Source organism: Proteus vulgaris, from assembly GCF_016239305.1.
GTDB classification, from domain to species: domain Bacteria; phylum Pseudomonadota; class Gammaproteobacteria; order Enterobacterales; family Enterobacteriaceae; genus Proteus; species Proteus vulgaris_C.
The window spans coordinates 1-115,343 of record NZ_JAEHOQ010000011.1 but is presented as its reverse complement, the minus strand read 5'-3'; the positions used below and the strand labels follow the sequence as shown (position 1 = coordinate 115,343).

The 115,343-nt window shown below is 39.3% G+C and carries 109 protein-coding genes and 1 other RNA gene (1 of these 110 running past the window's edge); 53 read left to right on the top strand and 57 right to left on the bottom strand.

The genetic code is table 11. The annotated features are described in order from the left end of the window. Together ugpA and ugpB are read right to left on the bottom strand one after the other, a co-directional pair. On the bottom strand, positions 1–170 hold the 5' portion of the coding sequence (gene ugpA, locus JEP40_RS10120; RefSeq protein ID WP_198623459.1) for a sn-glycerol-3-phosphate ABC transporter permease UgpA. It extends 715 nt beyond the left edge of the window; only the first 170 of its 885 coding nucleotides appear in the window; it begins with the start codon at positions 168–170; its stop codon lies beyond the left edge, outside the window. A gap of 62 nt (positions 171–232) precedes the next feature. Beyond that, positions 233–1,537 carry a sn-glycerol-3-phosphate ABC transporter substrate-binding protein UgpB gene (gene ugpB, locus JEP40_RS10115; protein ID WP_198623458.1) on the bottom strand — a complete coding sequence of 435 codons (1,305 nt, stop codon included), beginning with the start codon at positions 1,535–1,537 and terminating at the stop codon, positions 233–235. 174 nt (positions 1,538–1,711) lie between these two features. On the opposite strand from ugpB, the gene JEP40_RS10110 reads away from it, so the two are divergent. Both JEP40_RS10110 and JEP40_RS10105 read left to right on the top strand, forming a co-directional pair. After that, the gene (locus JEP40_RS10110) at positions 1,712–2,446 is read left to right on the top strand and encodes a glycerophosphodiester phosphodiesterase family protein (protein ID WP_198623457.1); all 735 of its coding nucleotides are present in this window, start codon (positions 1,712–1,714) and stop codon (positions 2,444–2,446) included. A gap of 322 nt (positions 2,447–2,768) precedes the next feature. Further along, entirely contained in the window at positions 2,769–3,716 is a 948-nt protein-coding gene (locus JEP40_RS10105; RefSeq protein WP_198623456.1) for a carbamate kinase family protein, read from the top strand. 96 nt (positions 3,717–3,812) lie between these two features. Here the strand turns inward: JEP40_RS10105 and JEP40_RS10100 are convergent, their stop codons facing one another. The 3 genes from JEP40_RS10100 to JEP40_RS10090 all read right to left on the bottom strand — a co-directional run bounded on the left by JEP40_RS10100 (position 3,813) and on the right by JEP40_RS10090 (position 7,591). Next, positions 3,813–5,003: a cyanate transporter gene (locus tag JEP40_RS10100; protein WP_198623455.1), complete on the bottom strand. Its 1,191-nt coding sequence runs from the start codon at positions 5,001–5,003 to the stop codon at positions 3,813–3,815. Positions 5,004–5,251: 248 nt separating this feature from the next. Beyond that, positions 5,252–6,490 carry a hypothetical protein gene (locus JEP40_RS10095; protein WP_198623454.1) on the bottom strand — a complete coding sequence of 413 codons (1,239 nt, stop codon included), beginning with the start codon at positions 6,488–6,490 and terminating at the stop codon, positions 5,252–5,254. 342 nt (positions 6,491–6,832) lie between these two features. Further along, complete coding sequence (locus JEP40_RS10090) at positions 6,833–7,591, bottom strand: hypothetical protein (RefSeq protein WP_198623453.1); 759 nt, start codon at positions 7,589–7,591, stop codon at positions 6,833–6,835. Positions 7,592–7,728: 137 nt separating this feature from the next. Between JEP40_RS10090 and JEP40_RS10085 the strand changes: the two genes are divergently transcribed. Then, positions 7,729–8,253: an SMI1/KNR4 family protein gene (locus JEP40_RS10085; RefSeq protein WP_198623452.1), complete on the top strand. Its 525-nt coding sequence runs from the start codon at positions 7,729–7,731 to the stop codon at positions 8,251–8,253. 136 nt (positions 8,254–8,389) lie between these two features. Here JEP40_RS10085 and fis read toward each other — a convergent pair whose 3' ends face one another. The 6 genes from fis to JEP40_RS10055 all read right to left on the bottom strand — a co-directional run bounded on the left by fis (position 8,390) and on the right by JEP40_RS10055 (position 13,101). Next, a complete protein-coding gene (gene fis, locus JEP40_RS10080; RefSeq protein WP_004245342.1) occupies positions 8,390–8,686 on the bottom strand; it encodes a DNA-binding transcriptional regulator Fis in 297 nt (98 codons plus the stop codon). A gap of 20 nt (positions 8,687–8,706) precedes the next feature. Then, positions 8,707–9,678, bottom strand: coding sequence for a tRNA dihydrouridine synthase DusB (gene dusB, locus JEP40_RS10075; protein WP_198623451.1), 972 nt, complete (start codon positions 9,676–9,678; stop codon positions 8,707–8,709). A gap of 321 nt (positions 9,679–9,999) precedes the next feature. Continuing rightward, entirely contained in the window at positions 10,000–10,881 is an 882-nt protein-coding gene (gene prmA / locus JEP40_RS10070; protein WP_198623450.1) for a 50S ribosomal protein L11 methyltransferase, read from the bottom strand. 23 nt (positions 10,882–10,904) lie between these two features. Continuing rightward, positions 10,905–12,350, bottom strand: a complete 1,446-nt coding sequence (gene panF / locus JEP40_RS10065; protein WP_109409296.1) for a sodium/pantothenate symporter — start codon at positions 12,348–12,350, stop codon at positions 10,905–10,907. Next, positions 12,340–12,588 (bottom strand): YhdT family protein, encoded by a 249-nt coding sequence (locus JEP40_RS10060; RefSeq protein ID WP_198623449.1) that lies wholly within the window; start codon positions 12,586–12,588, stop codon positions 12,340–12,342. Before JEP40_RS10060 ends, panF begins: the two co-directional genes overlap by 11 nt. A gap of 324 nt (positions 12,589–12,912) precedes the next feature. Further along, entirely contained in the window at positions 12,913–13,101 is a 189-nt protein-coding gene (locus JEP40_RS10055; protein ID WP_198623448.1) for a hypothetical protein, read from the bottom strand. A gap of 244 nt (positions 13,102–13,345) precedes the next feature. Here JEP40_RS10055 and JEP40_RS10050 point away from each other — a divergent pair, with 244 nt between their 5' ends. Beyond that, positions 13,346–13,603: an Lrp/AsnC ligand binding domain-containing protein gene (locus JEP40_RS10050; RefSeq protein WP_269814764.1), complete on the top strand. Its 258-nt coding sequence runs from the start codon at positions 13,346–13,348 to the stop codon at positions 13,601–13,603. Positions 13,604–13,676: 73 nt separating this feature from the next. Here JEP40_RS10050 and accC read toward each other — a convergent pair whose 3' ends face one another. From accC to JEP40_RS10030, 4 genes are all read right to left on the bottom strand, one after another. Next, positions 13,677–15,026, bottom strand: coding sequence for an acetyl-CoA carboxylase biotin carboxylase subunit (accC, locus tag JEP40_RS10045; protein WP_198623446.1), 1,350 nt, complete (start codon positions 15,024–15,026; stop codon positions 13,677–13,679). A gap of 12 nt (positions 15,027–15,038) precedes the next feature. Further along, entirely contained in the window at positions 15,039–15,509 is a 471-nt protein-coding gene (gene accB, locus JEP40_RS10040; protein ID WP_072069789.1) for an acetyl-CoA carboxylase biotin carboxyl carrier protein, read from the bottom strand. Positions 15,510–15,543: 34 nt separating this feature from the next. Then, positions 15,544–15,987, bottom strand: a complete 444-nt coding sequence (aroQ, locus tag JEP40_RS10035; protein WP_072069788.1) for a type II 3-dehydroquinate dehydratase — start codon at positions 15,985–15,987, stop codon at positions 15,544–15,546. Positions 15,988–16,417: 430 nt separating this feature from the next. After that, positions 16,418–17,392 (bottom strand): MDR family oxidoreductase, encoded by a 975-nt coding sequence (locus JEP40_RS10030; RefSeq protein WP_198623445.1) that lies wholly within the window; start codon positions 17,390–17,392, stop codon positions 16,418–16,420. 688 nt (positions 17,393–18,080) lie between these two features. Here JEP40_RS10030 and mreB point away from each other — a divergent pair. From mreB to JEP40_RS09980, 10 genes are all read left to right on the top strand, one after another. Then, positions 18,081–19,124, top strand: coding sequence for a rod shape-determining protein MreB (gene mreB, locus JEP40_RS10025; RefSeq protein ID WP_023582893.1), 1,044 nt, complete (start codon positions 18,081–18,083; stop codon positions 19,122–19,124). 91 nt (positions 19,125–19,215) lie between these two features. Then, the gene (gene mreC / locus JEP40_RS10020; RefSeq protein WP_198623444.1) at positions 19,216–20,256 is read left to right on the top strand and encodes a rod shape-determining protein MreC; all 1,041 of its coding nucleotides are present in this window, start codon (positions 19,216–19,218) and stop codon (positions 20,254–20,256) included. A gap of 5 nt (positions 20,257–20,261) precedes the next feature. Further along, positions 20,262–20,750 carry a rod shape-determining protein MreD gene (gene mreD / locus JEP40_RS10015; RefSeq protein WP_198623443.1) on the top strand — a complete coding sequence of 163 codons (489 nt, stop codon included), beginning with the start codon at positions 20,262–20,264 and terminating at the stop codon, positions 20,748–20,750. 53 nt (positions 20,751–20,803) lie between these two features. After that, complete coding sequence (locus JEP40_RS10010) at positions 20,804–21,391, top strand: Maf family protein (RefSeq protein WP_198623442.1); 588 nt, start codon at positions 20,804–20,806, stop codon at positions 21,389–21,391. Further along, positions 21,388–22,857, top strand: a complete 1,470-nt coding sequence (gene rng, locus JEP40_RS10005) for a ribonuclease G (RefSeq protein WP_198623441.1) — start codon at positions 21,388–21,390, stop codon at positions 22,855–22,857. Before JEP40_RS10010 ends, rng begins: the two co-directional genes overlap by 4 nt. Before the next feature lie 45 nt (positions 22,858–22,902). Continuing rightward, entirely contained in the window at positions 22,903–26,703 is a 3,801-nt protein-coding gene (gene yhdP, locus JEP40_RS10000; protein ID WP_198623440.1) for an AsmA2 domain-containing protein YhdP, read from the top strand. Beyond that, positions 26,700–27,560, top strand: coding sequence for a deaminated glutathione amidase (nit1, locus tag JEP40_RS09995; RefSeq protein WP_198623439.1), 861 nt, complete (start codon positions 26,700–26,702; stop codon positions 27,558–27,560). The genes yhdP and nit1 overlap by 4 nt, the downstream gene beginning before the upstream one ends. Next, positions 27,557–29,002 (top strand): metalloprotease TldD, encoded by a 1,446-nt coding sequence (gene tldD, locus JEP40_RS09990; RefSeq protein WP_198623438.1) that lies wholly within the window; start codon positions 27,557–27,559, stop codon positions 29,000–29,002. Before nit1 ends, tldD begins: the two co-directional genes overlap by 4 nt. Positions 29,003–29,079: 77 nt before the next feature. Continuing rightward, on the top strand, positions 29,080–29,580 hold the full coding sequence (locus tag JEP40_RS09985; protein WP_198623437.1) for a ribonuclease domain-containing protein: 501 nt from the start codon (positions 29,080–29,082) through the stop codon (positions 29,578–29,580). Next, positions 29,580–29,861, top strand: a complete 282-nt coding sequence (locus JEP40_RS09980; RefSeq protein WP_198623436.1) for a barstar family protein — start codon at positions 29,580–29,582, stop codon at positions 29,859–29,861. Before JEP40_RS09985 ends, JEP40_RS09980 begins: the two co-directional genes overlap by 1 nt. Positions 29,862–29,936: 75 nt before the next feature. On the opposite strand, the gene yjgA is transcribed toward JEP40_RS09980, so the two are convergent. Next, positions 29,937–30,497: a ribosome biogenesis factor YjgA gene (gene yjgA / locus JEP40_RS09975; RefSeq protein WP_072069864.1), complete on the bottom strand. Its 561-nt coding sequence runs from the start codon at positions 30,495–30,497 to the stop codon at positions 29,937–29,939. A 187-nt stretch (positions 30,498–30,684) separates the two neighbouring features. Between yjgA and pmbA the strand changes: the two genes are divergently transcribed. Further along, entirely contained in the window at positions 30,685–32,013 is a 1,329-nt protein-coding gene (pmbA, locus tag JEP40_RS09970) for a metalloprotease PmbA (RefSeq protein ID WP_198623435.1), read from the top strand. A gap of 105 nt (positions 32,014–32,118) precedes the next feature. Here the strand turns inward: pmbA and rnk are convergent, their stop codons facing one another. The 12 genes from rnk to JEP40_RS09910 all read right to left on the bottom strand — a co-directional run bounded on the left by rnk (position 32,119) and on the right by JEP40_RS09910 (position 40,776). Next, positions 32,119–32,529 (bottom strand): nucleoside diphosphate kinase regulator, encoded by a 411-nt coding sequence (rnk, locus tag JEP40_RS09965; protein ID WP_075671465.1) that lies wholly within the window; start codon positions 32,527–32,529, stop codon positions 32,119–32,121. Between the two features lie 175 nt (positions 32,530–32,704). Further along, a complete protein-coding gene (gene npr, locus JEP40_RS09960) occupies positions 32,705–32,977 on the bottom strand; it encodes a PTS phosphocarrier protein NPr (RefSeq protein WP_198623434.1) in 273 nt (90 codons plus the stop codon). Continuing rightward, positions 32,974–33,828 (bottom strand): RNase adapter RapZ, encoded by an 855-nt coding sequence (gene rapZ / locus JEP40_RS09955; protein WP_023582880.1) that lies wholly within the window; start codon positions 33,826–33,828, stop codon positions 32,974–32,976. The genes npr and rapZ overlap by 4 nt, the downstream gene beginning before the upstream one ends. Positions 33,829–33,907: 79 nt before the next feature. Beyond that, complete coding sequence (ptsN, locus tag JEP40_RS09950) at positions 33,908–34,375, bottom strand: PTS IIA-like nitrogen regulatory protein PtsN (protein ID WP_198623433.1); 468 nt, start codon at positions 34,373–34,375, stop codon at positions 33,908–33,910. Positions 34,376–34,524: 149 nt separating this feature from the next. Further along, positions 34,525–34,812, bottom strand: coding sequence for a ribosome hibernation promoting factor (gene hpf, locus JEP40_RS09945; RefSeq protein ID WP_036913954.1), 288 nt, complete (start codon positions 34,810–34,812; stop codon positions 34,525–34,527). A gap of 23 nt (positions 34,813–34,835) precedes the next feature. Continuing rightward, positions 34,836–36,317: an RNA polymerase factor sigma-54 gene (gene rpoN, locus JEP40_RS09940; protein WP_198623432.1), complete on the bottom strand. Its 1,482-nt coding sequence runs from the start codon at positions 36,315–36,317 to the stop codon at positions 34,836–34,838. A gap of 59 nt (positions 36,318–36,376) precedes the next feature. Next, on the bottom strand, positions 36,377–37,102 hold the full coding sequence (lptB, locus tag JEP40_RS09935; protein ID WP_072069775.1) for an LPS export ABC transporter ATP-binding protein: 726 nt from the start codon (positions 37,100–37,102) through the stop codon (positions 36,377–36,379). 6 nt (positions 37,103–37,108) lie between these two features. After that, a complete protein-coding gene (lptA, locus tag JEP40_RS09930) occupies positions 37,109–37,642 on the bottom strand; it encodes a lipopolysaccharide ABC transporter substrate-binding protein LptA (RefSeq protein ID WP_109409258.1) in 534 nt (177 codons plus the stop codon). Next, positions 37,623–38,201 carry an LPS export ABC transporter periplasmic protein LptC gene (gene lptC / locus JEP40_RS09925; RefSeq protein WP_198623431.1) on the bottom strand — a complete coding sequence of 193 codons (579 nt, stop codon included), beginning with the start codon at positions 38,199–38,201 and terminating at the stop codon, positions 37,623–37,625. Before lptC ends, lptA begins: the two co-directional genes overlap by 20 nt. A 16-nt stretch (positions 38,202–38,217) precedes the next feature. Beyond that, a complete protein-coding gene (gene kdsC / locus JEP40_RS09920) occupies positions 38,218–38,775 on the bottom strand; it encodes a 3-deoxy-manno-octulosonate-8-phosphatase KdsC (RefSeq protein WP_198623430.1) in 558 nt (185 codons plus the stop codon). A gap of 27 nt (positions 38,776–38,802) precedes the next feature. Then, positions 38,803–39,777 carry an arabinose-5-phosphate isomerase KdsD gene (gene kdsD / locus JEP40_RS09915; protein ID WP_198623429.1) on the bottom strand — a complete coding sequence of 325 codons (975 nt, stop codon included), beginning with the start codon at positions 39,775–39,777 and terminating at the stop codon, positions 38,803–38,805. An 18-nt stretch (positions 39,778–39,795) separates the two neighbouring features. Then, positions 39,796–40,776, bottom strand: coding sequence for a calcium/sodium antiporter (locus JEP40_RS09910; protein ID WP_198623428.1), 981 nt, complete (start codon positions 40,774–40,776; stop codon positions 39,796–39,798). 243 nt (positions 40,777–41,019) lie between these two features. On the opposite strand from JEP40_RS09910, the gene mlaF reads away from it, so the two are divergent. The 9 genes from mlaF to JEP40_RS09865 all read left to right on the top strand — a co-directional run bounded on the left by mlaF (position 41,020) and on the right by JEP40_RS09865 (position 47,405). Continuing rightward, positions 41,020–41,832, top strand: coding sequence for a phospholipid ABC transporter ATP-binding protein MlaF (mlaF, locus tag JEP40_RS09905; RefSeq protein ID WP_072069769.1), 813 nt, complete (start codon positions 41,020–41,022; stop codon positions 41,830–41,832). Between the two features lie 3 nt (positions 41,833–41,835). Then, a complete protein-coding gene (mlaE, locus tag JEP40_RS09900) occupies positions 41,836–42,615 on the top strand; it encodes a lipid asymmetry maintenance ABC transporter permease subunit MlaE (protein ID WP_072069768.1) in 780 nt (259 codons plus the stop codon). Between the two features lie 3 nt (positions 42,616–42,618). Then, entirely contained in the window at positions 42,619–43,149 is a 531-nt protein-coding gene (gene mlaD / locus JEP40_RS09895) for an outer membrane lipid asymmetry maintenance protein MlaD (protein ID WP_198623427.1), read from the top strand. 82 nt (positions 43,150–43,231) lie between these two features. Next, positions 43,232–43,861: a phospholipid-binding protein MlaC gene (gene mlaC / locus JEP40_RS09890; RefSeq protein WP_198623426.1), complete on the top strand. Its 630-nt coding sequence runs from the start codon at positions 43,232–43,234 to the stop codon at positions 43,859–43,861. A 1-nt stretch (position 43,862) separates the two neighbouring features. Then, entirely contained in the window at positions 43,863–44,156 is a 294-nt protein-coding gene (mlaB, locus tag JEP40_RS09885; RefSeq protein ID WP_198623425.1) for a lipid asymmetry maintenance protein MlaB, read from the top strand. 141 nt (positions 44,157–44,297) lie between these two features. Then, complete coding sequence (gene ibaG / locus JEP40_RS09880; protein WP_198623424.1) at positions 44,298–44,552, top strand: BolA family iron metabolism protein IbaG; 255 nt, start codon at positions 44,298–44,300, stop codon at positions 44,550–44,552. A gap of 48 nt (positions 44,553–44,600) precedes the next feature. After that, the gene (gene murA, locus JEP40_RS09875) at positions 44,601–45,863 is read left to right on the top strand and encodes a UDP-N-acetylglucosamine 1-carboxyvinyltransferase (protein WP_109409265.1); all 1,263 of its coding nucleotides are present in this window, start codon (positions 44,601–44,603) and stop codon (positions 45,861–45,863) included. A 194-nt stretch (positions 45,864–46,057) separates the two neighbouring features. Continuing rightward, entirely contained in the window at positions 46,058–47,119 is a 1,062-nt protein-coding gene (locus JEP40_RS09870; protein ID WP_198623423.1) for a DUF2157 domain-containing protein, read from the top strand. A gap of 37 nt (positions 47,120–47,156) precedes the next feature. Beyond that, positions 47,157–47,405: a CPCC family cysteine-rich protein gene (locus JEP40_RS09865; RefSeq protein ID WP_198623422.1), complete on the top strand. Its 249-nt coding sequence runs from the start codon at positions 47,157–47,159 to the stop codon at positions 47,403–47,405. A gap of 26 nt (positions 47,406–47,431) precedes the next feature. Here the strand turns inward: JEP40_RS09865 and degS are convergent, their stop codons facing one another. The 3 genes from degS to zapG all read right to left on the bottom strand — a co-directional run bounded on the left by degS (position 47,432) and on the right by zapG (position 50,736). Beyond that, a complete protein-coding gene (degS, locus tag JEP40_RS09860; protein ID WP_072069761.1) occupies positions 47,432–48,502 on the bottom strand; it encodes an outer membrane-stress sensor serine endopeptidase DegS in 1,071 nt (356 codons plus the stop codon). Between the two features lie 207 nt (positions 48,503–48,709). Continuing rightward, on the bottom strand, positions 48,710–50,101 hold the full coding sequence (gene degQ, locus JEP40_RS09855) for a serine endoprotease DegQ (protein WP_198623421.1): 1,392 nt from the start codon (positions 50,099–50,101) through the stop codon (positions 48,710–48,712). 230 nt (positions 50,102–50,331) lie between these two features. Further along, positions 50,332–50,736: a Z-ring associated protein ZapG gene (zapG, locus tag JEP40_RS09850; protein WP_072069759.1), complete on the bottom strand. Its 405-nt coding sequence runs from the start codon at positions 50,734–50,736 to the stop codon at positions 50,332–50,334. Between the two features lie 203 nt (positions 50,737–50,939). Between zapG and zapE the strand changes: the two genes are divergently transcribed. The 5 genes from zapE (at position 50,940) to sspB (ending at position 55,141) form a co-directional block, all read left to right on the top strand. After that, on the top strand, positions 50,940–52,055 hold the full coding sequence (zapE, locus tag JEP40_RS09845) for a cell division protein ZapE (protein ID WP_198623420.1): 1,116 nt from the start codon (positions 50,940–50,942) through the stop codon (positions 52,053–52,055). A 434-nt stretch (positions 52,056–52,489) separates the two neighbouring features. Continuing rightward, positions 52,490–52,918 (top strand): 50S ribosomal protein L13, encoded by a 429-nt coding sequence (gene rplM / locus JEP40_RS09840; RefSeq protein WP_006535327.1) that lies wholly within the window; start codon positions 52,490–52,492, stop codon positions 52,916–52,918. Positions 52,919–52,933: 15 nt separating this feature from the next. Next, a complete protein-coding gene (gene rpsI, locus JEP40_RS09835; protein WP_004245284.1) occupies positions 52,934–53,326 on the top strand; it encodes a 30S ribosomal protein S9 in 393 nt (130 codons plus the stop codon). 657 nt (positions 53,327–53,983) lie between these two features. Beyond that, complete coding sequence (sspA, locus tag JEP40_RS09830) at positions 53,984–54,625, top strand: stringent starvation protein SspA (RefSeq protein ID WP_023582862.1); 642 nt, start codon at positions 53,984–53,986, stop codon at positions 54,623–54,625. Between the two features lie 6 nt (positions 54,626–54,631). Further along, a complete protein-coding gene (gene sspB / locus JEP40_RS09825) occupies positions 54,632–55,141 on the top strand; it encodes a ClpXP protease specificity-enhancing factor (protein ID WP_198623419.1) in 510 nt (169 codons plus the stop codon). Positions 55,142–55,229: 88 nt separating this feature from the next. On the opposite strand, the gene JEP40_RS09820 is transcribed toward sspB, so the two are convergent. The 5 genes from JEP40_RS09820 to gltB all read right to left on the bottom strand — a co-directional run bounded on the left by JEP40_RS09820 (position 55,230) and on the right by gltB (position 65,350). Next, positions 55,230–56,255, bottom strand: coding sequence for a MerR family transcriptional regulator (locus JEP40_RS09820; RefSeq protein WP_198623418.1), 1,026 nt, complete (start codon positions 56,253–56,255; stop codon positions 55,230–55,232). Positions 56,256–56,417: 162 nt separating this feature from the next. Next, a complete protein-coding gene (locus JEP40_RS09815; protein ID WP_198623417.1) occupies positions 56,418–57,686 on the bottom strand; it encodes an amidohydrolase in 1,269 nt (422 codons plus the stop codon). Between the two features lie 14 nt (positions 57,687–57,700). Next, positions 57,701–58,975: a C4-dicarboxylate transporter DcuC gene (dcuC, locus tag JEP40_RS09810; RefSeq protein WP_198623416.1), complete on the bottom strand. Its 1,275-nt coding sequence runs from the start codon at positions 58,973–58,975 to the stop codon at positions 57,701–57,703. Positions 58,976–59,482: 507 nt separating this feature from the next. Next, the gene (locus JEP40_RS09805; protein ID WP_198623415.1) at positions 59,483–60,880 is read right to left on the bottom strand and encodes an FAD-dependent oxidoreductase; all 1,398 of its coding nucleotides are present in this window, start codon (positions 60,878–60,880) and stop codon (positions 59,483–59,485) included. A gap of 9 nt (positions 60,881–60,889) precedes the next feature. After that, positions 60,890–65,350, bottom strand: a complete 4,461-nt coding sequence (gltB, locus tag JEP40_RS09800; protein ID WP_198623414.1) for a glutamate synthase large subunit — start codon at positions 65,348–65,350, stop codon at positions 60,890–60,892. Between the two features lie 674 nt (positions 65,351–66,024). Between gltB and arcB the strand changes: the two genes are divergently transcribed. The 3 genes from arcB (at position 66,025) to mtgA (ending at position 69,971) form a co-directional block, all read left to right on the top strand. Then, complete coding sequence (gene arcB, locus JEP40_RS09795; protein WP_198623413.1) at positions 66,025–68,361, top strand: aerobic respiration two-component sensor histidine kinase ArcB; 2,337 nt, start codon at positions 66,025–66,027, stop codon at positions 68,359–68,361. A 237-nt stretch (positions 68,362–68,598) separates the two neighbouring features. Further along, positions 68,599–69,249: an isoprenoid biosynthesis glyoxalase ElbB gene (elbB, locus tag JEP40_RS09790; protein WP_198623471.1), complete on the top strand. Its 651-nt coding sequence runs from the start codon at positions 68,599–68,601 to the stop codon at positions 69,247–69,249. Positions 69,250–69,269: 20 nt separating this feature from the next. Beyond that, complete coding sequence (mtgA, locus tag JEP40_RS09785) at positions 69,270–69,971, top strand: monofunctional biosynthetic peptidoglycan transglycosylase (RefSeq protein ID WP_198623412.1); 702 nt, start codon at positions 69,270–69,272, stop codon at positions 69,969–69,971. A 2-nt stretch (positions 69,972–69,973) separates the two neighbouring features. Here the strand turns inward: mtgA and JEP40_RS09780 are convergent, their stop codons facing one another. After that, a complete protein-coding gene (locus JEP40_RS09780; RefSeq protein WP_198623411.1) occupies positions 69,974–70,864 on the bottom strand; it encodes an AraC family transcriptional regulator in 891 nt (296 codons plus the stop codon). A gap of 493 nt (positions 70,865–71,357) precedes the next feature. Here JEP40_RS09780 and JEP40_RS09775 point away from each other — a divergent pair, with 493 nt between their 5' ends. Genes JEP40_RS09775 through ureG form a run of 7 tightly spaced genes read left to right on the top strand, consistent with a single transcriptional unit; the run spans position 71,358 to position 76,397 of the window. Continuing rightward, entirely contained in the window at positions 71,358–72,194 is an 837-nt protein-coding gene (locus tag JEP40_RS09775) for an urease accessory protein UreD (RefSeq protein ID WP_198623410.1), read from the top strand. A 21-nt stretch (positions 72,195–72,215) separates the two neighbouring features. Beyond that, positions 72,216–72,518 carry an urease subunit gamma gene (locus JEP40_RS09770; RefSeq protein WP_004908484.1) on the top strand — a complete coding sequence of 101 codons (303 nt, stop codon included), beginning with the start codon at positions 72,216–72,218 and terminating at the stop codon, positions 72,516–72,518. Between the two features lie 8 nt (positions 72,519–72,526). After that, positions 72,527–72,853 (top strand): urease subunit beta, encoded by a 327-nt coding sequence (locus JEP40_RS09765; RefSeq protein WP_069368686.1) that lies wholly within the window; start codon positions 72,527–72,529, stop codon positions 72,851–72,853. After that, complete coding sequence (gene ureC / locus JEP40_RS09760) at positions 72,850–74,553, top strand: urease subunit alpha (RefSeq protein ID WP_198623409.1); 1,704 nt, start codon at positions 72,850–72,852, stop codon at positions 74,551–74,553. The genes JEP40_RS09765 and ureC overlap by 4 nt, the downstream gene beginning before the upstream one ends. Before the next feature lie 25 nt (positions 74,554–74,578). Beyond that, positions 74,579–75,079: an urease accessory protein UreE gene (ureE, locus tag JEP40_RS09755; protein WP_198623408.1), complete on the top strand. Its 501-nt coding sequence runs from the start codon at positions 74,579–74,581 to the stop codon at positions 75,077–75,079. A 24-nt stretch (positions 75,080–75,103) separates the two neighbouring features. Beyond that, entirely contained in the window at positions 75,104–75,769 is a 666-nt protein-coding gene (locus JEP40_RS09750) for an urease accessory protein UreF (RefSeq protein WP_198623407.1), read from the top strand. A 10-nt stretch (positions 75,770–75,779) separates the two neighbouring features. After that, positions 75,780–76,397, top strand: coding sequence for an urease accessory protein UreG (gene ureG, locus JEP40_RS09745; RefSeq protein ID WP_109409285.1), 618 nt, complete (start codon positions 75,780–75,782; stop codon positions 76,395–76,397). 114 nt (positions 76,398–76,511) lie between these two features. Here ureG and dolP read toward each other — a convergent pair whose 3' ends face one another. The 4 genes from dolP to JEP40_RS09725 all read right to left on the bottom strand — a co-directional run bounded on the left by dolP (position 76,512) and on the right by JEP40_RS09725 (position 79,914). Further along, on the bottom strand, positions 76,512–77,090 hold the full coding sequence (gene dolP / locus JEP40_RS09740; RefSeq protein WP_198623406.1) for a division/outer membrane stress-associated lipid-binding lipoprotein: 579 nt from the start codon (positions 77,088–77,090) through the stop codon (positions 76,512–76,514). A 9-nt stretch (positions 77,091–77,099) separates the two neighbouring features. Then, positions 77,100–77,690 (bottom strand): DnaA initiator-associating protein DiaA, encoded by a 591-nt coding sequence (diaA, locus tag JEP40_RS09735; RefSeq protein ID WP_004245257.1) that lies wholly within the window; start codon positions 77,688–77,690, stop codon positions 77,100–77,102. A gap of 22 nt (positions 77,691–77,712) precedes the next feature. Next, positions 77,713–78,093: a YraN family protein gene (locus JEP40_RS09730; protein ID WP_198623405.1), complete on the bottom strand. Its 381-nt coding sequence runs from the start codon at positions 78,091–78,093 to the stop codon at positions 77,713–77,715. Between the two features lie 75 nt (positions 78,094–78,168). Beyond that, positions 78,169–79,914: a penicillin-binding protein activator gene (locus JEP40_RS09725; RefSeq protein WP_198623404.1), complete on the bottom strand. Its 1,746-nt coding sequence runs from the start codon at positions 79,912–79,914 to the stop codon at positions 78,169–78,171. 61 nt (positions 79,915–79,975) lie between these two features. Here JEP40_RS09725 and rsmI point away from each other — a divergent pair, with 61 nt between their 5' ends. Further along, entirely contained in the window at positions 79,976–80,854 is an 879-nt protein-coding gene (rsmI, locus tag JEP40_RS09720; protein WP_198623403.1) for a 16S rRNA (cytidine(1402)-2'-O)-methyltransferase, read from the top strand. A gap of 60 nt (positions 80,855–80,914) precedes the next feature. Beyond that, positions 80,915–81,290, top strand: an RNA gene (gene rnpB, locus JEP40_RS09715) — RNase P RNA component class A. A gap of 68 nt (positions 81,291–81,358) precedes the next feature. Here the strand turns inward: rnpB and JEP40_RS09710 are convergent. Continuing rightward, positions 81,359–82,063: a pirin family protein gene (locus tag JEP40_RS09710; RefSeq protein ID WP_198623402.1), complete on the bottom strand. Its 705-nt coding sequence runs from the start codon at positions 82,061–82,063 to the stop codon at positions 81,359–81,361. Between the two features lie 113 nt (positions 82,064–82,176). Here JEP40_RS09710 and JEP40_RS09705 point away from each other — a divergent pair, with 113 nt between their 5' ends. Then, complete coding sequence (locus tag JEP40_RS09705; protein ID WP_006535295.1) at positions 82,177–83,079, top strand: LysR family transcriptional regulator; 903 nt, start codon at positions 82,177–82,179, stop codon at positions 83,077–83,079. Between the two features lie 559 nt (positions 83,080–83,638). Here JEP40_RS09705 and JEP40_RS09700 read toward each other — a convergent pair. From JEP40_RS09700 to JEP40_RS09680, 5 genes are all read right to left on the bottom strand, one after another. Then, entirely contained in the window at positions 83,639–84,031 is a 393-nt protein-coding gene (locus tag JEP40_RS09700; protein ID WP_198623401.1) for a DoxX family protein, read from the bottom strand. A gap of 184 nt (positions 84,032–84,215) precedes the next feature. Then, a complete protein-coding gene (locus JEP40_RS09695) occupies positions 84,216–84,521 on the bottom strand; it encodes a YqjK-like family protein (protein ID WP_232799232.1) in 306 nt (101 codons plus the stop codon). Further along, positions 84,502–84,912, bottom strand: coding sequence for a phage holin family protein (locus JEP40_RS09690; RefSeq protein WP_198623400.1), 411 nt, complete (start codon positions 84,910–84,912; stop codon positions 84,502–84,504). Before JEP40_RS09690 ends, JEP40_RS09695 begins: the two co-directional genes overlap by 20 nt. Positions 84,913–84,918: 6 nt before the next feature. Beyond that, entirely contained in the window at positions 84,919–85,224 is a 306-nt protein-coding gene (locus tag JEP40_RS09685) for a DUF883 family protein (RefSeq protein ID WP_198623399.1), read from the bottom strand. A gap of 244 nt (positions 85,225–85,468) precedes the next feature. Further along, complete coding sequence (locus tag JEP40_RS09680) at positions 85,469–86,131, bottom strand: DedA family protein (RefSeq protein ID WP_198623398.1); 663 nt, start codon at positions 86,129–86,131, stop codon at positions 85,469–85,471. Between the two features lie 734 nt (positions 86,132–86,865). Between JEP40_RS09680 and sstT the strand changes: the two genes are divergently transcribed. Next, positions 86,866–88,119, top strand: coding sequence for a serine/threonine transporter SstT (gene sstT, locus JEP40_RS09675; RefSeq protein ID WP_198623397.1), 1,254 nt, complete (start codon positions 86,866–86,868; stop codon positions 88,117–88,119). 118 nt (positions 88,120–88,237) lie between these two features. Here sstT and JEP40_RS09670 read toward each other — a convergent pair whose 3' ends face one another. After that, positions 88,238–90,256 carry an FAD-dependent oxidoreductase gene (locus JEP40_RS09670; RefSeq protein WP_198623396.1) on the bottom strand — a complete coding sequence of 673 codons (2,019 nt, stop codon included), beginning with the start codon at positions 90,254–90,256 and terminating at the stop codon, positions 88,238–88,240. 269 nt (positions 90,257–90,525) lie between these two features. Between JEP40_RS09670 and JEP40_RS09665 the strand changes: the two genes are divergently transcribed. After that, entirely contained in the window at positions 90,526–90,942 is a 417-nt protein-coding gene (locus JEP40_RS09665) for a DoxX family protein (protein WP_198623395.1), read from the top strand. 152 nt (positions 90,943–91,094) lie between these two features. Here JEP40_RS09665 and JEP40_RS09660 read toward each other — a convergent pair whose 3' ends face one another. The 5 genes from JEP40_RS09660 to JEP40_RS09640 form a co-directional block, all read right to left on the bottom strand. Further along, complete coding sequence (locus JEP40_RS09660; protein WP_198623394.1) at positions 91,095–93,893, bottom strand: M16 family metallopeptidase; 2,799 nt, start codon at positions 93,891–93,893, stop codon at positions 91,095–91,097. Continuing rightward, positions 93,883–95,592, bottom strand: a complete 1,710-nt coding sequence (locus JEP40_RS09655) for an ABC transporter ATP-binding protein/permease (protein WP_198623393.1) — start codon at positions 95,590–95,592, stop codon at positions 93,883–93,885. Before JEP40_RS09655 ends, JEP40_RS09660 begins: the two co-directional genes overlap by 11 nt. A gap of 63 nt (positions 95,593–95,655) precedes the next feature. Then, positions 95,656–98,403 carry a TonB-dependent receptor gene (locus JEP40_RS09650; protein WP_198623392.1) on the bottom strand — a complete coding sequence of 916 codons (2,748 nt, stop codon included), beginning with the start codon at positions 98,401–98,403 and terminating at the stop codon, positions 95,656–95,658. A 103-nt stretch (positions 98,404–98,506) separates the two neighbouring features. Beyond that, on the bottom strand, positions 98,507–99,535 hold the full coding sequence (locus JEP40_RS09645) for a FecR family protein (protein WP_232799231.1): 1,029 nt from the start codon (positions 99,533–99,535) through the stop codon (positions 98,507–98,509). Then, on the bottom strand, positions 99,525–100,073 hold the full coding sequence (locus tag JEP40_RS09640) for an RNA polymerase sigma factor (protein ID WP_198623391.1): 549 nt from the start codon (positions 100,071–100,073) through the stop codon (positions 99,525–99,527). The genes JEP40_RS09645 and JEP40_RS09640 overlap by 11 nt, the downstream gene beginning before the upstream one ends. A gap of 171 nt (positions 100,074–100,244) precedes the next feature. Between JEP40_RS09640 and JEP40_RS09635 the strand changes: the two genes are divergently transcribed. Continuing rightward, a complete protein-coding gene (locus JEP40_RS09635; protein WP_198623390.1) occupies positions 100,245–101,042 on the top strand; it encodes an energy transducer TonB in 798 nt (265 codons plus the stop codon). A 113-nt stretch (positions 101,043–101,155) separates the two neighbouring features. Here JEP40_RS09635 and ettA read toward each other — a convergent pair whose 3' ends face one another. Continuing rightward, complete coding sequence (gene ettA, locus JEP40_RS09630; protein ID WP_198623389.1) at positions 101,156–102,823, bottom strand: energy-dependent translational throttle protein EttA; 1,668 nt, start codon at positions 102,821–102,823, stop codon at positions 101,156–101,158. A gap of 342 nt (positions 102,824–103,165) precedes the next feature. Here ettA and sltY point away from each other — a divergent pair, with 342 nt between their 5' ends. Together sltY and trpR are read left to right on the top strand one after the other, a co-directional pair. After that, complete coding sequence (sltY, locus tag JEP40_RS09625; RefSeq protein ID WP_198623388.1) at positions 103,166–105,085, top strand: murein transglycosylase; 1,920 nt, start codon at positions 103,166–103,168, stop codon at positions 105,083–105,085. 100 nt (positions 105,086–105,185) lie between these two features. Continuing rightward, positions 105,186–105,497, top strand: a complete 312-nt coding sequence (gene trpR, locus JEP40_RS09620) for a trp operon repressor (protein WP_072063739.1) — start codon at positions 105,186–105,188, stop codon at positions 105,495–105,497. A 106-nt stretch (positions 105,498–105,603) separates the two neighbouring features. On the opposite strand, the gene yjjX is transcribed toward trpR, so the two are convergent. Further along, entirely contained in the window at positions 105,604–106,140 is a 537-nt protein-coding gene (yjjX, locus tag JEP40_RS09615) for an inosine/xanthosine triphosphatase (protein WP_109408072.1), read from the bottom strand. A gap of 51 nt (positions 106,141–106,191) precedes the next feature. Here yjjX and gpmB point away from each other — a divergent pair, with 51 nt between their 5' ends. Further along, positions 106,192–106,839, top strand: a complete 648-nt coding sequence (gene gpmB, locus JEP40_RS09610; RefSeq protein ID WP_072071036.1) for a 2,3-diphosphoglycerate-dependent phosphoglycerate mutase GpmB — start codon at positions 106,192–106,194, stop codon at positions 106,837–106,839. Positions 106,840–106,883: 44 nt separating this feature from the next. On the opposite strand, the gene robA is transcribed toward gpmB, so the two are convergent. Beyond that, a complete protein-coding gene (robA, locus tag JEP40_RS09605) occupies positions 106,884–107,792 on the bottom strand; it encodes an MDR efflux pump AcrAB transcriptional activator RobA (protein ID WP_198623387.1) in 909 nt (302 codons plus the stop codon). A 221-nt stretch (positions 107,793–108,013) separates the two neighbouring features. On the opposite strand from robA, the gene creA reads away from it, so the two are divergent. Then, positions 108,014–108,472, top strand: coding sequence for a protein CreA (gene creA, locus JEP40_RS09600; RefSeq protein ID WP_174704115.1), 459 nt, complete (start codon positions 108,014–108,016; stop codon positions 108,470–108,472). A 212-nt stretch (positions 108,473–108,684) separates the two neighbouring features. Here the strand turns inward: creA and arcA are convergent, their stop codons facing one another. Next, entirely contained in the window at positions 108,685–109,401 is a 717-nt protein-coding gene (arcA, locus tag JEP40_RS09595; protein ID WP_006535263.1) for a two-component system response regulator ArcA, read from the bottom strand. 810 nt (positions 109,402–110,211) lie between these two features. Here arcA and thrA point away from each other — a divergent pair. The 4 genes from thrA to JEP40_RS09575 form a co-directional block, all read left to right on the top strand. Next, complete coding sequence (gene thrA / locus JEP40_RS09590; RefSeq protein ID WP_198623386.1) at positions 110,212–112,671, top strand: bifunctional aspartate kinase/homoserine dehydrogenase I; 2,460 nt, start codon at positions 110,212–110,214, stop codon at positions 112,669–112,671. Next, positions 112,653–113,603 carry a homoserine kinase gene (thrB, locus tag JEP40_RS09585; protein WP_198623385.1) on the top strand — a complete coding sequence of 317 codons (951 nt, stop codon included), beginning with the start codon at positions 112,653–112,655 and terminating at the stop codon, positions 113,601–113,603. Before thrA ends, thrB begins: the two co-directional genes overlap by 19 nt. Before the next feature lie 3 nt (positions 113,604–113,606). Further along, positions 113,607–114,899, top strand: a complete 1,293-nt coding sequence (thrC, locus tag JEP40_RS09580) for a threonine synthase (RefSeq protein WP_198623384.1) — start codon at positions 113,607–113,609, stop codon at positions 114,897–114,899. Positions 114,900–115,092: 193 nt separating this feature from the next. Continuing rightward, positions 115,093–115,343, top strand: a 251-nt coding sequence (locus tag JEP40_RS09575) for a hypothetical protein (RefSeq protein ID WP_198623383.1), incomplete at its 3' end; no start/stop codon positions are given.

Genomic DNA, 115,343 nt, shown 5'->3' with positions numbered 1-115,343 from the left:
TCGAGGCCAACAAACTCACTACTCAGGCCAAATGCATCTTCTAATTGAAATGACTGAAAGAAAGCTTGCCCAGCAGGCCAAATAAAAAAGATAAGCGTGATAGCCAATTGAGGACAAATTAGCGCTAGAGGTAACCATTTTTGTTTAAAATAAATGGATTCAGAAGCCATACAATATCCAGTAAATCGATAAAAACAGAAGGCAAGCCGTTAAGCTCGCCTGATAAATGTGATCATTGAGTTCGTTCAAAACGGCGTAATTGCTCATTTCCACGAGTGACAGCATTATCCAATGCCGCCTGAGCGCTCTGTTTTCCTGACCAGACTTTCTCTAACTCTTCATCAACAATTTCGCGAGTTTGCAAAAAATTACCAAAGCGCAATCCTTTGGAGTTTGCGGTAGGTTCTGAGGTTGTCATTTGTAATATTGCAGTGTCAGCCCCAGGATTTTTCTGATAAAAACCTTGTTGTTGTGTCAACGCGTAAGCGGCTTTTGTAACAGGAAGATAACCTGTAGCTTGGTGCCAATCCGCTTGTACTTCTGGGCTTGAAAGATAGGTGAAGAATTTTGCTACACCGTTATATTCCGCATCAGGGCGTCCTGACATAACCCATAGCGATGCCCCACCAATAATGGTGTTGGCGGGTTTTTGCACAAGCGTATCGTCATAAGGTAATTGGCTAACACCAATATCAACTCCTTTCATATTCTCTTTAATACCAGCAAAACCGGCTGATGATTCCATCACCATGGCGCACTCTTGGGTATAAAATAAAGGCATTGAGTCGGACTGACGCCCACCATATTTGAAAATACCAGATTGAGACCAATCTGCCATTTGTTGAATATGAGCAACGAAAGGAGACTTATTAAATAGAAACGTTGTATCTAAGCCATCAAAACCATTATTTTTTGTCGCAATAGGCAAATTATTACGTGCCCCAAAGTTTTCTATTTGTGTCCATGATTGCCATGTGGTGGTAAAGCCACATTTCACACCTGAGTCGAGTAATTTTTGAGACACAACTTCCATCTCTTTCCATGTTTTAGGTGGTTGGTCTATACCTGCTTTTTTAAAGAGAGCCTTGTTGTAATAAAGCACAGGTGTTGAGCTATTAAAGGGCAGTGACATCATTTTGCCATCGCTGGTGGTGTAATAGCCTGTGACAGTAGATAAATAACTATTAGGATCAAAAGGCTCGTTAGTTTTTTCCATTAATTGGTAAACCGGAAAAACGGCTTTTTTAGCTCCCATCATGCTGGCTGTGCCGACTTCAAAGACCTGCACAATAGCGGGTTGGTTTTTAGCACGAAACGAAGCTACTGCACTGGTCATGGTTTCAGCATAAGTGCCTTTATAAACAGGTTTTATCTCATATTCAGATTGGCTTGCATTAAAATCAGAAGCGATTTGATTGACTTTCTGACCAAGTGCACCTCCCATTGCATGCCACCATTCAATTTGTGTTTTTGCGTGTGTAGGTGAAGTAAAGAGTGTCATCGCAACAGCAAGGCCCGTTATTGATTTTATCGACATGCAGTATTTCCTTTTAAATCGAGAGTTAAAGGTGCAATCTAGTTTGTGAATTACCCTAAATGTCATTTATGACAAAGGGGTGACAATTAAATGAAGAGTTATTGATGGTGTGACTGTCAAATTGCTGTCATAAATGGTTGTCATGATGTCGGCACAAATGAAAAGGAGAGAGAAATGAAGATAGCTGCTCACCGAGGTTTTTCTGGAAAAGCCCCTGAAAATACGTTAGCTGCATTTAAAATGGCGATTGATTTTGGGTGTGAATGGATTGAGACAGATGTGCAATTAACGGCAGATCATGTTCCTGTGCTTATTCATGATAAAACGGTTAACCGCTGCACGAATGGGCAAGGTGCTGTACGTTTTCATACTTTAGATGATTTACATCGCCTTGATGCAGGAAGTTGGTTTAGTTCACTTTATCAAGGTGAGAAAATTCCCTCTTTAAGACAAGGATTACAGTTAATTAAGCGTTCAGGTACAAAACTTAATATTGAGCTGAAAACATGGCCCGATGATGATATTGAACGCTTATGTTTAGCCGTCTCTGATATGATAAAAAGTGCAGATATTCCGAATGAGCAAATTTTATTTTCTTCTTTTGATACACAAGCTTTAATTGTGATGAAGCGATATCTGCCTTTTATTCGAAGAGGGCAATTATGGGATGAGATCCCCGATAATGCGTTAGAAATATTAAAAGCTATTGATGGTTTTAGTGTGCATTGTAATTACAAATATCTCACACAAGAACAAGCGCAATTGTTAAAACAAGCAGACTATGAAATTTATTGTTATACCCCAAATGATCCTGAAGAAGTGAAAGACTTTGAGCAATGGGGAGTTGATATGCTAATTACCGATATGCCTGATGTTTATCAACAGGATATTTATGATGTAGCAAAATGAAAAAGTACTAACTATCCCGCTTATTTGTATTGAATAAGGCGTTATTGATCTGTTTGATGACGCCTCTCATCTCCTTTCTTCCTCATTCTATTTAGCGAAATTAAATAAGAGAAATGTTGAGTAGTAGATGTTTTATTTACATTCTCTGTTATTATCCTGCGCAATTAATGAATAGATATTGTTCAACACGATAATGTTTATCTCATTAAAAGATAAAATAGGGTAAGTGGTTAGCGATATGGCGACCTTATTAACCCAACCTCTGAGAGTTGAGGTGCGTTATTTCTACTTTAATTGCCAATAATATAATTGAGAGTGAAACATGAAAGAACTCGTTGTTGTTGCCATTGGAGGCAACAGTATTATTAAAGACAATGCTAGCCAGTCTATCGCTCATCAAGAACAAGCAGTACAAGAGGTTGCAGCCCATATTAGTGATATGGTGGCTGAAGGGTATAATATTGTTCTTACTCATGGTAACGGACCACAAGTGGGGCTTGATTTACGTCGAGCGGAAGTTGCACATGTACAAGAAGGCTTACCATTAACACCATTAGCCAATTGTGTTGCGGATACCCAAGGGGGGATTGGTTATTTAATACAACAAGCGTTAACCAATAAGCTTCGTGCTCAACAAAATAAACAAGCGATCACCCTTATCACACAAGTTGAGGTGGATAAAAACGATCCTAATTTTGTTTCTCCGACAAAACCTATTGGTGCATTTTTTTCCGAACAAGAGATGATGCAATTAAAACAAGAAAATCCTCAATGGCATTTTGTTGAAGACTCTGGTCGTGGTTATCGTCGCGTTGTTGCCTCTCCTATTCCACAACATGTAATTGAATCTAATGCAATTAAATCATTATCAGAATATGGCTATGTTGTGATTGCTGTAGGGGGCGGGGGGATCCCGGTCATTAAAAATGAGCAAGGAAATTACCAAAGTGTTGATGCCGTGATTGATAAAGATCTGTCATCGACGCTACTGGCAAAAGAATTACATGCAGATATTCTGATTATTACAACAGGTGTTGAAAAAGTCTGTATTCATTTTGGTAAACCAGAACAAAAAGCGTTAGGTGAAACCTCTGTGATAGAAATGACTCAATATATGCATGAGGGGCATTTTCCTCCGGGTAGTATGCTTCCTAAAATCGAAGCAAGTTTGTCATTTTTAGCTACAGGTGGAAAACGTGTGATTATCACAACACCGGAAAAATTGGCTTCAGCCTTAAAAGGTGAAACAGGAACACATATTGTTGCTTAATTATCCTCATAAGTAGTGTTCGATTATATCTTTAATAAGCGCCTTATCTGTAAAAAGTAAGGCGCTTATTTTATCTGTGCATTTTTTAATGGATGACTAAATAGAGTGATTGGCGGGATAGGCTTTTGCGTAATGACGTGGATTTAGTCGTGAAAATAATCCTATTGTAATAATCACTAAAATGGCATGAAATGCCCATGCATAAGTAAAGCTTCCATCCGGTTGGCGCAATAGTACAGCGACCAATGGCCCAAATGCGGCAATAATAAAACCACCACCTTGCATTAATGCCGATAGTGCACCAGCCTGCCCGGGATCAGGGATGTGATCGAGTGCGACGATCATCATCATGGAAAAACATCCTCCTAAGCCACAACCTAAGAAAATGCTCCAAAGATAAGGCGCACTCATGGGGATCGTCATTATTGCGCCAAATCCAATAAATTGACTTATTAATGTCAGCATCAGCCAAAAACGTCGATCGTGATTTTTAGCGGCTAAAAATGGAATGATTAATGCTGCCGATGCTTGAAAAAGGGAAAGAATAGCAACAAGAGAGCCACTTTGGGCGCTTGGCATTCCTAACGACTGATAGAAAGGTGCCAGCCATGTTACCACCGAAGCATATCCCGCATTAACACAGCCAAATCCTAAGATAAGTAACCCTGTTCTAGGCCGCCAAATCAGGGTATTTAGTGATATTTTATTGGCAGAGGTGGCGCTATTTTTAATAGAAAAAAGAATAGCAACAAAAGCAAAGCCAGCAGGAAGTGCAAACCACGCCAAAGCACTTTGCCAATGACCATTGGGAGCGGTAAGAATAGGGGAAAGTTGAGCACCTAGTGCGCCTCCACCCATTAACATAGCGGAATATAACCCCATCATGATAGGTGTTCTATTTCCAAACCATCCTTTAATAATGCCAGGAAATACAGCTTGAATATAGGCGACACTTAAACCACAAAAGAGTGCTGTTAGTAATAGTTGATGACCATCAGAAACATAAGCACGAGAAAATGAGCCTATAAGTAGCATCAACATCGCCACTAACAGCCCTTTACGTACTTGAATATAAGATTGTAAAAAAGGAACGATTAATGCACCTATTCCCATTAAAAGCATGGGTAATAGTGTGAGTAAAGAGACTTGGCTATAACTCATTCCTGTTGAGGCAATAATATTGTCAATAACAGGGCCAGGGCCAGTTAAGAAAGGGCGTAAATTTATCCCAACTAAAATAATAGTAAGGATAATCTGCCATGTTTTTTTTCGTGGTAAGGCAGTCATTGTAATTCCCTGATAAACATAAATATTGTCTATTGTATAGACAATATTTGTATAAACAAATGGCTATATTGGTAATTTAGATTTTATTTACAGTAATCGAATATGGATTATATGCATTGTTAGGAGTATCAGTTAGGGATATCAGTAAGGTATTTTATGGTGGAGAAAGCAGTTCATTATAAAATAAGGCAATAAACAGATTTAAATCAGTTTATTGCCTTAATAAGAAAACGAGAGAATAACTATTGTTATGAAAGACAGCTAAATTCACGAATGAGTTGCGCTATTTTCTCTGCACCTTTGTTCGATTGCGTCAATGTTATGGTATAGATTTCGCTATTTTTATCAGTAATAACAATCTCTTTAGATATTTTTCCTTTGATAATCACATTCTCAATATCATCATAAGGAAGGTAAAAAGAGTCATATAATTTACTCAGAACGCAGTAAATCCCCTCTTCCGCTAAGACTACACCATGATCACCTTTACCAAAGACTGTTTCATCAAAGTAATAGCGAATATCGTTTGTATTGAATAATGGTTCACCCAATACATTCATCGCTTTTTGGTAGAAGTGCGTTACTTTTTTATTATCTAAATCGCTATGATGATAAAAATGTTGATCTTTATTTGTTTGATACTCAGTGACTTTAGCAAGAGACATATAGGTGACTTCGGATGATGTTTTTGAGGCGCTATCTTGCTGTTTTGGAGTAAGGTTTCCAGCAACAGAAGCAGTCACTGCACCAGCTCCTGGCAATATTGAGGTTGTGGTGGTGGTAATTGTTCTGGAAACTTCACGAGTGTAATTACTGACAACAGTGTCACCACGGACATAACCTGAGACGTTTTGTGTCACTCGGATAGGAGATGTGGTCGTATTGATCACTGTTCTAAAGGCCGAACGTACCGCTGAAACAATGGTAATAATTAATATGGCGATGAGTGGGGCAGAGATCCACATTAATGAAAGTTTAAAGAGTTGATCTTTGGTTGATGAGGCTTGTTTTTTTAATCGATTATTGTAGTTAAATGCGACAACAACATAAATAAGGCCTGCGATTATACGAGGAATATAATTAACCTCATAACGACTGGCCAATAAATCAACTAAGGGATAAGCTAAGCAAGCATAGAGAATGATACTAAAAACGGCTTCAGGAAAAAGACTTTTTATACTGTCTATGGCTTTGGCAATATTATAAATTATCCAGCCAATCAGGATAATCGGGCCGATAAAAGGAATAATACTGGCAACAATAATGATCAGAAAGCCTTTCAATATCCCCCAAACTATCTCTGATGCATGTCCTTCAGAAATAAGAAAATAGATAAAATAGGCAACAGATGAAAACATAATAATAGGTAGAATAAAAAATGATAACTCAGGCACGATAAAATTGGGTGCCCCTATTAATAGCATGATATAAAAACAGATATTTTTTGATTCATTATTAGAATAGTCAATTTCTGAATTGCTAGACATTATAGTACCTAAAGGGAGAACAATAATGGCGAAGATAATACATGATATTGACTTTTAATAGATACAGTTTAATTACGCATTTTATAAACTATGATTTAAATAATAAATATTTAACATAAGTAAAATATAATTTCTATTATTTAGGAAATATAGGTGATAAATATTTTTTAATGATATAAAAGAGATAAAATGTGAAATACAACTTTATATTGATGATTGTTATTAGTATATCTTATAAAAAACAATATTATTTATAACTTATTGATAAAGATAAACATTATCTATTATTAAATAAATGCTTATCTGAATAATATATTGATACTAACATTAAAATAAGTGATTTTACGGTTGAGCTTTACCTATATAACCCAACTTCCATTGCTTGATCTGACTTTTGGGATTAATTAATGTGAATTCATAGTGTTCAAAATGAGAAAGTACTTTTTTAAATTCATTCGTCGCTTTATCTAAATCCCATGATTTAGGAAAATAAAAACCATCAAAAGGAATATTTTCTAATCTTGCAATAAACTGATGGATAAATTCATCAAATCCTGCGTAAGTTAGCGCGATTTTACCAGTCCAATCAATGTGAAAGGTATTATTGGTTTGGCGCTGGAAGGTGATTTGATGTTTTGTACACTCATCATGCCCTAACAAATAAAGACTAAAAGCAGGAACTTCTGTTTTTTCTTCATTCTCATCTATATCACTATTGATTTGAGGAACAATATCAACATTAAATTGATGATGAAATAAGCTATCAAAATCGAATGGTGTCTTTCCTGTACTAAGTAAAATACCTTGGTCGTCAGACCAATAAGTTGAAGAGAGAGTACAGCAGTGATAATTATCCCAGACAATTTGATCTTGCCAGTGTGCAAGACTGGTATATTCTTGCTCATCTTCTGACTCATCCTCATCTATATCTGCACAATAATCTTCACCCTCACTTAAATAGTAATCAGCACTTCTAAGGTGGAGATCAAACCAAAGTTGCCCATGTTTATCTAATCGTCCAGACCAGACAAACTCTTTGATTGCGTGAGGTTTAGGATAAGCACTATCAATAAAAGTAATGGTATGTGAAGGCGTTGTCATTATTATGGTCTTATTAGTGTCACATTTTTATCACGTAACTAAAGTGATAGAAATTGGCTGAGTTATGATAAAAAGAAAGTAAAGATAAAATACCATAAATTGAGCTATAAAAAGGAGATCAAATTAGTGAGGATAGAATGTTAACTGCATTAAATCAGTGGTTACCAATACCTTTATGTTCGGTAAATCGAGGAGAAGATAAGGAGTGGCCACTTATTGATAATCAATACACCTTTCCTCAAGACTATATTGAATTTGTCTCGCAATATGGTTCAGGACAAATAGCTAATTTTATTACGTTGTTTAATCCATTTAGTGAGGATGAGTATCTTAATTTCTTTCAGCAAAAAGAGGTCGTCCTCGAGGATTTTAATTCATTAATACAAGCTGATCCTGATTATTATACTTTTCTTTTGTACCCTAAAAATAATGGGCTGTTACCTATTGGTGAGACTGATAATGGTGACACGCTTTTTTGGGTTGTTTCATCTAATGATAGCAATTTATGGACAATAGCAATTATTTCATCCAGAGCCTCTGAGGTGGAATTTATTGCAGAAAGTTTGACGGGATTTTTAGAAGGCGTGTTATCAAAACGAATACGTTGTCATTCATTTCCGATGGGTTTTCCACTAGCGAATAATTACGTTGAGTTCGTTTAGTAATTGGTTTCATTGCACTCTCCAATCTTAGATTGGAAAAGTGTTAACCTTATTTAGGACAGGTCATAAGTGACAAAAAAGCCTTTTCTGGAAGCCAGAAAAGGCTTTTTACAAAAATAGACCTAACTGACTAGGATCAGTTCATGCCGTATTTTTTCAGTTTCTTACGCAGTGTGCCGCGGTTAATGCCCATCATTTGTGCTGCACGCGTTTGGTTGCCACGGGTGTACTGCATTACCATGTCCAACAATGGCTGTTCAACTTCAGCCAATACTAGCTCATATAAGTCATTAACATCTTGACCGTTTAATTGAGCAAAATAGTTCTTCAGTGCTTGTTTAACTGAGTCACGTAAAGGTTTTTGGGTCACCTGATCTTGTGAATTTACGGTGGCAACTGTTAGTACGTCTGAATTTACGCGTTGTTCGAACATAGTTCTGTCAGCTCTTTTATTTATTTACGCAAAAAATTTTCGAAATATGCTTCCAACGCCTCCAGCTGTTCGCTGGCATCCTCTATGGCGTTGAAGGAGCGCCGAAACTGGTCATCAGGGGCATGTTCCTTGAGATACCAAGAGACATGCTTGCGTGCAATGCGAGTTCCTTTGCCTTGACCGTAAAAGTCGTGCAACTCACGCACATGCTTTTGCATTATTTGTTGTACCTCTACAATCGGTAGAGGGGGCAACAGTTCACCTGTGTCCAGATAGTGCTGGATTTCCCGAAAGATCCAGGGTCTTCCCTGAGCAGCGCGACCGATCATTAAAGCATCGGCTCCAGTGTAGTCTAATACTGCTCTGGCTTTTAGCGGGTCTGTTATGTCTCCATTCGCAATAATGGGAATAGAAACATTCTGCTTAACTGTCCGAATGCTGTCGTATTCGGCTTCCCCTTTGAACAAACACTCACGTGTACGCCCATGAATAGTGAGAGCCTGAATACCACAACGTTCAGCCAATTTGGCAATCTCTACACAGTTACGTTCATCAGGTGACCAGCCAGTACGGATCTTGAGAGTAACAGGTACATCTACCGCGTTAACCACAGCAGAGAGGATCTCTGCGACAAGGTCGGGATGACGAAGTAGTGCTGAACCCGCTAGCTTTTTATTCACCTTTTTTACAGGGCAACCCATGTTAATGTCGATAATTTGAGCGCCACTATCTGCGTTTATTTTCGCAGCTGCCGCCATATCAACGGGATCACTTCCTGCAATTTGTACGGAGCGGATCCCCAATTCATCACTATGTACCATTCGTAACCGAGACTTGTCTGTCTGCCAAACCTGAGGGTTGGAAGAGAGCATTTCAGAAACTGTCATACCCGCACCCATATCATAGCAAAGCGACCGAAAAGGTCGGTCTGTAACGCCAGCCATGGGAGCCGCGATAAGGCAATTTTTTAACTGATACTGTCCGATTCGCATAGATGAAAAGAGGGCCAAACTGTGACTGCAAGGGCGCGTATATTACGCATTTTTTGCCAGATATGAAAGGACAAAGTTTAACCAAATTGCGAAAAAAAGTTACTTTTTTACACTTGATTTTTTATGAATTGATTATTTAATCAATAAAAACATAATGTTATGTCTTTTTAAAAATTTAAAAATTGATGCTGTAGAATTGATAAACAAGTGGAACTAAGTAGAGTTTATCAGGCAAAAATGTGATTAATGCCTGATAAACAATAATTAAGTGAAATTTTAACGTAATGAGATCATCTCATTTTGTTTAATATTTATTCGATGTTATTTTTTCACACCGGTAATACGACACCACTCTTCTTTTTCAGCAACAGGATCTAAGTTAAATAATCCTTCATAGGCTGCCGCCACACCTTCTGCTTGTGTCGCTAATACGCCAGAGAGACCTAGATGCCCACCTTGACGAGGCAGTGTACTGATAACGGGTGCAAGTTCACGTAGCGGGCCCGCTAAAATATTTGCCACGACAACATCAGCACTGAGGTTATCTGGCTGGTCTTTTGCAAGATACAGTGTGAGTGCGTCAGAAACACCATTACGTTGTGCATTATCACGGCTTGCTTGGATGGCTTGCGGGTCGATATCAATACCAATTGCTTTTGTTGCACCTAATTTTAGGGCCGCAATTGCTAAAATCCCAGAACCACAACCGAAATCGATAACTGTTTTACCTTCTAAATCTAAACCATCAAGCCACTGAAGGCATAAAGAGGTAGTAGGGTGGGTACCTGTACCAAATGCAAGACCCGGGTCTAGCATGACGTTGACAGCGTTAGGATCAGGCACTTCACGCCAACTTGGGCAAATCCATAAACGTTCGCCAAAACGCATCGGGTGGAAGTTATCCATCCATTCACGTTCCCAGTCTTTATCTTCGAGTTGTTCAATTTTATGTAGGAAGCCTTGACCTAGCAGTGGTGTGTTTTCTAACATCGCCACAACGATTTTCATGTCAGTTTCCGCATCATATAAACCGATAACGTCAGTATCACCCCATAGGCGAGTTTCACCCGGTAAAGGTTCAAAGATAGGGGTATCGTGGCTATCTTGGAAAGTCACTGAAACGGCACCGCTTTCAACTAACTCATCACCAATAGCTTCGGCATTGGCGGCAGTTGCATTAAGTCTTAATTGTATCCAAGGCATAATTAATCTCTTTAAAAACGAATTCACTGTAATGATGTTGATTGTGGCAGAGTATGCTCTCCAAATCGATTAGCAACAAGAAATGCCACTAAGCTCAATAACAGTGAAGGAACGATAGGGTGGAATCCGGCTATTTGGATATTAAATGTCGCAAGAGTGGCATAAAGTGTGGCACCTGTGATCATGCCTGCAATAGCGCCATAACGGTTCGCTTTTTCCCAATAAAGCCCAAGAACTAAAGGCCATAAGAAAACAGCTTGTAGGCCACCAAAAGCGAGTAAATTAAGCCAAATAATCATTGATGGTGGGTTCCATGCAGCAAACAGTAGTAACACACCTAAAATCAAGGTCGAAAGGCTCGATAAACGAGATATACGTTTCTCATTAGTGATCGCATGAGGGGCGATATTGAGATAGAGATCTTTGACCAGTGTCGCTGAGGATTGTAACAGTTGCGCATTAATCGTAGACATAATGGCAGCCATTGGTGCTGCAAGGAAAATACCTGCTGCAATAGGCGGTAATACTTCAACCATTAATGTTGGGATAACCTGATCAGGAACAGTCAGATCAGGAATAATCGCCCGACCTAATGCACCAGCAAAGTGCATACCAAACATCAATAACGACATCACTATAGTGCCAATAATGATCCCTTTATGCATGGCTTTGCTGTCTTTGTAAGAGATGCAACGTACCGCAGTATGAGGCAAACCTATGACACCAAAACAGACCAGTACCCAAAATGAAGCCATAAAAGGCCCTGTTAGAATACCATCCGCACCTTGAGGTGAGGTTAATGCAGGATCGATGGCATTGAGTTTTTGTATCGCAATATCTAAACCACCCGCTTTATAGATAATGGCAACCAGTAGGATAAAGGTACCGAGTAGCATTACAAGGCCTTGTAATGCATCGTTTAATACGCTGGCTCTAAATCCACCAATTGCAGTGTACAGCGCAATCGAGATCCCAAAAATAAGCAAACCAAACTCATAAGGGATACCCGCCGCGGTTTCTAATAAACGTGCGCCACCGATAAATTGCACTGTCATGGCGCCGACAAAAGCGACTAATAGACTTAAACTGGCAAACCAAACGAGAAAACGACTTTTGTAACGCGCATACAGCATGTCGTTTAAGGTAACGGCATTATAACGACGCGCTAAAATAGCAAATTTTTTCCCTAATACTCCAAGGGACAGCCAAATCGCGGGCAGTTGGATCATCGAAAGCAATACCCAACCAATACCATATTTATAGGCAGCACCTGGCCCGCCGATAAAGGAGCTGGCACTAACATAAGTGGCAGTGATAGTCATAGCTAGCACGAAGCCACCCATTGAACGATTACCCAGAAAATATTCGTTAAGAAATTCGCCTTTTTCGCGCTTACGATAAGCATAAGCCGACAGCAGAAAGACCAAAAGAAGGTAGCCAATCAGTGGCACTATGACCTCAGTTTGCATCGTCATGCTCATCTCCTAACGGCATATCTTTGAAAAAGTAGTGCACCATCAGATAGCACAACAGAAAAAACAAAACAGGTAAGAATAAGCATGAAAGCTCAAACCAAAGAGGTAAACCAGTAATGCCTAGTGTGTTATCAGGTAAATAAGCGGTAATTAACCAACCCAGCAAATACATAAAAGTTAAAATTAGGGCCCAAAGGGCTTCTTTGTGGGCCTGAACAAAACGTTTGTCCATCTGTTCTCCCAATCTTAATAGGGTTAAAAATGAATGGGAGGATTGTACGGGAAAGTGAGTATTGATTCAGTGAAAATTAATCACAAAGTCACGGGAGAATATTAAAAATAGATTATCTTATTGTTTTAAAAAGATTATTGTTGATTCTTAATTTGATGAGATAATAAAAATAGAGATGAATTTTTATATTAATTGAGAAATGAAGTGTTGAAATAATCACCAGAAATAGGATGTTTAAGATAATTGAAATCGGAAAAAAGAAGAGCAGACATTGAAATAGATTGATCAATGTAGCGCTCTTCTTTGTTTTACTCATCTCATAAATTAAAGGGCATTTTTTATTCTTTCTAATCCTTCTTTGATAATGGCGCGAGGGCAAGCAAGATCAATACGAATATAGTTATCGCCATTACTTACAAACATATTTCCGCCTTCTAATAAAATGCCTGTTTTATTGGCAAAATAGAATGAAAGTTGTTGGTTATCGACATCTTCAGGTAAATAATCTGCCAAATTAATCCATGCTAAATAGGTCGAATCAGGTATTTTAAAGTTTGCTTTTGGAAAATGAGTCTGAGTAAAATCTTGTACTAATTTAAAGCATCGGTATCTTTTCTATCTATAATTTCATCAAAGTTATATTTCATGGTTAAGCCTTTAATACGCCTAATTTAATTAAATAAATTTTAATAAAGCAGAATGCCCGTAAAAATAATCAAATACAGTGATCTATCTAGGGTTTAATTTTTATGTCTTTATGAATATTACGTTAGATTTGCATTCTGAAAATAATATGACGCACTTTGAACAAGACATAATGAAGATTGATAATGTGATTTCTTGCCATAATATTTCAGAACGATATGACTATATGTTGCAATTGGTCGTTAAAGATATGGACGATTTTCATAACGTTTCCATGATGAAAGTACGAGTAATTGGCAATATCAAAAAGATGAACACCAGTTTTAGCATTCGAGAAATAAAACCCTTTAAAGGGTTTCCTATTAAATAGATGCTTATCAGAAAATCAGCAATAAAAAAGGCATAGTGATTAAACTATGCCTTTTCTGGTTAAGTGAAGAAAATTACTTCTCAGCTAAACCTAAACGTTTTTCAAGGTAGTGAATGTTGGTACCACCTTTTTGGAATTGCTCATCATTCATAATGAACTGGTGCAGTTCAACATTGGTTTTGATACCGTCAATGATAAGTTCTGCCAACGCATTTTTCATGCGAGAAATCGCGATTTCTCGTGTTTCACCGTAAGTGATCAATTTACCAATCATTGAATCATAGTGAGGTGGAACAGTATAACCTGCGTAAATATGCGATTCCCAACGTACGCCAAATCCACCTGGTGAGTGGAAACGAGTAATAGTACCCGGGCTTGGCATGAACGTTTTTGGATCTTCTGCGTTGATACGGCATTCAATTGCATGACCATGAACATTAACTTGATCTTGCGTTACTGATAAAGGTAAGCCAGATGCAATGCGTAACTGTTCTTTAATTAAATCGATGCCAGTGATCATTTCTGTTACTGGATGTTCCACCTGAATACGAGTGTTCATCTCAATAAAGTAGAATTCACCATTTTCATACAGAAATTCGAAAGTACCCGCACCACGATAACCGATTTCAATACATGCATTCGCACAGCGTTCGCCGATATTTTTACGGATTTCAGGGGTAATACCCGGTGCTGGTGCTTCTTCAACTACTTTTTGGTGACGACGTTGCATTGAGCAATCACGTTCAGCCAAATAGATAGCATTACCTTGACCATCAGCCATGACTTGGATTTCAATGTGGCGTGGGTTTTCAAGGTATTTTTCCATGTATACCATATCGTTGCTAAATGCCGCTTTTGCTTCTGCACGCGTCATTGTAATAGATTGTTCCAGATCTTTTTCAGAACGAACAACTCGCATACCGCGTCCACCACCGCCGCCAGAAGCTTTGATGATAACTGGGTAGCCAATACGTTTAGCAATTTCAATATTTTTTGCAGTGTCGTTACCTAGAGGACCGTCTGATCCTGGTACACATGGAACACCTGCTTTTTTCATCGCTTCAATGGCTGAAACTTTGTCACCCATTAGGCGGATGGTTTCAGCTTTTGGACCAATAAAAATAAAGCCAGAGCGTTCAACTTGTTCTGCAAAATCAGCATTTTCAGACAGGAAACCGTATCCTGGATGAATGGCTTGTGCGCCACTGATCTCAGCCGCTGCAATAATTGCAGGGATATTTAGGTAACTTTTTGCTGAAGCAGCGGGACCAATACAGATAGTCTCGTCTGCCAGCAGAACGTGTTTTAAATCACGGTCTGCTGTGGAGTGAACGGCAACTGCTTTGATCCCAAGCTCTTTACATGCTCTTAGGATACGCAGTGCTATCTCACCACGGTTGGCAATGAGGATTTTTTCTAGCATGGACCTGCCTCGTTATTCGATAACAAAGAGTGGAGCGTCAAACTCAACATTGTCGCCGTCTTGGCAAAGGATAGTTTTAACAACACCCGCTTTATCAGATTCAATCTGATTCATCATTTTCATTGCTTCAACGATGCACAGAGTATCGCCGACATTGACTTGCTGACCGACTTCAACAAATTTCTTAGCTTCAGGGCTTGGTGAGCGATAGAACGTTCCGACCATTGGTGAACGAACAACGTGACCACTGATTTCTTGCGTTGGAGTCGCTGCTGGTGTTTCTGGTGCTACTGGCGCAACAGCATTGGCTAACGCAGGTTGAGGTGCCGCTGGTGCCGCAAAATATTGCTGAGGAGCCATTTGACCCTGAAGACCAGTATTACGACTGATACGTACTGACTCTTCACCTTCAGAAATTTCTAGTTCAGAAATGCCAGACTCTTCGACTAGCTCGATCAGTTTTTTAATTTTACGAATATCCATGAGTTGATTCCGTACTCTTTTTTGATGTTTTTTATTAAGACAAACGGCTGACCGCTGCCTGTAAAGCAAATCGATAACCTTCTGCACCTAATCCACAGATTACGCCTGTTGCGATATCAGAGAGATATGAGTGGTGGCGGAAAGGCTCCCGACTGTAGACATTGGATAGGTGAATTTCAATAAATGGAATATTCACCCCTAATAATGCATCACGCAGTGCAACACTGGTATGCGTGAAAGCTGCAGGGTTGATTAATATGTAATCGGTATTTCCCCGCGCCGCATGAATTTTATTTATCAGCTCAAATTCAGCATTAGACTGAAAATGGCTAAGTTTCACATTTAATGCCTGAGCATCTGCTGACAAACTTTGAACGATATCATCCAGAGTTAAGTGTCCGTAGGTTTCCGGCTCTCTTGTTCCAAGCAGGTTTAGATTCGGACCATTCAGGAGCAAAATATGAAAATTTTCCGACATTATGCTTCTATCTCCGTCAATTCGTCAACGAAATGACAAAATAACCTGTGCTTTTCGTTTTGTCATCTTTTATTGTATCCAATGTTACGATACATATCACAAAGTCCGACATTATAGACATTTCACAGAAGATAACAGCAAAATACTGGTCTAATCAGGGAGGGAAGGGGATATTTTGATGAAAAGTTAAAAGTTTTTACAAGATTGTAAACGTGAGAAAGCAAAATAAACAGGTGGTGAAAAAACAATCATAACATCACGTTATTTATTGATGTCACTGGAAATCTGAACTTCTTTGAGATGAATCGTTAATATATATTAAAAATGTGATCTACATCACAACTCTGTTACCTGTTTATATAGAAAGACGCTTATTCTGGCACTAAATGAGGCGAATTAATGCCAGAAATAAGCAGGTAAAACCCACGAATTAGAGTTTTACTAATGTTCTACCAGTCACTTGATTATCCATAATCATTTGAGCATAACGTGGAACTTCATCAAGTGTAATTTCTGTCATTGCTTGTTGATAGAATGTTTCTGGCAGTAATTTTAGTAAACGTTGCCAAACTTGAGCGCGTTTTTCCGCTGGGAAATAAACAGAATCGACACCTTGTAAGCGAACATTTCGTAAAATAAATGGCATCACTGTCGTCGGTAAAGAAAAACCACCCGCTAACCCACAAGCAGCCACTGTTCCGTTATAGTTTATTTGCGACAAAATATTAGCAAGAATTTGTCCACCGACGGTATCAATTGCGCCCGCCCAGCGTTGTTTATCTAACGCTCTGCCCGCAGGTTCAAACTCTTCGCGAGTGATAATATCTTTGGCACCAAGTTTGCGTAAATAGTCATGGTTACTGGCTCTACCACTTAATGCGGTCACTTGGTAACCAAGAGCGGTTAATAAACTAATGGCGGTACTTCCTACACCTCCACTGGCGCCTGTAACTAAAATATCACCACTTTGTGGCGTTACACCGCCTTGTTCTAATGCAATAACACAAAGCATAGCCGTAAAGCCAGCTGTACCAATTATCATGGCATTTTTTAAAGATAGCCCTTCAGGTATAGCAGTCAGCCAATCACCTTTTACACCTGCTTTTTGAGCAAGTCCACCCCAATGATTTTCACCTACGCCCCAGCCAGTTAATAAAACATGTTGACCAATATGAAAACGAGGATCTTCACTGTGATGAACGACACCTGAAAAATCGATTCCTGGAACCATTGGAAATTGGCGTAGTATTTTTCCTTTCCCAGTGATCGCTAATCCATCTTTATAATTCAGTGTGGAATAATGAATGTCGACAATAACTTCATGAATAGGCAATATTTTTGCATCGATATCTTGCACAGTGGCATTGAGTTTATCGTCGTGCTGTTCAACTAATAATGCTTTCATCTTGACCCCTTATCGATTTCTATTTGTTCTATGATAAGTGATTTTTTAGATATCGTCGTGATTGTGCACAATATCTATTGTAATAATGAGACAAATAATCCTTTTTTAGTGTATAAACGGGAGGTTCTACGTTTATTGATACAGAGATTATTCTGAGTTTTATATCTTGGTTATTAGATAACACCGCTAATGTTTGGCGATGAGATAAAAATAAGCATTTCCCTTTGTAGTTCGAAATAAAGATAATGCGTTGTTTATGAAGTATTTGAGGTGGATACTTTTATTATTTTTTCAGTCAACTTTGTCGGTGAAACACTATTTAATATCAATAGAGTGATTGAGCTTGTTCAAATGAATAAATTTTATTTGAACTTGCAGTGATGCTTTTGAGTCACAGTTTGGCAACGAAGTCAGATTTTTCTTTATTGATAGAAGCGTTGTTTGTATTGTTACATAAGTTAAATATGAACAGCGTAGGATTGAAATTATGCGTTAATCGTTCTAATTAGCCCATTTTTATGCAGTTTTTTTCTGCTCCAATTGGGAAAAGTAACGTAGAATATTGTGCCTTTATGATTATTTACGTGTCCACTTTAATCTAAGTAGTGAATCGCGCCTTGTCGCTGCTTATTGTGGTTGATAGAGTAGACGGATTTTTCCGTCCCGGCTTGCAGGATTATCCTTTCGTATGTTTAAAAAATTTCGTGGCATGTTTTCCAACGATTTGTCTATTGACTTGGGTACCGCCAATACCCTCATTTATGTCAAAGGACAGGGTATTGTTCTCGATGAACCCTCCGTTGTCGCTATTCGTCAAGATCGCGCTGGCACATCAAAAAGTGTTGCAGCTGTTGGGCATGAAGCCAAACAGATGTTAGGGCGTACACCTGGGAATATCGCTGCTATCCGTCCAATGAAAGACGGTGTGATTGCTGATTTTTATGTAACCGAAAAAATGCTTCAGCACTTCATAAAACAGGTTCATAACAATAGCTTTATGCGTCCAAGTCCTCGCGTGTTAGTGTGTGTGCCTGTTGGAGCAACTCAAGTAGAACGCAGAGCTATTCGTGAATCAGCGTTAAGTGCAGGTGCACGTGAAGTCTTCTTAATTGAAGAGCCAATGTCTGCGGCAATCGGTGCAGGCTTGCCTGTTTCTGAAGCAACTGGCTCGATGGTAGTGGATATTGGTGGTGGTACAACAGAAGTCGCTGTTATTTCATTAAACGGTGTGGTTTATTCATCTTCTGTCCGTATCGGTGGTGACCGTTTTGATGAAGCTATCATTAATTATGTACGCCGTAACTACGGCTCATTAATTGGTGAAGCAACCGCAGAACGTATTAAACATGACATCGGATCGGCTTATCCTTCTGATGAAGTTAATGAAATCGAAGTTCGTGGTCGTAACCTTGCAGAAGGTGTACCTCGTAGCTTTACATTAAACTCTAATGAAATCCTTGAAGCATTACAGGAACCATTAACCGGTATCGTTAGTGCTGTTATGGTTGCGTTAGAGCAATGCCCACCAGAATTGGCATCTGATATTTCAGAGCGTGGCATGGTATTAACAGGCGGTGGTGCGTTATTACGTAACCTTGACCGTTTATTAATGGAAGAAACGGGTATTCCTGTAATTGTTGCTGAAGATCCACTGACTTGTGTTGCGCGTGGTGGTGGCAAAGCATTAGAAATGATCGATATGCACGGTGGCGATCTGTTTAGCGAAGATTGAGATTAATTCTAACAAGGGAGAATGGATTCCCCCTTGGTGAAAATACTAACACCTGTTTTTTAATTTCTCCGTGTGAGTGATCTTAGAGTTTATGAAGCCAATTTTTAGTCGGGGCCCTTCCCTGCAACTAAGATTAATAATCGCCGTGGTTATCGCTATCTCTTTATTGATTGCTGATAACCGTATTGGTGCATTTTCTAAAGTCCGCCAGTATCTTGATACTGCTGTTAGTCCCTTCTATTTTCTTGCAAATGGTCCACGCCGTTTCCTCGATCAAATTTCAGAAACGTTTGCAACGCGTGAGCGTTTACAATTTGAAAACCAAGCTTTGAGAAAAGAGTTATTAGTTCGCAGTGGAGAAAGCCAACTACTAGAGCAATTTAAGCAAGAGAATGCCCGTTTACGAGAATTACTTGGTTCACCTCTTCGCCAAAATGAACAAATGACAGTTACACAAGTTCTATCTGGCAATAGTACGCCTTATCGAGATCAAGTGGTTATTGATAAAGGAACCAATGATGGCGTCTATGAAGGACAGCCGGTCATTAGTGATAAAGGTGTTGTAGGTCAAGTTATTGCCGTAAGTGAGCTTACGAGCCGAGTGCTATTAATTTGTGATACCTCACATGCGTTACCAGTGCAAGTTTTACGTAATGATATTCGTGTGATTGCCTCAGGTGCGGGTTGTGCAGATGATTTAGTGCTTGAAGCTTTACCTGCTAATATCGATATTCGTGTGGGGGATGTTTTAGTCACATCAGGACTCGGTGGCCGTTTTCCTGAGGGTTACCCGGTTGGTGTTGTTGCTTCAGTTAAAGTTGATAATCAACGTGCTTATTCAGTGATTAATGTTCGTCCTTCCGCAGAATTACAGCGTTTACGTTATTTACTTTTATTATGGAATGCATCAGATAAAACAGGAGAACCTCCGTTACCTTCAGAGGTGTATCACGCAGCGAATGAGCGTCTAATGCAATTGATGCCACAAGTCTTACCTAATTATGAGCAAGCAGGGCCTCCACTTCCTCGTTCTATGTCTCAAGAGCCATTAGAAAATACGCCAGAGACGGGTAATGGAACAACTACGCCAGCTACAACACCAACTACACCTAGCACAACAAGAAGTAGGTAACTCCGATGAATCCTTATCAAAGTCGCGGGCGTTGGATTGTTTGGCTCTCTTTTCTTATCGCACTTGTTTTGCAAATTATGCCGTGGCCAGAACAGTTGGAAATGTATCGACCTATTTGGCCAATGTTGTTTCTGATTTATTGGATAACCGCGATCCCTCATCGTGTCAGTGTAGGAACCGCATTTGTATTGGGTATGGTTATGGACTTAGTCCAAGGAACAACCTTAGGTGTAAATGCTCTCGCTTATACGTTAGTGAGTTATGTTATTGCTTTTAAATACCAACTTTTTTGTAATTTAGCGTTATGGCAACAGGCCTTAGTGATAATGTTTAGTGTGGTTGTTGTCGATCTTACTGTATTTTGGGCAGAATTTTTACTTTCACCAGTGACTTTTCACCCTCAAGTATTCTGGAATAGCCCAGTCAGTGGTATTCTTTGGCCATGGCTTTATTTTTTACTTCGCAAAGTCCGTCACCAGTTTTCAGTTCACTAAGTTAATTGGCTTATGACGGTCTCTTTTGCGTTACCGTCATGAGGACATTATCTGTGACCACGCTTTATCTTGCATCCAGCTCACCAAGAAGACGTGAACTTCTCGCGTTATTAGATGTTGAGTTTAGTATTATCACCCCTGCTATTGATGAAATTTGGCAACAAGGTGAAACACCAGAAGATTATGTCCTTCGTTTGGCAAAAGAAAAGTCACAAGAAGGTGTACGACAAGCCCCCTATGATTACCCTGTTTTAGGTTCTGATACTATTGTGGTTCATGATGGCCATATTCTTGAAAAACCACATGATAAAGCCCATGCAGTACAAATTCTACGTTCACTCTCAGGTGCAACTCATCAAGTGATGACGGCAATTGCTATCTCTAATAAAACACGCACATTGAGTCAATTAGTCGTCACACACGTCACTTTTCGAGAGATGACAGAGAGTGAGATTAGCGCGTATATTGAGTCAGGAGAGCCAATGGATAAAGCTGGTGCTTACGGTATTCAAGGAAAAGGAGGCCGTTTTGTTCAACGGATTGAGGGGAGTTATCATGCTGTTGTCGGATTACCTCTTGTTGAAACCGAAGCATTGATAGCTCAATTTTCGTCTCTAGCTAATGAGAAGGTGATTTCATGACAGCTGAGTTATTAGTGAATGTGACGCCATCTGAAACTCGTGTTGCTTATATTCGTGGAGGCATACTTCAGGAAATTCATGTCGAAAGAGAAGCGAAACGAGGCATTGTCGGAAACATCTACAAAGGTCGGGTCAGTCGCGTATTACCCGGGATGCAAGCTGCATTTATTGACATCGGGCTAGATAAAGCCGCTTTTCTACATGCTTCTGATATTATGCCTCACACTGAATGCATCGCAGGTGAAGAGCAGAAAAAATTTAATGTTCGTGATATTGCGCAATTAGTCCATCAAGGCCAAGATTTAATTGTACAAGTGGTCAAAGATCCTTTAGGAACAAAAGGCGCTCGCCTGACCACGGATATTACATTGCCTTCCCGTTATTTAGTATTTATGCCTGGTGCGTCTCATGTGGGTGTTTCTCAACGAATTGATAGTGAAGAAGAGCGCGAGCGTTTAAAGCAACTCGTTGAAGAGTATTGCGATGAAAATGGTGGTTTTATTATACGTACAGCCGCCGAAGGTGTTGGCGAACATGAAATTAAGCAAGATGCCGCTTTTCTTAAACGCTTATGGAATAAAATTATTGAGCGTAAGAAAAGAAATAAAACCCGTATTCAAATTTATGGTGAACTGGCTTTAGCACAACGTATTTTACGTGATTTTGCTGGCTCTGAATTAGATAGCATACGTGTTGACTCTAAATTAACTTATAATCAACTACAGGAATTTATTGGTGAATACATTCCTGAATTAACCGCTAAACTTGAATTGCATCAAGGGAATCAACCTATTTTCGATCTCTATGGTGTTGAAAATGAAATTCAACGGGCTTTAGAACGTAAAGTTGAATTGAAATCAGGTGGTTACCTCATTATCGATCAAACTGAAGCAATGACGACGATTGATATTAATACGGGGGCTTTTGTTGGTCATCGAAATTTAGAAGAAACCATTTTTAATACTAATATTGAGGCAAGCCAAGCCATTGCTCGTCAATTACGATTACGTAACTTAGGCGGTATTATCATTATTGATTTTATTGATATGAATAATGATGAACATAAACGCAGAGTATTGGCATCACTTGAACAAGCCTTAAGTAAAGATAGAGTGAAAACGACCATTAATGATTTTTCTCAACTCGGCTTAGTGGAAATGACACGTAAAAGAACTCGAGAAAGCCTCGAACATGTTCTTTGTGATGACTGCCCAACTTGTCAAGGACGAGGTACGGTAAAATCAGTTGAAACAGTCTGCTATGAAATTTTACGTGAGATCGTGCGTGTACATAAAACGATTGATGCAGATCGCTTCTTAGTTTATGCCTCTACGGCGGTTGCTGATGCGTTAAAAGGTGATGAATCTCATGCATTAGCAGAGGTTGAAATTTTCGTGGGTAAGCAAGTAAAAGTGCAAACTGAGCTACTCTATAGCCAGGAGCAATTTGATGTGGTGATGATGTAATGGAGTCGCCTTCCTAATGAATATGATGGCAGAAAGGAGACAGAAATGAAGCGGCTGCCTAAATACCTGTTAGTGATAACAGTTTTTTGCCTCATCGTTTTTGCCTTGGTGTTAAGCGGGTTTCGCTATTTTCTGCCTCGTTTAGATAATTATCGCCCTGAAATAGAAACGTATTTAACAAAGCAACTCAATAGTCCTGTTTCAATAACGAAAATTAATGGGGAGTGGCAGAATTTTGGCCCTGATATTCAAGTCGAAGGGCTTAATATTAAGAATAAAGATGTGGACGTTACGGCAGAAAAAGTCACTTTTTCGTTTGACGTTTGGCGTTCATTATTCGCTTTTCGCCTTCATTTTCGTGAACTGACCTTTGAACAGTTATATGTCAATTACCAACGCTCTATTTTTACTGGGGAAAGTGGCGATATTACGCTAACTGCACCTGATGATATCTCTTCGCTTTTTCTTGAACAGTTCGATCGCTTTAAGCTAGTTAAAAGCCGTTTTATTTTTCTAACCCCGTCAGGAGATACCAGTACATTACATGTGCCTGAGTTGATGTGGTTAAATCAAAAAAATCGTCACCGTGCTCAAGGTGAAGTCACCCTTGATACACCGATTAATCACTATGGTGGTTTAAAAGTTCGCCTTGACCTCTATACCACGAATGAAGGCTTAATTGATAATGGTAAGGTATTCCTTACCGCTGATGATATTGATATTTCACCTTGGATTAGTCAGTGGGTAAAAAATAATAGTGGTTTAGGTGAAGCTAAAGCGAGCTTATCAAACTGGATTGAAATCACCAAAGGTCGCATTACAGGAAGCCAATTACAAATTCATCAAGGTGAAATGGATTGGCGTGGTGAGGACACTTCACATGTATTAAATGTTGAAGATTTAATTTTACGCATGAGAAGACAAGAAAATGGTTGGCTTGCTGATATTCCTTATACTCGAAAAATTACCATGGATGGTGAAGAGTGGCCTGATGGCTATTTAGCCGTTCTTTATCAACCTAAAGAAAAAAAACATGATGAAGCATGGCGTATTAGAGCTAAAAATATCGAGCTAGATAGGCTGTATGCATTGTTGCCATTATTTTCGTTTTTAACCCCTGATTTTGTACGTCAGTGGCAGTATCGCCAATTCTCCGGTGTGGTTAATGATTTTGCCTTAGATCTCATGCCTGAACACTTTGAGCAAAGTGCGATTAATCTCTCTTGGGAAAATGTAGATTGGAAGCGTTGGCAAGAGATCCCATCAGTACAAAATTTCAGCGGGCAATTAAAAGGAAGCATGCAAAGTGGTGAACTTAACTTTGCCCTAGCGGATAGTAAAATAGATACAGGCGAATTATTTAAAGCACCACTGAATATTGAAAAAGGAAAAGGAACACTCTATTGGCAACATTCAGGGGATAATTTGTCACTTTGGAGCCAAGGACTAGATGTTCAAGCAACATCAGCATGGGTTGCGGGAGATTTTCGTTATGAAAAGCAAGGTGCAGATCAGCAACTTTCTATTTTATCTGGCGTAAGAGTGACCAATGCGGGAGATGCGTGGCGTTATCTGCCAGAAGAGTATGTTGGGAAAGAACTCACTCAATATCTTTCAGATGCAATTATTGCGGGTAATATCGACAATGGAACCTTTATCTTCCATGGCGATCCCACCGATTTTCCTTTTGATAACCACAAAGGGTGGTTTCAAGTTTATGCCCCTGTTAAACATGCAACCTTTAAATTTGATAGTGAATGGCCTGCATTATTCGATCTGGATATTAATCTAGATTTTAAAAATGATGGGTTATGGATGTCTTCTGCACAAGCGAAAGTGGGTAAAGCAACGGCCACAAACTTAAGTGCGGTGATTGAGAGCTATCGACAAGAGAAGATCTTAATTAATGCGGATATTCAAGCCACGGGCGACGAGTTGAAAGAGTATTTCTTAGACTCTCAAATGGAGAGTATTGGTCATACACTTGAAGAGCTTAAAGTTGCAGGAAAAATTAACGGTACATTGAAATTAGATATTCCCTTTGGCGGTGAAGATGTGGTTGCTTCAGGTGATATTAATTTAAAAAACAATGATGTCACATTGAATTTTATGGATACTACGTTAAAGGGCGTCAGCGGGCAATTTCGTTATCACAATGACAAACTTGAAAGTGATACATTAACAGCCAATTGGTTTGGTCAGCCACTCGCATTTTCATTTACAAGCCATAATACTGCGGAAAATTATCAAGTAGATGTTGGTTTAAAAGGCCAATGGGATATTCAAAAAATTCAAGGATTACCTAGCGATATTCAGCAGAAATTTAGTGGTGTATTCCCATGGAATGGCGACGTTAATGTTAAGATCCCCGAAAAAGGTGATGTCGATTATCAAGTTGATTTAACCGGAAATATCAATGCATTAAGTAGCAAGTTAACAGTACCTGAAACTCAGGATCTAAAAAACTCTCCCCCTATTATGATTTCAGCAAACGGTAATAGTGAAACCTTAACAGTGAATGCTAGTGCTGAAAAACAGTGGAAATTTAATAGCCAATGGGGATTAGGTAAACAACTTCGTTTATTACAAGGTAACCTTGTTTCTTCTTCCCTAAAATTACCTGATTTCAGCTCACAACAACGGTTAACCATTGCTCTTAAAGGATTAGATGGAGACAAATGGTTACCGACATTAATCGCATTTTCATCATTAACACCTTCTGAAAATGCAGTAAGTTTCCCTGATAATGTGCATATCAGCTTACCTGATTTAAATTTTGCTGGGCAAAAATGGAATAACCCACAAACTGAAATTATGCGCGTTAATGATGGTGTAAAATTGGCATTTTCAGGCAGTGAATTACGAGGTGATGTATTTATTCCTGAAACGTCGGCACCTTGGCAAGTAAATATTAACTATCTCTATTTTAATGGTGTTTCTGCTTCTCAAGAAGAAAAACCGTTAAAAATGGCCAATATTCCTGATCCTAACGCATTGAAGTTTTCAGTGAAAAATATCCCTTCTATTGATTTTGAATGTCGTGAGTGTTGGATTAATGGTCTACTTTTAGGAAAAATTGAAGGTTCGTTAAAACAAAACAAAGGTGCTTTATTTTTAACTGGCGGTAAATTAGAAAATAGTAGTGGTGAGCTTCAGGTTAATGGTGTGTGGTCTGAAGGTCTGAACGGGAATAACACTACAAAATTAATCGGTAAGCTAAAAGCTGATGAGATTGATGAAATGGCCGCTTACTTTGGGTATATCGTGCCCGTTTTACAATCTCCTCTTTCTGCCGATTTTTCATTACAATGGCATGATACACCGTGGAATTTTAATATTGCGAGCTTAAATGGTGATATTAAATCTGTTTTAGGCAAAGGACGCATAGAGAAAGTCGATGTAGGACAAGCGGGTAAATTATTACGACTAGTTAGTTTTGATGCGCTTTTACGTAAATTGCAGTTTGATTTTAGAGATACTTTCAGTGAGCATTTTGAATATGATTCGATTAAAAGTGAAATTACGATTAATCAAGGTATTATGAATGCAGAGAGTGTTCATGTTGATGGTGTTATTGCTGATATTGCGATAAGTGGGAAAGTGGATTTACTTGAACGTAAAATGGATCTACAAGTTGTAGTCACCCCGGAGATTTCAGCCACAGTCGGTGTTGCCACGGCTTTCGCAATAAACCCAATTGCAGGCGCCGCAGTATTTGCGGCATCAAAAGTTCTGGGGCCACTTTGGAGTAAGATTTCAGTTATCCGTTATCATGTGACCGGAACTATGGAACAACCCAAAATTGACGAAGTACTGCGTCAGCTTAAGGAGAATCAGGCGTTATGAAAAAAGTTAATGTCGCACTTTTGCAACTTTGTAGCGGAAAAAACACAAAAAATAATCTGGCGCAAATCGAGCAACAGATTAAGCAATTACCCGATTCAGTGAAGCTGGTATTAACACCTGAAAATGCGTTACTTTTTTCGAACTCTAAAGATTATCATAAACACGCTGAAATTCAGGGTGATGGGCCGTTACAAAATGCAATTGCTAAAATGGCTCAGCGTTACAAAGTGTGGATCTTAGTGGGTTCTATGCCTTTGATTAGCCGTGACTCTCCAGATCAAATTACCAGCAGTAGTTTGGTCTTCGATGATGAAGGCGTTATTCGTGCTCGTTATGATAAAATTCATATGTTTGATGTGAGTATTGACGATGAACAGGGCGAATATAATGAATCTTCTATTTATCAACGAGGTGAGCGCCTAACCGTGATTGATACTCCTGTCGGAAAATTAGGTTTAACCATCTGTTATGACCTCCGTTTCCCAGGTATTTTCCAAGCATTAAGAGAGAAAGGTGCAGAGATTATTTCTGTACCAGCAGCCTTTACTCGTTTAACGGGGAAAGCACACTGGGAGCCTTTATTACGTGCTCGCGCGATTGAGAATCAGTGTATTATCTTAGCGCCTGCACAAGTGGGTACACATGATACGCGCCGGACTTGGGGTCATACCATGGCGATTGATGGTTGGGGTAAAGTCTTGAAAAAGAACCCTGATGCTGTCAGTGCGCTAACGCTCAATGTGAGTGTCGAGAGTTTACACGGTATGCGCGAACAGATACGGGTCGTGAAACATAACCGCTTTCGCCCGAAACTGACCCACTTAATCAAAAAAGTTAAGGATAAAGAAGAATTATGAGTTTAGCTGTTGTCAGCGAAAGTCTGTTGGAAGCAAACAAACTTAGTTTAGATGATTTAGCATCAACACTAGAGCAGCTTGCACAGCGTCAAATTGATTATGGTGATCTTTATTTTCAATCAAGCTACCACGAAGCTTGGATACTTGATGATCAGATTATTAAAGATGGCTCTTATAATATTGACCAAGGGGTTGGTGTCAGAGCAATTTATGGTGAAAAAACCGGTTTTGCTTATGCCGACCAGTTAACGCTTAACGCACTGAATCAAAGTGCGCATGCTGCGCGAAGCATTGTTCAGGCTAAGGGTAATGGTCGTATCCATACTTTAGGTGCTATTCAACACTCACCGCTGTACAGCTTAAATGATCCGTTACAAAGCCTTTCTCGTGAAGAGAAAATTGCGCTATTACATGAAGTAGATAAAGTTGCGCGTGCTGAAGATAAGCGTGTTAAACAGGTTAATGCATCATTAACGGGTGTTTATGAACATGTGCTTGTTGCAGCAACCGATGGTACGTTAGCAGCTGATGTACGTCCTTTAGTTCGCCTTTCTGTCAGTGTGCTGGTGGAAGAAGATGGTAAACGTGAACGTGGTGCGAGTGGTGGCGGTGGTCGTTTTGGTTATGATTACTTCTTGATGAAAGTTGAAGGTGAAAGCCACGCAGTGACTTATGCACGTGAAGCGGTACGTATGGCATTAGTGAATTTATCTGCAATTGCAGCACCGGCAGGAACAATGCCTGTGGTATTAGGTGCAGGATGGCCAGGCGTATTATTACATGAAGCTGTTGGCCACGGTTTAGAAGGTGATTTCAATCGTCGTGAAACTTCTGTATTTTCAGGGCGCATTGGTGAAAAAGTCACTTCTGAGCTTTGTACTATTGTTGATGATGGCACAATTGAAGGACGCCGTGGCTCGGTTGCTATTGATGATGAAGGTGTTCCGGGTCAATACAATGTGTTAATCGAAAACGGCATTTTAAAAGGTTATATGCAAGATAAGATGAACGCTCGTTTAATGGGGGTTGCACCGACAGGAAATGGTCGTCGTGAGTCTTATGCACATCTTCCTATGCCTCGTATGACTAATACTTACATGCTAGCGGGTAAATCGTCACCAGAAGAGATTATTGCGAGTGTTGATCGCGGTATTTATGCACCCAATTTTGGTGGTGGTCAGGTTGATATTACATCGGGTAAATTTGTTTTCTCAACCTCTGAAGCTTATTTAATTGAAAACGGAAAGATAACGAAACCGATTAAAGGGGCAACACTGATTGGTTCAGGCATTGAAGCCATGCAACAAGTCTCAATGGTGGGCAATGATCTTGCGTTAGACAAAGGTGTCGGTGTTTGTGGTAAAGAAGGGCAAAGCCTACCTGTTGGCGTTGGTCAACCAACCTTGAAGCTGGATAAAATCACTGTAGGTGGTACGGCTTAATTATTGTTACCGTTATTTAGGTGTATTTATTAAACTCCATCAATCGATGGAGTTTTTTATAATGAAGGTGCTAAGTTATGGGCAAACGTTTATTACCAGTTATTATTGTTATTGCTGTTTTATTTGGTGTTCTTTATAAGGGCTTGCTTCCCGAAAGTAAAACATCAATATCTTCATCGTCAGTTTCTATTCCTGCATCATCTAGCAATGGCGTCAATAAACCGGCACAAATTCCTCTGTCTATCGATGAAAAAACGCAAGCTAGTGCAGTGGCTAACTATTTACAACGTCATCAGCAATTACCGGATTTTTATCTCACTAAAAAACAAGCAAGAGATAAAGGCTGGAATGCAAAAGCAGGTAACTTGTGTGAAGTATTACCAGGAAGGGCTATTGGTGGCGATCGCTTTATGAACCGTGAAAAACAGTTACCTGAAGAGCCTGGGCGCCAGTGGTATGAAGCCGATGTAAATTATCAATGTGGTCATCGAGGTAGTGATAGATTGCTCTACTCGAATGATGGGCTTATTTATGTCACTACGGATCATTACCGTACAATGACAAAGGTGGCTCCTTAATGAAACAGGTTATTTTTGATTTTAAGATGCTGGCAGATAGAGACGCCTTTTATCGGGATTTTGCATTGCAATTTCAGTTAGATGAGCAATTTGGTAATAACTTAGATGCATTATGGGATGTGTTAATGGGAGAAATTAAATTACCAGTAAAAATCATTTTCAAGCATTTACCTCATCATTCCAGCGATTTCCAGCCTTTGGTTGAGTTAATGCAAGAAGCACAAAACGAGCTAGGTAAAGCATTATTGAGCTTTAGTTGTGAGCATAAAAATCAAAAATAGCAAAGTATAGAAACAGACACCTGAAAATCGCAGTAGTAATATCGTTTTACACTGCGTTTTCAGGGGGATCAGGTTTTATGCTGATTCTGATAAATCTTTTAGATATTGAAACAGTAAGCGAAATGATTTTGGTGGTTTATTCGCTTCTTTCTCTTTTTTGGCATTACGGATAAGTGTACGTAATTGCTGGCGATCAGCCATTGGATAAAGGGCGACGACTTCTTCAATGACTTCATTGCCACCTTCGACAAGACGAATTCGCAGATCTTCTAATTTATGTAGCACTAAGATCTGTTGATTGTGGCGGTTTTTTAGTTTATCAAGCGCTTGGCGGATCGGATCTTCATCCACATTGCGCAGTAATTTTCCGATATATTGAATTTGGCGACGGCGCGCTTCACGCTGTACTTTTTGTGCTAATTGAATAGAGGCTAATAATTTCTCATCTAATGGCACACGCTCTAATTCTTGCGCACTTAATTCCACTAATTCAGTGCCTAGTTTTTTTAGCGCTTCAGCATCGCGTTTAATTTCACTTTTGCTGACCCAGATAATTTCTTCCTCTTCTTCCTCTTCTGACGAGGTATCGTCAAATTCAGGATTGAGGTAATGCCACTCTTCAGGCTGCTTTGCCATAATAAAAATTCCTGTTGCAGAGTAAGCCGGGAGTGTGATTTGGTGAATGACCAAAAGCCCGACGGGTGATAACATTCATATATCTTCTATTGTAACTGGGAAAATCGCTTGTTGACCACCTGTCAATTGATTTACTTTGCTAAAAATAAGTAAAAAGTGATGTTCTCCTTAGGAAAAATGGTTCTCAATGAATAATTCAGATCAGGTAAAACAGCTTGAAGACGCCGTCTCGCTTGCATTGGAGCTGGCGGAAAAACTGTGTGATAGTGCAGAAGTCGCTATTAATAAATCAACAGGTATTAGTGTTAGTACACGTTATGGTGAAGTTGAAAATGTTGAATTTAACAGTGATGGCGCGTTAGGCATTACGGTTTATCAACAACAACGTAAAGGTAGTGCTTCTTCTACCGACTTAAGTCCTGATGCGATTAAACGTGCAGTACAAGCTGCTGTGGATATTGCGCGTTATACTTCTGTTGACCCTTATGCAGGCCCCGCAGATAAAGAGTTATTAGCGTTTGATGCACCTTTCCTTGATCTATACCATCCAACTGATGTGACTGCGGATAAGGCAATAGAGTTAGCCTCAAGAGCAGAAAAAGCTGCATTAGACAGTGATAGCCGTATTATTAATACCGAAGGAGGTAGTTTTAATAGCCACAGTGGAACCCGTGTATTTGGGAATAGCCTTGGTTTATTAAAAAGTTATTCATCTTCACGCTATTCGATGTCGAGTTGTGTGATTGCTCGTGATGGCGAAGATATGGAGCGCGATTACGCCTATACCATTAGCCGTCGTTTTGATGATCTGGCATCCCCTGAATGGGTAGGGCAAGAGTGTGCTCGTCGTACTTTATCACGCCTCGCACCTCGTAAACTTCCAACCATGAAAGCACCTGTTATTTTTGCGGCGGATGTTGCGACAGGTATTTTTGGTCATTTAGTCGCGGCAATTAGTGGTAGCATGATTTATCGTGAATCTTCTTGCCTATTAGATAGTCTGGGTAAACAAATTTTCCCTCAATGGCTCAATATTCAAGAACGTCCTCACTTAATGAGAGGTTTGGCATCAACACCGTTTGATAGTGAAGGTGTGCGTACAACCGATGCCGAAATAATTAAAGATGGCGTGTTACAAGAATGGCTATTAACGAGCTATTCAGCAAGGAAGCTAGGTTTAAAAAGTAATGGCCACGCTGGTGGTATTCATAACTGGTATATCCCAGGGCAAGGTCTATCATTTGATGCGTTGTTAAAAGAGATGGGAACAGGTTTAGTTGTTACGGAATTGATGGGGCAAGGCGTCAGTACCGTGACTGGTGATTATTCTCGTGGTGCAAGTGGTTTTTGGGTTGAGAATGGTGAAATTCAGTATCCTGTTAGTGAAGTGACTATTGCCGGTAATTTAAAAGAGATGTGGGCAAATATTGCCACTATGGGTGATGATATTGAGATGCGCAGTAATGTTCAGTGTGGATCGTTGTTATTACCAGAGATGAGTATCGCAGGTCAGTAGTGCCTTACCTTTAATCTCAGCCCATTAGTGGGCTGAGATATCGCGCTTACTTGTATTTTATTGCGTTAATAAGATAAAAAATAACACGCGAACCTTCAGCTCTGCTTAACGGTGTAATTCACCAGCTGCTTCAGGTTGGTATAGAATTTCTAATACTTTAACCTTAGTTTCAAGGCCATTAGGCAACTTCCAACTGATCTCGTCATCAATTGCTAGACCCAGCAACGCAGCACCCATTGGTGCCATGACTGAAAGTTCTGTGGTGCTGTCTTTTAATGAAGCGGGATACACTAAAGTACGGGTGCGCTCTTCATTGTTTTTTAAGTCCATAAAACGGACTTTGCTGTTCATTGTGACAATGTTAGCAGGGATATCAGCTGGTGTAACAATGTCAGCACGATCTAATTCTTCATTCAAGGCTTCAGCAATAGGGCTATCTGCAAAGGCCGGTTGCTCTAGCAATGAATCTAAACGTTCAGCATCAAGTTCGTTGATGATAATTGTTGGCTTTGTCATACCACACTCCAATTTATTCCAATGCAAAACAACACCCCCACGGGTGAGGTGGGGGTGTTGTTAAACTCATATATGAGATAATAGGCGGTTCTGTATAAAAAAGAAAGAGACCATGATCACAGTCTCTTTCGGGTTATTTAGTTAAGAAATGCTAATCTATTGTTTTATATTACGATTATTCTTCATCAAACCCAGATTCAAATAATACAATAATAGCATCAATAGCTTCATTTTCGTCACTACCTGTCACTTCTATATCAATTTGACTGCCTTGCTCTGAATCTAACATCAGCATAGCAATTACACTATCTGCTTGCGCTTCGACCCCTTCGTTATTGCGTAAAATCACTGTTGATTGAAATGTTTTCACTAAATCAAACAACTTCATTGCCGGCCTTGCATGCATGCCGAGTCGATTTTTAATCGCAACTTGTCGGTACTGGGTCATTTGCGTTTTTCTAGTGTTCTGTGCCGGGATTGTACGTTTTTCCCTCTGGAACGGAAATAGTCGGCAAGTTGCTCTGCAACATAAACAGAACGGTGTTTCCCCCCCGTACAACCAATTGCAACCGTCAAATAGCTACGGTTATTGGTTTCTAACATCGGCAACCAGAGTTCAAGATAGCTTCTGGTTTGATAAATAAAGTTATGAACTTCTGTGTGTCTATCTAAAAATGCCGCAACAGGGCGATCGAGGCCTGTCATCGGGCGAAGTTTAGGATCCCAATGTGGATTCGGTAAGAAACGCACATCAAAAACATAATCTGCATCAATAGGAATACCATGCTTAAATCCAAAGGATTCAAAGACCATAGTCAATTCACGCTCACGCTTACCTAATAAACGAGTACGTAACATTTCTGCGAGCTCATGAACGGACATTTCAGACGTATCAATGATGAGATCTGCGCGTGATCGCAATGGCTCAAGCAGATCACTTTCGGTATCAATTGCCATTTCTAATGAAAGGTTTTTGGTCGAAAGCGGATGTAAGCGTCGTGTATCACTATAGCGACGGATTAAAGTATTTCTATCTGCGTCTAAAAATAAGAGTTGTGGAGAATATTCAGCGGGTAAACTTTCCAGCGCTTTTTCGAAGATCTCCGGCGACTCTGGCATATTTCGGACATCAATACTGACTGCGGCAGCAGAAGCATCACGTTCAGCCAGTGTTTTTGCGAGCTCAGGTAAAAGATCAACAGGCAAGTTATCAACACAATAAAATCCCATGTCTTCAAGCGCACGCAAAGCGACTGACTTACCTGAACCAGAGCGTCCGCTGACTATCATCAGCACCATGAGGTAGCTCCCCTATAATTTCCCAGTGATGAATATCATGCCACTGTATGCTATTCGCGTCCCAACAAACCCGTAGGGGTTATTCTGTGATAATCTGATAAAGCTCTTCATCACTTTGTGCGGAGCGTAGTCGACGACATAAATTTTTGTCTGCCAACTGTTTTGCAATCAAAGACAGTGTGTGTAAATGTTCCTTGCACTGTGTTGCAGGAACGAGTAATGCGAACAACAAATCGACAGGTTGATTATCAATAGCGTCGAAGGCAATAGGTTCGCTTAGGTGAAGAAACACACCAACTACTTTTTCTGTTTCATCACTTTCAATACGTCCATGAGGGATAGCTAACCCCCCCCCAATCCCTGTTGTACCGACTTTTTCACGCGTCAGTAAAGCTTCAAATATCAGTGTTTCGGGTAAATTAAGTGCTTTTGCTGCATTTTCACTGATAATTTCTAACGCGCGTTTTTTACTCGTGCAATGTACATCATTATGTGTACATACCAGAGAAAGTACGTCGCTAATATTCATCTTTGTATCGTTGTTCATTGTCTTATTCACTTAGACCAGCAAACCAGATGCCACAAAGTGACATCTGGTTTTTTGTTACTGATATTGATTAGGCGTTGGCTTGAACCGAGTCATAAACAACGCAGTAACTTCGCCGATTGTATCTCCATTTCGCAATGGGAAATGAATTAATGTTGTCTCAGTTTATCTTTGTGTTTGGTTAATTGACGAGCCAGTTTATCCATTAATCCATCAATTGCTGCGTACATATCTTCTGCTTCAGCAGAGGCATGTAATTCACCGCCATTAACTTGAATAGTCGCTTCAGCGATTTTATTCACTTTCTCGACTTTCAGGATAACCTGAACGTTATTAATTTTGTCAAAGAACTGAGGTAATTTCGCGCTTTTTGCTTTGACGGTATCACGCAGAGCATCAGTTAATTCAATGTTATGACCAGTGATTTGAAGTTCCATAGTGTCTTCCTTCTCAATTATGCTCAAACCAACTCTTTGCGTTGGTTTGAAGGCGGGATGGATAATGACTCTCTATATTTCGCAACAGTGCGTCGAGCAACTTGTATACCAAGTTCTGCGAGCATATCAGCCAGTTTACTATCACTAAGTGGTTTCGCTGGATTTTCTGCTGCGATTAGTTTCTTCACTAAAGCCCTGATTGCTGTTGAAGAGGCTTCGCCTCCGCTATCAGTATTCACATGGCTAGAGAAAAAATACTTCAATTCGAAAATTCCTCTTGGACAATGCAAAAATTTTTGCGTTGTCACTCGAGAAATGGTGGATTCGTGCATTTCAACCTGTTCAGCGATATCCGCTAACACAAGAGGTTTCATATGCTCTTCACCCAATTCGAAAAATGCCTGCTGTGTGTCAACAATGCAATAAGCGACTTTTAATAATGTCTCATTACGACTTTCTAAACTTTTTATCAGCCATTTGGCTTCTTGTAAATTATCACGAATAAATTTTCCATCGCTCTCATTTTGAGTCGATTGACCCAATGCAGCATAGGTTTCATTTATGCGTAGGCGAGGAATGCTATCTGTATTTAACTCAACTTGCCAGCGTTCACCTGATTTTTTTACCAGTATATCTGGGATAACATACTCTGACTCACCTGTATCAATACTTAATCCAGGTTTAGGATCAAGTGACTGAATTATCTCAATAACTGATTTTAATGTTTCTTCACGTAACTTCGTTTGACGCATCAATTGGCGAAAGTCGCGATTACCCAATAATTCTAAATGTTGGCTAATGACCAACTGTGTTTCTTTAAGATAGGGTGTATCTGTTGAAAAAGCAGAAAGCTGGATCAAAAGACACTCTTTTAAATCACGCGCAGCAACTCCAATAGGATCAAAGCGTTGAATACGTTTTAATACGGCCTCAACTTCATCAAGCTCTATCTCATCATCGCCCATTCCAAGCAGGATGTCATCTGTTGTAACAGTTAAATATCCTGTTTCATCAACTGCATCGATAATACTTATGGCAATAGCTCTATCTATTTCTGTAAACGGGGTGAGATCGGCCTGCCATGTTAGATAATCTTGTAATGAAGCTGTTGTTTCACCTTGATACAGTGGGAGTTCATCATCCATATAGTCATTACTGGTACCAGAAGGTGTGCCCGCGGTGTAGATCTCTTCCCATTGGGTGTCTAATGGGAGATCGTCAGGCATCTCTTTTTGTTCTAAAGCATCCAGTGTGTCGAACTCTTCAACTTCGTTTTCAGTTGTTGTTTCTGTTGTAGAGTCAGATTGATTTTCTGTATGAGAGGCATCATCTGAAACGGGATCTTGTTGATCGTCATCTTGTTCGAGAAGAGGGTTGGATTCAAGCGCTTGCTGAATTTCTTGTTGTAATTCAAGCGTCGAAAGTTGCAACAAACGAATAGCCTGTTGTAGCTGTGGCGTCATTGCCAATTGCTGACTGAGACGAAGTTGCAGACTTTGTTTCATAATAATGCGATGAGTCCTTAGCTGTTGTCATCCATGACAGAGTAAAAGTGAATCTAAGATTACAGGCGGAAGCCTTCACCTAAGTAAACACGTTTAACTTGCTCATTTTCAAGAATTTCTTCTGGTGAACCATGAGCGATAAGGTGACCTTGGCTGACAATATAGGCGCGTTCACACACATCTAATGTTTCACGAACATTATGGTCAGTAATCAGTACACCTAATCCATAATCACGTAGATGCTGGATAATTTTTTTAATGTCCAATACTGATATTGGGTCAACACCTGCAAAAGGTTCATCTAATAAAATGAATTTAGGGTTTGCGGCTAATGCGCGTGCAATTTCAACTCGACGGCGTTCGCCCCCGGATAATGATTGCCCTAAGCTGTTACGCAAATGGCTCACATTGAACTCTTCTAACAGCTCTTCTGCACGATCTTTTCGCTGTTCTGGCGTTAAATCATGGCGAATTTCTAAAATCCCCATAATGTTATCATAAACGCTTAAACGTCTAAAAATAGAGGCTTCTTGAGGTAGGTAGCCTATTCCTTTACGCGCACGTTCATGTAACGGTAACAGAGTAATGTCTTCATCATCAATAGTAATACTACCTGCATCACGAGCGACAATACCGACAACCATATAGAATGTTGTTGTTTTACCGGCACCATTAGGGCCAAGTAAGCCTACAATTTCACCTGAATTAACATTCAGGCTAACATCACCGACAACGGTGCGCCCTTTGTATGCTTTTGCTAAATTTTCAGCTTTTAACAGCGCCATAAAGTGTTACTTACCTTTGTTGTTAGCACCAGTACCTTTCTCTTGCAACTGGGAAGGCAGTAAAACAGTAGTAACTTGTTTACCTTTACCGCTAAATGCTTCCATTTGCTGAGTTGGGACGAGATAAGTGATCTTATCACCAGTGATATTACTGTCTAATTGTTCAAGATAGGCTTTACCCGTTAAGGTCATTAATTCTTTATCCATTTCATAGGTCATTTTATCGCCACGACCTTTGATTGGTTTGCCATCATCTTGTAACTGATAAAAAGTTACGGGATTACCAAATGCTTCAATGACGATTTTTTTAGAGTCACCACCAGGGCGCGTGACAACGACTTTATCAGCACGAATATCGATAGAGCCTTGTTTAATCACAACATTTTGTGTAAATGTCGTGACATTTTTCTCTAGATCAAGCGACTGTTTTTCTGAATTGACAACAATAGGTTGTTGCGTGTCATCTTTAAGCGCCATCGCAGGTACGCTTATTGCTAATAATGTACCGATAATCAGTGTATTACGGATTTTTTGATTCATTAGGGATCTCATAATAGGTGTTTACCTTTTCAATCAGCTCTGCGTGTTTCTCGCGCAGATTGCCTCGCATTTTTAAGCCGACTGATTTCAGTCCGACGCCGATAATAGTCACTTCATCATCAGAGGAAACATCCTGTGTATCCAAATTAGCGATAGCGTTATCAGTGCTTATTCTCTGTAATTGAGAATCATCATTTAAGCTATCAATCTGAACATCGCCATAAAGATAGAGCATTTTACTGTTGGTTAGCTTGGCTTTATTGGCGCGTACGGTCCATGTTGCATCCCCTGTCGGAGAATAAGTGGTTAAGACAGGGTTAGTAAACCATGTAAACTTTTGCTGAGCATAGTTTTTGACATCATCAGCAACGAGTTTATATCCAAGTATACCTGTTGGCTCATAAACAAAAGATATCGATGATTTAGATTGATAAGTTGGTTGACCATCATCAACAACTTCACCATCACCGAATTCAGTGTTGTTAGTATAGTTCCAGCCAATTAGCCCAAGGGCGATAATTGCAAGAATTAAGGTAAACCAGGATTTTAATTTATTCATTCTGTGTCGTTATACGTTAAATCGAAAGACCTTTAGCTTCATCAAGCCGACCTTGAGCTAAAAGGATTAAATCACATAATTCTCGTACTGCACCACGTCCACCCATAATGCGAGTAACATAGTCCGCTCGAGATGTGAGTAATGGATGCGCATCGGCAACGGCGACGGAGAGTCCGACTTTTTCCATTACAGGTAAATCTATCAGGTCGTCACCAATATAGGCCGTTTGTTCAGGTTTAAGGTTTAGTGTATCTAACAGTTGTTGATACGCCAAAAGCTTATTATGCTGACCTTGGTAAAGATATGTAATGCCAAGCGTTTTAGCACGATCTTCTAACAGCTTAGATTGACGACCTGTAATGATAGCAACCTCAATGCCTGATGTAAGCAAACAACGAATGCCATACCCATCGCGGACATTAAAAGCTTTTAGCTCTTCGCCATTATTGCCCATGTAAATGAGTCCGTCTGACATCACACCATCAACGTCACAAATCAGCAATTGGATTTTTTCTGCTTTTTTGATGATTTGCTCGCTTACTGCACCATAACAAGTTTCTATCATTGTATTCATTTTTATCCTTCGAATGTTATGACTAGCTTATACAACACCGGCTTGTAATAAATCATGCATATGTAAAACACCTAATAGGATATCACTATCTTGTTCTGTTACTAACAGCGAGGTGATATGTTTTGCCTGCATTAAATTTAGTGCTTCAACGGCTAAACAATCAGGGCGGATGCGAATACCCCCTCTTGTCATCACATCAGAGATTTTGGCATTGTTAAGATCAATCCCTAAATCAAATATGCGTCGTAAGTCACCGTCAGTAAAGATGCCGTCAATCAACATACTATCATCGCAGATTACCGTCATACCTAATTTTTTACGGGTAATCTCAACAAGTGCTTCGCGTAACGTTGCGTCTTTAGTAACACGAGGGATATCAGCGTCTTTATTCATTAAATCACTGACATGAAGGAGTAATTTACGACCTAATGCACCACCTGGATGAGAAAGGGCAAAATCTTCAGCGGTAAAGCCACGAGCACGTAAAAGTGCGATAGCCAGTGCGTCACCCATCACTAATGTTGCTGTTGTGCTTGTTGTGGGAGCAAGTCCTAAAGGGCAGGCTTCTTTAGGAACTTTGATACAAAGATGAATATCAGACGCTTTCCCCATTGTACTTTGAGGAGTGCGTGTCATACAAATCAGTGTTATCTGTTTGCGTTTCAGAACCGGAATAAGGGCGAGGATCTCACTGGCTTCACCAGAGTTTGAAATCGCCAGAACAATATCTTTTTCTGTAACCATGCCTAAATCGCCATGACTTGCTTCACCGGGATGAACAAAAAAAGAAGGTGTTCCTGTACTGGCAAATGTTGCAGCAATTTTATGCCCAATATGGCCAGATTTACCCATACCCATCACAATCACTCGACCTTGGCAGTGAAAAATTTTTTCACAGGCAAGCGTAAAATCATCGTTGATATATTGTTCTAGTTCAGCTAACCCATCACGTTCAATATGAAGGACTTTTTTTCCTGCTTGCTGAAAATCAAACTCGGTCATTTTTTTGTACCATTTATTTTAGGTTAAGAGAGAATGTGCAACGCACAACACCGTAATATAAACAATAAAGCAAACTAATAAGAATATCCCTTTTCCTCGATTAAGGCGTCGTTTTCGCCCTAAGGAAAAGGCAGAAAACAATAAACTAGCCACACCAAGTACAGCAAAACTAAAATAAAATGTGTTGATATTAAATGTGCTTGGTGAAAGTAATGCCGGCATTCCTAACACAAATGTCAGGTTAAAAATATTAGCACCTATAATATTTCCTAAAGCTAATTCATTTTCACGTCTTAGCGCTGCAACAATGGTTGTTGCTAATTCAGGTAAACTTGTTCCAATAGATAGCAAGGTTAAGCCAACAAAAAGGCCACTAAGATGATACTGTTGCATTAGAATAAAGACATTATCTAATATCATTTGAGTAGCAACTGGAATAATCAGTAAGGCAATAACGACCCAAAAGAGAGCAACTGAATTACGAGGGTTTGTCTGTAATTCAAAACGGGTTAAGGTTTCTAAAGGTAATACATGACGCTCTTGCGTAAGTGTTTTATGCATTGTTTTTATCATGAGAAAAATAGATGCAAAACCAATAAAAAAGAGCAAAGTACCTTCTCTAAGCCCTAGGTTTCCACTGGATAAAATAATACCCACAAGCATGATGACGATAATCATCAACGGAAGCTCTTTTTTCAGTACCGCAGATTGTATGTTCATGGGGTAGATCATCGCCCCAATGCCTGCAATAAGAAGAAGATTAGTGAGTGTAGAACCAATTGCAGTACCAATAGCAATATCAGGTAAATTATGAACGGCGGCATCGGTAGAAACAAAAAGCTCAGGTAATGATGTGCCAGTGCCTACAATTAAAATACCGATAACGGCGGGTGGAATTTTTAACGATTGCGCAAAAACGCTCGCACCATAGACTAATCGGTCTGATGCATAAACAAGTAGCATCAATCCAAAAATTAAAAGAGACAAAGTAATCAACATGCCATCAGTTTTCCGACAATGAGCAAGTAAAGAAAGAAAAAACCAATAAGACAGGGCTGATAAAAAAACATATTGTCAAAAGGTTTTGCTAATTCACCATATTTTGACTAGCCAAGCACGAAAAGTAAAATTAACCGTGCAATAAATTGCTAAATAGTGGTGATTTCTTTGTAACATAACGAATGACCTGCCAAAATAGCGTAAAAATTTGTTTATGCAGACAGGCTTGAGGATGTTTTATTCATGAACGCACAATCTGACAATCTAATTGAAGTGCGCAATATGAACTTCACTCGTGGTAGCAGGAAGATCTTTTCTGAGATTAACCTTGTTGTACCTAGAGGAAAAGTGACTGCAATTATGGGCCCTTCAGGGATTGGTAAAACAACTTTATTACGCCTTATGGGAGGACAAATTCTTCCTGATAGCGGTGAAATTTGGTTTGATGGTGATAATATTCCAGCGTTATCACGTTCTGCGTTGTATCACGCAAGAAAGAAAATGAGTATGCTTTTTCAGTCCGGCGCCCTTTTTACCGACATGAATGTATTTGAAAATGTAGCCTTTCCGTTAAGAGAGCATACAAATTTACCTGAAGCGCTTATACGCACAACGGTGATGATGAAACTTGAGGCCGTGGGGTTACGTGGTGCTGCAAGTTTAATGCCTTCTGAATTATCAGGCGGTATGGCTCGAAGAGCCGCATTAGCCAGAGCCATTGCGCTTGATCCTGAATTAATTATGTTTGATGAACCCTTTGTTGGGCAAGATCCTATCACTATGGGCGTACTTGTTAAGCTGATTGATGAGTTAAATCATGCACTTGGTGTGACGTGTGTTGTGGTTTCTCATGATGTGCCTGAAGTATTAAGCATTGCCGATTACGCTTATATTGTTGCGGAGCAAAAAGTGATTGCTCAAGGTAGTGCAAAAGAATTACAGGACAACCCAGATAGGCAAGTTAGGCAATTTTTAGATGGAATTGCTGATGGCCCTGTACCTTTCCGTTTTCCTGCGGGAGATTATCAGGACGACCTATTAGGACGAGGAAATTAGTACGTGGTCAATTTATTAGCTCGTATTGGCGCTAGAGCGTTAGCGATTTTTGCAACATTCGGTAGAGCTGGCATTATGCTCTTTCGTGCATTAGTCGGTAAACCGGAATTCCGTAAACAGTGGCCTCTTTTAATGAAGCAACTGTATAACGTCGGCGTTCAATCCTTATTAATTATCATGGTATCTGGTCTATTTATTGGCATGGTGCTGGGATTACAAGGTTATCTGGTACTGACTACATTTAGTGCTGAAGCCAGTCTTGGCATGATGGTGGCTCTCTCATTGTTACGAGAATTGGGCCCTGTGGTAACCGCATTATTATTTGCAGGCCGAGCTGGTTCAGCATTAACAGCGGAAATTGGTTTAATGAAAGCCACAGAACAAATTTCCAGTTTAGAAATGATGGCTGTCGATCCTTTACGGCGTGTTGTGGCCCCCCGTTTTTGGGCCGGCTTAATTAGCATGCCATTGCTTTCACTTATTTTTGTTGCCATCGGTATTTGGGGTGGTGCCATTGTTGGTGTGGATTGGAAAGGGATCGATGAAGGCTTTTTCTGGGCATCTATGCAAGGTGCCGTTGAATGGCGATTAGATTTAGTGAATTGTTTTATTAAGAGTGTCGTTTTTGCCATTACCGTCACTTGGATAGCGCTCTTTAACGGGTATGACGCAATCCCAACATCAGAAGGGATTAGCAGAGCAACAACACGTACTGTTGTTCATTCATCGTTAGCCGTATTGGGTTTAGATTTTGTGCTAACAGCACTGATGTTTGGGAACTAAGTCATGCAAAGTAAAAAAATTGAAGTTTGGGTTGGTCTATTTGTTCTGATTGCGCTAGCCGCTGTGATTTTCTTATGCCTGAAAGTGGCTGATATTAAAGAAATGGGTAATCAACCGACTTATCGCGTTTATGCCAGCTTCGGTAATATTGGTGGGTTAAAAGAACGTTCCCCAGTTAAGATTGGTGGTGTAGTGATTGGTCGTGTTTCGTCTATCACCTTAAAAGAAGAAGATGAAGGGAATTACCGTCCTGAAGTCGCGCTCGATATTCTGAGTATTTATGACCACATTCCAGAAAGTAGCTCACTGTCTATTCGTACCTCTGGTTTATTAGGTGAACAGTTCCTTGCATTGAATTTAGGTTTTTATGATGAAGCATTAGATTCTACTTTGCTTGAAGACGGAGGACGGATCACAAATACCAATTCAGCAATGGTGCTAGAGGATCTCATCGGTCAGTTCCTTTATAAAACAGGGGATGGTGATAGCTCAGCAAAATCTGAATCCACTGAAGAACAACCAGCATTACCTTAATCGTTAATTCTTATAGGATGTATTTATACATTTAATTAAGTAAAGCATCCTATTATTAAAACCTTTTTAGGAGAGCGAAAGTATGTTTAAACGCTTATTAATGGTCGCACTGTTAGTCGTTACACCTTTTGCGATGGCTGTAGATAAAACCAATCCATACACACTGATGGAAGATGCCGCACAAAAGACGTTTACTAAATTAAAAAATGAACAGCCTGAAATTCGTAAGAACCCTGAAGTTTTACGTCAAATTGTTCAACAAGAATTATTGCCTTATGTCCAAATTAAATATGCGGGTGCATTAGTGTTAGGGCCTTATTATCGTACTGCAACACCGGCTCAACGTGATGCATATTTTACTGCATTTGAAGCGTATCTTGCACAAGTGTACGGTCAAGCATTAGCGATGTATGAAGGGCAAGAATACCGTATAGAACCAGCAAAACCGTTTGCAGATAAAACAAACCTTACTATTCGCGTTACCATTATTGATAAAAATGGTCGCCCACCTGTTCGCCTTGATTTTCAATGGCGCAAAAATAGTAAAACAGGTGAATGGCAAGCTTATGACATGATTGCGGAAGGTGTCAGCATGATCACTACAAAACAAAATGAGTGGTCAGATATTTTAAATTCTAAAGGTGTTGATGGTTTAACAAAACAGTTAGAAATCAGTGCCAAAACGCCAATTACACTGGATGAGAAAAAATAAGATGTCATCCTCGTTAAATTGGGAAAAAAAGGGCGATATCCTCTTTTTCCAAGGAACGTTAGATCGCGAAACGTTACTACCTGCTTGGCAGCAACGTAAAGCATTATTAGCCGATATTAATATTATTGATATTTCAGCATTGAATCATATTGATTCAACAGGATTGGCACTTTTTGTTCACCTAAAAGCAGAGATGGAAGCACAACACCGCCAATTTATTATTCAAGGTGTGAGTGAGCGTTTTCAAACACTGATTACTCTCTATGATCTTGATGAAATTATGAATATTGTCTGATCCTGGTTTTAAGTAAATGCAATTAAAAAACCCCCTTCGTGATACTTTTATCATTAAGGGGGTTTTTGATGGTTTAAGAGTAGGGCGGATTCCATTAGGATAGACGACTGATTATTATTTTAACGTTGAGATTGAGCAATTATGGATACAAATGAAATCAAACAAGTATTAATGGACAGCCTGTCTTTAGATGAAGTCATCGTTAACGGTGATGGCAGTCATTTTCAAGTTGTCGTTGTTGGCGCTATGTTTGAGGGAATGAGCAGAGTAAAACAACAACAGACCATTTATGCCCCTTTGATGGAATATATCGCAGATAACCGTATTCACGCTTTGTCTATTAAAGCCTACACACCTGATGAGTGGAAGAGGGATCGTAAACTTAACGGGCTTTGATTCAGTAGGTATACAGCGTACAGCAAAATAAAAAAGAGAGTTCTACAGATGGATAAATTTAGAGTACAAGGACCAACCTGTTTATCAGGCGAGGTCACTATTTCAGGCGCAAAAAACGCTGCATTGCCAATTCTGTTCGCTGCGATCCTTGCCGAAGAGCCAGTAGAATTAACCAATGTTCCTAAGTTAAAAGATATTGATACAACGATTAAATTACTTAATCGCTTAGGAACTAATGTTGAACGTAACGGCTCTGTTTTCGTTGATGCTCGTAATATCAATGAATTTTGTGCACCTTACGAGCTAGTCAAAACCATGCGTGCCTCTATTTGGGCATTAGGACCATTAGTCGCACGTTTTGGTCAAGGTCAGGTTTCTTTACCCGGTGGTTGTGCTATTGGTGCTCGTCCTGTTGATCTGCATATTACAGGTTTAGAGCAGTTAGGCGCTGAAATCACTCTTGATGAAGGTTATGTAAAAGCTCGCGTTGATGGGCGTTTAAAAGGCGCACATATTGTCATGGATAAAGTGAGTGTGGGTGCCACCATCACTATTATGACTGCGGCGGTGTTAGCTGAAGGTAAAACGATCATTGAGAATGCGGCAAGAGAACCTGAAATTGAAGATACTGCCAACTTCCTTAATACATTAGGTGCCAAAATCAGCGGTGCGGGTACAGACAGTATTACTATCGAAGGTGTAGAACGCCTTGGCGGTGGTACTTATCAAATTCTACCTGATCGTATTGAAACTGGAACTTTCTTAGTTGCTGCTGCTGTTTCCCGTGGTCGCGTTGTTTGTCGTAATGCAAAGCCAGATACGTTAGATGCAGTGTTGGCGAAATTACGTGAAGCGGGTGCAGATATAGAAGTGGGTGAAGATTGGATTAGCCTTGATATGCATGGTAAACGTCCTAAAGCGGTAACCTTACGTACAGCGCCACATCCTGGATTCCCAACTGATATGCAAGCACAGTTTAGTCTTTTAAACTTAGTTGCTGAAGGCGCAGGAATGATAACAGAAACGATTTTTGAAAACCGTTTTATGCATATCCCTGAGCTAATTCGTATGGGGGCTCACGCTGAAATAGAAAGTAACACTGTGTTATGTCACGGTGTTGAAAAACTTTCAGGCGCACAAGTAATGGCAACGGATTTACGTGCTTCTGCAAGTTTAGTCCTTGCGGGTTGTATCGCTGAAGGTACAACTATTGTGGATCGTATTTATCATATCGATCGTGGTTATGAAAATATTGAAGCTAAATTACAAGGATTAGGAGCGAAAATAGAACGTTTACGCGCTAATGACTAATCTATTTTAGTTACCTCTTTTTAACCTTTTAAAACCATAGTGCATTGTTGTGCTATGGTTTTTTTATGCATTATTTCAATAGAACTCTCAATAGAATAGGATAATTCATAAGGTATTTCTTTCGTGGCAAGATACAGTAAGAAAAATAGACCTGTTTTAGAAAAAACTCGATGAGCTGAAAGAAAGGAACAAATATGCAGGTAACAAGGAAACAAGAACGCCTTATTCGCCAAGCGCTTGATAAATGGCAACAATCTGGTGAGATTTCAGAACAAGAACACCAGCAACTAGGAAGTACGTTACAACGCATTCCCTTTGATTGGAAAAGGTTGAGCCGTTACGCGTTTTGGATAGCAATTGTGTGTTTGATTATTGCTGTTGGCAGTATCTTTAGTGACAGCGCATTAGTTTATTATCTAATTGAAATTTTTAGTGTTTCTGAAATTATGCGAGTGATATCTCCGGCACTTATTGCCAGCATACTTTATTTTTGGGGATTTAGGCGTCAGCGAAAAGAAACACAGTGGCACTATAGTACTGAATTTATTCTCTTTTTAGGTGTAATGTTTACCGCTATTTTTCTTTGGCAACTCGGTGAATTACTGGATACAGGAAGTGGCCATATTGCGCCTCTCTTTTTAATTGGTTGTGTGATTTATGGTGTGATTGGTTTTATCAGTCGTTCATCTTTGGTGTGGTTATTTTTCTTATTGATGTTAGGGAATTGGTTTGGCGCTGAAACGGGCTATATGTCAGGTTGGGGCGCTTATTGGTTAGGGATGAACTATCCTATTCGTTTTGTTATTTTTGGTGCAGCTTTACTCGCCGGGTGCTGTTTTCTGCAAAATGTATTGGCGCATCGTCGCTTGTTTACCATTACAAAAATAATGGGGCTCACTTATCTCTTTATTGCGTTATGGATCATGTCTATTTTCGGTAATTACGATCCTGATACTTGGTATCGTACTTCAAGTATGAATTTGTTACCTTGGGCACTGTTATTTGGTATTGTTTCCGTTATTTGTATCTATATCAGCCTTAAAACGGATGATGGCATGTTAAGAGGCTTTGGCCTGACATTCCTAGGTATTAACCTTTACACTCGTTTTTTTGAATATTTCTGGGATAGCTTACACAGTGCGATTTTCTTCTTTATTTTAGCTATTTCATTGATTTTAATTGGACGAAAAGCTGAAAAGATTTGGCATGCTGTTGAACATAATTCACTTACGAATAAACCGAGTGAAAATGAATAAGACTTCGCTTTATTCGTTGTTGTAATAGGAGATTACTTTGATAGAGAAACGCAGTTGTCATCTTCCACTTGAAGTGAGTTGTATCGCTTGCCATTATTTTGTTTTTAAAGACAAAGATGAGGCATTTTTTGAAATCTGCCCGGTTTGTGGTTGGCAAAATGATGGTACTAAAGAAGGTGAATATAGCGGTTGTAATCACAGCACGTTAGAGGATTATCGTAATACAGAAAGCTTTCAAGAAAATTGCTTACAAAGTGCGACGTTTTATATGAGATCTCCCTATTAGCTGGTAATAGGGAGATTATGTGTGAGTTACGATTCTGGTTGGTATTCAGAAATAGTCACATCAACATTGAGTTCATTGCCTTCGCGTAATAACGTAACGGGTAATACTGTACCAGGGCGAGTCTCTGCAATATAGTCCATCATCTCCATGGCAGAAGTGGCAGGAGCATGGTTGATGCTAAGAATAATATCACCTGTTTTTATGCCTGCTTTATCTGCAGGACTGTTTGGTGAGATCCGGAAAATACGTAGCCCTTGGATTTGTTTAATATCGGTATTTGACGAGCGAATTCTCGGCAATTCTTTGGCGGTAATACCGATAAAACCACGAATAACACGACCATCACGAATAAGTTTATTCATGATTTTTACAGCCAGTTCGGTTGGAATAGCAAAGCCTAGGCCTTCAGCACTTGGGCGATATCCATTGTAGGTTCCTGAGTCAAACGTCATGGTATTAATACCCACAAGTTCGCCCTCTGTATTAATGAGTGCTCCACCTGAGTTGCCTTCATTAATCGAGGCATCTGTTTGTAGGAAGTTTTGGTAACGTGTTGGACTTAACCCTACGCGTCCTGTTGCACTAATTATCCCTTGAGTAATGGTTTGCCCAATATTAAATGGGTTACCAATTGCGAGTACAACATCGCCAACATGTGAGATCCGCTTGCTATTAATGGGGATCGTTGGAAGCTTATCAGCATCAATTTTTAAAACGGCCAGATCAGTTAAAGGATCAGAGCCAACAAGTAAGCCTTCATAAAGATCACCATTTTGTAATGCAACAATAATCTGATCAGCATTATTAATAACATGTTGATTTGTTAGAATATAACCTCGTCCATCCATAATAACGCCCGCACCTAAAGAGGTCAGTTCGCGACCTTCTTGAGAAAAACTTCCCATGGTACTGCTATAAACATTGACGACAGCAGGGGCCGCACGTCGTACAGCCGTGTTGTAGCTAAAAGGAGCATTAAGAAAATCACCATTAATTAGGTGTTCAATAAAAATAGGACGGATCGAAGGGACTGCAATCAAAAGAATTGCTGCTGTTAAAAGGCCAATCAGTGTCGATCGCAGTAACTTAGTTAACATAAAAATCCTGTATTTATGTCTGACCGTGAGATTATTTGCGTAGAAGTGATGAGAATAGCATAGTTTAACTTATGAAAGCATCGCTCAGTGCATAATATCCTCTTTTAAGCCAATGGCTCTTATCAAAAATTTACATAAAAAAAAGCCCTATAATCAAGATTACAGGGCTAAGGAAATCAATAAATTAGATAAGTGAAAGCTTACTTTTTAGCGCGGTGTATTACGTAACAGCAGGTAAATTTCATCATTACCACGCTGAATGTTTAATGCAAGAACAGGGGGTTTAGCATCAATGGCTTTACGTAAATCGCCCAATGATGCAATTGGCGTGTTATTAATACCAATAATCAGGTCGCCTTTTTGTAAACCAGATGCAGCAGCCGCGGAATCTTTCTCTACAGAATCCACAACGACGGCTTTGACTTGTTTGTTTAAGTAGTTACTTAATGTGGCGCCTTGTAGTGCAGGAGAGAAGTTATCTGCGCGTGTTGCATCTGCCGATTGTTTCTCTAATGTCACTTTAACATCCATTGGTTTACCTTGACGGATTAAGCCAATCAAAATTTCTTTACCTGGAGGCGTTGTACCGACTTTAGCACGTAATTCTGCAAAGCTATTGATGCGTTTTCCATCAACAGAAATTAAAACGTCACCCGGTTTAATACCTGCTTTTGCTGCAGATGAGTCAGGTAAAACTTCGCTAACGAAAGCACCACGTTGTGCATCAATATTAAAGGATTTCGCCAGATCAGAATTCATTTCTGTACCACGAATACCTAAGATGCCACGTTTAACTTCGCCATGAGAAATCAGCTGTTGGCTAAGATCTCGTGCCATATTACTTGGGATAGCAAAGCCGATACCGATATTGCCACCTCCAGGTGCTAAAATAGCGGTGTTAATTCCGATTAACTCACCATTTAAGTTGACTAAGGCGCCACCAGAGTTACCACGGTTGATAGAAGCATCCGTTTGAATAAAGTTCTCTAACCCTTCAAGATTTAAGCCACTACGGCCTAATGCGGAAATAATACCGGATGTTGCGGTTTGACCTAAACCAAATGGATTACCCACGGCGACAGCAAAGTCACCAACACGTAGTTGGTCTGAGTCCGCCATTTTTATTGCTGTTAAATTTGTTGGTTTTTCAATTTGCAGTAAGGCGATATCTGTTTGTGGATCGCTACCAATTAATTTGGCGCTAAATTCACGACCATCATTAATTTGCAGTTGAATTTTATCTGCACCATCAACAACATGATTATTGGTTAATACATAGCCTTTTTGGGCATCAATAATAACGCCTGAGCCTAAACCTTCAAAAGGGCGAATACTCTGTTGTTGTGATGGAAAATTGGGACCAAAGAAAAATTTAAACTCTTCAGGCACTTGTTGGCTTTGTACTCGTGTTCCTGAAACATGCACACTGACAACAGCTGGTAGCACTTTTTCTAACATAGGTGCAAGGCTTGGGAGTTGTTCTCCCGATGGCATGACAGCTGGTAGCGCGGCCATACTGGTTGCTGGGATAGTTGAGAGTGAAAGTCCGACACTTATTGCTAATGCACTAAGTAATAATTTTCTTTTTTTAGTCAACATGAATTAGAGTCTCTTGATACAGTTATCAAAATAAAATTTATTGCTCAAAATGAGCACGATGTCATTAAGACCTGTACTAGCAAAGGAAAGTTCATTAAGACATGATGCACTTTGCTTCCTTTTACACGGATTTACAAGACAAAAGCTATCTTTAAAACCATAGCGAATAATTGTCATTTTATGGTATTTAATAGAAAGAAAAACGCCACAATAAATGTGGCGTTTTAATATTAACTGTCTTTTTTCTCTGTAGGTCTGAACAACCCGGATGCCCCTTCGGAGTAATCACGAGGTGGCATTTTTATTGGAGATTGATCATTTGCTGCTTCAGATTCACTTAATCGGTAATTAAATGGATTATCTTGAGCTGGCATATCTGGCATGAGTTCATTAGAGCTTTTTGCCATATGTTGGTAAAGCTGACGGTAATCTCTCGCCATGTTATCTAATAGTTCAGCGCTTCTAGCAAAGTGGCTGACAAGCTCATTGCGATAAGTGTCCAGTTCTTCTTTTTTTGTATCTAACTCTGCTTTTATAGCATCTTGTTGGCGAAGGGTGCTGTTACCGTAACGCATTGCGAGTGCGCCGATAATAAGACCTACAACTAATCCAATCAGTGCATAAACCCAAACCATGGCAACTCCTTTTCATCTAATAGTGAGGACGATGGATTCTTATAACATCATAACCGCTAAAAGGCATGGGTGGAATAATATCCTTAAGCTTAATATGAAATTCCTGTGTTACGTTGATGTTAAAACAACTCTTAATGCTTATAATAGAGGCATTCGACAGACACAACCCACTATGTCAGAAAATTAAGGATAAGAGGGCATTCATGACTGTTAGTACGCCGTTATCACTTTATGAAGCCGCATTGATGCAAGGTGATTATCAACCTGATGATGTTCAGCGAAAAACTGTTCTCCACCTTCAGCAGATATACCATGCATTATTAAAAGAGACTCCACCAGAAAAAAATTCGTTAACACAACGATTATTCGGGCGAATTCGCACAAAAAAACAGCTTGTTGCACCAGAACGTGGCTTATATATGTGGGGCGGAGTGGGACGAGGTAAAACATGGCTTATGGATATGTTTTATCAAAGTTTACCAACAGAGCGTAAGTTGCGACTCCACTTTCATCGTTTTATGTTACGTGTTCAAGAAGAGCTAAAAAGTTTACAAGGACAAGAAAATCCACTAGAAATTATTGCTGATGGCTTTAAAGCACAAACAGATGTGCTTTGTTTTGATGAGTTTTTTGTTTCTGATATTACGGATGCAATGATTTTAGGTACGTTGCTAGAAGCGTTATTTGCCAGAGGGATCACGTTGGTCGCAACATCGAATATTCCTCCTGATGAGCTTTATCGCAATGGGTTACAGCGTTCTCGTTTTTTACCCGCTATAGAACAAATCAAACATCATTGTGACATTTTAAATGTCGATGCAGGTATTGATTATCGTTTAAGAACGTTAACGCAAGCACATCTTTTCTTATCCCCATTAAGTGATAAAAACCGTCAAGAAATGGAAAGAGTTTTTTCTCACTTAGTAACCAGTGAACCACAAACCGATATTACCTTAACCATTAATCATCGCCCGATGAAAGTCAGAAAAGTCGCTAATGGTGTGTTGGCAGTTAATTTTTCGACCTTATGTATAGAAGCACGTAGCCAGCTTGATTACATCGAACTTTCTAAGCATTATCACACTGTTTTATTACATGAAATGACGCAAATGAACGCGTTAAATGAAGATGTTGCTCGCCGGTTTTTAGCATTAGTTGATGAATTTTATGAACGTAGAGTGAAACTGATTATTAATGCCGATGTTGAAATGAATGCGATTTACCAAGGTGATTTTTTACAGTTTGAATATCAGCGTTGCCTTTCTCGTTTGCAAGAGATGCAAAGTGAAGAATATTTGGTACAACCTCATCTCGCTTAATGTTTAATTCTTGAAGAAAGTCATCTTTCATTATGGTAGGATGGCGCAGGTTAAGTTGCTTGATGTTTTTTTATATGAAAATAGAAAGCATTAGGCAGCTTACAAACGCTCTGGAAAGGAACAATTCTTCTCTTCAGGTAGCAAGAATTTATCAGTCAAATCAGAAAAAAGTGCTAAATTCGTTTTTTTCACTGAAATATTGAAAAAGAATTCAATTGTTTTTCAATTATGACTCGATTTTTTTTTCTGACTTCTCTATAATCTTGCGACCCCACGTTGCAGCAAGTTTTTTATTTCCCAAAAAACTCGCATTTTAGAGTCAGCAGTGCTACTCGAAGGGGTAGGTTTGCTGGACACAAGAGTCGTGTGAACCTCAATAGTATTTGAACCGAGCGTTCACCAACGTGTAACTAAACATTGGGTAATTTTCAATAATGAAAACTTTTACAGCTAAACCAGAAACCGTAAAACGCGACTGGTATGTTGTTGATGCAGACGGCAAAACTTTAGGCCGTTTAGCAACTGAAATTGCTAGCCGTTTACGCGGTAAGCACAAAGCGGAATACACTCCGCACGTTGATACTGGTGACTACATCATCGTTTTAAACGCTGAGAAAGTAGCCGTAACTGGTCACAAACGTACTGACAAAGTTTACTACCGTCATACGGGTCACGTAGGTGGTATCAAACAAGCGACTTTCGAAGAGATGATCGCCCGTAGTCCTGAGCGTGTAATCGAAATCGCGGTAAAAGGCATGCTGCCAAAAGGGCCACTGGGTCGTGCGATGTATCGTAAACTGAAAGTTTACGCAGGATCTGAGCACAACCACGCGGCACAACAACCGCAAGTTCTGGACATTTAATCGGGATAATAGGCAATGGCTGATAATCAATACTACGGCACAGGTCGCCGCAAAAGTTCTTCCGCACGTGTCTTCATTAAGCCAGGTAGCGGTAATATCGTAATCAACAAACGTAGCCTAGAAGTTTACTTCGGCCGCGAAACAGCACGTATGGTTGTTCGTCAACCGCTGGAATTAGTTGATATGCTGGGTAAATTAGATTTATACATCACTGTTAAAGGTGGTGGTATCTCTGGTCAAGCTGGCGCGATCCGTCACGGTATCACTCGTGCACTGATGGAATATGATGAGACTCTACGTTCTGATCTGCGTAAAGCTGGTTTCGTTACCCGTGATGCGCGTTCTGTTGAACGTAAGAAAGTGGGTCTGCGTAAAGCACGTCGTCGTCCACAGTTCTCTAAACGTTAATTTGTTATCTTTTAGATATCAATTTGATGTTGAAAACCCGTCTTCACAGGCGGGTTTTTTATTTTTGATTAATTTGTATTTATTGATAATAAAAACATAATCTTGCTAATGTATTAAGACAATAGTCACGAAAATAGGCTTTATGTAAGATAGCAGAACAATTAAAAAACCTATTTTTTGAATATTTAATCTAAATAAACTTGTTTTTTAATATTAAAATCTTACTTTTAGGGTAATGTAGCATATTGTATTGAATTATTTGCATAAGCCCCCCTAAGTAACATGAATTCTGGTAGAATAACGGGCTTCGGTGTCTTTCTTTTTCTAATTTCACAATGTTGCCGATGGTGTATCAACAATAGTGTCTGTTATTCATTTTAAAGCAATACCAAAATTATTATGACAATAATGATTGTTGAATGATTGTTTTGGTATTACTTGATAATGATATGTGCCGCAAAGACAGGTGAGTTTTTAACCCTGTAGAATAAGATTATCCCGCGATAACACTTTTTATACAGGTAGTTACCCAATGTAGTTAATAACTTAGATACTTATTTAAGTTAACTGCGTTTGTGTGCTTGTCTTTTAGGAATGGGGAAATGGAAAAGGTATTGTGCCAATTCATTTCTTTAATTGATTAACTTGGAGGTTTTCATGGCTGTCGCTGCCAACAAACGTTCGGTAATGACTTTGTTTTCCGGTCCGACTGATATTTTCAGCCATCAGGTCAGAATTGTCCTAGCGGAGAAAGGTGTCAGTGTTGAAATTGAACAGGTTGAAGCTGGTAATCTTCCACAGGATCTTATCGATCTGAATCCTTACCAAAGTGTGCCGACTTTGGTCGATCGTGAGCTGACTCTGTATGATTCACGTATCATCATGGAATACCTTGATGAACGCTTCCCTCATCCTCCTTTAATGCCTGTTTATCCTGTTGCTCGTGGTAGCAGCCGTTTAATGATGCATCGCATTGAGCATGATTGGTATTCTTTAATGAACACCATCGAGAAAGGAACAGAACAACAAGCCAATGCAGCTCGTAAACAGTTAGCTGAAGAGCTACTGGCTGTATCGCCTGTGTTTAAAGAATATCCTTACTTTATGAGTGAAGAATTCAGCTTAGTAGATTGCTACCTTGCTCCGCTCCTATGGCGTCTACCGGTATTAGGTGTAGATTTAAGTGGTGCAGGTGCGAAAGATGTGCAAATTTATATGCAACGTGTTTTTGAGCGTGATTCTTTCCTCGCCTCATTAACCGAAGCAGAGCGTGAGATGCGCTTACCTTCAAGAGGGTAATAAAGTATGGAGATTATGGATATGTCTCCGCGTCGTCCGCATTTATTACGTGCGCATTATGACTGGATCATTGAAAACGAGTTAACACCACATTTAGTTGTTGATGTGAATATTGATGGCGTTCAAGTTCCAATGGAATATGCGCATGACGGTCAAATTGTACTAAATATTTCATCTCGTGCTGTAGATAACTTAGAGTTAACGCCGTATCAGGTTTTATTTAGTGCAAGCTTTGGTGGCATTCCTCGTAAAGTGCGAGTGCCTATGGCTGCTGTTATGGCCATTTATGCGAGAGAAAACGGTGCGGGAATGATGTTTGAGCCAGAGCCAGCTTATGAATCTGGTGCATCATTACAGTTTGCTGAAGATGAAAGTGAAGGGAATGCTTTAACGCCTGTGAGTGAAGGCTTATCGCTTGTCACTGATGGTACGGTAGAAACCGATACATCTTCACCGGATGATGATCCTGAGCCACCTCGCCCAACAGGCCGTCCATCATTACGTGTTGTGAAATAAGAGATTATTTTATTAATACAATAAAAAGCTCAGTTTAAGTGAACTGAGCTTTTTTATGTTGATTAATATTTATTATTTTCAACAAACCTTAGTGTTTTGGCATTGAATTTATCGCTGAAAATAAATATTGTCCAATCTCTGGTGTCATCCATGTCCCCTGAGATATTTCAGGGTGAGTGCGGTAAATCTCACTAATAATTCCCCGAATTTCAGGGTCGCCACCTGTAAATTGATTAAACATATTTAGCCACATTTTTGCTAGTTTTTGTACTGCAAGTGAATCAGGTTTTTCTCCCGATTTTAACGCATTATATAATCCTGAAATTAATTCAGGCCATACAAAACCGGCTTTGAAGTAATGTTGGCGAACTAAAGTAAATTGAGCTTCAGTTAAATAGGGTTTAAATAGCGATAATTGATGTTCACTAAATCCTTCTGCAACAAATTCAACCATTTGTTGAGTTATTCCTGATGAATAAGTAAATTCTTTATCAGTAAGGTGGATTTTATTAAGGCGCGCAAAAAAATCGGGATTACCACCAGTATCGCGCTCTAGCGCAAACATCCATTCTGCTGCAACCTTTTGTACTTCAACGGATTGCGGTGCAATACCTTTTTTCATTAATATTTTGACCGTATTTATACGTTGTTGCCATTCTTGGCTTTTTAACGTGTGGCCGGTATATAACGGCAATTGTTCTAATTCACTATGTGTGAAATATTTATCGTACATAGACATCATCTCCAAAACAGAAAACCAGTCACTTTGTGTTGGAATATTGCCCATTTTCATTTGATGTTGAATAAGCTCTAAACGATAACGCAACGTAGACATTTGTTTCATTTGTTGCGTGAGTATATTGATCCGCTCTTCAAGTAAATGAGCCATATCACCACTGTGACCATTAAGAATGTTACCGATGTCTTTAAGTTTGACGCCAATTTGACGTAGCATCTGAATTTGTGTTAAACGTTCAATGCTTTTAGTGTCATAGAGTCGATAACCTGCATCGGTTCTTGCAGTGGGTAGCAATAAACCAATTTCTTCATAATGATGAAGAGTACGGATAGTTAGTCCTGTCTTTTCCGCAATATCACCAACTTGAAATAGCATATTTGTACCTCCTGTATGTGATACAGGTTAGAGCCTCACGTAACGTAAGGGTCAATTGTTTATTTTGAAATTTTATTTATTTTATCTTCAAATAGAAAAAGAACGAACAAAAAACGCCCTATATTGCTATAGAGCGCTTTATCGGGTTGTATTACTGAAAAATTATTTCAGCAGTTCTTCTAAACAGCCCGTGTAAAGATTAACAGCCGTCATTAATTGTTTTTCATCAAAATCAAAGCCTGCTTGGTGGTGACCCGCAGTTCTATCGGCACCAACAACGAAATACAGTGATTTACCACCACAGCGTTGTACACGTTTTGCTAATACAGTTGCATCTTCACTTCCCCCAAATGGGCGAGTGGCAACCGCTGTTAACTCAGCATGTTTACCAACGACTTTTGTCATGACATCAATGAGTTCTTGGTCGTTTGTTAGGTCAACGGCTTCACCCATAATTTCGCTTTCCATTTCTAGTTGGAAGCTATGCGCTGCGCCTTCAGCCATACGTACTGCATTGGCAGCCATAAAGCTATTGATCTCTTCATTTTCACCGCGAACTTCAATTTGCATTTCAGCATTAGCTGGGGTGACATTACGGCCTTCACCGGCTTTTAATACACCGATGTTGATACGTGACATCCCTTTACCATGGCGAGAAATACCCAACATTTGTGTTGCTGCGTGGCAAGCACCTGCTAACGCATTGCGACCTAATTCTGGTTCTGCACCTGCGTGAGATGGCGCACCTTTAAAACGGAAGTCATATTTAGTGGTACATAAGAAGTGTGTTGGGTTAATAACAATTTCACCACTATTTGCAATAAAGCCTAAATGCGCACCTAAGAAGTAATCGGCATCATCTGCGATGCCACTTTCAGCCATCGCACGAGCGCCACGAACACCTTCTTCAGCTGGTTGGAATAAGATTTTAACTTTACCAACAACTTTATCTTTATTTTCAACTAACCAGTGAGCAACACCTAAGCCGATAGAAATATGTCCGTCGTGACCACAAGCGTGCATTTCGCCGGCGTGGCAAGAGGCAAAGTTCTCAGCATGAGGACGGTGTTTAGCTTCAGTTGCTTCGTTAACACCAACGCAGTCGATATCAAAACGTAAGGCTACAGTTGGGCCTGCTTTACCGCTGTCAAAGATAGCTACACAGCCTGTGAGTTCTTTCATTTCATCAAGCAGAGCTTCATCAACTTTATGCTCTCTCGCAACAGCTAGGCCTTTCTCAACAACTTGACGACGGCGACCAAAAGCAAACTCTTGATTGATAACGTCTGGGCCAACTTTAACTTCTAAACCTAAGCTACGTAATTCTTTGACGATTTTCGCTGTGGTTAAAAATTCTGACCAACCAATTTCTGGGTATTGGTGAAACTCACGACGCCATTTTACTAATTTTTCTAGTGTAATTGCTGACATATTCATTTCTCCACTTATAACATGAATAACGCAACAGCGATGACGCCGATAACCATACCTGGTGCAGTACGTTTTGCGATTTCCATAGGGTTAACATTTGCAAGGCCAGCACAAACAATCGCTGCACCTGCCAGTGGTGACATAGTACGGCCTAATGCGCCTGATAATGCCGCAGCCATACCCATGTCTGGGATTTCATAACCAAATTGTGCAGCATGAGGCGTTACTGTTTCGTTGAATGCGAATGCCGCTGCATCACCAGATCCTGTGATAATACCCATTAAGAATGGCCCTAAAGTACCACCCCAGCGAGCAAATTCAGGAGAGTGAGTTAAGAAGTTGATGAACGCGTCGATTAAACCAGATGCTTTCAAACCTGCTGCGAATACGGCTGCTGCAATGATGATACCTAATACATCACCATAAGCATTACCCATACCTTTAAAGAACTCTTTGGTAATTTGAGCAGGGTTAGTTAATGTGATGAACAGGGCATAGATAGAACCAATTAACATTGCTGCTGGTACTGACAGTTTAAATGTACTGAAAGTCTCAAAGAATGGCAGGATCAACAGGATTAGTGGAATAAACGGCGCCGTTGCGTATAAATAATTCGGACGAATAGCTTCTGGCGTTGCTTGTGCTGATGAAGAAGATGCATCACCGGCACCAGAAGCCATTTTGAACTCTTTTTTCACTAAAGCGACAACAGCAAGTGAAACCGCAGCAATACCACCAGCCATTAAGCTGTATGGGCTGTGGCGAGCAATTAAGTCAACCACTTCCATATTAGCCATGTTAGCAACGAAGGCATTATGCGACATACCAGGGCTTAACATTGAACCGATAGTACCACATAACACCGCACCACCAGCGATAGCAGGGTGAATACGTGCTGCGATTAATAATGGAATTAATGTCGCTCCTACCGCAGCCGCACAACCTGCTGCTGATGGGATCGCGATATTAATGAAATAAGTGACGATAACTGTAGCTGGAATAAGGAAGAAACCAAGACGAGTCATTACTTTTGATAATACGTGCACCAGATGCATATCACATTTGGTGTATTTCATAACATAAGCAAAACCCATACTTGCACAGATTGCTTGAATTAATGATGAAGACACCATGCGCTCACTAAATGCGGTAAACGCATCTAATGGGGTTAGACTTAAAATACAGAGTAATAAGCCCGCACCAATTAGCACCATTCGGGTTTCATATTTTTTTATTAGCAAATAGACAGTTACAATAATAACGGCTACTGCTATCAGTTGCATCACCATAGTGATCCCCTAGTTAATTATGACAATACTATTAATTGTGAAAACGAACCTAACATCAATAAATTATATTTTTCTGTAAAGTTATTAGGTGACTCCATTATGAAGTTGGTAGGTTGACAATATTTGATTGTTATCAAATTTAATAGCCGAAATAAAATCTATTTTTTTAGACTGTGATGTTATTAACAAATGCTGTAAAACAATTATCATTAAAAGATGACGGAAAAGTTAAATAAAAAGAGATAAAGTAAAAAATACGAAAACAAATTATATTTACTATAGGTTAAGAGTGTTATTTTGATACAAAAAAGAATATCTATTTTTATCAAAATATTATTCAATAAATCATATTAAATGTTAATGAGAATGATTATTTGATGAGGTATTTGGTGATCCTTAAATATTGTTTATTTATAGTAATAAAACATTAATAAAATTATCCCACTTAAATTAAATGGGATAATTAGCAAGAGAAATTGTTATTTTAAATATCAAAAAAAATGCTATTTAACAGGATAAATACTGCAAAATACCTTCTGCGGCCTCTCTTCCTTCGGCTATTGCTGTCACTACAAGATCAGAGCCTCGGACAATATCTCCCCCTGCAAATACTTTAGGATTTGTTGTTTGATTTGATATTTCTTGATTGTCTGAAATAATAATTTGCCCTGAAGATGTATATTCAATATTATTTTCATCTAACCACGGATAATGTGCAGGTTTAAAGCCAAATGCGAGAATAACAGCATCGGCAGGTAATTCATGTTCACTGCCTTCAATAGAAATTAACGTTTTATCATTTTTAGTTTTAATAACACGAATACCAACCACTTTATTTTGATTATCAACTTCAATATCCATAGGTTGGAGATTAAATAAAAATTCACCTCCTTCCTCTTTGGCATTTTTCACTTCACGTTTAGAACCCGGCATATTGCTTTCATCACGGCGATACACACAGGTAACTTTATTCGCTCCTTGTCGAATGGCCGTACGAATACAATCCATTGCCGTATCACCCCCGCCTAATACCACGACATTTTTATCTTTAAGGTCAATATAAGGTGTTTGGGGATCTTCGTTATACCCCATTAAATAACGAGTATTACCGATTAAATAAGGCAGTGCGCTATAAACACCTTCAGCATTTTCATTGGAAAAATGACCGCTTAGACTGTGATAAGTACCTAATCCAAGAAAAACAGCGTCATATTGCATAATAAGGGTATCTAAAGTGATATCTTTACCAACTTCAGTATTAAGGCAAAATTCAATACCCATTTCACTAAATAGCTCACGACGTCGGATCATCAGCGATTTTTCGAGCTTAAAAGAAGGGATACCAAATGTAAGTAAGCCACCAATTTCAGGGTGTTTATCATAAACAACGGGTTTCACACCTTGTCGAATAAGAACATCAGCACAGGCAAGACCCGCAGGGCCTGCACCGATAATTGCAACTTTTTTATCGGTCATTGTGACCTGAGAAAGATCGGGACGCCATCCTTGAGCTAACGCGGTGTCATTGATGTAACGTTCAATATTGCCAATCGTAACGGCACCAAAATCATCATTGAGTGTACAGGCACCTTCACAAAGCCTATCTTGAGGGCAAACACGGCCACAAATTTCAGGCAAACTGTTTGTTTGGTGAGAAAGCTCTGCGGCTTCAATAATGCGCCCTTCATTTGCCAGCTTTAGCCAGTTGGGGATGTAATTATGAACAGGACATTTCCATTCACAATACGGATTACCACAGCCTAAACAGCGATCAGCTTGCGCGGAGGCTTGTTGCGGTAAAAATGCTTCGTATATTTCAACAAACTCAATTTTGCGAATAGCTAATGGTTTTTTGGTCGGCTCAATACGATTTAAGTCGATAAACTGATACACATTCTGACTCATAATATTCTCCTATTGTGCCTGAACGCGTAATTCAGCAGATGAACGCCTAGGATGACCGAGTAACGCATTGACATCACTCGATTTTGGCTTAACTAATTTAAAGTGTTGTGACCAATATTCCCACTGCGAAAGTAATATTTCACCTTGCTGTGAGCCTGTTAATCTTACGTGCTCTGCAATCATTCCTCGTAAATGTTCAGCGAGAATGGCAAAGGATGCAACAGGAAGCAACTCAATTGATGAGGCATTGATCCGTTGTGATAATGTAGAATCTTCATCTAACAAGTAGGCAAATCCACCTGTCATTCCCGCACCAAAGTTAATACCGGTTTTACCTAGAACGCAGACAATACCTCCCGTCATATATTCACAACCGTTATCGCCAACACCTTCAACCACCGCAATTGCGCCGGAGTTTCTCACCGCAAAACGCTCGCCAGCTAAACCTGACGCATACAGCTTTCCACCTGTGGCACCATAAAGACAGGTATTACCCATAATTGTAGCGTGATGATTTTTAAAGGCTGAGCCAACAGGGGGGAAAATAACAATACGCCCTCCCGCCATACCTTTTCCTACATAATCATTAGCATCGCCCACTAAGGTTAATTCAACACCTTGAGCATTCCAGACACCAAAACTTTGGCCGGCTGTTCCTGTAAAATGAAGTTTAATAGGGGTCGCCGATAAACCACTTTCGCCATATTTTTTCGCAATAATGCCAGATAATGTTGCGCCAACAGAACGATCAGTATTACGAATATCAAAATAGTGTGTTTGGCTTTTTTGCTGCTCAACAGCTTCAATGGTTTGGGTAACAATACGTTGGTTTAATTCGCCTTTGTCATAAGTATTATTGTTTTCCTGACAATAAAGTGCTTGATCTGATGGTGGCGTTGCGGTTTCTAACAATCCACCTAAAGAGAGTTTTTGTTGTTTACTGCTAACGCCTTCAAGGCATGAAAGTAGGTCGGTTCGACCGATTAAATCCGTGATTTTTTTAACGCCAAGTAGAGCCATTAATTCACGAGTTTCTTGCGCAATAAAACGGAAATAGTTAATAACACGTTCTGGTAATCCGTGATAATGATTACGACGGAGCGTTTCATCTTGGGTTGCAACACCCATTGCACAATTGTTTAAATGACAAATACGTAAGTATTTACAACCCAGAGCTACCATGGGGCCTGTACCAAACCCAAAACTCTCTGCACCTAAGATAGCTGCTTTAACAATGTCTAAACCTGTTTTTAATCCACCATCGATTTGTAAACGAATTTTATGACGTAGATTATTTGCCACTAGCGCTTGTTGTGTTTCAACCAAACCTAATTCCCACGGACTTCCAGCATATTTTACAGAGGTTAATGGACTTGCTCCTGTACCTCCGTCATAACCTGCAATAGTGATCAAATCGGCATAAGCTTTGGCAACACCGGTGGCTATAGTACCAACACCTGGCTCTGAAACTAATTTTACAGAAATCAGTGCCGTTGGGTTTATCTGTTTCAAATCAAAAATAAGCTGAGCTAAATCTTCAATAGAGTAGATATCGTGATGAGGTGGTGGTGATATTAGAGTGACACCGGGTACGGCATAACGCAGTTGAGCAATATAAGGCGTAACTTTATCTCCGGGGAGTTGTCCACCTTCACCGGGCTTTGCCCCTTGTGCTACTTTAATTTGTAAAACATCAGCACTCATTAAATAAGAGGGGGTCACACCAAAGCGTCCAGAAGCAATTTGTTTGATCCGAGAGACTTTATTGGTGCCATAACGAGCTGGATCTTCGCCACCTTCCCCTGAATTTGAAAAACCACCTAAAGTATTCATCGCTTGCGCAAGGGCTTCATGAGCTTCTCGGCTTAATGCTCCTATTGACATCGCCGCAGTATCAAAGCGTTTAAATAATTCGGTTTCAGGCTCGACTTCTTCAATTGAGATGGCTGTTGTCTTGTTATTAAGCACTAACATATCGCGCAATGTTGTTATTGGGCGTTGTTGCACAAGGTTTGCATAGTGCTGATAGTCTGTATATTCCCCGCTATTTACAGCTTTCTGTAATGCTTGAACGACATCAGGGTTATAGCCATGGTATTCACCTTTATGTGCATATTTCAATAATCCACCAGTTTCCAAAGGATAACGAGCTAACCAAGCTCGTTTTGACAGATTAAATAAATCATGTTCAAAATCACTAAAGTCAGCACCATTAATGCGGTTATCAACACCCGCAAAACAGAGCTCGACAACGTTATCGTTTAATCCGACAGCCTCAAAAAGCTGAGAGCAGCGGTAAGAGGCAATGGTTGAAATGCCCATTTTAGACATGATTTTATACAGGCCTTTATTTATTCCATTACGATAATTCAGCATCATTTGAGCATAAGAACCTTGCAGGATTTTTTTATCAACACGTTGAGCTAAAGATTCGTAAGCAAGGTAAGGGTAAATAGCGGTAGCACCAAATCCGAGTAATACGGCGAAATGGTGTGGATCACGGGCACTGGCAGTTTCGACAATAATATTGGCATCACATCGTAAGCTATTATCTACTAATGCTTTTTGTACGGCACCTACCGCCATAGGCGCAGGAATAGGTAATCGCTCTTTAGCGATATTCCTGTCTGATAAAATCAGTAAAACAGCACCGTTGCGGACTTCCTGTTGCGCTTTCACACATAATTGGCGCAGAGCTGTTTCTAGATTAGATCCTGTTGGTTGATACGTGATATCAAGATGGATAGCTTGGTAATAAGGACTTTCTTGATTAATAAGTTGTTGAAAATCGCTATAAAGCAAAATAGGTGATTTAAAACTGAGTCGATGAGCCTGACCTTCCGCTTCGCAAAACACATTCATTTCACGTCCAATACATGTCGCCAAAGACATGACATGGGCTTCTCTTAATGAGTCTATTGGTGGATTAGTGACCTGTGCAAACTTCTGTCTAAAATAGTCATAAATAAGGCGCGGGCGTTGAGATAACACCGCAAATGGAGTGTCATCACCCATTGAACCTGTGGCTTCTTGTCCATTCTCTGCAAGTACATGCAAAATGCTTTCTAGCTCTTCTTGGCTATATGCAAACTGTTTTTGATACGTCGCTAATAATGTGTCATCAAAGGCGCGCTGCCCTGTTGCTTGTTGTTCTGGTAACGCTTCAAATGGCGTTAAGCGTTTAACGTTACGTTCAAGCCACAATTTATAAGGATGACGTCTTTTTAAATCTTCATCGGTTTCAGCTGAGTGTAAAATACGTCCATGATGAGTATCGATTACCATAAGTTCGCCGGGACCAACACGCCCTTTTTCTCGCACTTCATCAGGTTGATAATCCCAAATACCAATTTCAGAAGCACAAGTGATGATGTTATCCGTGGTGATCACATAACGGGCTGGGCGTAAACCGTTTCTATCAAGAGTACAGGCCGCATAACGACCATCTGATAACACAATACCAGCAGGGCCATCCCAAGGCTCCATATGCATTGAGTTAAAATCAAAAAATGCCCGTAAATCATCATCCATTTGAGGATTATTTTGCCATGCGGGGGGAACGAGTAACCGCATGGCACGAATAATATCCATACCGCCATTGAGAAAAAGTTCTAGCATATTGTCGAGTGAACTTGAATCTGAGCCACTCTCATTGACAAAAGGAGCTGCACTTTGTAGATCAGGAATGAGAGGGGTCTGAAATTTATAGGCGCGAGCTCTGGCCCATTGGCGATTACCCGTGATGGTATTAATTTCACCGTTATGCGCTAAATAACGAAAAGGTTGGGCGAGTGGCCATCTTGGCGTGGTATTGGTGGAAAAGCGCTGGTGGAATAAACAAATTGAAGATTCCATGCGTAGATCTGCGAGGTCGGTAAAAAAACGAGGTAAATCGATGGCCATACAAAGGCCTTTATAAACCGTTACCAAATTGGAAAGACTACAAATATAAAAATCACTATCAGTGATACGTTTTTCAATTCGTCTACGGGCAACAAAGAGTCGCCTTTCAATATCACTTATTCGCCAACCTGCGGGGGCATTAATAAAGACTTGTTCAATTAAAGGAAGAGAAGAAAGGGCAATACTACCTAAAATATCAGTGTTAATAGGAACTTTACGCCAACCAACAATAGAAAGCGTTTCACGTTGTAGCTCTTCTTCGACGATGAGGCGGCATTGTGTGGCAATATTGAGATCTTGGCTTAAAAATAGCATCCCTACGGCGTAATTTTTTGCTAAATGCCAGCCTTTTTCTTGTGCAACTAATTGGAAAAAACGCTCTGGTTTTTGTAAGAGTAACCCGCAACCATCACCAGTTTTACCATCAGAAAGAATAGCGCCACGATGTTGCATTCTGGCGAGACCATGTATGGCATTTCTGACAATCTTATGGCTGGCTTGTCCTTCGATATGCGCGATCAATCCAAAACCACAATTGTCTTTTTCCTGTGTCTTTTGATAGAGCATTTTTTGCTTCCTACTTAGTTTACTAGGCACCTCAAAAAAAGAGCGCAAAAGGAACGTTTTGGCTCAAAGTATGTAGGTAAATTTATGGGTGCTCAGTCGGGTGATGTTGTGTTTGCCTAGCTTGGTGTGTTTTTTATATTGCTATGCAATGCCTTTTCAACTTATCGATAAATAAAAATCAGGTCAATGTGTAGGGATATTTGACTGAGATAAAACAGATAAGGAGGTTTTTATTTTAAAATATTGATTAATAACTAAATTATTCTATTTTAAAATAGTAAAGGAGTGTTTTTTTAATGTGAGCTATATCACTTTATTTGAGTGATTTAGCTTTATCTCATCCTTTAATGATAAAAAGGGGTAGTGAGTTATTCTAATGGATGTATTGATTTTGGAGTTTTATTGTTTTTATACGTTTTGTATAAAAAAAGACAAATTGCATTTTTTTTAATAAGGTCTATTTATCGTTGATATCGCTATCGTTTATGTTATTTGATTCTGTATTATTTTTATGAATGCATATATCTCGAATAGGCTTGTTGAGAGAAAATAAACAGTTAACTCAAACAAAATAATGAAAAATAACCTCTCTTAATTAGATTTCTGAATGTTCACGACTGCGTCAATTCATTTTTGGGTTATCATTCCATAGATTCAATATATTGGAGTTTTCAATGAAATTGCTCAAAGGGCTTGCCCAATACTACGTTGACTTAATGATGAGGCTAGGGCTTATCCGCTTCTCATTGTTGTTAGCTTCTGCATTAGTTGTTTTAGCGATGGTTGTTCAAATGGCGGTAACATTCTTGCTTGCAGGTGATGTTACCAGTATTGATCTTGTTCGCTCTATTTTCTTTGGGCTGATTATTACGCCTTGGGCTGTCTATTTTCTTTCGGTTGTCGTTGAACAGCTGGAAGAATCACGACGTCGTTTATCTCGTATGGTGGATAAACTTGGTGTAATGCGACAGCGTGATTTAGAGCTTAATTCTCAATTAAAAGAGAATATTGAGCAATTGAACTTAGAAATTCAAGAGCGTGAAAAAGTTGAAAAAGCGCACCTTGAACTTTTGGAAAAACTCAAAAATGAAATGAAGCGTCGTGAATTGACGCAAATAGAATTGGAACAACAATCTTCACTTTTACGCTCATTCCTTGATGCCTCTCCTGACTTAGTTTATTACCGTAATGAAGATAATGAATTTTCAGGATGTAACCGCGCAACAGAATTACTGACGGGTAAAAGTGAGAAGCAACTTATTGGTTTAACGCCACTTGATGTGTATGACGAAGATATTGCGATAAAAGTGATGGAAACCGATGAGAAAGTTTTCCGTCACAATGTCTCACTGACTTATGAACAGTGGCTGGTTTATCCTGATGGTCGAAAAGCCTGTTTTGAATTACGTAAAGTGCCGTTTTATGACCGTATTGGTAAGCGTCATGGTTTAATGGGCTTTGGACGTGATATTACAGAGCGTAAGCGCTATCAAGACGCGTTAGAGAACGCTAGCCGTGATAAAACCACCTTTATCTCAACAATCAGCCATGAATTGCGTACACCGCTTAATGGCATTGTTGGGTTAAGCCGTATTTTATTAGATACCGAACTTTCACCAGAGCAACTTAATTACTTAAAAACGATCCATGTGAGTGCGATTACGTTGGGTAATATTTTCAATGACGTGATTGAAATGGATAAAATTGAGCGTAGAAAAATTCAGCTAGATAACCAGCCAATCGACTTTACTGAATTTATTTCTGATTTAGAAAACCTTTCAGGGTTATTAGTACAGCCAAAAGGATTGAAATTCACACTCGAAGCGGAAGAAACTTTACCGCATAAGATAACCTCTGATGGAACTCGATTACGCCAAATCTTGTGGAATCTCATTGGTAATGCTGTGAAATTTACGCAAGAAGGTGAAATCAAAGTTCGCATTTGGCAAGAAGCCCCTGATAAGTTGTTCTTCGAAGTCAAAGACAGTGGCATCGGTATCCCTAAAAGTGAGCTTGAGAAGATCTTCGCAATGTACTATCAAGTCAATGATAGCCAAGGTGGACGCTCTGCAACGGGAACGGGGATTGGACTTGCCGTTTCAAAACGCCTAGCACAGCATATGGGCGGTGATATTCATGTAGAGAGTGAGTTAGGTAAGGGATCTGTCTTCACGCTCTCTATCGTCGCTCCTACGATTGAAGAACATCTGGATATTGAGAATGATGATGAGTTCTTATTGCCGGCATTAAATATTCTGCTTGTTGAAGATATTGAGCTTAACGTTATTGTTGCCTGTTCAGTTTTAGAGAAATTAGGTAATACCGTTGATGTGGCAATGACCGGACAAGAAGCTTTATCGATGTTTAAGCCTGATGAATATGACTTAGTGCTATTAGACATTCAATTACCTGATATGACAGGGTTTGATATTTCAAGAAAGTTACGTCAAGAATTCGACAGTAATGAACTTCCGCCATTGATTGCATTAACGGCAAATGTTTTGAAAGATAAAAAAGAGTATTTAGATGCGGGAATGAATGACGTATTGAGTAAACCACTTTCTGTAGATGCTCTTACCGCAATTATCAACAAATTCTGGGGAGATGGTGCAGTTTCTGTGCCATGTAATGAGCCATTGGAATTGTTGAATAAAAATGAAGAGTTATTAGATATAGACATGCTGAATCAATACATCGAACTTGTCGGACCTCAATTAATCACAGATGGTTTAGATGTTTTTGAAAAGATGATGCCAAGTTATATGTCAGTCCTTGAATCTAATCTGACAGCACGCGATCAGAAGGGCATCACTGAGGAAGGACATAAAATCAAAGGGGCAGCAGGTTCTATAGGTTTAAAACATTTACAGCAACTAGCTAAACAGATCCAATCACCGGAATTACCTGCTTGGTGGGACAATGTGCAAGAGTGGGTAGATGAGCTAGGGAAGGATTGGAGAAAGGATGTGGAAAGTTTAAGAAACTGGTTAGCAGGGGCTAGAAAAAAATAACCCCAACCGAAGGTTGGGGTGCGCGAATACTGCGCCAACACCAGGGAAACTTTTCTATCCGCTTTTTTTGATTCTCATTACATAGGCGAATAGGATGAAACTATTCCATACATCATACAAGCAACAAAATAGCAAAGATAAGTTTTTTTGTTACAAGAAACATTTAAATATGTGATGGCGATTGGTGTTTACACCTATAAATGGGTAACTAGTAATCTACTACAAATGGAGAAAGATATGAAATCAATTGCGGTAATTTTAAGTGGCTGTGGTGTGTTCGATGGAAGCGAAATCCATGAATCAGTGCTCACAATGCTTTCTTTAAGCCAAAATAATGCTGAAGTTCATTATTTTTCACCTAATGATTTACAACCAACTGTAATTAATCATATTACAGGAGAAGAAAAATCAGAAAAAAGAAATATGATGGAAGAATCTTCGCGTATTTCTCGTGGAAAAATATCCCCTTTATCAGATGCAAAGGCCGAAAACTTTGATGCGGTCATTATTCCTGGTGGTTTTGGTGCCGCGAAGAATTTATGCGACTTTGCAACAAAAGGGAGTGAGTGTGAAATTAACAAAGATCTCTTAAGATTTGTTCAAGCCATGCATCAACAGAAAAAACCATTAGGACTAATCTGTATTGCTCCCGTTATGTTACCGAAAATGTTAAATGCTCCAGTTAAATTAACAATTGGAAATGATGTTGCAACGGCCAATGCTATTGAAAAAATGGGAGGAATTCATATAGATTGCCCTGTTGATGATATTGTTGTTGATGAAGAATATCGAGTAGTGACCACTCCTGCATATATGCTTGCGCAATCTATTGCACAAGCACAGGTGGGTATTGATAAATTGGTTAAGAAAGTCCTTGAAATGGCTTAATGTATAGGTGAAAACAGCAGATGATACTGGTGAGAAAGTTAAAGAAACTATTAATTATTCTAATTGCTTTATGGCTGTTAATAGTTGTGCTGTTTTCTTTTTTACCCGTGCCTTTTTCTGCTGTTATGATCCAAAGACAAATTTCTGCTTGGAGTGAGTTTGATTTCTCTTATGTGTCCCATTCCACTTGGGTTAGTGAAAAAGAGATAGCACCAGCGATGTATTTGGCGGTTATTGCTTCTGAAGATCAAAATTTTCCCAAACATTGGGGCTTTGATTTTGATGCTATTGAGAAAGTTTTCAAAAAAAATCATAACGGCGGAAAAACATTGCGGGGTGCATCGACAATTTCTCAACAAATGGTCAAAAATCTTTTTTTATGGGATGGCCGTAGTTGGATAAGAAAAGGGCTTGAAGCAGGAATGACGCCCGTTGTTGAACTTATCTGGTCAAAAAAACGTATTTTAACGGTATATCTAAATATTGTTGAGTTTGGTGATGGGATCTTTGGTGTAGAACAGGCTTCCCAACATTATTTTAGAAAGCCAGCTAAACAACTTACCCAACAAGAAGCGGCACTATTAGCCGCAGTTTTACCTAATCCACACATCTATCACGTTAATAAACCTTCAGCTTACGTCTTAAAACGACAACAGTGGATCCTAAATCAAATGCGATTATTAGGTGGAGTCACTTTTTTAAAGAAAAATGATTTGTCATAACATTATAAAGTTTGAAATATTTTTCTATCTGGCTCTGCCATTTTTTCTGACAATTTCGTTATCGCAGAAGGATCATTAGCCTGACGAGACTGAATTCGGAATTGTGATGGTGTGATACCGTATTTACGTTTAAAAGCATCGCAAAAATAGGCATTACTACCAAAACCACAACGATGGCTGATTTGAAAGACAGAATAATTAGAGAACGTCAGATAATTTAAGGCAATCCCCATTCGGACATCTAATAATAATTGGCAAAATGAAACCCCTTCTTTATTTAAATGTCGACGCAGTGTTGATGGGGTGGTAAAGAGCGTTTTTGCCACATCTTCTAAATGCCATTTTCGTTGTGGATCTTGTGTGATTAAATGCGTAATTGCCTGATTTTTGGGTTCGTCATAATTAAATCGGAAGATATTTAAAATATCGATACCTTCTTGATATACCGCCATCAAAATAAAAAACAGACACTGTTGCATAAACATGGTTTCTTGAGAAGGAGAACCATGAGGTAGCGGTAGACACTGTTTAAGTATGCCAAAGTTGCTTTTTACCACTTCTGGTGTGGATAAATGATAAGCCGGAAGGTGACTCGTTAGTGGAGAGCTTGATTTAATTAAAGGCTTTAATAAAGAAAAGACAGATTGAAGTTCTGTTTCGCATAAAACGAGGGTATGTAGCTCAATTGATTTATGCGTGAATTGATTGACAATATCACAGGAAACTTGGCTATATTTAGGAATAATAAGAGTTAAATGGGTTGATACATCAATAGTTTGCCCATTGATGCAAATTGTACCTTTTGCGCCACTAACCATCGCTATCATCGGGTTTTCGATGTAAAACGTTTTTAAAGACATTTGGTTAGAGGACAGAATGTGTTTGTATTCCATAATCTCCAATATACCGCAGGCAAGCTAAGCATCGATGTTGCTTAAATAAATAATATTTAACGTGAATTCATTTGTTTTATAAACGAATAAGTTACATCTAGAATAAATAGAGAGATTATTCTAGCTAAGAATGAGGGTCATCATGTGAAACGGTATGACAGCCTCACAGAATATAATCCCGTTGATGAAAGATGACAATATAGATATACGCTCATTTTTTACATTTATTTTAATCAATGTCACTTTTTCTAAATAAATTGCTATTTATTTAAAACGCATTTTTCGTAATAAGGTGTAGAATCGCGCGTCACAGACGAAGGGGATTATCCTGTTCTTAGGGTATCACAATTTGTCTTTTTACCCACACCCTATCCAACATTCATTAGCTTATTTTCTATTTGATTTTGAATGACACAATCTTATGGATAGTGCTGTATGTATTCACGTATTTTCCTGATTTATTGATAATTTTGCCGAGTTGGCAGGAGTGAGTATGTCTGACTTTTCAGGGAAGGGTTGGCTTGCTGAAATCGTTTTACGTTATGAAGTAAAACGCGGCATGACACGTCTTACAGAAAAACGCCATGTCGGCCCATTAATGGTTCAACGCCCTTTTTATCCTGAGCAAGGTATTGCACACACTTATTTACTCCATCCTCCAGGAGGAGTAGTCGGTGGTGATAAATTATTGATCAATATTGATGTGCAATCTGAAGCTCATGCATTGCTTACCACGCCGGGTGCAACCAAGTTTTACCGTAGTGCTGGTGGTGTGGCTCGTCAAATTCAAACATTAAACGTCGCACCGAGTGGCTTTTTAGAGTGGCTTCCACAGGAGAATATCTTTTTTCCTGATGCCCAAGCGCACCTAGAAACACATATTCATATTGCATCTACTGCCAAATTTATTGGGTGGGAAATTCAGTGTTTTGGCCGCCCTGTTTTAAATGAATGGTTTGAAAATGGCAATGTTAAAGGACGTTTTAATTTTTACATTGATGAAAAGTTGACATTAACAGAATCGCTTTTTGTTAATGGTTTACAAAGTAAAGCGGCCGTAATGCGTGAGTTTCCAATGTTGGGTTCGCTTTATATTTATCCTGCAACTGAGGAATTAAAAAATCTTATTCAACAATGTGTTGTGGCTTTTTTAGCTACTTACAACCCTGTTGTGGAATATGGTTTAACCGATGTAGACGGCATTTTAGTTTTACGGTTATTAGGCTCACAAACAGAGCCGATGATGGCGTGTTTTGCTCAAGTTTGGCAAACCGTCAGACAACACTGGTTAGGGTATTGTCCTGAGCCGCCTCGTATATGGGCGACATAATCGTTAATTTTAGGAGCAGAAATGGAATTAACACCAAGAGAAAAAGATAAATTACTGCTTTTTACAGCGGGCCTTGTTGCTGAAAGACGTTTAGCGAGAGGGCTTAAGCTTAATTACCCTGAAGCGGTTGCATTGATTAGTTGTGCCATTATGGAAGGTGCTCGTGATGGCAAAACCGTTGCCCAATTAATGAGTGAAGGGCGGACTGTTTTAACGGCAGAGCAGGTGATGGAAGGGGTGCCAGAAATGATAAAAGACATTCAAGTAGAGTGTACATTCCCTGATGGTACAAAACTTGTTTCTATCCATGATCCTATTGTGTAGGTAACAACATGATACCCGGTGAAATTAGAGTTAACCAAGCGCTAGGTGATATTGAGCTTAATGCTGGCCGAGAGACAAAAACAATACAAGTTGCTAATCATGGCGATAGACCCGTACAGGTGGGTTCTCATTATCATTTCTATGAAGTAAATGATGCGTTGAAATTTGAGCGAGAAGGCACATTGGGTTTTCGTTTAAATATTCCAGCAGGTATGGCGGTTCGTTTTGAACCCGGTCAAAGCCGTACAGTTGAATTAGTGGCTTTTGCAGGAAAACGTGAAATTTATGGTTTTCACGGCAAAGTGATGGGTAAATTGGAGAGTGAGAAAAAATGAAAACTATCTCACGTCAAGCTTATGCAGATATGTTTGGCCCAACAACGGGTGATCGTCTGCGATTAGCCGATACAGAGCTTTTTCTTGAAATTGAAAAAGATTTCACCACTTATGGTGAAGAGGTCAAATTTGGTGGCGGTAAAGTTATTCGTGATGGTATGGGGCAAAGCCAAGTTGTCAACGCCAAGTGTGTAGATGTGCTTATCACTAATGCCATAATTTTAGATCATTGGGGTATCGTAAAAGCAGATATCGGTATTAAAGATGGTCGTATTGTGGGTATCGGTAAAGCAGGTAACCCTGATGTACAACCCAATGTGGATATTGTTGTAGGACCTGCCACCGAAGTGGTTGCAGGTGAAGGTAAAATTGTTACCGCCGGTGGTGTTGATACCCATATTCACTTTATCTGTCCTCAACAAGCACAAGAAGGTTTAGTCTCTGGTGTGACTACTTTTATTGGTGGTGGTACAGGGCCAGTTGCAGGAACGAATGCAACCACAGTAACGCCGGGTATTTGGAACATGCACCGCATGCTAGAAGCCGTTGATGAATTACCTATTAATGTGGGGTTATTCGGTAAAGGCTGTGTGAGTAAACCGCAAGCAGTTCGTGAGCAGATTGAAGCAGGGGCTATTGGTCTAAAAATTCATGAAGACTGGGGGGCAACGCCAATGGCAATTCACAATTGCCTTAATGTTGCTGATGAAATGGATGTGCAAGTTGCTATTCACTCTGACACCTTAAATGAAGGTGGTTTTTATGAAGAAACCGTAAAAGCGATAGCAGGCCGTGTGATCCACGTTTTCCACACAGAAGGCGCCGGTGGTGGGCACGCACCAGATGTGATTAAATCAGTCGGTGAGCCAAATATTTTACCAGCCTCAACAAATCCAACAATGCCTTATACCATTAACACGGTAGATGAACACCTCGACATGTTGATGGTTTGCCATCACCTTGATCCTTCTATTCCTGAAGATGTGGCTTTTGCTGAATCTCGTATTCGTCGTGAAACCATTGCTGCGGAAGATATTTTACATGATATGGGTGCTATTTCTGTTATGTCGTCAGATTCACAGGCAATGGGGCGCGTAGGTGAAGTTATTCTTCGTACTTGGCAATGTGCACACAAAATGAAATTACAACGTGGCACATTAGAAGGCGATACCGCTGAAAGTGATAACTGTCGTATTAAACGCTATGTAGCGAAATACACTATTAATCCTGCTTTAGCACATGGTATTGCACATGAAGTGGGTTCTATTGAAAAAGGAAAGTTGGCTGATCTGGTTTTATGGGAACCCGCTTTCTTTGGCGTGAAACCCGCATTGATCATGAAAGGTGGCATGGTGGCTTATGCACCAATGGGGGATATTAACGCAGCTATTCCAACGCCTCAGCCTGTACATTATCGCCCAATGTATGCCTGTTTAGGTAAAGCAAAATATCAAACGTCAATGATCTTTATGTCAAAAGCGGGCATTGAAGCCGGTGTGCCTGAAAAGCTCGGCTTAAAGAGCTTAATTGGTTGTGTCCAAGGTTGCCGTAGCGTGACAAAAGCATCAATGATCCACAATAGCTATGTGCCACATATTGAGCTAGATCCGCAAACCTATATCGTGAAAGCTGATGGTGTGCCATTAGTGTGTGAACCAGCAACACAATTACCGATGGCTCAACGCTATTTCCTCTTTTGATGAAGATTTATTGAGAATATAGAGAATGAAAAGATTTACTCAACTTATTGATCAACAAAAAGCACTTGAAATAGCAACACCAGAAAAACAGGCTCTTACACTGTGCTTAACGATGGATGAAAGAACCAAAAGCCGTATAAAAGTCACATTAAGTGATGGGCAAGAAGCAGGGCTATTTTTGCCTCGCGGTACGGTGCTAAAAGAGGGTGATATCTTACTGTCAGAAGATAATACGCTAGTCACAATTGAAGCGGCAAAAGAGCAAGTTTCTACGGTGTATAGTGACGATCCACTGTTATTAGCACGGGTTTGTTATCACTTAGGCAATCGTCATGTTCCATTACAAATTGAAGCTGGCTGGTGTCGCTATTTTCATGATCATGTTTTAGATGATATGGCGAGAGGTCTAGGGGCAAATGTCATTGTTGGTTTGGAGAAATATCAACCAGAGCCGGGTGCTTATGGTGGATCGTCTGGTGGACATCACCATCATCACGCTCATGACGATCACCATCATCATCACTAATTATTTGAATAAGGGAGCCTATTGATGCTTGCAGATCTACGCTTATATCAATTAGTTAGTCCTTCTTTACCTGTGGGATCGTTTACTTATTCTCAAGGGCTAGAATGGGCAATTGAAAAAGGTTGGGTTTGTTGTTCTCAAACATTAACGGCTTGGTTAAGTACCCAAATGACAGGCACTTTATCGACGTTAGAGCTCCCTATATTACGACGATTACAAGAAAATTTGGCTCAAGCAAAAATGAGTGAGGTGAAGTATTGGTGTGATTTTATTGTCGCAAGTCGTGAAACTAAAGAGTTGCGACAAGAAGAGCGCCAACGAGGTATTGCTTTTGCTCGTTTACTTCCTCAATTAGATATTGAGTTAGATGAAACCTTACAAGCTTGTGTAAAACAGACACAACTTATGGCGTTTGCGTTAGCTGGTGTGAAATGGAATATTTCCTCTGAAAAATTATGTTGTGCTTACGCTTGGGGTTGGCTTGAAAATACGGTGATGTCAGGTGTAAAACTTATTCCATTAGGACAAAGTGCGGGACAGAAAATGTTGTTTACATTAGCAGAACAGATCCCTGCGATTGTTGAGCAATCAGCCCACTGGCCAACGGATGATATTGGAAGTTTTACCCCTGCTCAAATCATTGCCAGTAGTCGTCATGAAACACAATATACTCGACTTTTTCGTTCATGAGAAACCTATAATGCAAGAATATAATCAACCACTGCGTATCGGTGTTGGTGGCCCTGTTGGATCAGGAAAGACAGCACTGTTAGAAGTTCTTTGTAAAGCAATGCGTGATACTTATGAAATCGCGGTTGTTACTAACGATATTTATACTCAAGAAGATGCCAAGATCTTAACGCGCGCTGAAGCCTTAGATGCCGATCGTATTATTGGTGTGGAAACAGGGGGATGCCCTCATACCGCAATCCGTGAAGATGCTTCGATGAATCTTGCTGCTGTTGAAGAGTTGGCAATACGTCACAAAAATCTTGATATTGTTTTTGTGGAGAGTGGGGGCGATAACTTGAGTGCAACTTTTAGCCCAGAACTTGCGGACTTAACCATTTATGTGATTGATGTGGCAGAAGGGGAAAAAATTCCACGTAAAGGTGGCCCAGGTATTACTCATTCTGATCTGCTCGTGATCAACAAGATCGATCTGGCACCTTATGTTGGCGCATCATTAGAAGTAATGGAAGCTGATACCGCAAGAATGCGTCCTGTGAAGCCTTATGTTTTCACTAACTTAAAAGAAAAAGTAGGTTTGGAAACTATTATCGATTTTATCATCGATAAAGGGATGTTAAGACGCTAATGACATACTTTAATAAAATTCGATTTTAGTTAAGTGAGAGACTGCCAGTATCGGTCATTATTCACAAAGACCGATACTGTCAGGATAATACAAAACGATGTCAAAATACGGGGATTAATTAAGGTAAGTAAATGCGGTTGTTACTTTAACGACCCCTTTGGTTTCACTGGCGATTTTCGCAACAGCGGCCCCTTCTTGGCGAGTTAAAATACCAAATAAGAACACCTCACCATTTTCAGTGATCACTTTTACTGACGATGATTTCACTGAATCACTGCCTAAAATTTGAGAGCGAACTTTGGTTGTTAACCATGTATCTGAAGATGCTGTGCCTAATGTCACAGGCTCGCCTTGGCGGACTTCGTTATAGACGTTATTCACACCTTCAACTTTAGTTGCGACTTGTTTTGCTGTATCAGCAACGGACATATCAGGGCTTTGACCTGTTAATAAGATATTGCCTTGATAAGCTGTCGCCACAATACGTGAATTGCTTTTCTTGATCTGTTCATTTTTATTTAGAGCACCAGAAACACGCGCTTCCAATGTACCATCATCAACTTGTTGTCCTAATGAGCGAGGGTCGGTTGCCGTTTTGCCTGCAACTGCAGCCGTGCCAACAACAGCGGCACCGATACAACCTTGCAGTAAAAGTGCAGAGCACAGCACTGCGGTGAGAGGAAGCAATTTCATAGTAACTCCTTAGTCATCCTGATGTGGGAATAATGTATTATCAATTAAATCGCAGAGACAATTGACTGTTAGCATCTGAACTTCCTGTATTCTGACGGTACGTTGAGAAGGAATACGAATTTCAACGTCTTGAGGGCCTAATAACCCCGCAAGCTCTCCGCCATCATAGCCTGTTAATGCAACAATGGTCATATCTCGTGTTACAGCGGCTTCAACGGCTTTAATAATGCTTCGACTGTTACCGTGTGTCGAAATAGCAAGTAGCACATCTCCAGCTTGTCCTAATGCGCGCACTTGTTTAGCGTAGATCTCATCGTGTTGCTGATTCCCCATAATGGCTGTCATCACCACGCTATCTGTGTTTAACGATAATGCAGGCAAGCTTGGGCGTTCTGTTTCAAAACGATGGATCATGCTTGCGGCAAATCGCTGTGCTGTTGCTGCTGAGCTACCGTTTCCACAGCTTAATATTTTATGGCCGTTTAATAACGATTGAACCATCATCATGGCGGCTCTGGAAATGGCATCAGGTAATGCTTCTGCTGCTGCAATTTGAGTTTGGATACTCTCTGTAAAGCAGACTTTGATTCTATCAAGCACGTTAAGACCTATATAATCTAATTTAACGAATAAATTCCGTATAATCGAGAATGTTTTTTAACCATATTAACTGGCGTTGATTAAATGCACAAACATCGAAGCGACAGTCTGATGTTTCGACACTTTCTTGGCGCTGTGCTAACCAATACTTTGCTGTACGCCATAAACGACGTCGTTTAGGGTAGGTAATGGAGCTTATCGCATCACCAAATAAGGTGTTATATCTAAAACGAACCTCAACAAATACCCATGTCCTGTTTTCCTGCATAATAAGATCAATTTCTCCGCAAGGGTATCGGACATTGCGCGCAATGAATATTAATCCTTGTTTGCGTAAATATTTTAGCGCTTTTTGTTCATAGTATCGCCCTAAAAAATAAGGGCTTTTAGAAAAATCATCCATGATTTTCTTCCTTCATTACTCATAAAACAAACCGCCATAAAGGCGGCTTATTTTTATGATAACGGAGTGTATCTATTACTGTGTAACAGGTTCAATTTTACCTTGTTTAAATTGCATCCAAGGAAGTTGTCTATAAACAGTACAGTTATCTTCAACACGTAATGAGCCTGAAATACCATTAAAATGTAATGTGCCTTTTGTCAGATCATTGTAATTGTTTGCTAATGACCATGCATCAATTCCCATAGCATAAAGACGCATTAATGAGTAATCGTTCGCAAATTTACTTGATGCTTTTTGCATTAACGGCAAATTAGCGCCAGTCATCAACGGAATATCACTAAATTGAATGCCATCCATTTCCATACGGAAATCAGGGCCTGTTCCACCTTGGTTACTACGTGAACTAACATAAATAGGTGGGCGCTTTTGGGTACTGATCGCCATATCGATCATAGGTTTAATTAAAGTCAGTTCATCACTGGTAGCAATGATGTAAACCGAATCAATCGCACCACCTGCAGATGGAATAGATTGAGAGTCTAATGGCAGAGGTGCATTTTCTGTTGGTAAAACAGGTGTTCCTGTCATTCGAATACCGACACCGCGATTAATCGATGCTTTTAAGCTTTCAACAGAACTAAAGGTTTGTTGTAAAACTGTACCACCCCCTGTACGTTGCCATTCATCAGCAAAAGTTTGTGCCATTCTTTGACCAAATTTATTATCTGGAACAATAATTAATGGATTTGCTTTTTGTTGCTGACGTAAATGTTGTGCTGCATTACGGGTTTCATCTTCAGGTGAAAGAGAAAAGAAACAGACTGTCGTTGCAGAAGGGATTGCATCTAGCTCATTTAATGCTAACACCGGTAAGCCACTTTGAAGTTCAATGGTTTTCATTACTTCTGGTTTTAGCAGTGGGCCGACAATTAAGTTAGCACCATCTTGTTGTACTTTTTTCAGTAAGACATCAATAGGTTGGCTATTAGTATCATAAACAATCACTTGGCGCGCATTTTGAGCAACGGGATCTAAACGCAGTGTGGTGTTACCTGAAAATGTAGAACTCTCTTTTTCTTTATCTTGAGTTTTTTCAGTTGTTTCTTGTGCGGTATCCGTTGTAGGCGTTTCAGTATTTTTGATGCCTAACTCTTCTAAAATTGAAGCAAGGCTGTCATCATTTTTAGGGGTTTCTGGTTCAGGTATTGCTTGAGGTTGTGGTAAACCACTTTGCGCATCAAGGAAGCCTTGGCGAATAGCCTCTCCAAATACTTTAGCTTGTCCTGTCAAAGGTAGCAATAATGCGATTTGGCTACTTGTACTAACAGAAGGCTGTGAAAGGCGTAATAATGATACAGGAAGTGTTAACGCTGCAGGATTACGAGGATAGCGAGTTTGCCATTCTCTCACTGCAGTTGATAACTTATCAGCATCATCTTTGTTATATTCATATGTGTTGAGTAAATCTAACCAACCTTGCAGGGTATTTTCATCCGCTTTGATAACCACACCACGGCGTTGTTCTGGTGTGAGTTTGGTTAGCATGAGCCATGTATCATCAATATTCTTCTGATGTAGCTCAGGATCGGTAATTAATGTTTCTAACCCAATATAGGCTCTAATAACATCTAAAGATGCTAGCCCTTGAGCATCATCAATCACTTTTTGAAATTGTTTCATCTCCATTTCTGCTTTTGCAGCGGGAGTGAGGGGTTGTTCTTGTTGCCCCGTCAGGGTACAACCTGACATAATCAGCGCAGAGAGTATCGCAGTATAGGATAAACCTGTTTTAAAACGTACAAAAATTGAGGAAAGCATACTGTACCCAGTGATGTTTTATAATTATGCTCAATTTTAAATCGGTCATTCGGAATAAACAATGAATCAACCTAATCGAGCAGCGGTAACGACATCCACACTGTACATAGTACCCACACCTATTGGTAATCTGGGCGATATCACCCAGCGGGCACTTGATGTGCTGTCTCATGTCGATTTAATTGCTGCAGAAGATACCCGTCATACAGGGCTTCTATTACAGCACTTTGCCATTAACGCACGTTTGTATGCGTTACATGATCATAATGAACAGCAAAAAGCTGATCAATTAATTAGCAAATTACAACAGGGACTAAGTATCGCATTAGTCTCTGATGCAGGTACACCATTAATTAATGATCCTGGCTATCATTTAGTCAATCAATGTCGTAAAAATGGCATAAATGTAGTGCCACTGCCTGGTGCTTGTGCTGCTATTACGGCACTTTCTGCTGCAGGGCTTCCTTCGGATCGTTTTTGTTATGAAGGTTTTTTACCAGCCAAAACAAAAAGTCGTCAAGATTGCCTACGTGAGTTGTCAGAAGAACCTCGTACATTGATTTTTTATGAGTCAACACATCGGTTGTTAGATAGTTTAGCTGATATGGTGACAGTTTGGGGTGAAGATCGCTACGTAGTATTAGCGAGAGAGCTCACAAAAACATGGGAAACTATTCAAGGTATGCCAGTGGGAGAATTACTCAAATGGGTACTTGAAGATGAAAACCGCCGTAAAGGCGAGATGGTTCTCATTGTTGAAGGCTATGAAAAACCCGTTGATAATGATTTTTCTCCTGAAGTATTACGAACACTCGCAATCTTACAAAAAGAGTTACCTCTGAAAAAAGCGGCAGCTGTGACGGCTGAGATTTATGGCGTGAAGAAAAATGCACTTTACAAACACGTTATTGAGCAAAATAGTGAAGCTCAAGACGAGTAAAGTGATTTTTTAGCTTCTTTTGCTATACATTTTCTATCAGAATCCCTATAATCCGCACCCTGAGTTGACTAGACAACCGCTGCTTTATCGTTGTCCCTTCGGGGGAGACGGATAGAGGGGAGGAAAGTCCGGGCTCCACAGGGCAGGGTGCCAGATAACGTCTGGGAGGCGCGAGCCTACGACAAGTGCAGCAGAGAGTAAACCGCCGATGGCCTGTTTACAGGATCAGGTAAGGGTGAAAGGGTGCGGTAAGAGCGCACCGCGCAACTGGTAACAGTTTGTGGCATGGTAAACTCCACCCGGAGCAAGACCAAATAGGGGTTCTTATGGTGCGGCCCGCATTGAACCCGGGTAGGTTGCTGGAGCCAGCGCGCAAGTTCTGGCCTAGATGAATGGTTGTCCACGACAGAACCCGGCTTAACGGTCAACTCACCTCATAAAAAACCCTCGATTCACATTGTGTGTCGAGGGTTTTCTACTTTTTAGGCCAATCTAAACGTATCATTACGAAATAATATCAATAAATAAGCCACGAAAATCAGCTGAGCTTTTTAATGTGATACTGTGGCTATCTTGAATAAAAGCGCCATCGCTACACTGGATTTGCCCATTTTCTTGTGTTGACGTTTGCAAATAGGTGCCACCTTTTATGGATTGCAAAAAGCCTTTCTGTCCTTTTATTGGCAATGTAATTTCATCACCCGCTTGCAAATGAATATGATAAAGCCAAATGGTTTGTCTTAACATTAACGAACCATCATCGCCGGTAGGTGAAGCTAATAATTGATATTTTAAATTTTCATCCAATATCAATTTTTGTGAGGCTAAACTTTCTTGTTGTGGACAAGCATTTAGCCACAACTGAATACGGGTTAATGGTGTATCTGGACTGCTATTTTTCTCAATATAGGTTTCTGTATTATGAGGTGAAATAAGTAAGCACTCATTTTCTTTTGCTGTGACTGTCCGCCCCATATTATCAAGGTATGTTGCTTCCCCTTGAAGAATAAGATTAACCACATCAACATGAGGATAGGTCTTTGCTTTAAACTCTGAGTTAGGGGCAAGCACTTCTTGGTTAAGCACTCTTAGCGTGCCATAGTCTAAAAAATGAGGGTCAAAATAGTGGCCAAAGGAAAATGTGTAGCGAGCTTGTAGCCAACCATAATCCGCTTTACCACACTGTTGTGCTGTTCTGTATTTTATCATGGCGGTATTTTTCGAGTAGATTATCAATATATTTATCATAGAGGTATGGACTGTCTATTGTTAGCAAGTTAATCTGGTGCCTATAATCAAATTATTTGATAGAGATAAGTATAATGAGTAAAGACAAAGCAATTACGTTGGAATCTTTACGAGTCATGGATGCCATTGATCGTAGAGGGAGTTTTGCAGCTGCGGCTGATGAACTAAATCGAGTCCCATCGGCACTCAGTTATACCATGCAAAAATTAGAAGAAGATTTAGATGTTGTCCTTTTTGACCGTTCTGGTCATAGAACTAAATTTACCAATGTTGGTAGAATGCTACTCGATAGAGGGCGTATATTACTTGAGGCTGCTGACAAATTAACGTCAGATGCGGAAGCCTTAGCTAGGGGATGGGAGCCGCATATCACTATTGTTTGTGAAGCGCTTACCCCTGCATCTCGACTCTTTCCTTTGGTTGATAAACTGGCTGAAAAATCAAATACTCAACTTTCGTTAGTCACTGAAGTATTAGCAGGGGCATGGGAAAGTTTAGAAAGTGGTAAATGTGATATTGTGATTTCACCCGATATGCATTTTCGTACTTCGTCTGAAATCAACTTTCGCCCTTTATACAATACCACCAGTGTTTACGTTGCCAGTCCAGATCACCCAATTCACAATGAACCTGAACCATTAGCAGAAGAAACTCGCTTAAAATATCGGGGCATTGCAATTGCAGATACAGCCAGAGAGCGTCCAGTTTTAACCGTATTATTATTGGATAAACAGCGCCGTTTAACGGTCAGTTCTATTGAAGATAAGCGTCGAGCGTTAATTGCTGGTTTAGGTGTGGCGACAATGCCGATTGATTTAATTGAAGATGATATTAAAGAAGGGCGTTTACGTGTTGTTGGTCCTGAATATCATCATGAAAACAATATTATTATGGCATGGCGCAGAGATAGCATGGGCGAAGCTAAATCGTGGTGTCTACGTGAAATACCTAAACTCTTTGCGAATGACAAAAAATAGTTTTTTACATTAATAATATTTATGTTTTAGATATAGATAAAATATAGACTCTAATATTAGGCGGAAGTTTCCGCCTAATTAAAAACGGATCACTCTACCGCCACTAAGACACAACCCTTTAAACAACTGAATTGCACTTTATGTCCTTCCAACGCAACAGGGATATTGTTTTTCTTTTACAGTATCTAAAAAATTCAATTCAGTCATAGGTAAATCTTCATTATAACGCTCTCCCTGCTCTCCTAATGGTACAAGGTTTTAGACGGTGTGCTTTTTTCTGGGTTAAATAATATACTGATTAACGGCTCTCACTATTAATAAAACCTACAACAGAATTGGTTGGCTTAGATGCACCACTCTATGATCATCTTCACATGGGGATACAACTGTGTCTGCTTGTAAATTATGAGGACTCATTTCATTTATTTTTTGAACAACATCAACTGTATTAATCGTTTTTTCAGTTTCTGTTGTAATTTTAAGAGATAACAGAGCAATTAAAAAATCTTATCAACAAAAAAGATCCCCTAGAGGATCTTTTTTATTTTTAAACTTGTTATTACCAGTTTTTATTGAAAATACGATCTAAGCTCCATTTACCCGGGCCTGTCACAACCAGTAATAAATATCCGCCTGCAATTGTCATATTTTTCATAAACATTAATTGGTTTGCGCCTTCAGCAAAATTACTGTGGAACAGTAATGCGGTTAAGAGAGTAAATACCGTGGTAAAGATTGCTGTTGTACGGGTTAAGAAACCAAATAAGATAGCTAATCCACCACCTAATTCTAATAAAATAGTCAGTGGTAATAAGAAACCGGGAACGCCCATTGCTTGCATATATTGCTGTGTACCTTCGTAACCACCAATTTTTCCGTAACCTGCGCTGATAAATAAAATCGGCATTAAAATACGGGCAATTAATAACGCAATATCTTCAAATTTTTTCATAATGTTTATTCCTAATTAAACTCTATTATCTGCAATATATATCTGTTTATATTTGTATTTTCGTTGGTTAACTTTCTATTTTCAGAATTAATAACCACGGCTACGGTGTGAGATATACAATAATGGGAAATTGAAAAAGAGGATATTAAGAAGAATTAACATTCTTAGACAAAAAAATTGATGTTTAATCTGAGGTTTTTTTGAAGGACTTTTGTATTGCTCGAATTAAGCCAATTGCACCGATGGCGCGTTGTCCTAATCGTATGATTTTTTTAGGGTGTTTAATACTGTAAAGAGAGATAAAACTAGCGCCTACTAAAAATGCTGGTTTTAAAGAGACTAAAATCCGCCATGTTTTATCATAAGGCTCTGTCGCATCAAGCCAAGTTTGTGTACTTTGCCCCAAATCAGAGCGCTGTTGCTGAATTTTATTCAACAACAGCTTTTTACGTCTTGAGATGACACTCTGCTTATTTTGTTTGTTCATCATGATATTGCTCCAAAAGACGTTTATCTAATTCCAGCTGTTGGCGAGTATCGCCTAATAAGGTGGAATTTCGTGCTTTTTTTAATGTCATGATGGCGCCAATGAGGGCACAGAAAAGCAAAACCGCTGTTGTAATCGCTAAAGCATAAATTCGGTATTCTAGGGGAATAACCCAAAATAGTAATATAAGCAGGCTCATTAGACCGAATGCGGTAAGTAATAAAGTGATTCCAGCCATTAAAATAAGCTGGATCAAGGTGGTTTTTTCTTCTTCCAGTTCAATGGCAATTAATTGTAGGCGAGTTTCAACCATGCCTATAACGATAGCACCAATTCTACTGAGAGAATTCAGAACCCCTGAAGCGGGGCCCTGTGGTCTTTGAGTATCACTCATTATCGATTATCGCTTGGCGAGTAGAACACCAAGAACGACACCGACAGCAGCACCAATACCTATACCAGTCCATGGGTTTTCACGAACATAGTTATCTGCTTTTCCTGCGATTTCTTTGGTGTTATCGACAATTTCTCGACTTGCATCGCTTAATTTTGCGCGAGAACCTTTTATTGCAGATTCTGCTTTAGCTCGTAGACTTTGGATTTCTTCTTTGGATTTATCTGCAGAGGAGTTGAGTACTTCTTCTAGAGTATCAGCAAGAGATTTTAATTCACCGCGCAGATCTTCATTTGAACGTTGATGAGACATAAGTAACTCCTTTAATAGAAATAGAACGTCATACTTATAACAATAGACTAATTTTACAGCTTAATAAAATTAAATATCGACTTAAAAGTGAAAAAAAGAGATAAATCTTAATTGAATGGGAGAATTAAAAAGGGCTTAGAAGCGTGTATTCTGAAAAAAGACCTGCTCAATAAGATGAAACAGGCCTTTATTATTTTTTGCTGTGTAATTACCGTCGGAATATCTTGATAATATTTAATTCGTATTAAACTTTGGCTTTTCTTTTCTTTTTAATAACCACCCAGATGCTACCAATTAAACCGATCACTAATAAGCAAACAGGTAATAGCATAAGAATATTCATTAAATGGTGTTCATACTGACGAAACAGTGGGCTATTACCTAATATATAACCCAATGTGGTCAGTATACCGACCCATAAAAGACCACTTAGCCAATTGAAAATTTGAAAGCGGGTATTATTCAGTCCTGCAAGGCCTGCAATGGTTGGCAACAATGTTCTGACGAACGCTAAAAAGCGACCAATAAGTAATGCGGCTAAGCCATGACGATGAAAAAGCCCATGTGCGCGCTGATGATAATGTTCTGGTAGATGCGACAGCCAACTACGCACTAATTTTGTATTACCAAGCCATCGTCCTTGAAGATAGCCTAACCAACAGCCTAGGCTCGCACCTGCGGTTAAAATAAGTAAGGTCAATGGAAAGTCCATTGTATCTTTAGCAATTAACACACCCACTAAAATTAATAAGCTATCTCCTGGTAAGAAAGCTGCGGGTAATACTCCGTTTTCTAGGAATAGTATGGTGAATAATAAAATGTAGATAATCCATATTAATGAGGGATTAGCTAAGGTTTCGTAATCTTGATGCCATAGCGCCAAGAAGAGCTCTCTTACGATTTCCATATAAAAGGCTTCCTAAAACTGAGTCATTTGGGGGTAAATGTAAATTCAATAAGTGTTGTAATCCATTTACCCGTTTTTCACTTCATAGGGTCTATTTTTCATTGTTTAAAACAGCAACACTCTAACAAAATCAGGAAAAACTAGACAGAAAATTTTTTAACTCTATTACGACATAACTTACCCATAGATATGGGATCTTGAAAAATAGACATCTAATCTCTTTTCGAGTTCAGAATAGGAAATTTTTCAAAAGAAAACCTTAAGAGCTAGAATGCTAAGAAGAGAAATATCACATTTTGTTTTAATCAAGAAAGATAAATTTTTAATAACTTTTGAAAGAAAATAAAAGGTTATCTTATTTATACCACCATCATTTTTTGTATATTATTTATACAGTTATAAGTGGGTAGCATGATTAATTGTTAGTGATTATGTTAAGAAAAAAAACGTTCGATTGATTAAAAGAATAAAAAATAAGAGAGGGAAAATAAAAAACAAGTAATACGACTAAGTATAACTCACTGATAACAATAATTTCTTTCATTTCTAATTGGTATACTAAAAAGAACAAAACCCTATTATGATCACAGATATGTTATTTATTTGTTAACAATAACGGTTAATGCTGTATATTTTGCATAATCAGCTTTTCAGCACGATTCAATTCCTTATACTGGCATTGCAAACACTCAAAAATGCCTTTTTTAAATATTATTTTAAGTAATGGAATAGCTATGGATAAACAACAATCCAGAGTCTTCAGCCTGTTCTTTAAGGGAAGTCTCGTCAAACAAATACTCGTTGGTTTAGTTGCAGGGATCTTACTCGCTTGGTTAGCACCAGAAGTTGCCAAGATGATGAGTTTATTAGGTACTCTATTTATTAGTGCTCTAAAAGCTGTTGCGCCAGTATTAGTATGGGTGCTGGTAATGGCTTCGATTGCTAATCACCGCCAAGGGCAAAAATCAAATATTCGCCCTGTGTTAATTTTATATCTGTTAGCCACGTTCTTCGCTGCATTAACTGCCGTTGTTGCAAGCTTTATGTTCCCATCAGTTTTAACGCTAGTTGTTAATGAATCACAACTGTCACCACCTGAAAATATCGCTGAAGTGCTTAAAGGGGTATTAATTAATGTGGTCGCAAACCCTGTTGATGCGCTTATCAATGGTAACTACATGGGGATCTTAGCGTGGTCTATCGGGTTAGGCTTAGCGTTACGCCATGCAAGTGATACCACTAAAGCTTTAACGCAAGATTTAGCGGACGCAGTAACAAATTTGGTACGTGTTGTAATTCGTCTAGCCCCTATCGGTATTTTTGGTTTAGTGTCGTCAACTATCGCAACAACTGGTTTTGAAGTTTTAGCGGGTTATTTGCAGGTTCTGATTGTACTGATTGGTTGTATGCTGTTTGTTGCTTTGGTTGTGAATCCACTGATAGTATTTTGGAAAATCCGCAGTAATCCATATCCATTAGTATGGGCATGTTTGCGTGAAAGTGGTGTAACTGCTTTCTTTACTCGTAGCTCAGCAGCAAACATTCCTGTGAATATGGCAATGTGTCGTCGTATGAATTTAGATGAAGACACTTATTCTGTTTCAATTCCATTAGGTGCGACCATCAATATGGGTGGTGCAGCAATTACTATCACGATTTTGACATTAGCAGCAGTAAATACATTAGGTATGCCTGTTGATGTGCCAACAGCACTATTATTAAGCCTTGTTGCTGCAGTTTGTGCATGTGGTGCATCTGGTGTTGCAGGGGGATCTTTACTGTTAATTCCACTGGCTTGTAGCATGTTTGGTATTAGCAATGATATCGCTATGCAAGTGGTCGCCGTGGGTGTGATGATTGGTGTATTACAAGATTCAGCTGAAACCGCACTGAATTCATCAACAGATGTTCTCTTTACTGCAACAGTCTGTATCGCAGAAGATAATCGTATTTCAGATAATCCATTAACTGAAAAAAATAATGGGTAAAAAAGGTAAGTAGTAAGACAGGAAGAGCTGTAAAAATAATAATCAATAATAAAAAAATAGAACCCCACATTTTTATGTGGGGTTTCTTTTTACTTATAACTTAAGCACTGAAAAAAGATTAAATATCGAGTGCTAATTCTGTTCCTTGCCTAATAGCGCGTTTTGCATCTAATGCGCTGGCATCTTTAGCACCGCCAATAAGATGGACTTTTGTATGGCTATTTTCTAAAGAAGCAAGCAAAGGATGATAAGCGCGCTGCCCTGTACATAATATAATATTATCAGCCACAAGAAGTTGTTGTTTTCCATCTTGTTCAATAACAAGACCTTCTGGCGTAATTTTTTGATAATGGCAATGTGTTAAGAATTTAACGCCTTTTTTCTCTAATGTTAGCCGATGTATCCAACCTGTCGTTTTACCTAAATTCAATCCTATTTTTCCGGCTTTACGTTGAGTCATAACAATATGTTTATTATCATCTTTTAAGTGATTTTCTGGTTTTATACCACCACGATATGAAAGTGTCGGATCAATACCCCATTCTTTGTTAAAAGCGCAGGGGCTTAGACTACTACATTGCCCTTTTTGTGTAAGATAGAGGCCAGTATCAAAGCCAATACCTCCACTACCAATAATTACGACGCTTTTACCTACAGGTTGATGGTGCTTTAAAACATCCAAATAAGTTTTAACAATTATATTCTCTCGGCCTTCTATATCAGGAAGGTGCGGTGTTACACCGCTGGCTAAAACAATCTCATCAAAGTGTTCAAGATGATGAGGAGTGGCTTCGGTATTATTTTTAACAATCACACCAGTGAGTTGTAGCTGTCGCTTAAAGTAGCGCAAGGTTTCCTTAAACTCTTCTTTTCCAGGAATTTGACTAGCAATGTTCAACTGCCCACCAATAACATCTTCTTTTTCAAAGAGTGTTACATGGTGACCTCGTTTAGCGGCTGTTATAGCAAAAGATAATCCCGCTGGCCCTGCGCCGACAACAGCCAGCTTTTTGGGCCGTTGGGTTGGGATAACTAAAAGTTCAGTTTCTCGACAAGCAAACGGATTAACTAAGCAAGAGGCTGTTTGCCCTGAAAATATTTCATCAAGACACGCCTGATTGCAAGCAATGCAAGTATTGATTTCATCTTCACGCCCTAGCTGTGTTTTTAGAACAAATTCAGGATCAGCAAGAAAAGGACGCGCCATTGAAACCATGTCGGCACAGCCTTCCGCTAAAATAGCTTCTGCGGTTTGTGGTGTGTTAATGCGGTTTGATGTAATAAGAGGAATATTCACTTTGCCCATTAATTCGCGTGTTACATTCGCAAATTGGCCTCTTGGGACCATGGTGGCTATCGTTGGAATTCGGGCCTCATGCCAGCCAATCCCTGTATTGATCATTGTAGCGCCCGCTTTCTCAACAGCTTTGGCAAGATAAACCACCTCTGATGCATCTGAACCATTCTTAATTAAATCCAGCATAGAAAGACGATAAATAATAATAAACTGCTCACCGACTGCTTTTCTTATTCCATCAAGAATACGTAAAGCGAAGCGACAACGATTTTCAATATTACCACCCCATTGATCGTCTCGCTGATTCGTATGGCTAACTAAAAACTGATTAATTAAATAACCTTCAGAGCCCATGATCTCAACACCATCATAGCCCGCTTTTTGAGCTAATTGAGCACAGCGAATGTAGTCATTGATAGTTTGTTCGATTTGTTCATGACTCATTTCTGTCGGCATGAAAGGAGTTATTGGCGATTGAATAGCAGAAGGGGCTACTAAGTTAGGTTGGTAACTATAACGACCTGTATGCAAGATCTGCAAAGCAATTTTACCTCCTTGCTGATGAACGGCATCAGTAACTAATTGATGCGGTGCAAGCTGGGATCCTGACATTAATGTTGCGGCGTGTGGCAATAATACACCTTGCTTATTAGGTGATATCCCTCCTGTGACAATAAGTGCGACGCCTGCAGCAGCTCTTTGGGCATAAAATTGTGCAAGTTTTGGAGCATCTTTAGGATCTTCTTCAAGACCAGTATGCATAGAGCCCATTAACATTCGGTTTTTCAGTACAGTAAACCCTAAATCAAGGGGAGAAAATAGATGAGAATAATGTGCCATCAGATACCCTTTTTAGACTGGTCAGATGAGATAGCTATAGCATAACGAGAAGTGAGTGATTAAGAGTTCATTATGTTAATAAGTTGTGATCTTAATCATGGAAAAGGTGAATAGCACGTTATAAAGCAATAATAATCTAAGTGATTACTTAATGAGAACAAATAGTGATAATAAAAATCACACTCATTCATAATATTTCATCATATAATGTAGTGTACCTATTAATACGTATTAAAAACACACATCACTATTTTGAATTTGGAGACGTTATGATTAATAAATTTAATCAACTTGTTGACTGTTCTGATTTGGGTAAATTGGTATTACGTGTTTCTCTTGGAGTTTTAATGTTATTACATGGACTTCATAAAATGGAACCGGGCGGATTAGCTGGTATTCAGGGCATGTTAGCCAATTTTAATCTACCAGCCTTTATTGCCTACGGTACAGTAATTGGGGAAGTAGTTGCCCCTATCATGCTGATTATTGGTCTATTTACTCGTGCATCAGCACTTGTTCTAGCGGGGACAATGTTTGTTGCTGTCTTGATGGTTCACTCTGGTGATCTATTTGCATTAAACCCTAAAACAGGGGGATGGGCACCAGAAAGTGCGGGCTTTTACCTATTTGCTGCGATTGCTGTGATGTTTTTAGGTAGTGGTCGTTTTGCTGTTAAAAAAGATTAATAAATTTAATAGTCAATAAATTTGAACTTAATTTATGTGGCTTGATTAAAATTGATGAACAAACGCCCAGGTTTCTAAATGTATTTACACTAGAGCTGGGCGTTTTATTTTAGGCGAACTTTATGGCTTATCGTTTTAAACCTAAGTCGTTTTTATTTTTGAGTTGCTGGAGTTAACTTAAAGATCTTTTCATTTTCACCTAACCATTGGCGGGCTACTTGATTTATATCGTTAACACTTAATGTTTTTATAATGGCAGGATCAGTGAGTAAGCGCTGATATTGCTGGTCATCAGTTGCAACTTGTGCAAGGGCTTCTGTCCAATAACTTGCACTGTCATTTACCTGTGAATTTTCAGTTAGCCAGATATTTTTAGCCTCTTGTAACTCTTTCTCTGTAATACCTGATTGCTTAACTTCATTCACGACTCTACGAGCAAGAGCGATTAATTCATCTGCACGTTCAGGTGATGCCGTAAAGTTTAAACGGCCCGTATAGTAGCTGGTAGGCATTTTCGTTAACATTTCAGAGAACCCAAGTGAATAAATTCCACCTGCTTTTTCACGTAGGTTGAGTCTTAAACGCTGGCTGATCACCGTATCCAGCAAATTCAGCGCAAGTACTTGTTGTTGTGACCATTGAGCTGGCGCTGCATATTGAATACTTACCATACTCTTATCACTGCTTGCGAGAGGGTATGTTTTGCTAAATGAAGTCAGCTTTGGATTAATGGCAGGATCTGCCCAGAATAGACGCTGTTCAGAGCGTGTTGGGAGGCTTGCAATCCAGCGCTCAATCAGAGGTTTTACCTGATTAATATTGACAGGACCACTGATAACTAATGTCATATCAGCAGGTTGTCCTAAAATCATTTGGTTTGTTTGCTGTAATTGTTGAGCTGTAAATTGCTTCCAAGTACCCTCAGGCGAAACTACAAGGCGTTCACCATTTTGGTAACTTTCTTTATTGATATTATCTAAAAACGTGCGTTCAACGGGTGTTTTTGAAATACCTAATGCCATGGCTTGCTTCTGTTGCTCTAACTTCTCACCATTAAACTGTGGAGAAGTAATTTTTAGATGCATTAAGGTTAGCAAGGTTTCGAGTTCATCAATTGGCGCTTCGCCACGGAAACCATGGAATAACAGTTCACTGTAAGGACGCAAACTAATTTGGTGTTGCTTGGTAAATAGCGCTAATTCACGCGCATTGTAATGGCCATATCCACTTACTTCAGGTAATTTCAGTGCCCATTGCACCATACCTAAGCTTTGATTAGTTTCAAGCGATGAACCGCCCGGAATACGCAGTGAAATTTGAATATTATCTTTGAGATAACTGTCATTTTTCACAATCACTTTCACGTTATTGCTCAGAGTCCACTGTTGCGTTTTTTCAATAGGCAGTGATTGCGTTGAAACAATTGAACCTGTAAGTTCAGGTTTAATATCTAATACAACAGCTTGAGTTTTTAGGGTAAATGCGCCTGGATTTGATTGTCTAATTTCTTGCCAGCGTTGTGTAGCTTTCGTTGAATTAAACAAATTAGCATCATTATCAGGGCCAATCACAGCAACTCGTGGTGATGACTGTTTTAGATATTGAGCAAAATAAGCTGACAATGTTTCAGGGGTCACTTTATTGATTAATTGATAGCTTAAATTTAGCGCCTGTTTTTTAGTTTGAATTGGCATATCCAATTCAATTGCCGTTGTGATTTGGTTGGCTAAATAATCGTGCTCATAACGCTCTTCACCCGCGGCTTGTTGGCTTAGGCGTTTTAGCATTGCGTTACGGGCATTATCTAACTCTTCTTGAGTCACTGGAACAGAGGCTAGGCGTTGAACTTCTGTAAATAAGATATCTAATGCACCTTGATAGTCATTGCCTTTAGGGTGCGCAATCATCAATTGTTGTGAACGACGAGAGTCTAGCATTGCGCCTTGGGCATTAGCGCTAATGGAAGCTATTAAGCCATTATCAACGATAGTTGAGAAACGTTGATTTAAAATCGATAGCCATAATGAATCCATTAAATCTTCATATTGGCCTTGGCGACTGTTTAAAGGTGCTGACAAAGTACGTTGCAAGGTGAACTGTAAAATACGTGAACCTTGCTCTTTGTCGAAAATCGTTTTAACCAGTAGATCTTTATGATCGATAAAATTGTGCCAAGAAGGGTTATCAATCCCTTTATTCTCGCTATTTTTAGCGTTAAATAGCTGCTTAATATCGGCAATAGCATCGCCTTGATTAAAGTTACCAACCAGCACTAATGCCATTCTTTCTGGTTGATACCAAGTATCATAATAGCGTTTGGCCTCTTTGACATCACCGTGCTTAACGATTTCTAAATCACCAATAGGATCACGATCTAAATAACGACTACCGTAATAACGCAATTCTTCTAACTGGCGGTTAATACGAAAACCGATACCTTGGCGTAAACGCCACTCTTCAACAATAACAGGGCGCTCTTTATCAAACTCAATAGGGTCAAATGTCATTTCAAATGCCCAGTCTGATAAGATCTTTAAGCCTGTTTTAATTTGGATCGGATTTGCATTCGGTAATGACAGTTTATAGGTCGTCGCATTTAAGCTTGTCGCGGCATTAACATGACTACCTAATTTCATACCTAGACTTTCAAGTTGTTTAAAGCCCGTTGTACCCGGAAAATGAGTTGTACCTTTAAATGCCATATGTTCAGTAAAGTGTGAAAAACCGAGCTGTTTTTCATCTTCTTGAACAGAGCCACTTTTTACCAGAAGACGCATTTCAACACCCGTTTGTGAGCGTTGCAGTAAGTAGACGTCTAAACCATTGTCTAGGGTAAAATGGCGAACATCAGGGCGTAGCAATAGCGTACTTTTGTCATTTTGATTAGGGGTGCTTGTCGCACACCCTAAAAGGGAAAGACTGACTGAAACAATCAGTAATTTACGATACATATTCGGTAACTCCAGCAGGTTGAGAGGAGGACACGGTAGGGGCTTTGAGTGAAATCACATTATCTGCAATCACATGTGTAAAACGCTGGTGGCTCACTAAGGCAATACCTGTGGTTGGTAGATGTTGTTTTAGCAACTGCAACATGTTCAATGCATTTTGTTCATCAAGTGCAGAGGTGGTTTCATCTAATAAAATAAGATCAGGTTTATTGAGCAATAAACGAGCAAAAATAAGACGTTGTTGCTCACCGCCTGATAAGCGTGTTGTCCAATCCGTTTCAAGTGAAAGTTGATTTTTTATTTTGTCTAAGCCCACCAAATGAAGTGCTTCTTCATACTCTTTAGCGGAGAATTGATTAGGCTGACAAGGATAAGCGAGCAAACTGTCTAAACGAGCAAAAGGCAGATACATACGCTGTGGGATCCAACACACATTTGGTGAACGTTGAATTTCCCCTTTGAAATAAGGCCAATGCCCACTTAATGCTCTAAGCAGTGTTGATTTACCTAACCCAGAGCAACCTTCAATAACGGTTAACTCACCTGCTTTTACAGAGAAGTTAATATCTTGGATCAACAGGCTGTCATCTTGCATAAATAGAGAAAGATTAGCCTTCAATTTAATCTGTTTATCATTTAAATCTGCGACTTCTGGCTCATGATCATGCTCTAAAAGTACCACGAAGTTATAAAGACGAGTCACCGTTGCTTGCCATGCGGCAATTTCTTTATAAGAGAAAATAAACCAGCTTAATGCACCTGCAACACTAGAGAATGCTTGTCTTAATTGCATTAATCCCCCTAGCATTAATTCGCCAGCAAGGAATTTAGGTAAGGCAAAAATAATCGGTGCCATCGCAGTGGCTTGTTGATAGCCGACAGTGAAGAATGCAAGATTTCTTTCGTAGCGAATGAGGTTGTTCCAGTTACGGATAACGCCTAAAAAGCGCCCCATTAATTCATTGCGATCACTCATTTCACCACGCTGACCCGCAATCGCATCGCCATGTTGTTTACGGGTGATAAGCGCAGTACGGTAATCAGCTTCTTTACGTTGCTTATCCATATTAATTTTACGCAAGGGTGAGCCAATAAACTGCGTAATGGTGATCCCGATAATGGTATAGATAATACAAGCCCAGAACATATACCCCGGAATTGTCCACTCACTCCCCCCTAATGTGAAAGAAATTGCACCAGACAATGACCAAAGAATGGTAGCAAAAGAAATAAGGGTGAGTAACGAATGTAAGAATGTGACGGTTAAACGCATTGTTGATTCGATCAGTAAACGAATATCTTCTGCAATACGCTGATCTGGGTTATCAGGCTCTTGAGAAGTCAGTCTTAACATATAGTGTTTACTGTTTTTTGATAACCAGCGATCGAGCACTTGTTCAGTCATACCTTCTCGCCATCGAATAACCATTTTTTGGCGTAAGAAATCGCCCATTACCACGACAGTAATTAATCCTGCAATAATAATGACAAATTGTTGAAGAAGCTTGTAGAGCGCTTGTCCATCAAGTTGTTGTAATGCGTTATAAAAACCGCCATTCCATTCATTCATTTTGACATTAAACCAAACAGACGACAGGGTTAAGGTCAAAGAGACAATCAATAGAAACCAGCAGTAAAGGGCGGCACGCCGCCCCCAAAAAGGTGAAACTAAATAGAAAAATTGTTTTATTGTTTTCATTGCTTATTGGTCATATTTTTATTGTGTATCGACTTGGTTGCTCACATTAACTTCGTCAATTTATTAATAGTCGTAGCTGACTTGTAACCAGAACTGACGACCTGGTTCATACGATTTGTAATCTTTATCTTGGTAAGTGAAGTAGTCAGTCACATTTTTAGTGTTAAGGACGTTATTCACTTCAACAGAGATACCTACGCCATAAGCGAATTCAGGTTTCCAACCCAATTTGGTATCCCAAGAAAAACGACTGCTGTAATTACGTTTTTTGTATTCGAATAATGGGCCATATTCACTTGGTCTTGGGGAGCCATTATTGGCTTTCTCTGCTTGTGAACGAGCGCCATTCCATTGAAGACGGTTATACCAAGTCAAATCCAAATCATCCCAAACACTGGTAAGTTCAGCGGTGACTTTTAATGGTGAGTTAAAATTGCCAGAAGGTAAGTCTTTAGCATTGATGATTTTTCCGTCATACCATACTTTGTCATAGTTCATCCCTTGTGAACTAGGATCGAAGTTGGCATAACCAGAGTCTTTAGGCGTATTTGTTTTGCTTTTTTGCCAGCTAATAGAAGCATTAAAAACATGATCGGCTTGTGCTAATTCCCAAGGCTGACTGTTTCTCACAGAAAGCGTTAAGGTGTCGTGAGTACTGCGTCCATTATTATTAAAATGGCGAATTCTTATTTTATCTTTGTCGTCAGGATATTTGGTATCACTACGGACTTCATCGCGACCGTTACGATGAACGTATTGTAAACGCCATGTCGTTGAGGCGATTTCTTGTTGCAAGCCTAAGGTGAACTCATCGTTATAAGGGGTTTTAAGTGAATCAACACCTTCAAAGTCGGTACGGTTTTCCCAATCATTTGGATTATCGTTATCACAAGAGTAGTAGCAATGCTGTAAGCCTGCATTCTGTGCACCATAAAGTGCATAAGTCAGCATGGAGCGACCATAGTAACGGTTTACACCACCAATAATTAAGGTATTACCAGTGCCCCAAATATCATAAGTTCCGCTTAAACGTGGAGAGATATTATTTTCTTGAACAAAATCATCACGATCTAAACGTATGCCTGGACGTAATGTCAGGCGTTTATATTGGATATTATCATCAATATAAATTGCATAGTTGGTATATGAAGCATCATGTGTACCCGCTAAGAAACGAGTTGTTTGTTGTAATGAACCCATCCACTGATCATCCCATGTAGAGCCAGTATAGGTGTGGTTGTAATAGGTTTTGTCTCGAACATAGGAACCTTTGGTACGGCTAATTTCAAACCCAGTTGTTGGCTGATGGCTGACTGAGCCCCATTCAACAGGGTTAAAACGCATAATACTTTTGGCGTTATAAGTTTCTTGTTTGCTCTTCAAATCACCTTGACCACCACTGCTTATCTGCTGTGGATTTTGCCAATCGGTGTAGTCTTTAATAGTAACGAAGTAGTCTTGATCATTAGAACGTTTATCTTCAAGGTTTTGATAACCAGCAGTTAATTCTAATGAACCAAGATCAAGTTGATGTTTATAAAGTGCGGTAAAACTTAAGCCATTATGTTCATTATCATAACCTGAGTTGTAAACCGAACCAGAGAATAAATAACTTTTGTATCTAGCGATATTTGTTGATAAATCAAAGGTTTGTTTTTCTGAAATATCCCAAGAGTATTTAATAAAATAGTTATCGGAGGTACGGGTTTGATCACGATAATGCGGTGTTTGCTCAACTTGTTCTAACTGTCCATCTGGCGTAAGGATAATTCCGCCCTCTGCACTAATCATCATCGGAATGGTTGATTCACGACGTGATGCAGAGAAAATTAGCCCTGTATTGTCAGTTAGACTCGTTTCAAACCAACCACCAAAGTTTTGTTTATCGTATTTTTTCTGGAAACGAGCCGGGTTACTAAAATCATTATTTGCTGTATCAAAATTAAGCTTTGGATCAGTAAAAATATTGTTCCAGCTTGAGCGCGTTGTGCGGTAATAGGCATTGGCATGAGTTTCGCCTGACCAGCGACGGCTTTGTACTTCGACAGTCCCGCCAGTAAAGCCACCAAATTCAACAGGAATATTATTATCGTAAACCGCCACGCTATCAATTAAGCGGCTATCAAGATACATACCTTGCTCGTCACTGCTAACACGGGTGTTGGTTTCACCATTACCTGAGTTTGCTGGGTCAAAGTCATTATTAAAGCTGACACCATCAAGTTTATAGGAGTTTTGATAACTGCTAGAGCCATGAATAGAAATACGTGAGGGTTTAATTTCCCCCTGATTCATTGACGTGCTGTCATTATTGGAAAATTGAACTGCAGGGTTACTTTTTAGTAAATCAGTTACGTTTCCATCACCAGTATTACGCTGTTTTATCTCTTCTGCTGTGATGTATTGCGGAGCGGAAACAACATCGGTAGCAGGGTGATAACTGCTACCTACACCCGTGACTTTAACTTCAGGAATAACAATCGCGTTAGTCGTTGCGAGAGGACGAATAACAAATCCACTTCCTTGCGGAATAATTTCTAACCCACTACCAATTAATACTTTTTGTAATGCAGTTTGAGTTTCAAATTGACCTGAAAGTGCTGGAGCACGTAGGTTTTTAACTGAATTTGCATCAAATAAAATTTGGACTTGCCCTTGTTTTGCTATGGCACTTAATGAATCAGCTAAAGACTGTTCTGGTAAAGCCACAGAAACGGTAGATGCATAAGCGCAAGGTGCGACAATAGTCGTACTTATTAGCAACGCTAGCAGAGACCTCTTAAGGGTCCTTTTTTTGTTATTCATTTTCATTTCACCAATCCCATTCACTAACTTAATAATTGTTGTTACTAGGGAAGAGGGTGAAATGAGAATTATCCTCACCTGTAAAAAAGAATATTTTTCATATTTATTTTTACTTATTGATAATTAACGCATTATTTTTATCGGTAAAAATAACATTAACCGGCAATATAAGTGGAATTGCGGTAATAAAGTCTTTGGCATCATTAATGTTAGCGATCCCTGAGACTTTCATTTTGGCAATTTCGGGTGAGGCAATTTGAATATTGATATCAAGATAAGGTTTGAGTTTGGTTATTACTTCATTCAATGGGCGTTCAAAGAAATGCAGTTGACCAAACCGCCAACTTCCCACGGAATCAATCTTCACAGAAGAAATAACAAAACTGTCACTCGTTAATTTGCTGGTGGCTTGAGAGCCTGCATGCAAATAAGCAGGAGAAGATTTAGGCGTTGCTTTAACTTCAACGATACCTTCATGAACAGCAACGTTAATTTGATTGTTATCATAGCGACTGACTTCAAATTCAGTACCGACAACTTTAATTAATCGTGTATCTGCATGCACATAAAAAGGACGATATGGATTTGATTTTACTTTGAAATAAGCCTGACCTTTATCTAGCCATAAACGCCTTTCTTCTTGTACATAAGCAACTCTCACTTGCGTATTTCTGTCTAAATAGACTTTAGATCCATCTGCTAAGGTCATTTCTTTTGGTAAGTCACTGGTTGCAAGCGTCATATTATCCATCAGTAATGCGGGTAAATGACTATAAGGAAGATATAAAACAGTGAGTAGACAAAAAGTTGCGGTAGTGTGGATTGCGGGGCGCCAAAGAGAACGATTTTTCTTTTTAACAGTGGTTATTGTTGGTCGTGATAATGCATCACATTGACGCCAAATCCCCGCAATATCTTGATACGCTTGCCGATTTACATCATTTCCTATCCATTCTTTAAATTCTTGGCGTTGTTTGGGTGTCATTCTTTGGCTGTGCTGCCGGGTGAACCAAAGGGCCGCTTGCTCATCAATAGAGTCATTGAGTAATTCATCATCAGTTTCTAAAAAAAGAGGATCTGCTCCCTCATCTGTGTGAGGTTTAGTTTCCGGTATATTTTTTTCCGGCTTACTCATCATTCGTGCATTTCTCCTGTCCTGCATCGACGTATCTTTTGCAATGTAATAGAGCAGCCGCAATATGTTTTTCCACCATACTAATTGAGATCTCCATTTGTTCTGCAATTTCGCTTTGTGATAAACCATCAAAACGATAAAGAACAAACGCTTCTCGGCGGCGTGGGGGCAAAGTTGCAATTGCTTCACTAAGTAGATCTAAACGTTGTTGATGCTCAAGGACGTATCCCGGATCAAGCTCAGTAGTATAATTTTGAGCCGCATCATCTAATTCATAATCATCCTGATAGATATCTTTCTGCTTTTGATTTTTTCTCCAATGGTCAATCAAAACGTGATTCGCTATTTTAAACAAAAAAGCACGCTGTTCTTGTACAGGTGTTTGTTCTTTTCTGTTTAACCATAGTGTAAACACATCTTGAGACAAATCATCTGCATCATGGTAATTACCCGTACGTTTGTGGAAAAAACGCACAAGTTGTCCATAGGTTGATTGATAGGCACAACTAATTTTTTGCGCCAATGATTTATCGCTAGCCATAATCTCTGGTGTCTAAAAAAGAGTGAAATAATAAGCTCTTACTGCTTCTCATGCGAACAAATTATGATAATTATCAAGCTAATTTTTTATTGTATTATTAATAATAAGCAATATCATTTGTGTTTATATTATGCCTATAATTCACCAGAAAGAAAATCAGAGGCAAGAATTATGAGTAGTATGTCGGCGACTTTTTCACGCCGTGGGTCATTTTCTATTGGTGGATTAACTGCCAGTATTTTATTTCATGCAACGCTAGTCGTTGTCGCCATTGGCTGGATAACCTCTAAAGATGAACGCCATGGTGTTTTACCACCAGCAATGACAATGGATCTTGGTATCTATCAATTAGCTCAGGCAGAAACAAAAGACGTTCCTGTTGGGCCTGAAAAAGTGATGTCTGTTCCTGAACCCGCAGAAACAGAACCAGAACCAGTGAAAGAAGTATTAGATTTACCTAAAATGCCAGTGGTTGCACAAGGCACTTATGAGCGTATCCCTGAAAAACCCAAAGTAAAACCAGTGGTCAAACCAAAGCAAGTTACTGTAAAAGTGCCGGATGATCTTCCTGTCTCTGAAGCTCCATCAGACGTAACAAGTGCACCTATCTCTGGTTCTAATACAAGCAGTAGCGCACAATTTAATAGTTTCTCTTCTTCTTCCGTAAGTGGGAAAATGGGGTGGGAAAGTTTAGTGCATAGCCATATTGAGATGTATAAACGTTATCCAAGAACAGCAATACGTTTTAAAGCGACAGGCGTGACACAAGTTTCTATTGTGTTAAATGCCAAAGGTGAATTATTAGATGCTAAAGTGGAAACATCATCAGGTAATCGCATTCTTGATAGAGAAGCTTTAAATACCATTAAACGCGCTTCGCCATTTCCTGCACCTGAAAGCTATCGTTTAGAAAATGGTAATGTTTCGTTTACTGCGCCGTTAACGTTTGAGTATAAGCAAGAGAGTTAATTAATACGGCTCTACAATTATTTATTAAATTTCAAACTATTTAACTATGTAACTATAAAAAAAGCAGAGAATAATCTCTGCTTTTATTTTAGTCGTAAGGAAAATAATTAAATTTATTTTGTCATACGTTTGTACTTCATGCGACGAGGCTGAATAGCTTCGTTGCCCAGTGTACGTTTTTTGTATTCTTCATATTCGGTAAAGTTACCTTCGAAGAATTCCACTTTACCTTCATCTTGGTAATCGATGATATGAGTGGCAATACGGTCAAGGAACCAACGGTCATGGGAAATAACCATGGCACAACCAGGGAACTCTAACAGGGCATTTTCCAATGCACGTAAAGTTTCAACGTCGAGGTCGTTGGTTGGTTCATCGAGCAGTAACATATTACCGCCAACTTGTAGCAGTTTAGCAAGGTGTAAACGACCACGCTCACCACCAGACAGTTCGCCAACACGTTTACCTTGGTCAACGCCTTTAAAGTTAAAGCGACCAACGTAAGCGCGGCTTGGAATTTCAAAGTTACCAATACGCATAATGTCTTGGCCACCTGAGACTTCTTCCCAAACAGTTTTACTGTCATCCATGCTGTCGCGGAACTGATCAACAGAAGCTAATTTAACAGTATCACCTAGCACTAAAGTACCTGAATCTGGTTGTTCTTGACCAGCGATCATACGAAATAGTGTTGATTTACCCGCACCATTAGGGCCGATAATACCAACAATCGCCCCTTTAGGAATAGAGAAGCTTAAATCATCAATCAGAACGCGATCACCATAAGATTTTGTTAGATTGTTAATTTCTAACACTTTATCCCCTAAACGTGGTCCAGGTGGAATAAAGAGTTCACTGGTTTCATTACGTTTTTGATAATCAACGCTATTAAGTTCTTCAAAGCGAGCCAGACGAGCCTTACCTTTTGCTTGACGGCCTTTAGGATTTTGGCGGATCCACTCAAGTTCTTTTTGGATTGATTTATGGCGAGCCGCTTCAGTTGCTGCTTCTTGTTCAAGACGCGCGTCTTTTTGCTCTAGCCATGAAGAGTAGTTACCTTCCCATGGAATACCTTCACCACGGTCAAGTTCTAAGATCCAACCTGCTACGTTATCAAGGAAGTAACGGTCGTGCGTGATTGCTACAACAGTTCCTTCATAATCGTGTAAGAAGCGTTCTAACCAAGCCACAGATTCTGCGTCTAAGTGGTTAGTGGGTTCATCTAATAACAGCATATCTGGTTTTTCTAACAGAAGTCGACAGATAGCAACACGGCGACGTTCCCCCCCTGAAAGTTTCTCAATTTTAGCGTCCCATTCAGGCAAGCGCAGTGCCTCTGCTGCACGCTCTAATTGATTTTCAAGGTTATGACCATCATGAGATTGAATAATCGCTTCTAATTGACCTTGTTCTTTAGCTAATTTATCAAAATCAGCATCAGGATCGGCATAAGCAGCGTAAACTTCATCAAGGCGGTTTAAGGCGTTTTTTAGTTCGCTAACGGCTTCTTCAACGGCTTCACGTACGGTATGTTCGGGGTTTAATTTTGGTTCTTGTGGTAAATAACCAATTTTAATACCTGGTTGTGGACGTGCTTCACCTTCAATATCAGTATCGATACCTGCCATAATGCGAAGTAATGTTGATTTACCGGCACCATTTAGACCAAGCACACCAATTTTCGCGCCCGGGAAGAAGCTGAGTGAAATGTTTTTAAGGATATGTCGTTTGGGTGGGACAATTTTCCCGACACGCAACATACTATAAACGTATTGAGCCACTATAATTACCCTTTGATTATAAAAGAGATTTTCTCTGAGGTGCCGTTTTTCGCGATAAAAACAAATTTTTTGTAATTAAGCCACGTTTTTAGGGCACCTAAATGAACAATAGCAAAGTCAATGTCAGTAATTTGCCAAAGACCCGAAAATGATGAAAGTCGCCAGTATACCCGATTTATAAAAGAAAACCTTAGTCAAAAGCGAGGTTTTTATCTACCTTTCGTGCTTCCTCTGAAAGTAATGAAAATTTCTCTTAAAGAGGGGAACTTACATTGTTAATGATTATCATATTAGCTAATGTATTCAGTATTTGGTGGTTCTATTTGAGGTGGGAGACATTACGTGGTTAAGCAAAAGTGGTCATTAGCAGTCGCAATAGGGGCATTGTGTTTTTCAACATGGACACAAGCGGATTCATTAAGTGAACAACGTGTTCGCTATCAAGAGATTAAGACTGCATGGGATCTTAAAAAAACAGATGAAGTAGAAAAATTACTCCCGACATTAGAAAATTATCCACTTTATCCTTATCTGGAATATCGCCAAATCACCGATAATCTTGATGTTATTGCGCCTGCTGCGGTGACTGAGTTTGTCGCGAAATATCCGACATTACCACCAGCAAAAGCACTTCCTTCGCTATTTGTAAATGAATTGGCTAAGCGTCAAGAATGGCAAAATTTACTGACCTTTAGTCCTAACCCACCGAACCCCAAAGCAGCTAGATGTAACTATTATTATGCCAAGTGGGTAACTGGTGATATTCAAACTGCATGGATAGGAGCAAAAGAAGCATGGCTAAATGGCACATCAATGCCATCAAGTTGTGATCCTCTTTTTGATGAATGGCAAAAAGCCAATCAATTAACACCAGAGTTAGTATTAGAACGAATTAACTTAGCGATTAAAAATGGAAATACAGGGCTTGCGGCTTATTTAGCAAGACGTCTCCCTGAAAACTATCAAACGATTAGTGATGCTTTAGTTGAATTACAAGACTATCCAAACTTAGTTGGGCGCTATGCAACTGCGCTTTCACCAACCGATTTCACTCGTTCTATCATACAATCGGCATTTTCACGTTGGGCAAGAAAAGATGCAGATGCGGCTAGGGCGCAATTGGATAATATCGCACATGCACAAAAAATGACGGCGAGTGAACGTCAATTAATGCGTGATACTGTGGCGTGGCAATATATGCCTTATGCCACACCTGAACAGGTAAAATGGCGTGATAGCGTTATTCAAGATACCGCATCAGATACACTGCGTGAACGTCGTGTACGCCTAGCATTAAGCCAAAATCAACCCGCTGAATTAGCATTGTGGTTGGAAAGACTCTCTCCTGAAAGTAAAAATAAGGAAGAGTGGCGTTATTGGCGTGCAATGGTATTGCAATCTCAAGGTAAAAACAGCGAAGCACAAGCTATTTTAGAAGCACTAATGCAAAATCGTGGTTTTTATCCAATGGTTGCAGCGACCAAACTAGGCAAGCCTTATGTGATGATGATAGATAAAGCACCGAGTGTTTCATCAAGCATCCCTAATCAGCCAGAAGTACAACGTGTTCGTGAATTAATGTATTGGCAAATGGACAACTTAGCGCGCTCAGAGTGGGCAAACTACGTTGCCTCACAACCCGCACAAATGCAGTCTGAATTAGCACGTTATGCATTTGAACAAAAGTGGGCTGATTTAGCAGTGCAAGCCACTATTACAGGAAAAATGTGGGATCACTTAGAAGAGCGTTTTCCACTTGCGTGGAAAAACGAGTTTGAACAATACACGAAAGATAAATCAATTGATCGCAATTATGCAATGGCAATCGCTCGCCAAGAAAGTGCGTGGAACCCACAAGCACGCTCCTCAGCTGGCGCAACAGGTTTAATGCAGGTAATGCCAAAAACAGCTGAATTTACGGTAAAACAAGCGGGTATTACGGGCTATGTTAGTAGTACGCAGTTAACAAATCCGGTGAAAAATATTGAGATTGGTACTGCTTATCTTGATTCTGTCTATCAAAGATTTAACCAAAACCGTATTTTGGCAAGCGCTGCATATAATGCGGGGCCTGCACGTGTTGATCGTTGGTTATCTGATGCAAATGGCCAATTAGATGCTATTGCGTTTGTAGAAAGTATTCCTTTTGCAGAAACCCGTGGTTATGTCAAAAATGTACTCTCTTTTGCTGTTTTTTATAGCTATTTTGCGGGTGAACAACAGCCAGTATTAACTGAGAATGAATGGAATAGTCGTTATTAAGGGATAAAAAGGCGATTTGTCGTGGGAGTCTCTTTGTACATTAGCAAAGTATGATATAGTTTGTACTAGTTAATGAGTGTGGCAAAAAGAGGCTTTCACGATGCAAGATCCTGCATTATCACCTGAAGAGAATGAGCACTGGCTAAGATTTGTTGAGTTATTACAACATGCATTTGAGCAAGATGTGCACTTTCCTATTTTACAGCTTTTAATGACACCTGATGAACGTAGTGCTTTGGCGACACGAGTACGCATTGTGCAAGAATTAATGCGGGGAGACTTAAGTCAGCGTGAGCTAAAAGAAGAGCTAGGCGTTGGGATTGCCACTATTACTAGAGGCTCTAATAGCTTAAAAACAGCACCACATGAAGTGAAATTATGGCTTGAAAAAGAGCTAATGACGAAAAAATAGTTGCATAATAATAATGTAACTTAGAATAATAAAAAGCCATTTAATCAAATAATTAAATGGCTTTTTGCTTTCTTTTTTACCAAAAAAACACATATCAGATTAATTATTAATCTTCTTTTTGATTGAGTTCTTTATAGATATCGTGAGTCACAGGCACTAATGCCAGAACTAATGCTTGCTGATAAACAGAAGTACGGCTAAGTAGGCCATCGGTAAAATAACCAATTGCACCACCACGTTGTTTAATGTTGTCAATTTTAGTTAAGAAAGCCATTTCATCACCAAGCTCTCTGCCTTCACGGATCCCTTTTAAGATCTGCTCTGGCAGCATAAGGCTTGCAGAGCGTGATTCTCCACGAATTTTTCCATGTTCGACAACAATCCAAGCAAAAGTCATATCATCTTCAATACCGGCTTCAACACCTACCCAAAAATCCGCTTCAGGGCGAACTTGGCGAGCTGCCATTACGCGCTGACGTGCGCCAGTTCTCGTTTCTGTATTTCCAATAGGTTGTTGTGGAACACGGCTATCGACATTAATATCTTCAATATCAAAGGTATCTTTACCGAACACTTGCTCAAAAGCGAGTTTTATCGCGTTGATTTTTGCTGGATTCGTAGTGGCTGCAATGACATGATACATAATGAATTAATCATCCTTTGAAAAATTAGAGCAGTATAACGGAAAAAATGTATGTTACAGGTCTATCTTGTTCGCCACGGTGAAACTGAATGGAACGTGGCGAGACGTATTCAAGGGCAATCTGATAGCCCACTAACAGCAAATGGTGTGCGTCAAGCACAGCAAGTTGCTGAAAAAGTAAAATCAGCAGGTATTACCCACATTATCTCAAGCGATCTTGGCCGTACTCGTCAAACGGCAGAAATCATTGCACAAGCTTGTGGTTGTGAAGTGATAACTGACTCACGTTTACGTGAACTCAATATGGGCGTTCTTGAACAGCGAGAGATCGCAACATTAAAGACACAAGAAGAGGCTTGGCGCAAGAGTTTGATTGATGGTACACCTGATGGGCGAATTCCCCAAGGAGAATCAATGGCTGAATTAGCAAGTCGAATGCAGGCTGCGTTAAATCAATGCCTTGATTTGCCCGAAAATAGCCGCCCACTCTTAGTGAGCCATGGTATTGCATTAGGATGTTTGCTGAGTACAGTTTTGGGATTACCTGCATATGCAGAACGTCGTTTAAGACTGCGTAATTGTTCAATCTCTCGTGTCGATTATCAAAATAGCCCTTGGCTTGCCAATGGTTGGGTGATTGAAACGGCTGGAGATGTGAGTCATCTTACTGATACAGCATTAGATGAAGTTCAACGCTAAAAAATAAAAGCTCTCTTTGAAGTGACTATCAAGAGAGCTTTTTCTTATGCAGCTACATCTTCACGTTTAATGGGGATGTAATATTCAAAGCGTTCGATATGATCTTGTGGCTCTGTCACCATCTCATTACTGTAACGCACATTTTTAAGATAGTATTTTTCGACGTCATAACCTTTACGGCGAGTTAATCCCATTTTAGGTAAACAAACACCATAAATCAGGAATAAAAACTCCTGCATTGCCCCTCTTTTGGCCTCACCTTCGAAATCAAAGCGAATGTAATCACCACCTGCTAATGAGACTTCATTGGCTGCATCATCCTCAATAAATGTCGTATAGTCAGGCTCAACGGCTGTGGTATAAAGCACACGTTGCTCATCTTCATGTTCATCACTATGTTGTGCATGATGAAGACCATAAACTTGGCGAGGAACCGCATTTATTTTGCTCATATAGTAACGCCAGAATGTTTGGCGCATATCAGAACAAGCTTCTGCCCATTGCTCAAGTGTATGGCTACAGGTTTGTTCAATACCAATAAGTTTTTTCTCAGGTAATTGTACAAATTCCCATTTTGGTAAATTTTGAGGATCTAAGGTAATAGGAGGACAAATTCCTACAGCGCACCATTCATCAGTACGACGATAAAGTGCTGGAGTTCTATCAAATTGCTTTTTAAAAGCACGGGTAAACGTCTGTTGGGAATCAAAACGATATTGCAAAGCAATGTCTAAAATGGGGCGGCTCGTTAAACGTAATGCAACGGCCGCACGAGATAGACGCCTTGAACGAATATAAGAACCAATCGCTTGTCCTGTAACTTCTTTAAACATGCGTTGTAGATGCCACTTGGAGTAACCTGCTTTGGTTGCGACATTATCGAGGGATAATGGCTTATCGAGGTTACTATCAAGCCAAGCGAGCAAATCACGTATGATGTTGGTTTGATCCATACATCTCCCTTAGTCATATTCGTTTATTTATTGCGGTAAATGGTAAATAGCCTGAATATCTATAACAAGTTATATTGTTAGACAATCGTAAAATATAGTCTTTTTCAGCGACTGATGTACACAAATTCTTCTATCAGTTAGCAAAAGATTGTTTTATTCTAGGCCTAATTATTCTCTCATCTTTTCAATGGAACAAAGTAAATATGTTAAATTTCAAAAAGATGCTAGCAGTGTCTATCTTACTCCCTTTTTCTTTGATGGCAAAAGCAGAAGAAATAGGTTACGTCGATACCGTATTTAAGTTTTTTGGTGCTAACCATAAAATTGTGATTGAAGCATTTGATGATCCTGAAGTTAAAAATGTGACTTGTTATTTAAGTCGTGCAAAAACAGGAGGGATCTCAGGAAGCTTGGGTCTTGCTGAAGATACGGCGGATGCGGCAATTTCTTGTCAACAAGTGGGACCTATAGAACTCAGTGAAAAGGTCATTAAAGGAAAAAACCGAGGTGATGTAGTTTTCCAGAAAAGAACTTCTTTGGTTTTTAAAAAGCTTCAAGTCGTCCGTTTTTACGATAAAGAACGTCATGCGCTGATTTATCTAACTTATTCCGATAAAGTTATTGATGGTTCACCAAAAAATGCGATCAGTGCGGTGCCTATTATGCCGTGGAAAGAGTAATTTTTAATTATTAGATAACTTAATGATTAATAAAATTAATATGAATAAGGTTTAAAATTTTTTTTAAAAAGTAGCTATATTTTTTTTCAAAATAGTCGTTGAGATCAATTTTTATCTTTTGTCATTTTATTAATGCGATACTACATAAAAGAAAACCCCCGAATTTTATTTCAGGGGTTTTTTATTAGTTGAGTGTTCGAGATAAAATCAAATCACTCGTCTAAATCACCACAGAAACGATAACCTTCACCATGGATTGTGGCAATGATTTCAGGTGTATCTGGTGTAGATTCGAAATGCTTACGAATACGACGAATAGTAACGTCAACAGTACGATCATGAGGCTTCAATTCACGGCCTGTCATTTTCTTCAGTAATTCTGCACGAGTTTGGATTTTTCCTGGATTCTCGCAAAAATGTAGCATCGCACGAAATTCACTGCGTGGTAATTTGTATTGTTCACCAGCAGGACTGATCAGTGAGCGACTATTAATATCAAGCTCCCAACCATTGAATTTATAGCTCTCGACTAAACGACGTTCTTCTGTGCCATTAACTAAATTCATGGTGCGTGACAATAAGTTACGAGCACGAATCGTTAATTCACGTGGGTTAAAGGGTTTAGTAATGTAATCATCGGCACCAATTTCTAGGCCTAAGATTTTATCCACTTCATTATCACGACCTGTTAGGAACATTAATGCAACACTTGCCTGTTCACGTAATTCACGAGCCAGTAACAGCCCATTTTTACCAGGAAGGTTAATATCCATAATGACCAGATTAATATCATGATCAGATAGAACATTGTGCATTTCGTTGCCATCAGTGGCTTCGTGTACGATATACCCTTCAGCTTCGAATATGCTTTTCAGGGTATTACGAGTAACTACTTCGTCTTCAACAATCAGAATGTGCGGGGTTTGCATATTTGCTACCTAAAATTACCAAAAATAGAAAAAGGAAATCTGTGTTTAACTTCTGTGTGTGCACTTGTGTGGTTATTCATTTTTGTTATTAGCACGCAAAAACTAGACCCAGATTGAAATTCGATAAATAACCATCACGTTATTACAAAAAAATTACGATTTTAATCGACAATGAACGCTAAAATCAGAATGCAAAACGCCCATAGTCTATTAACAGCAATATAACACCAGTTGTATTAAATACCATCTAAAAAGCTAACTTTTGTTGACACATATCAAAATCAAGATAACAGCTTAACCCTGATTTCAATAGTTAACTATATAATTTGATTTATGTAATGTAAAAGAAAAATATATGTTAAATATAGTGGGGATTATTTTTTTTACCAGTTTTGTTACACAAATTAAAGGAGCCTAAAATACCTTATTCCTTATAAAAGTACAAATACCCAAATAACTCCAAAATAGTAGCTTTATTTTCTTTGTTTATCCCTTTGTGATAGGAATAACTATACTACAATAGGGGTAGTGCTCGAATAAATTTCATTTAAGTAGAGTTTGTTTTTTGAGTAAAAAAAATAAAAAATTTGACATCTCTCTCGCTTTGCTTTAACCAGTATATAGTCAAACTAAATTTGAGACAGACAGGATAGTTATGCGTATTTACAGCCCAGCTAAAATGACAATTATTACCACCACCACCGGAATTTTATATTGCGGGACGGGCTGTCGCATATAAAAAACGAAAATCGAAAAAGCCCGCATTGAGAAATGCGGGTTTTTTTTTGGGTAAAAAATCAGGAGAGTTGTATGCGAGTGTTAAAATTTGGGGGAACTTCAGTTGCCAATGCAGAGCGTGTGCTGAATGTTGCTGATATCGCTGAGAAAAAAAGAGAGCAAGGACAAGTCGCTCTTGTATTATCAGCACCAGCCAAAATAACGAATTATTTGGTTGCAATGATTGAAAAAACGGCAGAAGGCGAAGATCCTCTCACTCAAGTACGTGAAGCCGAACAAATTTTTGCCGATTTATTACAAGGTTTAAGAGAAAAACAGCCTGGTTTCGATTATGAACGTTTAAAAGATAAAGTTGAGCGTGAATTTGCTGAAATTAGACATATCCTTCATGGTATTTCTTTGTTAGGTCAATGCCCTGATAGCATTAATGCGGCAATGATTTGTCGTGGTGAAAAGCTCTCTATCGCTATTATGGAGTCTGTTTTACAAGCTCGTGGTTATAATGTCACAGTTGTTGATCCTGTAAAAAACTTACTCGCACAAGGTCACTATCTAGAATCTACCGTTGATATTCCTGAATCTACTCGTCGCATCTTGGAACTTAATATCGCAAAAGACGATATGATTTTAATGGCTGGTTTTACCGCAGGTAATGAAAAAGGTGAACTGGTTGTATTAGGTCGCAATGGGTCAGACTACTCTGCTGCAGTATTAGCAGCCTGTTTACGTGCTGAATGCTGTGAAATATGGACCGATGTTGACGGTGTTTATACCTGTGATCCACGTTTAGTGCCTGATGCTCGTTTATTAAAGGGCATGTCATATCAAGAAGCAATGGAACTCTCTTACTTCGGTGCTAAAGTACTTCATCCTCGTACTATTGCTCCAATCGCCCAATTCCAAATTCCTTGTTTGATTAAAAATACAGGTAATCCCGATGCACCGGGTACATTGATTGGTGATGGCCAAAAAGATGAGAGTACCCCAGTTAAAGGGATCACTAACCTTAATAACATGGCAATGATCAACGTATCAGGCCCGGGTATGAAAGGTATGGTGGGGATGGCGGCTCGCGTATTCTCTGTGATGTCGAGAGCAGGTATTTCTGTTGTTCTTATTACACAGTCTTCTTCTGAATACAGCATCAGCTTTTGTGTGCCACAAAAAGAATTAATGAGAGCGCAAAAAGCATTATCAGATGAATTCTATTTAGAATTAAAAGATGGTGTACTTGATCCATTAGATATCATGGAAAATGTAGCGATTATCTCCGTCGTGGGTGATGGTATGCGTACTCTGAAAGGGATTTCAGCACGATTCTTCTCTGCATTAACACGAGGCAATATTAATATTGTTGCCATTGCCCAAGGATCGTCTGAACGCTCTATTTCTGCGGTTATTGCAAATGACTCAGCAATTAATGCGGTACGTTTATGTCACCAAATGCTATTCAACACAAATCAAATTGTTGAAGTTTTTGTGATTGGTGCGGGTGGTGTAGGTAATGCATTAATCGAACAAATTCATCGTCAACAGGCATGGTTGAAAAATAAGCACATTGACCTTCGTGTATGCGGTATTGCCAATTCACGCGCCATGTTAACGAATATGCAAGGCATTGATTTAGATAATTGGCAACAAGCCTTAAAAGAAGCCAAAACACCTTTTAGTTTTAGTCAGCTTATTCGCTTAGAAAAAGAGTACCACTTCTTAAATCCAGTGATTGTAGATTGCACATCAAATGAGGAAATTGCGCAACAATACGCAAATTTCTTACAAAATGGTTTTAATGTGGTTACACCAAACAAAAAAGCGAATACGCTATCGATGGATTATTACTATCAAATCCGACAAGCCGCTGAAGCTTCACGTCGTAAATTTTTGTATGACACTAACGTGGGAGCAGGTTTGCCAGTTATTGAAAACTTACAAAATTTGCTTAATGCTGGTGATGAGTTGGTTCAGTTTAATGGTATTCTTTCCGGCTCACTCTCTTATATTTTTGGCCAATTAGACGAAGGTAAGAGTTTGTCAGAAGCAACGTTTTCAGCGAAAGAAAAAGGTTTTACAGAACCAGATCCTCGTGATGATCTTTCGGGGATGGATGTTGCGCGTAAATTGCTGATTTTAGCCCGTGAAGCAGGTTATAAATTAGAGTTAAGTGATATCGATGTAGAGCCAGTGTTACCGACTTCATTTGACAGCACAGGTGATATTGCAAGTTTCTTAAATCGTTTACCTCAAGTGGATGTTGAATTTGACGCTAAAGTCGAAGAAGCACAAAAAGCAGGTAAAGTATTACGCTATGTTGGTGTTATTAATGAAGGTCAATGTCAAGTTAAAATGATGGCTGTTGATGCTAATGATCCTCTGTTTAAAGTAAAAAATGGTGAAAATGCTTTAGCCTTTTACACTCGCTACTATCAGCCAATTCCATTGGTGTTACGTGGATATGGTGCAGGTAATGATGTTACTGCCGCTGGAGTGTTTGCAGATGTATTACGTACCTTATCATGGAAATTGGGAGTTTAAACGTGGTTAAAGTTTACGCACCGGCATCAATAGGTAACGTGAGTGTCGGATTTGATGTTCTTGGTGCCGCGGTTTCACCTATTGATGGGCAATTGCTTGGCGATTGTGTCACCGTTGATGCTGCTTCATCATTTACACTGGAAAGTAAAGGGCACTTTGTCAGCAAATTACCCGCTGATCCTAAACAAAATATTGTGTATCAATGTTGGCAGCTATTCTGTGAAAAACTAGGCAAAGAACTTCCTGTGGCAATGGTTTTAGAAAAAAATATGCCAATTGGTTCTGGTTTAGGATCAAGTGCTTGTTCTGTTGTTGCTGCATTAGTTGCACTTAATGAATTCGCTAAAAAGCCTTTCAGCGAAAGACAATTATTATTAATGATGGGTGAATTAGAAGGGCGTATTTCAGGGAGTGTGCATTATGATAATGTTGCACCTTGTTATTTAGGTGGTCTACAACTCATTCTTGAGCAAAATGGTGTCATTTGCCAATCTGTACCTACATTTGAAGACTGGTATTGGGTAATGGCTTATCCTGGAATTAAGGTCTCTACTGCGCAAGCCAGAGCCATATTGCCAAAAGAATATGCTAAGGCAGATATCATTAATCACGGACGCTATTTATCAGGTTTTATTCATGCTTGTCATACTCAACAACCTGAGTTAGCGGCAAATTTAATGAAAGATGTGATAGCAGAACCTTATCGCACTCAGTTGCTTCCAGGATTTGAAAAAGCCAGAGAAGCTTCACAAAAGAAAGGGGCGTTAGCTTGTGGTATTTCAGGCTCAGGTCCTACTCTTTTTACCATTACTGATTCATTAGAAATCGCACAAGATATGGCCGAATGGTTAAAACAACATTATGTACAAAATAGTGAAGGTTTTGTGCATATCTGCCGTTTAGATACGCGTGGCGCAAGACAGATAGGGTAAGTCATGAAATTATACAATTTGAAAGATAATCAAGAGCAAGTTAGCTTTGCTCAAGCGGTAAAGCAAGGTTTAGGTAAACACCAAGGTCTCTTTTTTCCACAAGACTTACCGTCGTTTTCTAAAACTGAAATTGATGAATTATTAGCGCTTGATTTTGCAACGCGCAGTAGCCGTATTTTAACTGCATTTATTGGTGATGAAATTCCTGCTGATGTATTAGCAAAACGAATTAACACTGCATTTGCATTTCCTGCACCTGTGACTCAGGTTGAAGACGACATTAGTTGTTTAGAGCTTTTCCATGGTCCAACATTAGCATTTAAAGACTTTGGTGGACGCTTTATGGCGCAGATGTTGTCAGAAGTTGCGGGCAATCAACCTGTAACTATTTTAACTGCAACATCTGGTGATACTGGTGCTGCCGTTGCTCATGCATTCTACAAATTAGAAAATGTACAAGTTGTTATTCTTTATCCTGAAGGCAAAATTAGCCCATTACAGGAAAAACTGTTCTGTACATTAGGTGAAAATATTCACACTGTTGCAATTAAAGATGACTTTGATGCTTGCCAATCATTAGTAAAACAAGCTTTTGATGATGAGTTTTTAAAGAAAACAATGCATTTGAATTCAGCAAACTCCATCAATATCAGCCGACTATTGGCTCAAATTTGTTATTACTTTGAAGCTGTTGCCCAAATCCCTGCTGAAAAACATGAACAACTCGTGATCTCTGTGCCAAGTGGTAACTTTGGTGATTTAACTGCTGGCCTATTAGCAAAATCTTTAGGATTACCTGTTAAACGCTTTATTGCAGCAACAAACGTAAATGATACGGTTCCTCGCTATTTAGATAATGGTAAATGGGAACCTCATCGTACTGTAGCAACACTTTCTAATGCAATGGATGTTAGCCAACCGAATAACTGGCCACGTATTGAGGAATTGTATCGTCGTAAAGAGTGGGATCTTTCTGATCTTTCACATGGCGCAGTGAATGATGAAACAACTGAAGAAACGGTACGTGAGCTTGCAAAAAAAGGGTATATTTCAGAGCCTCATGCTGCAGTTGCATATCGTTTATTACGTGATGAGCTTCAAGAAGGTGAATACGGTTTATTCCTAGGTACTGCACATCCGGCGAAATTTAAAGAGAGTGTAGAGCGTATTTTAGGTGGTGAATTACCATTACCAAAAGAGTTAGCTGAACGTGCTGATAAGCCACTACTTTCTCATTGCTTACCTGCTGACTTTACTCAATTACGTGAATTTTTATTAGAGCGTGCTCCTAAATAGAGTAATTTAAGTTTTAAAAAACATGAAGAGCCTTTGCAAAAATGTGAAGGCTCTTTTTTTATTATAAAAGTCTATTTTATTATCGTTTCCTTTTTTTAAATTAATAATAAAATAATTTAAAAAATTATTTTATTTAATAACAATGCTTATCTTTATATAAGTATCCTCTGTTTAATAATAAAAGGAATTTAAAATGGATAATGTGAAAATAGAATCAATTAGTTTAATAATAAATGAATTGGTAAATGATATTAGTGAATATATAGTAAATACCACACCCAATACAATTATATCAGAAGAAATTATAGAAAAGTCATTGTTATCAAGTTATTTAAAAAAACTTATCAGTAAAGGAGAGTATGCGGCTAATGACTATCTATTAGAAATAAAAAACATGCTTTACATATATAAAGAAAATAAAAAAGGAAATATTAAAGATGATAT

Bases quoted from the DNA above. Each gene is read 5' to 3' on its own strand.
- ibaG (WP_198623424.1), top strand. From the start codon at position 44,298: ATGGATACAAATGAAATCAAACAAGTATTAATGGACAGCCTGTCTTTA.
- mlaB (WP_198623425.1), top strand. From the start codon at position 43,863: ATGTCATCCTCGTTAAATTGGGAAAAAAAGGGCGATATCCTCTTTTTC.
- degQ (WP_198623421.1), bottom strand. From the start codon at position 50,101: ATGTTGACTAAAAAAAGAAAATTATTACTTAGTGCATTAGCAATAAGT.
- dcuC (WP_198623416.1), bottom strand. From the start codon at position 58,975: ATGGTGATGCAACTGATAGCAGTAGCCGTTATTATTGTAACTGTCTAT.
- JEP40_RS09710 (WP_198623402.1), bottom strand. From the start codon at position 82,063: ATGATAAAATACAGAACAGCACAACAGTGTGGTAAAGCGGATTATGGT.
- lptA (WP_109409258.1), bottom strand. From the start codon at position 37,642: ATGAATCAAAAAATCCGTAATACACTGATTATCGGTACATTATTAGCA.
- JEP40_RS09695 (WP_232799232.1), bottom strand. From the start codon at position 84,521: ATGATGAACAAACAAAATAAGCAGAGTGTCATCTCAAGACGTAAAAAG.
- JEP40_RS09640 (WP_198623391.1), bottom strand. From the start codon at position 100,073: ATGGCTAGCGATAAATCATTGGCGCAAAAAATTAGTTGTGCCTATCAA.
- JEP40_RS09870 (WP_198623423.1), top strand. From the start codon at position 46,058: ATGCAGGTAACAAGGAAACAAGAACGCCTTATTCGCCAAGCGCTTGAT.
- JEP40_RS10110 (WP_198623457.1), top strand. From the start codon at position 1,712: ATGAAGATAGCTGCTCACCGAGGTTTTTCTGGAAAAGCCCCTGAAAAT.
- JEP40_RS09635 (WP_198623390.1), top strand. From the start codon at position 100,245: ATGAGTAGTATGTCGGCGACTTTTTCACGCCGTGGGTCATTTTCTATT.
- yjgA (WP_072069864.1), bottom strand. From the start codon at position 30,497: ATGGCAAAGCAGCCTGAAGAGTGGCATTACCTCAATCCTGAATTTGAC.
- ureC (WP_198623409.1), top strand. From the start codon at position 72,850: ATGAAAACTATCTCACGTCAAGCTTATGCAGATATGTTTGGCCCAACA.
- ptsN (WP_198623433.1), bottom strand. From the start codon at position 34,375: ATGAACAACGATACAAAGATGAATATTAGCGACGTACTTTCTCTGGTA.
- JEP40_RS09910 (WP_198623428.1), bottom strand. From the start codon at position 40,776: ATGTTGATTACTTTGTCTCTTTTAATTTTTGGATTGATGCTACTTGTT.
- panF (WP_109409296.1), bottom strand. From the start codon at position 12,350: ATGCAAACTGAGGTCATAGTGCCACTGATTGGCTACCTTCTTTTGGTC.
- kdsD (WP_198623429.1), bottom strand. From the start codon at position 39,777: ATGACCGAGTTTGATTTTCAGCAAGCAGGAAAAAAAGTCCTTCATATT.
- JEP40_RS09645 (WP_232799231.1), bottom strand. From the start codon at position 99,535: ATGATGAGTAAGCCGGAAAAAAATATACCGGAAACTAAACCTCACACA.
- JEP40_RS10050 (WP_269814764.1), top strand. From the start codon at position 13,346: ATGAATATTACGTTAGATTTGCATTCTGAAAATAATATGACGCACTTT.
- dusB (WP_198623451.1), bottom strand. From the start codon at position 9,678: ATGCGAATCGGACAGTATCAGTTAAAAAATTGCCTTATCGCGGCTCCC.
- mreD (WP_198623443.1), top strand. From the start codon at position 20,262: ATGAATCCTTATCAAAGTCGCGGGCGTTGGATTGTTTGGCTCTCTTTT.
- rplM (WP_006535327.1), top strand. From the start codon at position 52,490: ATGAAAACTTTTACAGCTAAACCAGAAACCGTAAAACGCGACTGGTAT.
- JEP40_RS09775 (WP_198623410.1), top strand. From the start codon at position 71,358: ATGTCTGACTTTTCAGGGAAGGGTTGGCTTGCTGAAATCGTTTTACGT.
- JEP40_RS09985 (WP_198623437.1), top strand. From the start codon at position 29,080: ATGGGCAAACGTTTATTACCAGTTATTATTGTTATTGCTGTTTTATTT.
- kdsC (WP_198623430.1), bottom strand. From the start codon at position 38,775: ATGAATACAATGATAGAAACTTGTTATGGTGCAGTAAGCGAGCAAATC.
- ureG (WP_109409285.1), top strand. From the start codon at position 75,780: ATGCAAGAATATAATCAACCACTGCGTATCGGTGTTGGTGGCCCTGTT.
- mreC (WP_198623444.1), top strand. From the start codon at position 19,216: ATGAAGCCAATTTTTAGTCGGGGCCCTTCCCTGCAACTAAGATTAATA.
- gltB (WP_198623414.1), bottom strand. From the start codon at position 65,350: ATGCTCTATCAAAAGACACAGGAAAAAGACAATTGTGGTTTTGGATTG.
- JEP40_RS09780 (WP_198623411.1), bottom strand. From the start codon at position 70,864: ATGGAATACAAACACATTCTGTCCTCTAACCAAATGTCTTTAAAAACG.
- JEP40_RS09660 (WP_198623394.1), bottom strand. From the start codon at position 93,893: ATGTATCGTAAATTACTGATTGTTTCAGTCAGTCTTTCCCTTTTAGGG.
- thrA (WP_198623386.1), top strand. From the start codon at position 110,212: ATGCGAGTGTTAAAATTTGGGGGAACTTCAGTTGCCAATGCAGAGCGT.
- arcA (WP_006535263.1), bottom strand. From the start codon at position 109,401: ATGCAAACCCCGCACATTCTGATTGTTGAAGACGAAGTAGTTACTCGT.
- hpf (WP_036913954.1), bottom strand. From the start codon at position 34,812: ATGGAACTTCAAATCACTGGTCATAACATTGAATTAACTGATGCTCTG.
- thrC (WP_198623384.1), top strand. From the start codon at position 113,607: ATGAAATTATACAATTTGAAAGATAATCAAGAGCAAGTTAGCTTTGCT.
- zapG (WP_072069759.1), bottom strand. From the start codon at position 50,736: ATGGTTTGGGTTTATGCACTGATTGGATTAGTTGTAGGTCTTATTATC.
- JEP40_RS09700 (WP_198623401.1), bottom strand. From the start codon at position 84,031: ATGAAAAAATTTGAAGATATTGCGTTATTAATTGCCCGTATTTTAATG.
- zapE (WP_198623420.1), top strand. From the start codon at position 50,940: ATGACTGTTAGTACGCCGTTATCACTTTATGAAGCCGCATTGATGCAA.
- JEP40_RS09730 (WP_198623405.1), bottom strand. From the start codon at position 78,093: ATGGATGATTTTTCTAAAAGCCCTTATTTTTTAGGGCGATACTATGAA.
- rpoN (WP_198623432.1), bottom strand. From the start codon at position 36,317: ATGAAACAAAGTCTGCAACTTCGTCTCAGTCAGCAATTGGCAATGACG.
- JEP40_RS09680 (WP_198623398.1), bottom strand. From the start codon at position 86,131: ATGGAAATCGTAAGAGAGCTCTTCTTGGCGCTATGGCATCAAGATTAC.
- JEP40_RS09670 (WP_198623396.1), bottom strand. From the start codon at position 90,256: ATGGCACATTATTCTCATCTATTTTCTCCCCTTGATTTAGGGTTTACT.
- creA (WP_174704115.1), top strand. From the start codon at position 108,014: ATGCTAGCAGTGTCTATCTTACTCCCTTTTTCTTTGATGGCAAAAGCA.
- gpmB (WP_072071036.1), top strand. From the start codon at position 106,192: ATGTTACAGGTCTATCTTGTTCGCCACGGTGAAACTGAATGGAACGTG.
- JEP40_RS10105 (WP_198623456.1), top strand. From the start codon at position 2,769: ATGAAAGAACTCGTTGTTGTTGCCATTGGAGGCAACAGTATTATTAAA.
- JEP40_RS09665 (WP_198623395.1), top strand. From the start codon at position 90,526: ATGATTAATAAATTTAATCAACTTGTTGACTGTTCTGATTTGGGTAAA.
- JEP40_RS09770 (WP_004908484.1), top strand. From the start codon at position 72,216: ATGGAATTAACACCAAGAGAAAAAGATAAATTACTGCTTTTTACAGCG.
- JEP40_RS09765 (WP_069368686.1), top strand. From the start codon at position 72,527: ATGATACCCGGTGAAATTAGAGTTAACCAAGCGCTAGGTGATATTGAG.
- fis (WP_004245342.1), bottom strand. From the start codon at position 8,686: ATGTTCGAACAACGCGTAAATTCAGACGTACTAACAGTTGCCACCGTA.
- murA (WP_109409265.1), top strand. From the start codon at position 44,601: ATGGATAAATTTAGAGTACAAGGACCAACCTGTTTATCAGGCGAGGTC.
- JEP40_RS10100 (WP_198623455.1), bottom strand. From the start codon at position 5,003: ATGACTGCCTTACCACGAAAAAAAACATGGCAGATTATCCTTACTATT.
- JEP40_RS09685 (WP_198623399.1), bottom strand. From the start codon at position 85,224: ATGTCTCATCAACGTTCAAATGAAGATCTGCGCGGTGAATTAAAATCT.
- JEP40_RS10085 (WP_198623452.1), top strand. From the start codon at position 7,729: ATGTTAACTGCATTAAATCAGTGGTTACCAATACCTTTATGTTCGGTA.
- rsmI (WP_198623403.1), top strand. From the start codon at position 79,976: ATGAATCAACCTAATCGAGCAGCGGTAACGACATCCACACTGTACATA.
- JEP40_RS10090 (WP_198623453.1), bottom strand. From the start codon at position 7,591: ATGACAACGCCTTCACATACCATTACTTTTATTGATAGTGCTTATCCT.
- sspA (WP_023582862.1), top strand. From the start codon at position 53,984: ATGGCTGTCGCTGCCAACAAACGTTCGGTAATGACTTTGTTTTCCGGT.
- JEP40_RS09750 (WP_198623407.1), top strand. From the start codon at position 75,104: ATGCTTGCAGATCTACGCTTATATCAATTAGTTAGTCCTTCTTTACCT.
- JEP40_RS09815 (WP_198623417.1), bottom strand. From the start codon at position 57,686: ATGTCAGCAATTACACTAGAAAAATTAGTAAAATGGCGTCGTGAGTTT.
- JEP40_RS10060 (WP_198623449.1), bottom strand. From the start codon at position 12,588: ATGGACAAACGTTTTGTTCAGGCCCACAAAGAAGCCCTTTGGGCCCTA.
- mtgA (WP_198623412.1), top strand. From the start codon at position 69,270: ATGATACTGGTGAGAAAGTTAAAGAAACTATTAATTATTCTAATTGCT.
- JEP40_RS09725 (WP_198623404.1), bottom strand. From the start codon at position 79,914: ATGCTTTCCTCAATTTTTGTACGTTTTAAAACAGGTTTATCCTATACT.
- lptC (WP_198623431.1), bottom strand. From the start codon at position 38,201: ATGAATAAATTAAAATCCTGGTTTACCTTAATTCTTGCAATTATCGCC.
- arcB (WP_198623413.1), top strand. From the start codon at position 66,025: ATGAAATTGCTCAAAGGGCTTGCCCAATACTACGTTGACTTAATGATG.
- yjjX (WP_109408072.1), bottom strand. From the start codon at position 106,140: ATGTATCATGTCATTGCAGCCACTACGAATCCAGCAAAAATCAACGCG.
- accC (WP_198623446.1), bottom strand. From the start codon at position 15,026: ATGCTAGAAAAAATCCTCATTGCCAACCGTGGTGAGATAGCACTGCGT.
- sspB (WP_198623419.1), top strand. From the start codon at position 54,632: ATGGAGATTATGGATATGTCTCCGCGTCGTCCGCATTTATTACGTGCG.
- mlaF (WP_072069769.1), top strand. From the start codon at position 41,020: ATGAACGCACAATCTGACAATCTAATTGAAGTGCGCAATATGAACTTC.
- ugpB (WP_198623458.1), bottom strand. From the start codon at position 1,537: ATGTCGATAAAATCAATAACGGGCCTTGCTGTTGCGATGACACTCTTT.
- JEP40_RS09705 (WP_006535295.1), top strand. From the start codon at position 82,177: ATGAGTAAAGACAAAGCAATTACGTTGGAATCTTTACGAGTCATGGAT.
- JEP40_RS09980 (WP_198623436.1), top strand. From the start codon at position 29,580: ATGAAACAGGTTATTTTTGATTTTAAGATGCTGGCAGATAGAGACGCC.
- thrB (WP_198623385.1), top strand. From the start codon at position 112,653: ATGGAAATTGGGAGTTTAAACGTGGTTAAAGTTTACGCACCGGCATCA.
- yhdP (WP_198623440.1), top strand. From the start codon at position 22,903: ATGAAGCGGCTGCCTAAATACCTGTTAGTGATAACAGTTTTTTGCCTC.
- mlaC (WP_198623426.1), top strand. From the start codon at position 43,232: ATGTTTAAACGCTTATTAATGGTCGCACTGTTAGTCGTTACACCTTTT.
- JEP40_RS10030 (WP_198623445.1), bottom strand. From the start codon at position 17,392: ATGAAAGCATTATTAGTTGAACAGCACGACGATAAACTCAATGCCACT.
- JEP40_RS09650 (WP_198623392.1), bottom strand. From the start codon at position 98,403: ATGAAAATGAATAACAAAAAAAGGACCCTTAAGAGGTCTCTGCTAGCG.
- degS (WP_072069761.1), bottom strand. From the start codon at position 48,502: ATGTTAACTAAGTTACTGCGATCGACACTGATTGGCCTTTTAACAGCA.
- tldD (WP_198623438.1), top strand. From the start codon at position 27,557: ATGAGTTTAGCTGTTGTCAGCGAAAGTCTGTTGGAAGCAAACAAACTT.
- rapZ (WP_023582880.1), bottom strand. From the start codon at position 33,828: ATGGTGCTGATGATAGTCAGCGGACGCTCTGGTTCAGGTAAGTCAGTC.
- robA (WP_198623387.1), bottom strand. From the start codon at position 107,792: ATGGATCAAACCAACATCATACGTGATTTGCTCGCTTGGCTTGATAGT.
- JEP40_RS09805 (WP_198623415.1), bottom strand. From the start codon at position 60,880: ATGAGTCAGAATGTGTATCAGTTTATCGACTTAAATCGTATTGAGCCG.
- JEP40_RS10095 (WP_198623454.1), bottom strand. From the start codon at position 6,490: ATGTCTAGCAATTCAGAAATTGACTATTCTAATAATGAATCAAAAAAT.
- rng (WP_198623441.1), top strand. From the start codon at position 21,388: ATGACAGCTGAGTTATTAGTGAATGTGACGCCATCTGAAACTCGTGTT.
- aroQ (WP_072069788.1), bottom strand. From the start codon at position 15,987: ATGTCGGAAAATTTTCATATTTTGCTCCTGAATGGTCCGAATCTAAAC.
- mreB (WP_023582893.1), top strand. From the start codon at position 18,081: ATGTTTAAAAAATTTCGTGGCATGTTTTCCAACGATTTGTCTATTGAC.
- rpsI (WP_004245284.1), top strand. From the start codon at position 52,934: ATGGCTGATAATCAATACTACGGCACAGGTCGCCGCAAAAGTTCTTCC.
- prmA (WP_198623450.1), bottom strand. From the start codon at position 10,881: ATGCCTTGGATACAATTAAGACTTAATGCAACTGCCGCCAATGCCGAA.
- dolP (WP_198623406.1), bottom strand. From the start codon at position 77,090: ATGAAATTGCTTCCTCTCACCGCAGTGCTGTGCTCTGCACTTTTACTG.
- accB (WP_072069789.1), bottom strand. From the start codon at position 15,509: ATGGATATTCGTAAAATTAAAAAACTGATCGAGCTAGTCGAAGAGTCT.
- pmbA (WP_198623435.1), top strand. From the start codon at position 30,685: ATGAATAATTCAGATCAGGTAAAACAGCTTGAAGACGCCGTCTCGCTT.
- rnk (WP_075671465.1), bottom strand. From the start codon at position 32,529: ATGACAAAGCCAACAATTATCATCAACGAACTTGATGCTGAACGTTTA.
- sstT (WP_198623397.1), top strand. From the start codon at position 86,866: ATGGATAAACAACAATCCAGAGTCTTCAGCCTGTTCTTTAAGGGAAGT.
- lptB (WP_072069775.1), bottom strand. From the start codon at position 37,102: ATGGCGCTGTTAAAAGCTGAAAATTTAGCAAAAGCATACAAAGGGCGC.
- ureE (WP_198623408.1), top strand. From the start codon at position 74,579: ATGAAAAGATTTACTCAACTTATTGATCAACAAAAAGCACTTGAAATA.
- elbB (WP_198623471.1), top strand. From the start codon at position 68,599: ATGAAATCAATTGCGGTAATTTTAAGTGGCTGTGGTGTGTTCGATGGA.
- JEP40_RS09690 (WP_198623400.1), bottom strand. From the start codon at position 84,912: ATGAGTGATACTCAAAGACCACAGGGCCCCGCTTCAGGGGTTCTGAAT.
- JEP40_RS09820 (WP_198623418.1), bottom strand. From the start codon at position 56,255: ATGCTATTTCAAGTTGGTGATATTGCGGAAAAGACAGGACTAACTATC.
- JEP40_RS09655 (WP_198623393.1), bottom strand. From the start codon at position 95,592: ATGAAAACAATAAAACAATTTTTCTATTTAGTTTCACCTTTTTGGGGG.
- trpR (WP_072063739.1), top strand. From the start codon at position 105,186: ATGCAAGATCCTGCATTATCACCTGAAGAGAATGAGCACTGGCTAAGA.
- mlaD (WP_198623427.1), top strand. From the start codon at position 42,619: ATGCAAAGTAAAAAAATTGAAGTTTGGGTTGGTCTATTTGTTCTGATT.
- npr (WP_198623434.1), bottom strand. From the start codon at position 32,977: ATGACCCAGTACCGACAAGTTGCGATTAAAAATCGACTCGGCATGCAT.
- nit1 (WP_198623439.1), top strand. From the start codon at position 26,700: ATGAAAAAAGTTAATGTCGCACTTTTGCAACTTTGTAGCGGAAAAAAC.